At 64.5% G+C, this 114,051-nt stretch carries 106 protein-coding genes, 1 tRNA gene and 4 pseudogenes (1 of these 111 only partly in view); 55 read left to right on the top strand and 56 right to left on the bottom strand.

Annotation, left to right across the window (positions count from 1 at the left end; all coding sequences use genetic code 11):
• The 5 genes from J1M87_RS19085 to J1M87_RS19065 form a co-directional block, all read left to right on the top strand.
• On the top strand, positions 1 to 178 hold the 3' portion of the coding sequence (locus J1M87_RS19085) for a rhodanese-like domain-containing protein (RefSeq protein WP_206491139.1). 161 nt of this gene lie to the left of the window's left edge; the window shows 178 of its 339 coding nt (coding positions 162-339); its start codon lies off the left edge, out of view; its stop codon occupies positions 176 to 178.
• A gap of 1 nt (position 179) precedes the next feature.
• On the top strand, positions 180 to 1,022 hold the full coding sequence (locus J1M87_RS19080) for a sulfite exporter TauE/SafE family protein (protein WP_206491138.1): 843 nt from the start codon (positions 180 to 182) through the stop codon (positions 1,020 to 1,022).
• Between the two features lie 81 nt (positions 1,023 to 1,103).
• A complete protein-coding gene (gene ctaD, locus J1M87_RS19075) occupies positions 1,104 to 2,876 on the top strand; it encodes a cytochrome c oxidase subunit I (RefSeq protein WP_206491137.1) in 1,773 nt (590 codons plus the stop codon).
• 89 nt (positions 2,877 to 2,965) lie between these two features.
• Positions 2,966 to 3,403: a hypothetical protein gene (locus tag J1M87_RS19070; RefSeq protein ID WP_241257130.1), complete on the top strand. Its 438-nt coding sequence runs from the start codon at positions 2,966 to 2,968 to the stop codon at positions 3,401 to 3,403.
• Positions 3,404 to 3,663: 260 nt separating this feature from the next.
• On the top strand, positions 3,664 to 3,810 hold the full coding sequence (locus J1M87_RS19065; RefSeq protein WP_206491136.1) for a hypothetical protein: 147 nt from the start codon (positions 3,664 to 3,666) through the stop codon (positions 3,808 to 3,810).
• Between the two features lie 107 nt (positions 3,811 to 3,917).
• On the opposite strand, the gene J1M87_RS19060 is transcribed toward J1M87_RS19065, so the two are convergent.
• On the bottom strand, positions 3,918 to 4,802 hold the full coding sequence (locus J1M87_RS19060) for a sigma-70 family RNA polymerase sigma factor (RefSeq protein WP_274610988.1): 885 nt from the start codon (positions 4,800 to 4,802) through the stop codon (positions 3,918 to 3,920).
• Positions 4,803 to 4,835: 33 nt separating this feature from the next.
• On the opposite strand from J1M87_RS19060, the gene J1M87_RS19055 reads away from it, so the two are divergent.
• Entirely contained in the window at positions 4,836 to 5,051 is a 216-nt protein-coding gene (locus tag J1M87_RS19055; RefSeq protein ID WP_206491134.1) for a YgaP-like transmembrane domain, read from the top strand.
• A 22-nt stretch (positions 5,052 to 5,073) separates the two neighbouring features.
• Here the strand turns inward: J1M87_RS19055 and J1M87_RS19050 are convergent, their stop codons facing one another.
• The 3 genes from J1M87_RS19050 to J1M87_RS19040 all read right to left on the bottom strand — a co-directional run bounded on the left by J1M87_RS19050 (position 5,074) and on the right by J1M87_RS19040 (position 7,243).
• A complete protein-coding gene (locus J1M87_RS19050; protein ID WP_241257129.1) occupies positions 5,074 to 6,231 on the bottom strand; it encodes a PQQ-like beta-propeller repeat protein in 1,158 nt (385 codons plus the stop codon).
• Between the two features lie 16 nt (positions 6,232 to 6,247).
• Entirely contained in the window at positions 6,248 to 6,655 is a 408-nt protein-coding gene (locus J1M87_RS19045; protein ID WP_206491132.1) for a DUF302 domain-containing protein, read from the bottom strand.
• Positions 6,656 to 6,730: 75 nt separating this feature from the next.
• A complete protein-coding gene (locus J1M87_RS19040) occupies positions 6,731 to 7,243 on the bottom strand; it encodes a hypothetical protein (protein ID WP_206491131.1) in 513 nt (170 codons plus the stop codon).
• Positions 7,244 to 7,349: 106 nt separating this feature from the next.
• Here J1M87_RS19040 and J1M87_RS19035 point away from each other — a divergent pair, with 106 nt between their 5' ends.
• Entirely contained in the window at positions 7,350 to 8,078 is a 729-nt protein-coding gene (locus J1M87_RS19035) for a thioredoxin domain-containing protein (RefSeq protein WP_206491130.1), read from the top strand.
• A gap of 11 nt (positions 8,079 to 8,089) precedes the next feature.
• Positions 8,090 to 8,962, top strand: a complete 873-nt coding sequence (locus tag J1M87_RS19030) for a cytochrome c biogenesis CcdA family protein (RefSeq protein WP_206491129.1) — start codon at positions 8,090 to 8,092, stop codon at positions 8,960 to 8,962.
• 37 nt (positions 8,963 to 8,999) lie between these two features.
• Here the strand turns inward: J1M87_RS19030 and J1M87_RS19025 are convergent, their stop codons facing one another.
• From J1M87_RS19025 to J1M87_RS19010, 4 genes and pseudogenes are all read right to left on the bottom strand, one after another.
• Positions 9,000 to 9,347, bottom strand: coding sequence for a DsrE family protein (locus J1M87_RS19025; protein WP_206491128.1), 348 nt, complete (start codon positions 9,345 to 9,347; stop codon positions 9,000 to 9,002).
• Complete coding sequence (locus tag J1M87_RS19020; protein ID WP_206491127.1) at positions 9,344 to 9,961, bottom strand: bifunctional 2-polyprenyl-6-hydroxyphenol methylase/3-demethylubiquinol 3-O-methyltransferase UbiG; 618 nt, start codon at positions 9,959 to 9,961, stop codon at positions 9,344 to 9,346. Before J1M87_RS19020 ends, J1M87_RS19025 begins: the two co-directional genes overlap by 4 nt.
• Before the next feature lie 199 nt (positions 9,962 to 10,160).
• A pseudogene (locus tag J1M87_RS19015) lies at positions 10,161 to 10,691 on the bottom strand (hypothetical protein); the annotation flags it as partial.
• 119 nt (positions 10,692 to 10,810) lie between these two features.
• Complete coding sequence (locus J1M87_RS19010) at positions 10,811 to 11,794, bottom strand: sugar-binding transcriptional regulator (RefSeq protein ID WP_206491125.1); 984 nt, start codon at positions 11,792 to 11,794, stop codon at positions 10,811 to 10,813.
• A gap of 121 nt (positions 11,795 to 11,915) precedes the next feature.
• Here J1M87_RS19010 and J1M87_RS19005 point away from each other — a divergent pair, with 121 nt between their 5' ends.
• From J1M87_RS19005 to J1M87_RS18995, 3 genes are read left to right on the top strand one after another with little or no spacing between them, the layout of a single operon-like run.
• Positions 11,916 to 12,770 carry an MIP/aquaporin family protein gene (locus J1M87_RS19005; RefSeq protein ID WP_206491124.1) on the top strand — a complete coding sequence of 285 codons (855 nt, stop codon included), beginning with the start codon at positions 11,916 to 11,918 and terminating at the stop codon, positions 12,768 to 12,770.
• Positions 12,767 to 14,284 (top strand): glycerol kinase GlpK, encoded by a 1,518-nt coding sequence (gene glpK, locus J1M87_RS19000; protein ID WP_206491123.1) that lies wholly within the window; start codon positions 12,767 to 12,769, stop codon positions 14,282 to 14,284. The genes J1M87_RS19005 and glpK overlap by 4 nt, the downstream gene beginning before the upstream one ends.
• Positions 14,281 to 15,987, top strand: a complete 1,707-nt coding sequence (locus J1M87_RS18995; protein ID WP_206491122.1) for a glycerol-3-phosphate dehydrogenase/oxidase — start codon at positions 14,281 to 14,283, stop codon at positions 15,985 to 15,987. The genes glpK and J1M87_RS18995 overlap by 4 nt, the downstream gene beginning before the upstream one ends.
• Positions 15,988 to 15,991: 4 nt before the next feature.
• Here the strand turns inward: J1M87_RS18995 and J1M87_RS18990 are convergent, their stop codons facing one another.
• A complete protein-coding gene (locus J1M87_RS18990; protein WP_206491121.1) occupies positions 15,992 to 16,552 on the bottom strand; it encodes a TetR/AcrR family transcriptional regulator in 561 nt (186 codons plus the stop codon).
• Between the two features lie 106 nt (positions 16,553 to 16,658).
• Here J1M87_RS18990 and J1M87_RS18985 point away from each other — a divergent pair, with 106 nt between their 5' ends.
• A complete protein-coding gene (locus tag J1M87_RS18985; protein WP_206491120.1) occupies positions 16,659 to 18,125 on the top strand; it encodes an FAD-dependent oxidoreductase in 1,467 nt (488 codons plus the stop codon).
• On the opposite strand, the gene glgX is transcribed toward J1M87_RS18985, so the two are convergent.
• Complete coding sequence (glgX, locus tag J1M87_RS18980; RefSeq protein WP_206491119.1) at positions 18,056 to 20,098, bottom strand: glycogen debranching protein GlgX; 2,043 nt, start codon at positions 20,096 to 20,098, stop codon at positions 18,056 to 18,058. The two genes, J1M87_RS18985 and glgX, sit on opposite strands and share 70 nt — an antisense overlap.
• Before the next feature lie 123 nt (positions 20,099 to 20,221).
• Between glgX and J1M87_RS18975 the strand changes: the two genes are divergently transcribed.
• Complete coding sequence (locus J1M87_RS18975; protein ID WP_206491118.1) at positions 20,222 to 22,609, top strand: ATP-binding protein; 2,388 nt, start codon at positions 20,222 to 20,224, stop codon at positions 22,607 to 22,609.
• Here the strand turns inward: J1M87_RS18975 and J1M87_RS18970 are convergent.
• Entirely contained in the window at positions 22,603 to 22,980 is a 378-nt protein-coding gene (locus J1M87_RS18970; protein WP_206491117.1) for a DUF5313 family protein, read from the bottom strand. The two genes, J1M87_RS18975 and J1M87_RS18970, sit on opposite strands and share 7 nt — an antisense overlap.
• Positions 22,977 to 23,429: a MarR family winged helix-turn-helix transcriptional regulator gene (locus tag J1M87_RS18965; protein ID WP_206491116.1), complete on the bottom strand. Its 453-nt coding sequence runs from the start codon at positions 23,427 to 23,429 to the stop codon at positions 22,977 to 22,979. Before J1M87_RS18965 ends, J1M87_RS18970 begins: the two co-directional genes overlap by 4 nt.
• A gap of 243 nt (positions 23,430 to 23,672) precedes the next feature.
• Between J1M87_RS18965 and J1M87_RS18960 the strand changes: the two genes are divergently transcribed.
• Positions 23,673 to 24,656 (top strand): alpha/beta hydrolase family protein, encoded by a 984-nt coding sequence (locus tag J1M87_RS18960; RefSeq protein ID WP_206491115.1) that lies wholly within the window; start codon positions 23,673 to 23,675, stop codon positions 24,654 to 24,656.
• A gap of 8 nt (positions 24,657 to 24,664) precedes the next feature.
• On the opposite strand, the gene J1M87_RS18955 is transcribed toward J1M87_RS18960, so the two are convergent.
• On the bottom strand, positions 24,665 to 26,041 hold the full coding sequence (locus tag J1M87_RS18955) for a VOC family protein (protein WP_206491434.1): 1,377 nt from the start codon (positions 26,039 to 26,041) through the stop codon (positions 24,665 to 24,667).
• Between the two features lie 197 nt (positions 26,042 to 26,238).
• On the opposite strand from J1M87_RS18955, the gene styD reads away from it, so the two are divergent.
• The 7 genes from styD (at position 26,239) to J1M87_RS18925 (ending at position 34,235) form a co-directional block, all read left to right on the top strand.
• Positions 26,239 to 27,723, top strand: coding sequence for a phenylacetaldehyde dehydrogenase StyD (gene styD / locus J1M87_RS18950; RefSeq protein WP_206491114.1), 1,485 nt, complete (start codon positions 26,239 to 26,241; stop codon positions 27,721 to 27,723).
• Positions 27,724 to 27,893: 170 nt separating this feature from the next.
• Entirely contained in the window at positions 27,894 to 28,463 is a 570-nt protein-coding gene (locus J1M87_RS18945; RefSeq protein ID WP_206491431.1) for a TetR/AcrR family transcriptional regulator, read from the top strand.
• A gap of 88 nt (positions 28,464 to 28,551) precedes the next feature.
• The gene (locus J1M87_RS18940; protein ID WP_206491113.1) at positions 28,552 to 30,501 is read left to right on the top strand and encodes a primary-amine oxidase; all 1,950 of its coding nucleotides are present in this window, start codon (positions 28,552 to 28,554) and stop codon (positions 30,499 to 30,501) included.
• A complete protein-coding gene (locus J1M87_RS18935) occupies positions 30,491 to 31,924 on the top strand; it encodes an APC family permease (RefSeq protein WP_206491112.1) in 1,434 nt (477 codons plus the stop codon). Before J1M87_RS18940 ends, J1M87_RS18935 begins: the two co-directional genes overlap by 11 nt.
• Positions 31,925 to 31,935: 11 nt before the next feature.
• The gene (locus tag J1M87_RS18930) at positions 31,936 to 32,430 is read left to right on the top strand and encodes a hypothetical protein (protein ID WP_206491111.1); all 495 of its coding nucleotides are present in this window, start codon (positions 31,936 to 31,938) and stop codon (positions 32,428 to 32,430) included.
• Positions 32,431 to 32,452: 22 nt separating this feature from the next.
• Entirely contained in the window at positions 32,453 to 32,581 is a 129-nt protein-coding gene (locus J1M87_RS29070; protein WP_274610986.1) for a hypothetical protein, read from the top strand.
• Positions 32,582 to 32,717: 136 nt separating this feature from the next.
• Positions 32,718 to 34,235, top strand: a complete 1,518-nt coding sequence (locus J1M87_RS18925) for a GMC family oxidoreductase (protein WP_206491110.1) — start codon at positions 32,718 to 32,720, stop codon at positions 34,233 to 34,235.
• 39 nt (positions 34,236 to 34,274) lie between these two features.
• Here J1M87_RS18925 and J1M87_RS18920 read toward each other — a convergent pair whose 3' ends face one another.
• The 11 genes and pseudogenes from J1M87_RS18920 to J1M87_RS18870 form a co-directional block, all read right to left on the bottom strand.
• Entirely contained in the window at positions 34,275 to 35,180 is a 906-nt protein-coding gene (locus tag J1M87_RS18920; RefSeq protein WP_206491109.1) for a helix-turn-helix domain-containing protein, read from the bottom strand.
• Position 35,181: 1 nt separating this feature from the next.
• Positions 35,182 to 36,489 carry a phenylacetate--CoA ligase PaaK gene (gene paaK / locus J1M87_RS18915; protein WP_206491108.1) on the bottom strand — a complete coding sequence of 436 codons (1,308 nt, stop codon included), beginning with the start codon at positions 36,487 to 36,489 and terminating at the stop codon, positions 35,182 to 35,184.
• 19 nt (positions 36,490 to 36,508) lie between these two features.
• On the bottom strand, positions 36,509 to 37,603 hold the full coding sequence (gene paaE / locus J1M87_RS18910; protein WP_206491107.1) for a 1,2-phenylacetyl-CoA epoxidase subunit PaaE: 1,095 nt from the start codon (positions 37,601 to 37,603) through the stop codon (positions 36,509 to 36,511).
• A complete protein-coding gene (paaD, locus tag J1M87_RS18905) occupies positions 37,603 to 38,112 on the bottom strand; it encodes a 1,2-phenylacetyl-CoA epoxidase subunit PaaD (RefSeq protein WP_206491429.1) in 510 nt (169 codons plus the stop codon). Before paaD ends, paaE begins: the two co-directional genes overlap by 1 nt.
• Entirely contained in the window at positions 38,106 to 39,023 is a 918-nt protein-coding gene (gene paaC, locus J1M87_RS18900) for a 1,2-phenylacetyl-CoA epoxidase subunit PaaC (protein WP_206491106.1), read from the bottom strand. The genes paaD and paaC overlap by 7 nt, the downstream gene beginning before the upstream one ends.
• Before the next feature lie 27 nt (positions 39,024 to 39,050).
• The gene (gene paaB / locus J1M87_RS18895; RefSeq protein ID WP_206491105.1) at positions 39,051 to 39,428 is read right to left on the bottom strand and encodes a 1,2-phenylacetyl-CoA epoxidase subunit PaaB; all 378 of its coding nucleotides are present in this window, start codon (positions 39,426 to 39,428) and stop codon (positions 39,051 to 39,053) included.
• Complete coding sequence (gene paaA, locus J1M87_RS18890) at positions 39,425 to 40,387, bottom strand: 1,2-phenylacetyl-CoA epoxidase subunit PaaA (protein WP_206491104.1); 963 nt, start codon at positions 40,385 to 40,387, stop codon at positions 39,425 to 39,427. The genes paaB and paaA overlap by 4 nt, the downstream gene beginning before the upstream one ends.
• A 120-nt stretch (positions 40,388 to 40,507) precedes the next feature.
• Positions 40,508 to 41,278, bottom strand: a complete 771-nt coding sequence (locus J1M87_RS18885) for an enoyl-CoA hydratase-related protein (RefSeq protein WP_206491103.1) — start codon at positions 41,276 to 41,278, stop codon at positions 40,508 to 40,510.
• A pseudogene (locus tag J1M87_RS18880) lies at positions 41,275 to 42,149 on the bottom strand (3-hydroxyacyl-CoA dehydrogenase family protein). The gene J1M87_RS18885 and the pseudogene J1M87_RS18880 overlap by 4 nt, the downstream one beginning before the upstream one ends.
• Complete coding sequence (locus J1M87_RS18875; RefSeq protein WP_206491102.1) at positions 42,146 to 42,868, bottom strand: enoyl-CoA hydratase/isomerase family protein; 723 nt, start codon at positions 42,866 to 42,868, stop codon at positions 42,146 to 42,148. Before J1M87_RS18875 ends, J1M87_RS18880 begins: the two are co-directional and overlap by 4 nt.
• Entirely contained in the window at positions 42,865 to 44,064 is a 1,200-nt protein-coding gene (locus J1M87_RS18870; protein WP_206491101.1) for a thiolase family protein, read from the bottom strand. Before J1M87_RS18870 ends, J1M87_RS18875 begins: the two co-directional genes overlap by 4 nt.
• Before the next feature lie 110 nt (positions 44,065 to 44,174).
• Between J1M87_RS18870 and J1M87_RS18865 the strand changes: the two genes are divergently transcribed.
• From J1M87_RS18865 to J1M87_RS18845, 5 genes are all read left to right on the top strand, one after another.
• A complete protein-coding gene (locus tag J1M87_RS18865) occupies positions 44,175 to 44,786 on the top strand; it encodes a TetR/AcrR family transcriptional regulator (protein ID WP_032380646.1) in 612 nt (203 codons plus the stop codon).
• A gap of 76 nt (positions 44,787 to 44,862) precedes the next feature.
• Complete coding sequence (paaZ, locus tag J1M87_RS18860; RefSeq protein WP_206491100.1) at positions 44,863 to 46,890, top strand: phenylacetic acid degradation bifunctional protein PaaZ; 2,028 nt, start codon at positions 44,863 to 44,865, stop codon at positions 46,888 to 46,890.
• Positions 46,887 to 47,204 carry an EthD family reductase gene (locus J1M87_RS18855; protein WP_206491099.1) on the top strand — a complete coding sequence of 106 codons (318 nt, stop codon included), beginning with the start codon at positions 46,887 to 46,889 and terminating at the stop codon, positions 47,202 to 47,204. Before paaZ ends, J1M87_RS18855 begins: the two co-directional genes overlap by 4 nt.
• Entirely contained in the window at positions 47,201 to 47,596 is a 396-nt protein-coding gene (paaI, locus tag J1M87_RS18850) for a hydroxyphenylacetyl-CoA thioesterase PaaI (RefSeq protein WP_206491097.1), read from the top strand. Before J1M87_RS18855 ends, paaI begins: the two co-directional genes overlap by 4 nt.
• 30 nt (positions 47,597 to 47,626) lie before the next feature.
• Positions 47,627 to 48,736 carry a CdaR family transcriptional regulator gene (locus J1M87_RS18845; RefSeq protein WP_206491095.1) on the top strand — a complete coding sequence of 370 codons (1,110 nt, stop codon included), beginning with the start codon at positions 47,627 to 47,629 and terminating at the stop codon, positions 48,734 to 48,736.
• Here the strand turns inward: J1M87_RS18845 and J1M87_RS18840 are convergent.
• Complete coding sequence (locus J1M87_RS18840; RefSeq protein ID WP_206491093.1) at positions 48,720 to 50,129, bottom strand: FAD-binding oxidoreductase; 1,410 nt, start codon at positions 50,127 to 50,129, stop codon at positions 48,720 to 48,722. The two genes, J1M87_RS18845 and J1M87_RS18840, sit on opposite strands and share 17 nt — an antisense overlap.
• 298 nt (positions 50,130 to 50,427) lie before the next feature.
• Between J1M87_RS18840 and J1M87_RS18835 the strand changes: the two genes are divergently transcribed.
• On the top strand, positions 50,428 to 51,729 hold the full coding sequence (locus J1M87_RS18835) for an MFS transporter (RefSeq protein ID WP_206491091.1): 1,302 nt from the start codon (positions 50,428 to 50,430) through the stop codon (positions 51,727 to 51,729).
• 333 nt (positions 51,730 to 52,062) lie between these two features.
• Positions 52,063 to 52,890: a hypothetical protein gene (locus J1M87_RS18830; protein WP_241257128.1), complete on the top strand. Its 828-nt coding sequence runs from the start codon at positions 52,063 to 52,065 to the stop codon at positions 52,888 to 52,890.
• A 12-nt stretch (positions 52,891 to 52,902) separates the two neighbouring features.
• On the opposite strand, the gene J1M87_RS18825 is transcribed toward J1M87_RS18830, so the two are convergent.
• Both J1M87_RS18825 and J1M87_RS18820 read right to left on the bottom strand, forming a co-directional pair.
• Positions 52,903 to 54,072: a diguanylate cyclase gene (locus J1M87_RS18825; RefSeq protein ID WP_206491090.1), complete on the bottom strand. Its 1,170-nt coding sequence runs from the start codon at positions 54,070 to 54,072 to the stop codon at positions 52,903 to 52,905.
• Between the two features lie 79 nt (positions 54,073 to 54,151).
• Positions 54,152 to 55,180, bottom strand: a complete 1,029-nt coding sequence (locus J1M87_RS18820) for an Rv1355c family protein (protein ID WP_206491089.1) — start codon at positions 55,178 to 55,180, stop codon at positions 54,152 to 54,154.
• A 320-nt stretch (positions 55,181 to 55,500) separates the two neighbouring features.
• Here J1M87_RS18820 and J1M87_RS18815 point away from each other — a divergent pair, with 320 nt between their 5' ends.
• Positions 55,501 to 56,745, top strand: coding sequence for an EAL domain-containing protein (locus J1M87_RS18815; protein ID WP_206491088.1), 1,245 nt, complete (start codon positions 55,501 to 55,503; stop codon positions 56,743 to 56,745).
• Positions 56,746 to 56,797: 52 nt separating this feature from the next.
• Here J1M87_RS18815 and lpdA read toward each other — a convergent pair whose 3' ends face one another.
• The 4 genes from lpdA to J1M87_RS18795 are packed head-to-tail and all read right to left on the bottom strand — an operon-like array spanning position 56,798 to position 61,549.
• On the bottom strand, positions 56,798 to 58,165 hold the full coding sequence (gene lpdA, locus J1M87_RS18810; RefSeq protein ID WP_206491087.1) for a dihydrolipoyl dehydrogenase: 1,368 nt from the start codon (positions 58,163 to 58,165) through the stop codon (positions 56,798 to 56,800).
• Complete coding sequence (locus tag J1M87_RS18805) at positions 58,162 to 59,436, bottom strand: dihydrolipoamide acetyltransferase family protein (protein WP_206491085.1); 1,275 nt, start codon at positions 59,434 to 59,436, stop codon at positions 58,162 to 58,164. Before J1M87_RS18805 ends, lpdA begins: the two co-directional genes overlap by 4 nt.
• Positions 59,433 to 60,437, bottom strand: a complete 1,005-nt coding sequence (locus tag J1M87_RS18800) for an alpha-ketoacid dehydrogenase subunit beta (protein ID WP_206491084.1) — start codon at positions 60,435 to 60,437, stop codon at positions 59,433 to 59,435. The genes J1M87_RS18805 and J1M87_RS18800 overlap by 4 nt, the downstream gene beginning before the upstream one ends.
• The gene (locus J1M87_RS18795) at positions 60,434 to 61,549 is read right to left on the bottom strand and encodes a thiamine pyrophosphate-dependent dehydrogenase E1 component subunit alpha (RefSeq protein WP_206491082.1); all 1,116 of its coding nucleotides are present in this window, start codon (positions 61,547 to 61,549) and stop codon (positions 60,434 to 60,436) included. The genes J1M87_RS18800 and J1M87_RS18795 overlap by 4 nt, the downstream gene beginning before the upstream one ends.
• A gap of 159 nt (positions 61,550 to 61,708) precedes the next feature.
• Between J1M87_RS18795 and J1M87_RS18790 the strand changes: the two genes are divergently transcribed.
• Positions 61,709 to 62,173, top strand: coding sequence for an Lrp/AsnC family transcriptional regulator (locus tag J1M87_RS18790; RefSeq protein WP_206491080.1), 465 nt, complete (start codon positions 61,709 to 61,711; stop codon positions 62,171 to 62,173).
• Between the two features lie 5 nt (positions 62,174 to 62,178).
• Here J1M87_RS18790 and hppD read toward each other — a convergent pair whose 3' ends face one another.
• Positions 62,179 to 63,384 (bottom strand): 4-hydroxyphenylpyruvate dioxygenase, encoded by a 1,206-nt coding sequence (gene hppD, locus J1M87_RS18785; protein ID WP_206491078.1) that lies wholly within the window; start codon positions 63,382 to 63,384, stop codon positions 62,179 to 62,181.
• Positions 63,385 to 63,548: 164 nt separating this feature from the next.
• Here hppD and J1M87_RS18780 point away from each other — a divergent pair, with 164 nt between their 5' ends.
• Positions 63,549 to 64,061, top strand: a complete 513-nt coding sequence (locus J1M87_RS18780; protein ID WP_206491076.1) for an Lrp/AsnC family transcriptional regulator — start codon at positions 63,549 to 63,551, stop codon at positions 64,059 to 64,061.
• Here the strand turns inward: J1M87_RS18780 and fahA are convergent.
• The 3 genes from fahA to J1M87_RS18765 are packed head-to-tail and all read right to left on the bottom strand — an operon-like array spanning position 64,040 to position 67,231.
• Positions 64,040 to 65,233 carry a fumarylacetoacetase gene (fahA, locus tag J1M87_RS18775; RefSeq protein ID WP_206491075.1) on the bottom strand — a complete coding sequence of 398 codons (1,194 nt, stop codon included), beginning with the start codon at positions 65,231 to 65,233 and terminating at the stop codon, positions 64,040 to 64,042. The genes J1M87_RS18780 and fahA overlap by 22 nt on opposite strands.
• Before the next feature lie 19 nt (positions 65,234 to 65,252).
• Positions 65,253 to 66,092, bottom strand: coding sequence for a hypothetical protein (locus J1M87_RS18770; RefSeq protein WP_307830860.1), 840 nt, complete (start codon positions 66,090 to 66,092; stop codon positions 65,253 to 65,255).
• A complete protein-coding gene (locus J1M87_RS18765) occupies positions 66,038 to 67,231 on the bottom strand; it encodes a homogentisate 1,2-dioxygenase (RefSeq protein ID WP_206491074.1) in 1,194 nt (397 codons plus the stop codon). The genes J1M87_RS18770 and J1M87_RS18765 overlap by 55 nt, the downstream gene beginning before the upstream one ends.
• A gap of 144 nt (positions 67,232 to 67,375) precedes the next feature.
• On the opposite strand from J1M87_RS18765, the gene J1M87_RS18760 reads away from it, so the two are divergent.
• The 5 genes from J1M87_RS18760 to J1M87_RS18740 all read left to right on the top strand — a co-directional run bounded on the left by J1M87_RS18760 (position 67,376) and on the right by J1M87_RS18740 (position 72,228).
• Positions 67,376 to 67,585, top strand: a complete 210-nt coding sequence (locus tag J1M87_RS18760) for a hypothetical protein (RefSeq protein ID WP_206491073.1) — start codon at positions 67,376 to 67,378, stop codon at positions 67,583 to 67,585.
• A gap of 290 nt (positions 67,586 to 67,875) precedes the next feature.
• On the top strand, positions 67,876 to 68,757 hold the full coding sequence (locus J1M87_RS18755; RefSeq protein WP_206491072.1) for a dioxygenase: 882 nt from the start codon (positions 67,876 to 67,878) through the stop codon (positions 68,755 to 68,757).
• A gap of 257 nt (positions 68,758 to 69,014) precedes the next feature.
• Positions 69,015 to 70,382, top strand: a complete 1,368-nt coding sequence (locus tag J1M87_RS18750; protein WP_206491424.1) for a lipase family protein — start codon at positions 69,015 to 69,017, stop codon at positions 70,380 to 70,382.
• 54 nt (positions 70,383 to 70,436) lie between these two features.
• A complete protein-coding gene (locus J1M87_RS18745; protein ID WP_206491071.1) occupies positions 70,437 to 71,078 on the top strand; it encodes a TetR/AcrR family transcriptional regulator in 642 nt (213 codons plus the stop codon).
• A gap of 31 nt (positions 71,079 to 71,109) precedes the next feature.
• Positions 71,110 to 72,228 (top strand): CaiB/BaiF CoA-transferase family protein, encoded by a 1,119-nt coding sequence (locus J1M87_RS18740; RefSeq protein ID WP_206491069.1) that lies wholly within the window; start codon positions 71,110 to 71,112, stop codon positions 72,226 to 72,228.
• Here the strand turns inward: J1M87_RS18740 and J1M87_RS18735 are convergent.
• Both J1M87_RS18735 and J1M87_RS18730 read right to left on the bottom strand, forming a co-directional pair.
• Positions 72,225 to 72,956, bottom strand: a complete 732-nt coding sequence (locus J1M87_RS18735; protein ID WP_307830858.1) for an SIMPL domain-containing protein — start codon at positions 72,954 to 72,956, stop codon at positions 72,225 to 72,227. The genes J1M87_RS18740 and J1M87_RS18735 overlap by 4 nt on opposite strands.
• Before the next feature lie 38 nt (positions 72,957 to 72,994).
• Positions 72,995 to 73,549 (bottom strand): YceI family protein, encoded by a 555-nt coding sequence (locus J1M87_RS18730; RefSeq protein ID WP_206491065.1) that lies wholly within the window; start codon positions 73,547 to 73,549, stop codon positions 72,995 to 72,997.
• Positions 73,550 to 73,614: 65 nt separating this feature from the next.
• On the opposite strand from J1M87_RS18730, the gene J1M87_RS18725 reads away from it, so the two are divergent.
• A complete protein-coding gene (locus J1M87_RS18725) occupies positions 73,615 to 75,276 on the top strand; it encodes a dihydroxyacetone kinase family protein (protein WP_206491063.1) in 1,662 nt (553 codons plus the stop codon).
• Here the strand turns inward: J1M87_RS18725 and J1M87_RS18720 are convergent.
• The 5 genes from J1M87_RS18720 to J1M87_RS18700 all read right to left on the bottom strand — a co-directional run bounded on the left by J1M87_RS18720 (position 75,260) and on the right by J1M87_RS18700 (position 79,097).
• Positions 75,260 to 75,745 carry a GAF domain-containing protein gene (locus J1M87_RS18720; protein ID WP_206491061.1) on the bottom strand — a complete coding sequence of 162 codons (486 nt, stop codon included), beginning with the start codon at positions 75,743 to 75,745 and terminating at the stop codon, positions 75,260 to 75,262. The genes J1M87_RS18725 and J1M87_RS18720 overlap by 17 nt on opposite strands.
• Positions 75,706 to 76,410: a DUF998 domain-containing protein gene (locus J1M87_RS18715; protein ID WP_206491059.1), complete on the bottom strand. Its 705-nt coding sequence runs from the start codon at positions 76,408 to 76,410 to the stop codon at positions 75,706 to 75,708. Before J1M87_RS18715 ends, J1M87_RS18720 begins: the two co-directional genes overlap by 40 nt.
• Positions 76,411 to 76,419: 9 nt before the next feature.
• A complete protein-coding gene (locus J1M87_RS18710; RefSeq protein ID WP_206491057.1) occupies positions 76,420 to 77,469 on the bottom strand; it encodes a hypothetical protein in 1,050 nt (349 codons plus the stop codon).
• A 66-nt stretch (positions 77,470 to 77,535) separates the two neighbouring features.
• Positions 77,536 to 77,952 carry a very short patch repair endonuclease gene (locus J1M87_RS18705; RefSeq protein WP_206491056.1) on the bottom strand — a complete coding sequence of 139 codons (417 nt, stop codon included), beginning with the start codon at positions 77,950 to 77,952 and terminating at the stop codon, positions 77,536 to 77,538.
• The gene (locus tag J1M87_RS18700) at positions 77,949 to 79,097 is read right to left on the bottom strand and encodes a DNA cytosine methyltransferase (protein WP_206491422.1); all 1,149 of its coding nucleotides are present in this window, start codon (positions 79,095 to 79,097) and stop codon (positions 77,949 to 77,951) included. Before J1M87_RS18700 ends, J1M87_RS18705 begins: the two co-directional genes overlap by 4 nt.
• A gap of 255 nt (positions 79,098 to 79,352) precedes the next feature.
• On the opposite strand from J1M87_RS18700, the pseudogene J1M87_RS29470 reads away from it, so the two are divergent.
• Positions 79,353 to 81,145: pseudogene (locus tag J1M87_RS29470) on the top strand (ABC transporter ATP-binding protein).
• On the top strand, positions 81,138 to 82,961 hold the full coding sequence (locus J1M87_RS18690; RefSeq protein ID WP_206491054.1) for an ABC transporter ATP-binding protein: 1,824 nt from the start codon (positions 81,138 to 81,140) through the stop codon (positions 82,959 to 82,961). Before J1M87_RS29470 ends, J1M87_RS18690 begins: the two are co-directional and overlap by 8 nt.
• A gap of 9 nt (positions 82,962 to 82,970) precedes the next feature.
• Here J1M87_RS18690 and J1M87_RS18685 read toward each other — a convergent pair whose 3' ends face one another.
• Positions 82,971 to 83,312, bottom strand: a complete 342-nt coding sequence (locus J1M87_RS18685) for a hypothetical protein (protein WP_206491053.1) — start codon at positions 83,310 to 83,312, stop codon at positions 82,971 to 82,973.
• Positions 83,313 to 83,500: 188 nt separating this feature from the next.
• Here J1M87_RS18685 and J1M87_RS18680 point away from each other — a divergent pair, with 188 nt between their 5' ends.
• Complete coding sequence (locus tag J1M87_RS18680; protein ID WP_241257220.1) at positions 83,501 to 84,016, top strand: putative glycolipid-binding domain-containing protein; 516 nt, start codon at positions 83,501 to 83,503, stop codon at positions 84,014 to 84,016.
• On the opposite strand, the gene J1M87_RS18675 is transcribed toward J1M87_RS18680, so the two are convergent.
• The gene (locus J1M87_RS18675) at positions 83,989 to 84,966 is read right to left on the bottom strand and encodes a prephenate dehydrogenase (RefSeq protein ID WP_206491420.1); all 978 of its coding nucleotides are present in this window, start codon (positions 84,964 to 84,966) and stop codon (positions 83,989 to 83,991) included. The genes J1M87_RS18680 and J1M87_RS18675 overlap by 28 nt on opposite strands.
• 56 nt (positions 84,967 to 85,022) lie before the next feature.
• Between J1M87_RS18675 and J1M87_RS18670 the strand changes: the two genes are divergently transcribed.
• The 3 genes from J1M87_RS18670 to J1M87_RS18660 all read left to right on the top strand — a co-directional run bounded on the left by J1M87_RS18670 (position 85,023) and on the right by J1M87_RS18660 (position 86,190).
• Positions 85,023 to 85,562, top strand: a complete 540-nt coding sequence (locus J1M87_RS18670; RefSeq protein WP_206491049.1) for a tRNA adenosine deaminase-associated protein — start codon at positions 85,023 to 85,025, stop codon at positions 85,560 to 85,562.
• Between the two features lie 3 nt (positions 85,563 to 85,565).
• Positions 85,566 to 86,021: a nucleoside deaminase gene (locus J1M87_RS18665; protein ID WP_206491047.1), complete on the top strand. Its 456-nt coding sequence runs from the start codon at positions 85,566 to 85,568 to the stop codon at positions 86,019 to 86,021.
• Between the two features lie 78 nt (positions 86,022 to 86,099).
• A tRNA-Ser gene (locus J1M87_RS18660) sits at positions 86,100 to 86,190 on the top strand.
• A gap of 201 nt (positions 86,191 to 86,391) precedes the next feature.
• Here J1M87_RS18660 and J1M87_RS18655 read toward each other — a convergent pair.
• Genes J1M87_RS18655 through J1M87_RS18645 form a run of 3 tightly spaced genes read right to left on the bottom strand, consistent with a single transcriptional unit; the run spans position 86,392 to position 88,788 of the window.
• Positions 86,392 to 86,844 (bottom strand): hypothetical protein, encoded by a 453-nt coding sequence (locus J1M87_RS18655; RefSeq protein WP_206491046.1) that lies wholly within the window; start codon positions 86,842 to 86,844, stop codon positions 86,392 to 86,394.
• Between the two features lie 22 nt (positions 86,845 to 86,866).
• Positions 86,867 to 87,781, bottom strand: coding sequence for a S9 family peptidase (locus J1M87_RS18650; RefSeq protein ID WP_206491045.1), 915 nt, complete (start codon positions 87,779 to 87,781; stop codon positions 86,867 to 86,869).
• Positions 87,778 to 88,788, bottom strand: a complete 1,011-nt coding sequence (locus J1M87_RS18645) for a PHP domain-containing protein (RefSeq protein WP_206491044.1) — start codon at positions 88,786 to 88,788, stop codon at positions 87,778 to 87,780. The genes J1M87_RS18650 and J1M87_RS18645 overlap by 4 nt, the downstream gene beginning before the upstream one ends.
• Before the next feature lie 108 nt (positions 88,789 to 88,896).
• On the opposite strand from J1M87_RS18645, the gene J1M87_RS18640 reads away from it, so the two are divergent.
• Positions 88,897 to 89,586 carry a YceI family protein gene (locus tag J1M87_RS18640; RefSeq protein ID WP_206491043.1) on the top strand — a complete coding sequence of 230 codons (690 nt, stop codon included), beginning with the start codon at positions 88,897 to 88,899 and terminating at the stop codon, positions 89,584 to 89,586.
• A 151-nt stretch (positions 89,587 to 89,737) separates the two neighbouring features.
• Here the strand turns inward: J1M87_RS18640 and J1M87_RS18635 are convergent, their stop codons facing one another.
• The 3 genes from J1M87_RS18635 to J1M87_RS18625 are packed head-to-tail and all read right to left on the bottom strand — an operon-like array spanning position 89,738 to position 92,709.
• The gene (locus J1M87_RS18635) at positions 89,738 to 89,986 is read right to left on the bottom strand and encodes a hypothetical protein (RefSeq protein ID WP_206491041.1); all 249 of its coding nucleotides are present in this window, start codon (positions 89,984 to 89,986) and stop codon (positions 89,738 to 89,740) included.
• A gap of 9 nt (positions 89,987 to 89,995) precedes the next feature.
• The gene (locus J1M87_RS18630; protein WP_206491039.1) at positions 89,996 to 91,345 is read right to left on the bottom strand and encodes a TRAP transporter large permease subunit; all 1,350 of its coding nucleotides are present in this window, start codon (positions 91,343 to 91,345) and stop codon (positions 89,996 to 89,998) included.
• The gene (locus tag J1M87_RS18625; protein WP_206491037.1) at positions 91,345 to 92,709 is read right to left on the bottom strand and encodes an NAD(P)-binding domain-containing protein; all 1,365 of its coding nucleotides are present in this window, start codon (positions 92,707 to 92,709) and stop codon (positions 91,345 to 91,347) included. The genes J1M87_RS18630 and J1M87_RS18625 overlap by 1 nt, the downstream gene beginning before the upstream one ends.
• Before the next feature lie 176 nt (positions 92,710 to 92,885).
• Between J1M87_RS18625 and J1M87_RS18620 the strand changes: the two genes are divergently transcribed.
• The gene (locus tag J1M87_RS18620; RefSeq protein WP_206491035.1) at positions 92,886 to 93,635 is read left to right on the top strand and encodes an IclR family transcriptional regulator; all 750 of its coding nucleotides are present in this window, start codon (positions 92,886 to 92,888) and stop codon (positions 93,633 to 93,635) included.
• Between the two features lie 116 nt (positions 93,636 to 93,751).
• Here the strand turns inward: J1M87_RS18620 and J1M87_RS18615 are convergent, their stop codons facing one another.
• On the bottom strand, positions 93,752 to 94,672 hold the full coding sequence (locus J1M87_RS18615) for a sterol desaturase family protein (protein ID WP_206491034.1): 921 nt from the start codon (positions 94,670 to 94,672) through the stop codon (positions 93,752 to 93,754).
• A gap of 197 nt (positions 94,673 to 94,869) precedes the next feature.
• Here J1M87_RS18615 and J1M87_RS18610 point away from each other — a divergent pair, with 197 nt between their 5' ends.
• From J1M87_RS18610 to tgt, 6 genes are all read left to right on the top strand, one after another.
• The gene (locus tag J1M87_RS18610; RefSeq protein WP_206491033.1) at positions 94,870 to 95,328 is read left to right on the top strand and encodes an Rrf2 family transcriptional regulator; all 459 of its coding nucleotides are present in this window, start codon (positions 94,870 to 94,872) and stop codon (positions 95,326 to 95,328) included.
• Positions 95,329 to 95,424: 96 nt separating this feature from the next.
• The gene (locus tag J1M87_RS18605) at positions 95,425 to 96,135 is read left to right on the top strand and encodes a TetR family transcriptional regulator (protein WP_374222401.1); all 711 of its coding nucleotides are present in this window, start codon (positions 95,425 to 95,427) and stop codon (positions 96,133 to 96,135) included.
• A 2-nt stretch (positions 96,136 to 96,137) separates the two neighbouring features.
• Positions 96,138 to 98,441 (top strand): MMPL family transporter, encoded by a 2,304-nt coding sequence (locus J1M87_RS18600; RefSeq protein WP_206491032.1) that lies wholly within the window; start codon positions 96,138 to 96,140, stop codon positions 98,439 to 98,441.
• A 79-nt stretch (positions 98,442 to 98,520) separates the two neighbouring features.
• Positions 98,521 to 100,254: an ABC transporter ATP-binding protein gene (locus J1M87_RS18595; RefSeq protein ID WP_206491031.1), complete on the top strand. Its 1,734-nt coding sequence runs from the start codon at positions 98,521 to 98,523 to the stop codon at positions 100,252 to 100,254.
• An 8-nt stretch (positions 100,255 to 100,262) separates the two neighbouring features.
• Complete coding sequence (locus J1M87_RS18590) at positions 100,263 to 102,203, top strand: ABC transporter ATP-binding protein (RefSeq protein WP_206491416.1); 1,941 nt, start codon at positions 100,263 to 100,265, stop codon at positions 102,201 to 102,203.
• A 48-nt stretch (positions 102,204 to 102,251) separates the two neighbouring features.
• A complete protein-coding gene (gene tgt, locus J1M87_RS18585; RefSeq protein WP_206491029.1) occupies positions 102,252 to 103,490 on the top strand; it encodes a tRNA guanosine(34) transglycosylase Tgt in 1,239 nt (412 codons plus the stop codon).
• Here the strand turns inward: tgt and J1M87_RS18580 are convergent.
• Positions 103,477 to 104,100 (bottom strand): pyridoxamine 5'-phosphate oxidase family protein, encoded by a 624-nt coding sequence (locus J1M87_RS18580; RefSeq protein ID WP_206491415.1) that lies wholly within the window; start codon positions 104,098 to 104,100, stop codon positions 103,477 to 103,479. The two genes, tgt and J1M87_RS18580, sit on opposite strands and share 14 nt — an antisense overlap.
• A gap of 155 nt (positions 104,101 to 104,255) precedes the next feature.
• On the opposite strand from J1M87_RS18580, the gene J1M87_RS18575 reads away from it, so the two are divergent.
• The 3 genes from J1M87_RS18575 (at position 104,256) to J1M87_RS18565 (ending at position 109,892) form a co-directional block, all read left to right on the top strand.
• Complete coding sequence (locus tag J1M87_RS18575) at positions 104,256 to 108,635, top strand: non-ribosomal peptide synthetase (protein WP_206491028.1); 4,380 nt, start codon at positions 104,256 to 104,258, stop codon at positions 108,633 to 108,635.
• 68 nt (positions 108,636 to 108,703) lie between these two features.
• Positions 108,704 to 109,180: a DUF2231 domain-containing protein gene (locus tag J1M87_RS18570; protein WP_206491026.1), complete on the top strand. Its 477-nt coding sequence runs from the start codon at positions 108,704 to 108,706 to the stop codon at positions 109,178 to 109,180.
• The gene (locus tag J1M87_RS18565) at positions 109,173 to 109,892 is read left to right on the top strand and encodes a VIT family protein (protein WP_206491024.1); all 720 of its coding nucleotides are present in this window, start codon (positions 109,173 to 109,175) and stop codon (positions 109,890 to 109,892) included. Before J1M87_RS18570 ends, J1M87_RS18565 begins: the two co-directional genes overlap by 8 nt.
• A 9-nt stretch (positions 109,893 to 109,901) precedes the next feature.
• Here J1M87_RS18565 and J1M87_RS18560 read toward each other — a convergent pair whose 3' ends face one another.
• Together J1M87_RS18560 and J1M87_RS18555 are read right to left on the bottom strand one after the other, a co-directional pair.
• Entirely contained in the window at positions 109,902 to 110,783 is an 882-nt protein-coding gene (locus J1M87_RS18560) for a M56 family metallopeptidase (protein ID WP_206491023.1), read from the bottom strand.
• Positions 110,780 to 111,157 (bottom strand): BlaI/MecI/CopY family transcriptional regulator, encoded by a 378-nt coding sequence (locus J1M87_RS18555; protein ID WP_206491021.1) that lies wholly within the window; start codon positions 111,155 to 111,157, stop codon positions 110,780 to 110,782. Before J1M87_RS18555 ends, J1M87_RS18560 begins: the two co-directional genes overlap by 4 nt.
• 112 nt (positions 111,158 to 111,269) lie before the next feature.
• Here J1M87_RS18555 and J1M87_RS18550 point away from each other — a divergent pair, with 112 nt between their 5' ends.
• Complete coding sequence (locus J1M87_RS18550) at positions 111,270 to 112,481, top strand: kynureninase (protein ID WP_206491019.1); 1,212 nt, start codon at positions 111,270 to 111,272, stop codon at positions 112,479 to 112,481.
• A 72-nt stretch (positions 112,482 to 112,553) separates the two neighbouring features.
• On the opposite strand, the gene J1M87_RS18545 is transcribed toward J1M87_RS18550, so the two are convergent.
• Together J1M87_RS18545 and J1M87_RS18540 are read right to left on the bottom strand one after the other, a co-directional pair.
• Complete coding sequence (locus tag J1M87_RS18545; RefSeq protein WP_206491018.1) at positions 112,554 to 113,297, bottom strand: queuosine precursor transporter; 744 nt, start codon at positions 113,295 to 113,297, stop codon at positions 112,554 to 112,556.
• A gap of 92 nt (positions 113,298 to 113,389) precedes the next feature.
• Positions 113,390 to 114,051: pseudogene (locus J1M87_RS18540) on the bottom strand (hypothetical protein); the annotation flags it as partial.

Genomic DNA, 114,051 nt, shown 5'->3' with positions numbered 1-114,051 from the left:
CCCTCCTGAGCAGAAATTGGTCGTGGTGTGCCGCTCGGGCGCTCGGTCGAGCAAAGCTGTCGCGGCCCTCACCGATGCCGGTCGCACAGCGCACAATCTGTCGGGCGGAATGAAAGCGTGGCACGAAGACGGCCATCCTGTGGTCCGTGATGACGGCACCCCCGGCGCAGTGATCTGACATGGTCGCCACCCTCGCGATCGCAGTTGCCGCAGGGATTCTCATCGGGCTCTCCCTCGGCGCACTCGGTGGTGGGGGATCGATACTGACTGTTCCTGCACTGGTGTATCTCCTCGCGGTCGAACCGCAATCGGCGACGAGCACCTCTCTGATCATCGTCGGCATCACCTCGATCATCGCGGCCATCAGCCATGCGCGAGCACGGCACGTGCGGTGGCGGGCAGCGGCAGTGTTCGGAATTCTGGGCTCGGTCACCGCCTTCGGTGGATCGATCCTCAACCGATCGGTCGACCCGCAAATCTTGCTGCTCGCGTTCGCGGCACTGATGATCGTCGCCGCCGGTGCGATGTTGCGCCGCACCCGGCGCGGACACGATGCCGACCTACCGACACCGAACCCGGCCGAGACCGTGGGAACACGCCCGAGCGCCGTCGCGGTCGCCACCAAGCCCACGAAAGTGAAGATCACCACGTCGCAGGTATTCAAGCTGGTCGCCGCCGCGCTCGTTGTCGGCTTCCTCACCGGGTTTCTGGGAGTGGGCGGAGGATTCCTCATCGTCCCCGCCCTGGTTCTGGCACTGGGCTATTCGATGCCCGTCGCGGTCGGAACGTCACTGGTGATCATCTCCATCACCAGCGCGGGGGCCTTCACCGAACGCCTCGGCACGGGTGCCACCATCCCGTGGGAGATCGTCGTACCGTTCACCTTCGCGGCAATTGCAGGCTCGTTCGCAGGAAAAGTCATCAGCGACAGAGTCTCTGCCACCACGCTCACCCGTAGCTTCGCAGCTCTGTTGCTCGTCGTGGCCGTCTACGTCACTGTCCAAGCCTCCATAGCCCTGTAACGCACATCGTTGTGCATCACAGAGGCTAATTCTGCGCACGCCAATGCGGCGCATCGCACACCTGGATCGAGGAGATCTTCGATGACCGCACTGATTCCCCGCTCTGAGGCGTCCAGGCCGTATCCGATGCGTCATGAGCCGAAGGGCTCGACGCTGTTCCAATTGGTGACCACCACCGATCACAAGACGATCGGCAAGATGTATCTGGTCACCTCGTTCGGATTGTTCCTCATCGGCGGGTTGATGGCGCTGCTCATGCGCACCGAACTCGCCGTACCGGGGTTGCAGTTCCTGTCCAACGAGCAGTACAACCAGCTGTTCACCATGCACGGCACGATCATGCTGCTGCTCTACGCAGTCCCGGTCGCATATGGATTCGCCAATTACATTCTGCCGCTGCAGATCGGGGCACCCGATGTCGCGTTCCCGCGGCTCAACGCGTTCGCGTACTGGCTGTACGTGTTCGGATCGCTGATCGTGCTCGCCGGGTTCATCACCCCGGGAGGTGCCGCGGACTTCGGATGGACCGCTTACACCCCACTGACGAGCGCACTGCATTCCCCCGGTGTCGGTGCCGACCTGTGGGTACTGGGCCTGATCCTGTCCGGCTTGGGCACGATCTTGGGTGCGGTCAACTTCATCACCACCGTGGTGTGCCTGCGCGCACCCGGCATGACGATGTTCCGGATGCCGGTCTTCACCTGGAACATGCTCGTGACCTCGGTGCTGGTACTGCTGGCGTTCCCGACCTTCGCGGCCGCGTTGGCCGGGCTGGCCTTCGATCGGCTTTTCGGTGGTCACGTGTTCGACCCGGCGACCGGGGGAGCGGTGCTCTGGCAGCACCTGTTCTGGTTCTTCGGCCATCCCGAGGTCTACATCGTCGCGCTCCCGTTCTTCGGCATCGTCTCCGAAATCTTCCCGGTCTTCAGCCGCAAACCCATCTTCGGCTACAAGGGTCTGATCTTCGCCACCCTCGGCATCGCTGCGCTCTCGATCACGGTGTGGGCGCACCACATGTACGCCACCGGAGCTGTTCTGCTGCCGTTCTTTTCGTTCATGTCCTTCCTCATCGCCGTGCCGACCGGGGTGAAGTTGTTCAACTGGATCGGCACCATGTGGCGAGGGCAGGTGACCTTGGAAACCCCGATGCTGTTCAGCATCGGATTTCTGATCACGTTCCTGTTCGGCGGACTGACCGGTGTGCTGTTGGCCAGCCCCCCGATCGATTTCCACGTCACCGACACCTACTTCGTGGTGGCGCACTTCCACTACGTGCTGTTCGGGACCATCGTTTTCGCCACCTACGCCGGGGTGTACTTCTGGTTTCCCAAGATCACCGGACGTATGCTCGACGAACGCCTCGGCAAGTGGCACTTCTGGACGACGTTCGTCGGCTTCCACATGACGTTCCTGGTCCAGCACTGGCTCGGCAACGAAGGGATGCCGCGCCGCTACGCCGACTACCTGCCCTCCGACGGATTCACCACCCTGAACCTGATCTCCTCGATCGGAGCGTTCATCCTCGGACTGTCCACGCTGCCGTTCGTGTGGAACGTGTTCAAGTCCTACCGATACGGCGAGGTCGCCACCGTCGACGATCCCTGGGGCTACGGCAACGCTCTCGAATGGGCCACCACCTGCCCACCGCCCCGCCACAATTTCACCGAACTACCCCGGATCCGCTCCGAGCGGCCCGCGTTCGAGCTGCACTACCCTCACATGGTCGAACGCATGCGCACCGAAGCCCACGTCGGGCTGACGGGCCACACCGCCGACGTGCGGGCCCCCTCCGAAATCATCGTCGACGGCGTCGAAGAGGGCACCGCCAGCGGGACCTCAGAGGAGAGACGGTGACGAGCACGCGGAGACTGCGCTCGACAGGTGCCGCTGTCCTGGTACCGGGACGGGTGTCGAACGCGATCGCCGTCGCCTTGGGGTTCTAGGTGCTCGCACTGATCCTGGTGTTCACCTTCCTCGTTCCGCGTTTGTCGGCAGGTTCTGGGACAGTGGTGACCCCCGCGGTGGTAGTTGTGTTCGCGGTCCTCCTCCTGCTGGCGATGATGTTCGCAGCACGCACACCGCTGCATCCCGCAGCTGTGTCTCCGGTCCGCGATACGGCGGCGGACCGAGAGGACGACATCGTCGAAGGGTGGGCAGTGGTCCTGGGATTCGACATCGATTCACGACAGGTGGAACTGGAAGTGACGGTGCCCGGGGCCGGAACGTACCGGTGCGATGTGCGTGCAGAACGGTCGATCGTCCGCGCACTGATGACCGGTGCCACCATCTCGGTATGGGTCGACCCTCGGCACCGTCGATCGTCGACCTTTGTCGGGGTCGGTCCGAGCATCGACGATGCGTCCGGGAACGGGCGATGCTGATCGAGCAACCTCGCCCGCACCCCGCGGGGCGAAGGCCACGGTGGGGACGGAGACGTCGATCACGACCACCCTCCGCTGCCCGCCAGACGGCTGGCTGTGCCGGGGACCGGCGTTAGTGGGCCTGCGCGACATCGATTCTCCCGCGACGAAGCCCCCCCGGCTGCTGGCGACGGCAAGTGTGGTCGTGGTCGTGACGGGCGAGACCACGAAGACCCAGACCGCGAAGACCCTGACCGCGACAACCTAGATCGCGAAGAACAATGACTCGGTCCGCAGCCCTGACAGGACCAGGGCTGCGGACCGCGAGCTACTTTCTGGAGAACATGCGGGAGAACAGTCCCGGCGACTTCGGATCGGCGTCGTGCCCTTTGCAGCGATTGGACGCCGGAACGCCCCGCATCACCTGATCGACGTGTTGCCCACATCCCGCCCACGTCGTTTTTCCGCACTTCTTGCACTTGACAGCCCTGCACATGAGTCTCTCCCTCGGTCGACGAATTACTCCGAATATACCCTATGGGGTATCAGTTTCTTGGTATCGGGGTGATCGGTCATCGCGGCGGGCGGCGACTGCCGGGGGTCCGCCCAAATGTGCGACGTCGTAGACGAACTGTTCGGGTACCGCGCTGGTCCACGGCCGCAGGCCGAGTGCGGTCTTGATACCGATCAGGGCCTGTGCGATGGGTGGGCACCGGCGACACTGTCGCAGGTGCGTATCGATGCGGGCCGACGCGTCGACATCGAGACGCCCGTCCAGGTAGTCCGATGCCGCGGCGAGTGTGCTCCGGCACGCCTGGGAGTCGTTTTGAGGGTGTGTGGGACCGTCGTCGAGGGCGCGTAGCAGCTTCACCCGTGCACGGTGGATGCGCTTGTACACCGCTGCGGTGGTGAGCGCGCCGACCGCACCGATCTGTGTCGCCGTCCAGCCCTCGCCGTCGTGCAGTGCCAGGACCATACGATCCTCGACGGTCAACGTCGCCAGCGCCGCTCGCACCGTGGACCGATCGCTGAGCGCCTGCGCCACCGTCTCGGGATGCTCGAGGTCGCTGATCGGTACATCGATGTCGCCCGTGCCCGATGGTTCGGTGCGCTGAGTCTCCGCGCGTGCAGCCACATCGCGGGCACGATTGATCGTGATCCGGTAGAGCCACGTCGTGAGCGCCGATTCGGATCGAAACGTTCTCCGGTTGCGCCACGCGCGTTCGAGGACGTCCTGCACCAGATCGTCGGTATCGGCCGGTGATCGTGTCATCGCGGCTGCAAAGCGACGAAGAGTCGTGCCCTGGTCGATCAGATCGCGCGCGAAGCGCTCGTCGTATGCCGCGCTGTCGAGGTCGGGGCTGGGCTGTTCGCACGAGAAGCCGCGGATTGGTCCACTTCGGCGTTCTCGCCCGTCCAACAGTGAAAGTCCCTCTATAGAACTGGAATCATCATGCCGTTCGTCGAATTCATGCGCAGTACTGCCGGACGCGCGCTGCGCATCGTGGTGGGAATCGCTCTGATCGTGGTCGCCGTCGTGCTCGGCGGTGTCGGGGGCATCGTGCTGGGAGTGATCGGCGGTGTCTTCGTGCTGACCGGGGTGATCAACGTCTGTCTGCTCGGCCCGTTGTTCTCCGTCGATCTTCGAGGTCGCCCCAAGACGTCCTGAACGGGGTGCGCGGGCGGGCAGCTCAGAAATGGGGGATCACCTTGAACGCGGTGTACCCGTCGCTGCTCTGGGCCAATGCGACACCGTTCGAGGTCACTGCTGTCGGTGCGGCACTCGGTGATGTGCCGGTGACGCGGCCGGAGGTCGCATCGATGGCAGTCACCCCCGAGTCCGACGCGCCGTAGACGACGCCGCCGACCAGAGCGAAGCGGTCGGCACCAGGAAATTGATCGGCGGTGAAACCGCGGGTGCCATACTGCTCGAACAGGACAGCAATTCCGTCGTCGGTGAGGTCTGCGGTGGTGATCATCGTCGCCCCGCTACTGCTGTCGGCGGTTACCACCATCGGACTGCGACTACCGCTGATCCATCGGAGCTCGGCATCAGAGAGTCGATAGACCGCCTGGATCGGTTCGGGACGGGTCGGGATCGTCCATGCCACGACCACTGCATTGCCGGCGGTAGCGACGAATCGTGCGCTCCCGGGAACCGCTGCGGGGGGCGGGGTGAGAGTGTCGGTGGACCAGGCGGTGTTGCCGGTATCGACGGTCACGACACGCGCTGTGTCGTCGTAGACCGTGACCGCATATCCACCGGATTCGGACACCGCACCCGACAGGTCGGTGCGGTGTCCGTCGGTTGCCGAGATGGCGGCTACGGCCGAGGGCATTGCTGTCTGCGAGCAGTCGGCGTCGATCAGCAGTCCGGACCCGGTCAGGCAGCCCGCAGCGGAGACCGGACCCCACACGAGGTCGCCGGTGCGGGTATCGCGGGCGGTCATCGTGGCCGGTGACCCCGAACTGGAATCATCGATGTCCTCGGTGATCAACAGCTCACGATTGTCCGTGCCGGTCACCATGAACTCGTCGCGATCGGCGGGTACGTCCACGCCGAACCGTGGTGTGCCGGTGTCATCGAGTACCTGCACCCGGTGCGAACCGGATGCGTCCGAGGAATCGACGACTCCGACGAACCCGTCCTCGACGATGTGAGGTTGCGACAGGAACGGGATCGACCACAGGGCCGTTTCTCCGAAGCCCGGCGGCGGCGCGGACGGCGACGACGCGTGCGCCGCCGGATCGGTGCCCGTGGCGTCTCGAGCAGGCGAGGAACTGCACCCCGACACCAGCGCGACGGCGCACAGTGCAACGGTCCCGATCACCGCCCCCGCTCTGCCCATACGGTGCGCACCCACTCTATGCGGTGGTGCTGTCTCCACCGAGTGCCATGACCGCGCTCTGCAGCAGTGCAGTGGCCCGATCGGCGACCTCGGCTAGGCCCGCTCCATCCGACAGCCCCACCATCACCTGGGGGTTCATCGCTTCGACGATGGTGCTGCTGCCGTCGGCTCGCACCACCACGTTGCACGGCAGCATCAACCCCACCTGCCGATCGGTGTCGATCGCAGCCTTCGCTAACTGCGGATTGCACGCTCCGAGAATGACGTAGCGTTCGATGTCGGCGTCGATCTTGCTCTTCAACGTCGACTGCATGTCGATCTCGGTGAGCACTCCGAACCCCTGTTCGGCGAGTGCCTCACGGGTTGCGTCCACGGTTTCCTCGAACGGCATGTCCACTCGGGTACCGATGGCCAATTCGGTCATGGTTCGTTCGGTTCCTTTCGATCGGTTCGGGTGTCGGTCACTCGATGGTCGGTGCGCGGGTGGGCAAGTGCTCAGTCATACTGCGCAGGATGCGGAGGTGCAGTCGCGTTTGCGCCATCGGACGATCACCGCTGCTGTCAGCATCGCCAGGGACACCCCGGCGAGGATGGGTTGTATCGGTGCCCACAACCCCAGTGCACCCGAGGTGCCGAGTGCAAGTAGTACCAGCTTGTTGCACACCGGACACCCGACGGCGAAGAAGGTCAGTACGACACCGAGAGCGGCGGGTGTGCCGGTCCGCTCGACCTGCGCGGGTTTGTCGATCCCGAACCACAGTGCGGTCAACAGGGCAGTGGCCAGCAGAACCGGAAGCTCCCACGCCCGCACTGGCACCTCACGGCCGAAGACCGGCGTGTCGATGATGTCGGTGGGAATACCCACCACCAACACCGTGACCGCACCGGCGACGGTGCCGCGCAGCACCCGCGTACCCCAACCCCGGAATCGATCGGACTCTGCGATCATGCCGTCATCGGAACGGTCGGCAGCATCGACGTCGAGACGGTCGGAGGTTGCGGGCTCTGTCATCGGCGGGGATCTCCTACGAGTTGTAGTTGAGTGAGTAGGGTGACACCGTGAGGTTATACCCATATGGGTATCGCTGCCAGTATCGCAGACTGCCGAAAGGTATTGCATGACTTCGACATCTCGCTCCACTCGCCGACGAGACATCGTGCTCCTGGCCATCGCCGTGGTGGTGGCGGCCGTGCTAGTGGGAGCTCTCGTGCTCGGAACGACAGGTGACGGCGAGCAATCGGAGGCGGCACCGGACGCCGGGTCGAGCAGCGCGAGCGGCCCGCCGGTGATGGGACCGCTCGGCGATCTGGCGCATCGTGTGACCGATGATCCGATGGCCCTCGGCGACGTCGACGCCCCGGTGGTGATGATCGCCTTCTCGGATTTCCGGTGTCCGTTCTGCGCCCAGTTCAGCCGGGAAACCGAGCCGCAGCTGATCGACCGATACGTCGATATCGGCACCCTGCGCATCGAATGGCGAGATCTACCCATCTTCGGGCAACAATCATTCGATGCTGCCCGGGCCGGACGCGCCGCCGCCGCCCAGGGCAAGTTCTGGGAGTTCACCCGCGCCGTCTACGCCGATGCCCCCGAGACCGGTCACGCGGACCTGACACTGGAGGCACTGCAGAGCTACGCGCAACAGGCCGGGGTACCGGATCTGGCTCGGTTCACCGCCGACGCCACCGGCACCGCATTCGATGCCGCGATCACCGCCGACTCCACCGAAGCGCAGTCGCTGGGTATCCCGGCCACTCCGGCGTTCTCGGTCAACGGTGATCCGGTTCTGGGCGCGCAACCGTTCTCGGAATTCGTCGATCTGATCGACACCGCGGCCGGCGCGTAGGGCGGCCCGCGATGTCGCAGATAGGACTTCTCGGAGCATTTCTCGGCGGGCTCCTGGCACTTCTCAGTCCATGCTCGGCCCTGCTGCTCCCTTCCTTCTTCGCATACGCCTTCGACGGGGCCGGCAAGCTCGCCGGCCGCACCGGGATCTTCTACCTCGGGCTGGCAGCGGTCCTGGTGCCCCTCGGCGCCGGGGTCGGTGCCATCGGCTCGGCGATCACCCGGTATCGCGAGGTCACCACCATGATCGGCGGCCTGGTCATCATCGCCCTCGGGGTGATGATCATCGTCGGTCGCGGCTTCGCGCTGGGGTCCGCTCAGAGAGCAGCCGCGCGCATCGACGTCTCCTCCACCGGATCGGTGTTCGCCCTCGGCGCGGTCTACGGACTCGCAGGGTTCTGCTCGGGACCCCTGCTCGGCGCGGTCCTGACCGTTGCCGTCGCTGGCGGTCAGGCCGCATACGGCGGAGTTCTCATGGCACTCTACGCAGCGGGGATGGTGATCCCCCTGTTCGTGCTGGCGCTGGTCTGGGACCGATTCTCGCTCGGATCACGAACGTGGCTGCGCGGCAAGGAAATCAGCATAGGACCACTGAAGACGCATACGACTTCCCTGATATCGGGGGTACTTTTCATCGGTATCGGAGCGCTATTCCTGCTCACAGAGGGCACAGCGAACCTCGGCGGCGTCATGGGGGTCGACAGTCAGTACTCGCTGCAGGTCTGGATCAGCGATGTGGCCGACGCGGTACCGAACACCGCAGTGCTTCTGATCGCAGTGCTGCTGATCATCGCAGTCCTGACGGTGCGCATCGTCCGTGGTCGAGGCCGCGATACCGGAGCCGAGTCCTCCGAGCTAGATGAACGCGAGAACCGAACGCTCTGAGACGGTGTGCACGCGACACTGGAGTAGGGATGTGATGTCAGGCGTAGAGCTGTGACCACCCATCTCGCTGACGTCGAGCGAGATGGAGTACTGCAGCGGGAACCACTTCGACACCCATCAGAAGATCGTCGTCACCGAGCCCTCTGCCCTCCAGACTGTTTCGGCATGCTTTCACCGAGATGGAGGCCGGATCGATCAACGCCCGCATCTCCAGGGAAATATCCGAACAACGCAGGGCCGCATCGAGACCCGGTCCGGAACACACGACCTCGAGCATCACCGGCTCGGTCGCAGCATCGAGAAGGTTGTGGATCGCCCGCACCACGGCGGTGGGTGTGGTGTTGACGGCGAACATCACACGCAAGGGAGTCGGATGATCGGTCACGTGAAAGTTCCGTTCTTCAGATCACGGTGAGCTGCGGTGCCCCACGGCTGTGCATGGAGAAGAACATCGATGGCCCGACCCTCGCCGAAGGGGCGGACCAGATGTTCCAACTCGTGGACCTGCAGTCCGCTCGCGGCGCGGGCCAGGTCGTCGATGGCGGGCAGGATCGTCGGATCCGGCGGGCCCCCGACTCCGTGAGTGAAGTTCTCGAGCGCATGACCGAGATACAACAGCCGCCCACCCGGCGCGAGCCAACTTCCTGCACCGGCAATGACGGCAACCAACTCGTCGACCGGTAGATGCAAGAAGCCGATGGCAACCAGATCCACCGTGCCGGGCGGCTCCCAGGCCCGCACGTCGGCAACGGTATAGTCGATCGACCGGTCCTCCCCGCCGCTGCGTGCGAGTTCGATTGCCACAGAAGAAAAATCGACAGCATTCACTGTCCAGCCCGCGTCAGCCAACCATCGAGCGTGGCGCCCGTCCCCGCACCCCAGATCGACCGCCCGGCCAGGGGGCAGGTCCGCAAACCGCGCAGACAGGGCAGCCGCCGGGGCCGACCCCCACGGATGTTCGACGCTGCTGTAGCGCGCATCCCAGTCCGACGAGTTCACTGATTCACGCCTTTCCACTGGTGACCACCGCAGGGTTTGTAAGACCCGACGCGTCGACGAAACTGCGACTCACTTCACTGTACCCCGGGGGGTAACGTTGGGTACGTGCAGGCGCACTCGAAAAGCAAGCAGTCGACGGCGCAGAGGTATTCAGCTCCGGAGAACGAGCGGTACCGGTCTACAGCAAACACGGATCGACTCAGCTGGGCACGTTCACCATCTCGTGATACGACCAGACGGGCGACCGATCGGTAGCCCGTCTGCTGACTCCTAGCAATGCAAACGGAACAAGGGAGTCCGGGTCGATCCAAGCAGACCAGTAGTCGCCACGGACAGCGAAGCTGAACAGCAGCGCGGAGCCGCCCTGACGGGTGCGCGCTATGGTCTCTTCGAGACCTACGACGTTCGACAGTCCGTAGCCCTCTCTGTTCGCTTCGAGATAGTCGGCAGAAGTCCGCAGATCGACGACATAGGTCGCAGTAGTTGTCTCCTGCCCGCGCGCTCCTTCGAGGTCGCCGATGAATGATGTCAGAATCGGTTCTGGCAGTTGGGAAGCCGGCGCGGCAGCCAAAAGTTCCTCGATCGTCAACGTTCGCTCACTCGGTTGCGATGGCAGCCCACGGAACACTCCGTCCGCATCAGCATTTTCGACGTAGTCGATGAAGCCCAAATTGGCGATCGACAGATTGTTCTCGACGGAGGCGAGCTGTTCGGGGATCACCCAGAAACTGGTCGGCTCGTCGTCTTCCGCCTCATGAAGAAAAGAGTGACACGAGAATCGGGCGAGCGCAGAGGGGGTCCCATGTGCACGAAACTTCGTAGTGGGCTACGAAGTTCCGCTCACATCGGTCAGCCGCGCGAGCGAAGGATCAACTGGGCTGCGCTGATGTCGTCGATGACGAGGTCGGTGATCAATCCGCCGCGCAGCGCGGCGGTGAGGGCATCGAGTTTGGATGCTCCGGCGACGATGCACACTCGGCGCGGTACCGCCTTGAGTCGGTCCAGGCTGGGCCCACTCGATCTGTCGTTCAACGCAATTCGGTCGTGGCTGCCGTCCGAGCGTAGGAATACGGTGGCGATGTCTCCGACGACGCCGTCGCGTTGGAGCTCGGCCTGATCCTCGCGCTCGAGATAGCCCGCGCTGTAGACGTGGCTCGGGACCGCACTGCTCATGACGCCGATGCTGAACACCGCCAGGTTCATGCGATTCTGCAGTTCGAGGACTCGTTTGATGCTGCGCTCGCGCCAGAGGTGTCGACGGGTTTCCGGGTAGTCGAAGAATGCAGGCACCGGAAAGCCCTGTGCCGCAGCCCCGTAGGCGTCGGCGAATGTTCTGATGATGTCGGTTGCATAGGATACTCCGGTGGTGCGGGTGTTGGCCGCACCGTTGAGCTGGACCACGGTCGAGTTGTGGGTGCGCTTGGGCGCGAGCTTGCGGCTGACCGCGCTGACCGTGGTTCCCCATGCCACGCCCATCACCATGTCCGAGTCGAAGAACCCCGTCAGCAATCGCCCGGCGAACGTGGCGACGCGATCGAGGCGCCCCAACTCGTCGACGGTTTCCGAGACGGGGACCACGTGTGCACGAATGTCGTACAGATCGGCGAACGCGCGCTCGATTCGTGGTGCCTGACCGAGCGGTGTCGAGATCTTGATTTCGACCAGTCCCGAGGCCCGGGCGAAGGTGATCAATCGTGAGACTGTCGAACGAGATACTCCCAGCTCACGACCGATCGCTGCCATCGTCATGTCCTGGAAGTAGTACAGGCGGGCAGCTTGGGTGGCGTGGCCGGTCCGTAGATCGGATTCGGGAGCGAGCTGGGGGTCTGTCACCGGGATCAGTGTACGACCGATTTGCACATATGTGCATCAGCTGTGCAACACAGTGCAGGACGTCTACCGTGGGAAACTGCACGCAATGTGGCGTGCATCACCAATTGTGTGGAGGCTGGAAATGGCACATAAGGAACCGGAATGGGGATTGCCGGCGCACATGGCGGCCGAGTTCGCCGGAACCATGATTCTCATTCTGTTCGGCGTCGGCGTCGTCGCTCAGGTCGTCTCGGGTGGTGAAGCCGGCAGTCTCGGCGGTCACGACTCGATCGCGTGGGCGTGGGGACTGGGCGTGATGTTCGGCATCTACGTTGCCGGTCGAATCACCGGTGCCCACCTCAATCCCGCAGTGACGATCGCGTTCGCGCTCTTCCGAGGATTCAGCTGGAAGATGGTTGCTCCGTACGTTCTGGCGCAGACCGCAGGCGCGTTCGTGGCTGCGCTGCTGGTGCGCTGGAACTACAACGACATGATCAACGCCATCGATCCCGGGCACACCACCGCCACCCAGACGATCTTCTCGACGCTTCCTGGTAACGGAACTCTGCCGGTGAGCGTGTCCTCCGCCCTGCTCGATCAGATCATCGGCACCGCGATCCTGCTGTTCCTCATTGTGGCAGTGACCGATTCGCTCGGCACCGCACCGATGGCCAACATGGCTCCGCTCATCGTCGGACTCATCGTGGTGGCCATCGGCTTCGCGTGGGCGACCAATGCCGGATATGCCATCAATCCGGCCCGAGATTTCGGACCTCGCCTGGCGTCGTACATCACCGGATACGGTGGAGCGTGGCGAGATCAATACGGCGGCCTGTACTTCTGGGTCCCGATCGTCGGACCTCTCGTAGGCGGACCGATAGGAGTGCTCTTGTACGACCTGCTCATCGGAAAGAACCTTCGTAAACAAGAAGGTGCGACGCCAGAGCCGCCCTCTCGACTCCCAGCCGACACTCAGACCACAGGAGACAAGTCATGACCGAGACCGCAGGGAAGTACATCGCCGCGATCGATCAGGGAACGACGTCCTCGCGCTGCATGATCTTCGATCACGCGGGGACCGTCGTCGCCAGTGACCAGAAGGAACACAAGCAGATCTTTCCCCAGGCCGGATGGGTCGAGCACGACGCGTCGGAGATTTGGGACAACGTGCGGGCAGTCGCCGCAGGCGCGATGGCGGCAGCGGATCTGACGCGCGAGGACATCGCTGCAGTCGGCATCACCAATCAGCGCGAGACCACGCTGGTGTGGGACAGGGCGACCGGCAAGCCGATCTACAACGCCATCGTCTGGCAGGACACCCGTACCGACCGCATCGCCACCGCCCTCGGCGGCGGCGACGCCAACAAGTACACCGCCAAGACCGGCCTACCGCTGGCCACCTATTTCTCCGGCCCCAAGATCAAGTGGATCCTCGACAACGTCGATGGAGCCCGCGCCAAAGCCGAAGCGGGAGAACTGTGCTTCGGCAACATGGACACCTGGGTGCTGTGGAACATGACCGGCGGCACCGACGGTGGACTGCACTACACCGATCCGACCAATGCCTCGCGAACATTGCTGATGGATCTGGACACCCTGCAGTGGGACGAGGGCATCTGCGCCGACATGGACATTCCGATGTCGATGATGCCCGAGATCCGTTCCAGCTCCGAGGTGTACGGCAACGGCCGCGAGCGGGGGCCGTTCCGTGGAGTGCCGATCGCCGGCATCCTCGGCGATCAGCAGGCAGCCACCTTCGGTCAGGCTTGTCTGTCTCCCGGTGAAGCCAAGAATACCTACGGCACCGGCAATTTCGTGCTGCTCAACACCGGTACCGAGAAGGTCATGAGCAAGAACGGCCTGTTGACCACAGTCTGCTACAAGATCGGCGACCAGCCGACGGTGTACGCACTGGAAGGTTCCATCGCCGTGACGGGCTCGCTGGTGCAGTGGCTGCGTGACAACCTCGGCATGATCTCCTCGGCGGCCGATATCGAAACCGACGCGCGATCGGTGGACGACAACGGCGGTGCCTACTTCGTTCCGGCATTCTCCGGTCTGTTCGCCCCGCACTGGCGCGCCGATGCTCGCGGTGCCATCGTCGGGTTGACGCGTTTCGTCAACAAGGGCCACCTCGCACGCGCGGTTCTCGAAGCCACCGCGTACCAGACGCGTGAGGTGATCGAGGCGATGAACGCCGATTCCGGTGTCGATCTCGAGGTGCTCAAGGTCGACGGCGGCATGGTGGTCAACGAGCTGCTGATGCAGTTCCAGTCCGACATCTTGAACGTCGACGTGGTGCGTCCCGTGGTTGCCGAGACCACCGCGCTCGGTGCGGCGTATGCAGCCGGCCTCGCCGTCGGCTTCTGGGCGAGCGAGGACGACATCCGGCAGAACTGGGCCGAGGACAAGACCTGGACGCCGTCGATGGACGAAGACCAGCGGGCCAAGCTCTACGCCGGTTGGAAGAAGGCAGTAACACGTACTCTCGATTGGGTTGATGAGGAATGACTTACAGCACAACGGCTTTGAGTCCGGAGGCGCGTGCGGATGCGCTGGCGCGGATGGAGTCGGAAGAGCTGGATATCTTGGTGATCGGCGGCGGCGTCGTCGGTGCAGGAACTGCCTTGGACGCGGTGACACGCGGGTTGAAAGTGGGCTTGCTCGAAGCGAGGGACTACGCGGCCGGCACGTCGAGTCGCTCGAGCAAGCTCTTCCACGGCGGATTGCGCTACCTCGAACAGTTCAACTTCGCGCTGGTGTTCGAGGCGCTCAAGGAGCGATCGTTGGTGTTGAACACGTTGTGTCCGCACCTCGCTCGGCCGGTACCGTTCATCTATCCGCTCGAGAAGGCGATCGACCGCCCGTACGTCGGGCTCGGCATCGGCGTCTACGACGTCATGGGTGCCGGACGCGGCGTTCCGAGTCATCACAAGCACCTCGGTAAGAAGAAGACCCTCGAGTCCTTTCCCTCCGGAAAGCGCTCGGCGATCCGCGGCGCGGTGAAGTTCTACGAGGGGCAGGTCGACGACGCTCGGCACACCATGATGCTCGCTCGTACCGCGGCGGCCTACGGTGCCTCGTGTGCCAACAGCACTCGTGTCACGGGCTTCCTCCGGGAGGACGACAAGGTGGTCGGCGTCGTGGCGAGCGATCTCGAAACCGGTCGGTCCTTCGAGGTGCGCGCCAAGCAGGTCATCAACGCCGCAGGTGTGTGGACCGACGAGGTGCAGCAGATGGTCGGTGGCCGTGGACAATTCCAGGTTCGTGCATCCAAGGGCGTGCACCTGGTGGTGCCACGCAATCGCATCAACAGTGCCACCGGCATCATCACCCGTACCGAGAAGAGTCTGCTGTTCGTCATCCCGTGGGGCAGCCACTGGATCATCGGCACCACCGATACCGACTGGAAGCTCGATCTGGCCCACCCGGCGGCGAGCCAGAGCGACATCGACTACATCCTGGGGCATGTGAACAAGCTGCTGGCCGATCCGTTGGACCGGACCGACGTCGTCGGTGTGTACGCCGGGCTGCGTCCGCTGCTGTTCGGCGAATCCGATTCCACCAGCACGCTCTCCCGTGAACACGCGGTGTCCAGCCCGGTGCGAGGACTGACGGTCATCGCCGGTGGCAAGTACACCACCTACCGCGTGATGGCCAAGGACGCAGTCGATTCCGCGGTACACGGCCTCGAACGCACGGTACCGAAGTGTGTCACCGAGGAGATCCCCCTCGTCGGAGCAGACGGCTACCTCGGCGCGTTCAACTCCCGCGCGCTGACGGCCGAGCGCACCGGCATGCGCGTCTCCCGCGTCGAGCATCTGCTCGGTCGGTACGGCACTCTGATGGGTGAACTGCTGGACTTGATCGAGGCCGATCCGGAGCTCGGAAAGCCGCTCGAGAGCGCACCGGAGTACCTGCGCGTCGAGGCGGTCTACGCCGCAAGTCACGAGGGCGCGCAGCATCTCGAAGACATCCTGACCCGTCGTACCCGCATCTCCATCGAGGTCCCGGACCGCGGTGAGGCAGCGGCCGAGGAAGTGGCGCATCTCGTCGCACCGATCCTCGGCTGGGACGGCCAGCATGTGGCCGAGGAGATCGAGCACTATCGCCTTCGCGTTCTGGCAGAACGGGATTCGCAGCAGCAGCCCGATGACGATACTGCCGATGCAGCACGGCTCGGGGCACCGGACGTACGAGCCGGAGTGAGCTGACTTCTCAGTCGAGTGGTTCGGTGAGGTAGCGGATCAGGGTCGGCCCTACCCACCGGACCAGTTGCTCGTGGCTCATGCCGACCATGGGAGGCACTTCGAGCACGTAGCGGGCGAAGGCCAGACCGAGTACCTGGGATCCGACGAGCGCGGCGCGCTCGTCATGTCGGTCCACTGCCACCGCGGACAGTGCAGGGGCGACCTGTGTGTGGAACACCTGCTGCATCGCCGCTGCGGCCGCGGCGTTGGTGGCTGCCGCACGGAGCAGGGCGAGGAATGTCCCGTCCTGCTCCCACGTCTGAAAGAACGTGGGCATCAACGTATGCGCGAGATCCTCGGGCGCGATGCCCGACAGGTCGGGAATGTCGAGGACGAAGGTGGCTGCTTCGGCGAACAGTGATTCCTTGGTGCCGAAGTAGCGAACGACCATTGCCGCGTCCACGCCTGCTGTTCCCGCGACCGAGCGCATGGTGGTTCGGTCGTAGCCGTCGACAGCGAATTGAGCCCGAGCGGCGTCGAGAATGCGCGCCCGGGTGGCGGCTGCGGATCGAGGTTGGCGTTCGCTCATCCCCGTAGCCTAAGTCAACGTCTGTTGACCACCGAGCGCGGTGGGTCTATCGTCGGAAGTCAACAGCCGTTGACTTGGAACGCTCGGACCGCAGCAGGAGGTCGTCATGAATCATTCGGACGTGATCGTCGTCGGTGCAGGGCCTGCGGGCTGCATGCTGGCGGGCGAACTCGCACGCGCCGGCCGCTCGGTGATCGTGCTCGACAAACACGCTGCGCCGTCGCCGTTGTCGCGGGCCTTCGGAGTGCACGCCCGCACGCTCGAGGTCCTCGACAGCCGCGGTCTGGCCGAGGATCTGCTGTCGACCGGGGCGCACGCCCCGGGATTGACATTGTGGAACGGGCTCGGCCTCGATCTCGGGGTACTGCCATCCGAGTTCCCGTTTCTGCTGGTCACGCCGCAGAGCAATGTGGACGCGCGACTCGAGCAGTACGCCCGAGAATCAGGTGCCGACATCCGACGCGGGGTAACGGTCACCGGTCTGAGCCAGAACGCCGACGCAGTCGTGGTGCGTGGGCACGCAGCGGACGGCGTCGAGCAGCAATGGACGGCGTCGTACGCGGCCGGAGCCGACGGGGTGCACAGTCTGGTCCGCGAGGCGATAGGCCTCGATTTTCCCGGCAAGGAATTGCTGCGGTCGATCATGCTCGCGGACGTCCGGTTGACCGATCCACCCAATGGTCTGATCAACATCGGTGCGGGCAAGGACTGCTTCGCTTTTGTCGCACCCTTCGGCGACGGGTGGTTCCGCGTGATCGCGTGGGACCGAAGCGAGGATGCGGACGAGCATGCTCCCGTCGATCGATCGCGCCTTCGGGAGGTCTTGCGGCGCGCGGTCGGAACCGATTACGGCTGGACCGACGTGCGGTGGAGTTCGCGCTTCTCCTGCGACGAGCGGCAGGTTCGACGCTATCGCATGGGTCGGGTCTTCCTTGCAGGCGATGCGGCGCATGTGCATTCGCCTGCCGGCGGGCAAGGCATGAACACCGGAATCCAGGACGCGATGAATCTCGGTTGGAAACTGGCCGCCGTTCTCGGTGGTGCCGACGAACAGATCCTCGACACCTATCACGACGAGCGGCATCCGGTGGGCGAGAAGGTGCTGCGCAGCAGCGGGGCAACGATCCGAATGTTGTTGTTGCGTTCGGTGATCGCACAGACCGTGCGAAACCTGGTGTCCGCTCGGGTGCTCCGCAGCAAGCATGCGGCCCGTGCGATCGCGGGCATGTTCTCAGGGGTGGGGATCTCGTACCCGCACGCACGCGGTGAGCACGCACTGGTGGGGACCCGTGCGGTGGGAATCCCATTGGACCGGAGCACGGTCACCGAGCAGCTGAGGGAGCACGGGTTCGTGCTGATCGGCGAAAAGGACTGCGCACGAGAAGATATCGCGCACCGAACCGACAACGGCCCAGCCGTTCTCGTCCGGCCCGACGGCTACATCGCGTGGGCCGGACGCTCCGAGTCCGGTCAGTGGCAGCAGGTACTCGAACGGTGGACCGGTCAGCCCTGCAACAACGTGAACGAATGCTCTCGAATCAGGATGGACGGGCCACCGGCCTCGTACGCCTGATCCGGGTCGCTCGATGTAGCCAGGGTCCACGTTCCTTCGGGCAGAGTGAAGTCCACTGTCGCGGGTGAAGCATTGACCAGCCAGGCGAACGACGCATCCTCGTCACCGGCGCGCATCAGGACCAGAATGCTGTGCGCGTTACCGTCGGACCAATCCTCGTCGGAGAGCTTCGCGCCGTCGGCGCGGTAGAAGTCGACGGTGTCGGGGCCGGCACCCTCCTCCTGGGAATCGCTGTGGTGCCGAAACCAGGTTGGACGCAGGGCCGGGTGCTCGGTGCGCAGCGCGGTGAGATGGGCGGTGAAGTCGATGAGGTCCTGATCTGCCGAGGCCCAGTCGAACCAGGAGACCTCGTTGTCCTGGCAATAGGCGTTGTTGTTGCCGTTCTGCGTTCGGCCGAGCTCGTCGCCGCCGAGGATCATCGGCACTCCGGCCGAGAGCAGCAGCGTCGCAAGGTGATTGCGTTGCTGGCGTGCCCGCAGTGCGTTGATGTCCTTGTCGTCGGTCGGCCCTTCCGCTCCGCATCCCCACGAGCGATTGTCGGATTCGCCGTCCTGACTGTCCTCGCCGTTTTCCTCGTTGTGCTTGTCGTCGTAGGAGTTCAAGTCCGCCAACGTGAAACCGTCGTGGGCAGTGATGAAGTTGACGCTGGCCAAGGTGGGTCGGCGAGTGCTCTCGTAGACGTCGGGGCTACCGGTGACGCGCTGAGCCAGGGCGGACAACGCCCCGCTTTCCCCACGCCAGAAGTCACGGACGTCGTCGCGGAATTTGCCGTTCCATTCCGACCAACGGGCCGGGAATCCGCCGACCTGGTAACCCTGGGTGTCCCACGGCTCGGCGATGAGCTTGACCGGGGCGAGCGTCGGATCCTGGTGCACCAAGGACAGAAAAGCGCTGTGCACGTCCAGATCCGAGTCCTGCCGAGTCAACGTGCTGGCAAGGTCGAAGCGAAAGCCGTCCACGTGCATCTCGGTCACCCAGTACCGCAGTGAATCCAGCACGAGTGCCAGGGCTGCGGGGTGTCCGACATTGAGACTGTTGCCGGTGCCGGTGGTGTCGTAGTACGCACTCCGGTCCTCGTCGACCAGACGGTAGTGCGATCCGTTGTCGATTCCCTTGAGCGAGAGCGTCGGTCCGAGGTGATTGCCCTCGGCGGTGTGGTTGTAGACCACGTCGAGGATGACCTCGATGCCGTTGTCGTGCATGGCTTTGACCAGTGCCTTGAACTCGTCCACCTGGCCACCGGTGTCGCCGCTGCTGCTGTACTCGTTGTGCGGGGCGAAGAAGCCGATGGAGTTGTATCCCCAGTAGTTGCGGCGGCCCTCTTCGAGCAGATGCGAATCCTGAACGAACTGGTGGATCGGCAGTAGTTCCACTGCCGTGACGCCGATTCGCTTCAGGTGCGCAATCGAGGCGGGGTGTGCCAGCCCGGCGTAGGTGCCGCGAATATCCTCGGGTACCTCGGGATTGGTGGCGGTGAATCCCTTGACGTGCACCTCGTAGACGACCGTCTTGTCCAACGGCGTGCGCGGTGACTCGTCACCGGACCAATCGAAGTTCGATTGCACAGCAACGGAGTACGGCATGTACGGTGCCGAGTCCTCGTCGTTGCGGGTCTCCGGCTCCTCGTGCAGATGCGAGAAGACCGCCTCGTTCCACTCGACCTGACCGGTGATGGCGGTGGCGTACGGGTCGAGCAGCAGTTTGGCCGAGTTGTGCCGTAGCCCCGACGCGGGGTCCCACGGGCCGTCGACACGAAGACCGTACCGGACTCCGGGCGTCAGGTCCGGAACCAGATCGTGGAAGACATGACCGGTGCGCAGCGTCAATGGTGTTGTACTGCGCTCTGTTCCGTCGTCGTCGAGCACGACGACTGATACCGCATCTGCAGTTTCGGAGTAGACGGCGAGGTTGGCACCGTCGTCCGACAGACGCGAGACGCCCAGGGGGTAGGGGAGACTTGATGATGAGGGCATGCTCGCCCCAGTACCCCCGGGAGGGTCGAGCGAAACGCCTGCGTACCGGGCATTCGGCTAAGATCGACGGCGATATCGCGCCCGTCGAGAAACGTGCGGCCGCACGCTACGAAGGGTGAGGCGATGGGTTTCGAACGACCTGGCGACAGCTCGGTCCGACTGGACGAGCTGTTTCGGGGTGACAATGCCACCGATGCTCGGTTTCGTGAACTGGACTGGACGGCGAACGATCTTGGACCGGTGGAGGTATGGCCGCAGGAGTTGGTGACGGCGGTACGTACCGTGATGCCCTCCACGATCCCGATGCTGCTCTGGTGGGGTCCGAGCCTGATTCAGATCTTCAATCACTCGTACACCGACTTTCTCGGCGACAAGTTCCCGGAGGCCGCCGGACAGCGGGCCAGTGAGTGCTGGTCCGCGGTGTGGGACTACGTCGGTGGTCTGTGTGCGCAGGTGGTGGAGGGTCGCGAGCCCGTGCACGGCGTTCGGCAGATGTTCGTCCTGGACCGATTCGGTTACCCCGAGGAGACGTACTGGACCTTTTCGTACAGCCCGATCTTCGGATCGGGTCGCACCGTACTCGGAGTCTTCGTCGCCACCACCGAGGTCACGATGCAGGTCATCGGTGAGCGCCGCATGCAGGCTCTGCTCGCCCTCGGCTCGTTGACCGGCGACGACACCGATGGCCCTGTCGGCATCTGTCGCGCTGCGGTCGAGGCATTGGGTGAGGAAGCTCGCGAGTTCCCACTCGTGGCCGCCTATCTTCGACGTGATCTCGCCGATGACGGAGAACTCGACCACATAGCTACCGCTGGTGCGCGCGGCTGCGAGGGAGCGATCTGGGACCTCGACGCCGTCGCCGAGGTCTCGGACGGGCGGGCCATCCGTACCACCGTCGACGTCGACGTCGACGGAACGGTCGCGAAGGCGGTGATCGTGCCGCTGACGCTGGCAGGACGCACTCGACCCATCGGGGCCCTGCTGATCGGACTCGACGCACTGAGGGCCCGAGACGACTCGGCCACCCCGTTCTTCGTCGCCGTGGCCGAGCGGGTATCGACGGCACTGACCGCGTCGTATGCCTTCGAGATGGAACGGCGACGCGTCGCGGCGCTGGCCGAGGCCGACGAGGCCAAGACACGGTTGCTCGAGAACGTCGGACACGAGTTCCGGACCCCGCTGACCCTGCTGGCCGGCCCGCTGGAAACGCTGCGCGCAAGTACCACCTCGTCCCTGTCCGATTCCGACAAGGACTCCCTCGATGTCGTCCATCGTGCGGCGACCCGGCTCCGGCGCCTGGTCGACGATCTGCTCGACGTCGTCAGCGCAGACGCCGGCCAACTGCGCGCGCGCCTCGAACCCACCGACCTGAGCGCAGTCACGCAAGACTGCGCTTCGATGTTCTCTGCCGTCGCCTCGGTGCAGGGTCTCGAATTGGACATCGATGCGGCAGAAGACGTCGTCGTTCTCACCGATGGTGAGATGTGGTCGAAGGTCGTGTTCAACCTGCTCGCGAACGCCGTCAAATACACCCCGGCCGGGCGCATCTGCGTTCGCCTCGCCGCCGAAGAGCAGACTATTCGCTTGGTCGTGGCCGATACCGGCTTGGGCATCCCCGCCGAGGACCTGCCCCGAATCTTCGATCGGTTCCACCGGGTCGAACGCTCCGGTGCGCACAGCATCGAGGGCTCGGGAATCGGACTTGCACTCGTGTCGAATCTGGTCACCGCGTTGAGCGGGCGCATCGAGGTCGACAGTGAGGAGGGTTTCGGCAGTACCTTCACTGTCGTTGTGCCGCGTCGGCCCGTCGAGGCGAGCGTGCCCGTCGCGCGACCGGTCGTTGGTGCGGACGCGGTGTCGGCGATGTTCTCCTCGATCGAAGCGGCCGAGGTCAGCACCGACCGAGCGGACATTCTGCTCGTCGAGGACAACATCGACATGCGCAACTACCTGGTTCGGCTGCTGATCGACGAAGGCTGGACCGTCACCACGGCGGGTGATGTCGACACTGCCCTCGGTCGGGCCCGGGAGATGACACCGGGCCTCGTGCTCAGCGATGTGATGCTTCCCGGTCGTAGCGGCCTGGAGCTGGTACACGAGATCCGCCGCGATGCCGACGTGCAACGCGTGCCGGTGATCTTGCTGACCGCCCGAGCGGGAACGGACTTCGTGCTCGAAGGACTGGGCCGCGGTGCCGACGACTACGTCGTCAAACCATTTCACGACCGCGAGCTGGTGGCTCGTGTACGAGTGCATCTCGAGCTTTCTCGGATGCGCGAGCAGTTGATCGAGGAAAGCGGCAACCAAGCCGCAACCCTGCGCACCGCGCTCGACACCCGCGGATCGATCGGCCGCGCAGTCGGAATCCTGATGTCGGTCTACCGCATCGATGCCGATGCCGCGTTTGCCAAACTGACCGAATTGTCGCAGAACACCAATCGCAAGACCCGTGATCTGGCGACGATGATCGCCGAGGACTTCGTGGCGGGGCTCAACCGAGACAGTCAGTGATTGCGGCGATAGTTCTCGCGCTCGCGTTCCATTTCGGCCATTTTCTTCTCACTTCTCAGATCACCAGGCAGTCCGTGGATCTCGAGTCGTCGGGCGCGGTTCTGATCCATGTACGCGACGGTGTAGAACAGCGCGAGCAGCACGCTGAGCAGCACCATCGAGGCGCGTAGCCAAATTGCCCCTGGAAACAGAACGAAGAATCCGATGAAGATCGGCAGGAACGGAATCATCGACCGCAGGATGTGACGCGGCGTTGCTCCCGGCCCGACGAGATCGCGGCGGACCCACTCCCGCATCGAGTCGGGCAGTGCGCGTCCGAGAACCGCGTAGCCCAGCCACTGTCGAAGGGACGGCCGCGAGCGTGCGTTCATGACAGGGCTCCGGCTGCGATGGCGGCGTCGTTGACGCGGGTGAGAACCCGGCGAAGTTCCTCGAGTTCGGTGAGCGAGGTGCCGAGCCGTTCGACGACGGCGGGTGGAATCGTCTCGGCCCTCGCGCGTAGCGCGGCTCCGGCAGGAGTGAGCGAGACGAGAAGGACGCGCTCGTCCTCGGCGCTGCGCTTGCGGGCCAGGAGCCCCATCGATTCCAGTCGCTTGAGGAGTGGGGAAAGAGTGGGGGAGTCGAGTTGGAGTGTCGATCCGATGGCTTTGACCGACATCGGCGACTCGCCCCACAGTGCCAGCATCACCAGATATTGCGGATGCGTGAGCCCCATCGGCTCGAGGAGTGGGCGATACACCGCCAGGACCGCGCGGTTGGCGACAGCGAGTGCAAAGCAGACCTGCCGATCGAGGGCGAGTGGATCGTCGACATCGGACATGACGAACAGGCTATCAGATTCAGTTAGTGCACGAATGGTTAGTGGGCTAAGAGAGTGGGTGGATGCGTCACCGAGTCTCGAAAAGTGCTGTAAAACAAGGCAAATGCTCGATTCCGGCAATGTCGCAGAGTTCCGGTCGGTCTACTTCGGTGAACTTCGCTTCTGACGTTCTATCCCGTCCGAAGGTGTGCGATGCTCCGTGTCGATCGGCTGTTTTCAGTGACAAAGTCCGAGAGGATCCTCATGCGTCGTCGACGTATCTTCATTCCGTTCGTCGTCGCCGCGGTGCTGTCGATGTCCACGACATCGATCGGCGTGGCCTCTGCCGATCCTGTCGAGGCTGCCGCGCGCATCGTCGATACCGCGATCGCGTCCGACACCCTGCGCACCGTGAGCGTGGACTCGCCTGCCATGGGCGGGATCGTCCAGGTGCAGGTACTGACACCGGCGGTCGACACCGGGTCGCGTCCGACGTTGTACATGCTCAGCGGCATCGGCGAAGAGGACCCGCACAACAGCATGTGGCTGCGTAAAGGCGGGGCGGCCGAGTTCTTCGCCGACAAGAACGTCAACGTAGTGCTGCCGCTGGCAGGTCCCGGCAGTTTCTACACCGATTGGCAGCGCGACGATCCGACGCTCGGCAGATACAAGTGGGAGACGTTCTTGACCCAGGAACTCCCACCGCTGATCGACGCAACGTTCGACGGCAACGGACGCAACGCGATCGCCGGACTGTCGATGGGCGCGCAGTCGGCCATGATGTTGGCCGTACGTCACCCGGATCTGTACTCCGGCGTGGCGTCGTACAGCGGGTGCTTCTCATCCTCGGACCCGATGGGCCAGGCGAATATCCGATCGATCATCGCCGCCTTCGGCGGAAACGCCGACAACATGTGGGGCGGGCCGCTCGATCCGGACTGGGTCGCACACGATTCGGTGGTCAATGCCGAACGTCTCCGCGGCACCGCGGTGTACGTGTCGGTGGGGACGGGTGCTCCGGGTCCACACGAGAGTTTCGACAGCGCAGCGGCTCTGGACATCGTCGTAGTCGGAGGTCTCATCGAGGTCGGCGCGAACTACTGCACCCACCGCCTGGCCGAACGGCTCGGCCAGCTGAACATTCCGGCGACCTTCGACTTCACCCGGACCGGAACCCATTCGTGGCCGTACTGGGTGGAGCAGCTGCCCAAGAGTTGGCCGACCCTGGCAGGATCGCTCGGTCTCTGAGCAACTGGTCAGCCGTTCCACGGGCAGGCCAGCGGTGCGGCGAGGCCGAGCTGCTTCTCCAGCTGCGTCACCGAGTCCTGTCGAATTCGCCCGTAGATCGTGTACGGATCGTGCAGCGTTCGGCCCAGCACACCAGCCATCGCGTCGGCGTCGAAGGAGGTGGCTGCGTTCTCGGAGTTGCGGGTGCCGTCGGATTCGAGATTGGATCGAAAGATCCCGGCAGCAGACTTGGGCAGGAAGTCCTCGTACACGATCGGATCGGCGGCGACGACTCCCGATTCGACCAGCTCGACCAGTCCGAATGCGCGATCGGCGGATGACGGCGCGAGTCCGGTGGGACGAAAGCTGAAGTAGGCAAGGTCTTCGGTGAGCCAGTCGGCCTCGTTCTCGGGCGCGAGTGAGCTCCACAGCTGACTCCGACCATCCGGTGTCCGGTCGCCCACCCGTTCCAGGTAAGCGTCGTAGCGACTGCGGCCGAGCACGGTAGCGGCCGCGCCTCGCGCTTCGACCTCGCCGAACCGGACCCGCAGATGGCCCGATTCGAGGCGACCGTCCGCGTCGACGAACATCCGCTGTTCGTTCAATGCTCGAAACGACGTCTGGCGCAGAAGCAATCCCGCCCCCGAGGTGCGCGGCGGGCCCTGAATGGTGTCGATCATCGCCACCCCGCGCTCTTCCATCCGGCGATGCAGCAGGTCGATGTCGAGGACCCGAGGTGTCAAATGATTGATGTGCGTGGAGCCGACACCGCCGATATCGGCGGCGACGGCAGAGACCGACTCGAGTTCGCGGTACCACGCCTTGTCGATGGGGTCGCCGGACAGTGCGAACGACGAGGTGGCCAGGTCGAGAAAAGTCGTGGCGTCCTCCGCACCGAGTCCGCCCTCACGCTCCGCCTGCGCGGCCAGGTCCAGTAGCAGGGGAGGGAACAGTGTTCTGCGTTCGAGGAACTCGGTGAGCCGGGCACCGAGATCCTCGTCGAAGAAGCGCCGGTCGGACGCCACCAGCATCGAGGTGAAGACTCGAAAGGGATTGATCGCGAGCTCGTCCTGGTCGAGAGGACGAAACGCGGTGGACACCACCGGAATCGAACTCGACGCTGCATCGCGCAGATCGTAGAACCCCACCGGGTACATACCCATTGCACCGAAAATCGTTGCCACCTGCGACATCTCGCGCGCGTTTCCGACACGAATCGCGCCGTGGCGCTCAGCGGTGACGCGTTCGATCGAACCGAAGCGTTCGGCATCGGCTCCGGTCGCTCGCATCGTCTCGGCATTGATCGACGCCGTGACGTCCAGCAGCGTGGTGTAGGCGGGCACTTCCTGCCCGTACAACGTGGAGAGGCGAACGGCGAACTCTGCGCGCAGTTGCAGCGGTGTCATGTTCACCGTTCCATTCTGCGCCTGTCGGCACCGGCCGGGAACCCCTCGGCTCCTGTGCGTGACGCGTGCAGCGGTAGTGCGCATCTACGTCAGAATGTGTGCGCGATCACACAAGACGGGCATGTTCGGCAGAGCGCAGTCTTGAGCAGACATGCCAGAGGTGCCGGTCACGGCACCCGAGAAGGAGCACGAGTTATATGACTGCAATCGAGGAATCCGTTTCGGCATCGCTGCCGACCGACACCGCCACCGAGCTCTACATCGCGGGACACTGGCGCGCCGCATCCGACCGAGGCACCTTCACCGATATCAACCCCACCACCGAACAGCCCCTGGCGGAGATCGCTGCAGCGACGGCTTCGGACGTGGACGAGGCGGTGCGTGCAGCCCGTGCTCAACTCGGCGGTCAGTGGGGTGCAACGCCGGGAGCGGTCCGTGGACAGTTACTGAACCGAGTGGCCGATCTGATCGAGCGAGACGGCGACCTTCTCGCTCGGCTGGAGGCTCTCGACATCGGCAAGCCGGTGGGGCAGCCGTCGATGCTCGATATCCCCAATGCTGCAGCCACTTTCCGGCACTTCGCAGGGTGGGCCGACAAGATCACCGGAAGCTCCATCCCCACCGCGGGATACTTCGGTCAGGCGACGCATTCCTACACCGTTCGTGAACCCGTCGGCGTGATCGGCATGATCGTTCCCTGGAACACCCCGCTGATGATTGCGGCATGGAAGCTCGCGCCTGCGCTGGCCGCCGGCAACACCGTGGTCGTCAAGCCGCCGGAGGACGCGCCGCTGTCCATCCTGCATCTCGCGCGACTGATCGGCGAGGCAGGTGTGCCCGACGGAGTCGTCAACGTCCTTCCTGGGCTGGGTGAGGTGACCGGTGATGCGTTGGTCGGCCATCCCGACGTCGACAAGATCAGCTTCACCGGCAGCCCCCGGGTCGGCCGGATGATCGCCAAGAAGGCTGCCGACACGTTCAAGCGAACCACGCTCGAGCTCGGCGGCAAGTCTCCACAGATCATTCTCGAGGACGCGGACCTCGAGGCGGCGATCAACGGAACCGCGATGGGCCTGTTCTTCAACCAGGGCCAGGTCTGTGCGGCAGGCACCCGAGTGTTGGTGCACCGCTCGCTGTACTCGCAGGTGGTCGACGGTTTGGCCGCCGCGGCGTCGGCGCAGGTTCTGGGAGATCCGTTCGATCCGTCGACGACGATGGGCGCACTGGTCAATGCCACGCAGCGAGACAGTGTTCTGGGGTACATCCAGGCCGGACGCGATGGCGGGGCGCGAGTGGCAGCCGGGGGCGGCCGACCGGACGGGGCAGGCTACTTCGTCGAGCCGACGATCTTCGCCGATGCCGACAACGGCATGAAGATCGCCCAGGAAGAGATATTCGGACCTGTCGGCACCGTCATTGCCTTCGATACGGCAGACGAAGCGATCGCCATCGCGAACGACACCGTCTACGGGTTGGCCGCGAGCATCTGGACCCGTGATGTTTCGCGGGCGCATACCCTCGCAGCTCGGGTGCGCTCCGGTGCCGTATGGGTGAACGGGTGGGCGGCAATCGATCCCGCACTCCCGTGGGGCGGGATGAAGTCCAGTGGCACCGGTCGCGAACTCGGGTGGGCCGGAATCGAGGCCAACACCGAGGAGAAGGTCGTCACCGTCGTCCTCTAGCGCCGGGTTACACGGTGTTTACCGGCGGGCACGCGATCGGTAACGAGCAGGTCGCAAGATTTAGTTCAACGGACGTAGAAGAACGTCCGAACGAATCGGAAGGCGATGATGACGATGCCTGAACCCTAGGTCCGAGCAGCAGCCGCTACCGTAGGGCTGTGCCGAAGCTCGTGGATCACGATGAACGCCGCCGCGCAATCACTGCGGCAACCTGGCGCTTGATCGCCGCCAAGGGGATCGATGCCGCGAACATGCGGGACATCGCCACCGAGGCGGGATACACCAACGGCGCGCTGAGCCACTACTTCGCCGGCAAGGACGAGATTCTCCGAACGGCATTCGAGCACGTCTTCGAGGCAACGAATCGAAGAATCGAGGAGGCGCTCGGTGAGGCAACGGGATTGGATGCTCTCCGGATCTTCTGCCGAGAAGTGATGCCGACGACCGAGGAGACTCTGCTCGAGGCGAAAATCGCAGTCTCACTCTGGCAGCGCGCGATGTACGACGAGCACATGGACGACACCAACCATCGATCCCTGGTGTCGTGGCGCACCAGGATGGCGGAGTTTCTCGAGCAGGCTCGCGCGGAAGGCGATGCCGGCGATTTCGATGTCGATCTTGCCGTCGAAATGTTGCTCAACATGATGATGGGCATGCAGATTCTCGGCGTGCTCACCCCCGACGACACCACTGCCGACCGGCAGTTCGAGATGCTCGACAGGTTCATCGCTCAGCTGTAGCCCACCCGAAGGCCCGGGGGTTGCCCGCCTCCCGCATGCCTTCGTTATTCAACATTCGTAGAACCAACACCCGATCCGAGGAACGCCCATGCCAACCCTCACGCCCCACGCAATCGACCACGCCTTGTCGCTGCCCACCGAAGACGAGATCGCTCAGGTTCGCGAGATCGTCGACGCCGCCGGACTCGTCACCACCACAACCAGATTCGTCTACGTCGGACTGGAAGAACCGGACAAGGCCGAGCTGTACGTCGCCGAACCGAGCACCCGACGTACGTTCCGAGTACTGCTGCACGACATCTCGACACCCGATGCCGTCGACCTGCGAGTGTCCATCGACGACCGTCAGGTGATCGGCTCCACCCGCCTCGACGCGGTCCGTGACGGCCAGATGCCGGTGCTGGACGAGGAATTCGAGCTCGTCGAAAATGTGCTCTCCACCGACCCGGACTGGCTCGCCGCCTTGGCCGCCCGCGGACTGGACGTGGCCGATGTTCGCGTGGCACCCCTGTCGGCAGGCGTGTTCGACTACCCGGGTGAGCACGGCCGACGCATCCTGCGCGGCCTGGCCTTTCGGCAGGACTACCCGACCGATCACGCGTGGGCCCATCCCATCGACGGGCTGGTCGCCTTCGTGGACGTGATGAACCGAACGGTGGACAAGGTGGTGGACCTGGGGGTGGTTCCCATCCCGGAAGAGTCGGGCAACTTCGACGATTTGTCCGTCACCGGTCCGCTGCGCACCACACAGAAGGCAATCGAGATCACCCAACCCGACGGACCGAGCTTCACCGTTCGAGGCAATCACGTCGACTGGGAGAAATGGTCGTTCCGAGTCGGTTTCGATGTGCGTGAGGGCCTGGTGTTGCACCAGATCGGGTTCGAGGACAACGGTAGGACTCGGCCGATCATCCACCGCGCCTCGATCGCCGAAATGGTGGTCCCCTACGGAGACCCGTCACCGGTACGGTCCTGGCAGAACTACTTCGACACCGGTGAATATCTGGTGGGACGGTACGCCAATGCACTCGAACTCGGATGCGACTGCGTCGGAGACATCACCTATTTCGACGCCGTGATCGCCGACGAATTCGGCAACCCGAAAACTCTGCGCAACGCCGTGTGCATGCACGAAGAGGACTTCGGAGTGCTGTGGAAGCACACGGACCTGTGGTCGGGCTCGTCCGAGACCCGACGCCAGCGTCGCCTCGTGATCTCCTTCTTCACCACCATCGGCAACTACGATTACGGCTTCTTCTGGTACCTGTACCTCGACGGCACCATCGAATTCGAGGTCAAGGCAACAGGAATCGTCTTCACCTCGGGACATCCTGGCGGCGACTACCCCTACGCGACGGAGATCGCCCCCGGCCTCGGGGCTCCGTGCCACCAACATCTGTTCAGTGCACGACTGGACATGATGCTCGACGGCCGCGGCAACTCGGTCGAGGAGATCGAGACCCGCCGAGTGCCGATGGGGCCGGACAATCTGCACGGCAATGCCTTTGCGCTGCAACACACCCCGCTCACCACCGAATCCGAGGCGCAGCGTGTCGCGGACGGTACGGTCGGCCGCGTCTGGCACGTCACCAACCCGACCTCGATGAGTCGGCTCGGAAATCCCGTCGGATACACGCTGCACCCCGAAGGTCAGCCGCTGCTGTTGGCGGACGACAACTCGTCGATCGCCCGCCGAGCAACGTTCGCCACCAAGCATCTCTGGGTGACGCAGTTCGACCGGAACGAACGCTATGCCGCAGGCGATTTCGTGAATCAGCATCATGGCGGAGCCGGGCTGCCGGCATTCGTCGCCTCGGACCGCAGCCTCGTCGACGAGGACATCGTGCTCTGGCACACTTTCGGGCTCACCCACTTCCCTCGACCGGAGGACTGGCCGATAATGCCGGTGGACTACACCGGATTCAAGCTCAAGCCTGCAGGATTCTTCGACCGCAACCCGACCCTCGATGTACCCAGGACGACGTCGACCCACTGCGCCTCCTCGAGCTGCGAGAGCGGTGAGACCGATGTCCGCTGACCGATCGAAGGCAAAGGCCGGTGCTCTACGTGGATCCATCGGAGTCGTCGGCATCGTGTTTCTGGTCATCGCCGCTGCGGCGCCGCTGACCGCCATCGGCGGAGCCCTGCCGGTCATGATCGCGACCGGCAACGGAGCGGGCGCTCCGCTCGCCTACATCGTCGCGGCCATCGTCCTGCTGATCTTCAGCGTGGGCTACGCGGCCATGAGCCGCCACATGGTCGACACCGGCGCGTTCTACGCCTACGTGGAGAAAGGGCTGGGCACAACGATGGGCCTCGGTGCCGCGGGTCTGGCACTGTTGACCTACACCGCCATTCAGGCCGGCATCTACGGCCTCGCCGCATCGACCGTCGACAGCCTGGTCGTGAAATACGGTGGGCCCGATCTGCCGTGGTGGCTGTGGGCGCTCGGCCTCGTCGCGATCGTGGCGCTGCTCGGCTACCGCAGCATCGATCTCGGTGCCAAGGTGCTCGGCGTGCTGCTGGTGCTCGAGATCGGCATCATCGTGATCCTGTCGATCGCGGTGTTCGCCAAGGGCGGCGCTGCCGGTATCGACGTCGAATCGTTCACTCCCTCGGCCTTCTTCAGCGGATCACCCGGAATAGCCCTGATGTTCGCCATCGCATCGTTCATCGGATTCGAAGCCACTGCGATCTACGGTGAGGAAGCGCGCAACCCCACGCGAACCGTGCCGATCGCAACATACGCCGCAGTCGTGACCATCGGGCTGGTGTACGCGGTGTCGAGCTGGGCCGTGGTGCTCGCCTTCGGCAGCGCCTCCGTCGCGCAGGCGGCCGCCGACGACACAGCGGGATTGACCTTTGCCGCTGCCGCCCAGTACTTGGGCCCGATGTCGGCGGACATCATGGAAATCATGTTGGTCACCAGTCTGTTCGCCGCCCTGCTCGCGTTCCACAACGCAATCGGTCGGTACGTGTTCGCACTCGCCCGCAAAGGCGTCGCCCCGTCGATGTTGGCGCGAACCCACTCCAGGCACGGCTCCCCGCACATGGGATCGCTGTTCCAGACCGTCTCGGCAGCAGTGGTTCTCGTGATCTTCGCAGTAGCAGGAGCGGACCCGGTGTTGCAGCTGTTCACCTGGATGTCCGGACTGGCCACCGTGAGCATCCTGGTTCTGATGATCCTGACCGGCGGTGCGATCATCGCGTTCTTCCGTCGATCGAACGTGGACAAGCGCACCTGGCACACCGTGGTTGCCCCGGCGCTGGGAACCGTCGGACTGGTGGCGGTCCTCGCCCTCGTGCTGGACAACTTCACGCTGCTCATCGGCGGTTCCGGAGTGCTCGCCGCCCTGCTGTTGATCGTTGTCGTGGCGTTCTTCGCCGGAGGTACCGCAATAGCGAAGGTGACCGGACGCAGAACCGTCGACAGCCGCCGCGATCTCGAGCCGACGGGCTGATACCGGTGGTCATGACGGTACTGATGGCGCTCGGTGCAGTGGGTGCTGTCCTGCCACTGCTCGGACGTCGCGACCACGGTGGGCGGGTTCGGTGGGCTCACCTGTGCATGGCCATCGTCATGGCCGCCATGGTGGTATTCGGCATGGATGCGGCCTTCGCGATTCCGGCGAGTGTCGCGCTCGTCGTCGCGGCTCTGTATGTGACCGGCGAGAATTCGCTGCGGTCTCCGCCGCGTCGGTCCGGTCCGTGCGTCGTCGACCTGACCTGCATGGCCGTCCTGCTGTTGCTCGTGCCCTCGATCCATACCCATTCGGCAGCCGAGGCAGGTGCCGCGAATGCGGTGCATCGCCACGGGGTAGGTCTCGACCCGGGGCTCGTCGTACCGGTTCTGCTGGTCGCATGGATCGGTCTGACTCTCAGCATGTTTCACCGAAGCCGCTCGGGACGCCGGGCCACGGCCGGTTCCCTTCTCATGATCATCGGGATGGCGCCCGCCGTATTCTGAAGTCACTACCCAGGAGACAACAATGACTACAGCCGACATCGTCTATCGCAACGGCACCGTGTTCGTCGTGGACCCGGACTTCACGATCGCAAGTGCTCTCGCAATTGCCGACGGCATGATTCTGGCCGCCGACCGTGGTCGGGGGTGTTGAGGTCTTCCGCGCCGCCACCGGGCTCGGCCACTGAGCGAGGGCGCATCTGACCCAGAATGTGTGCGCGCAGCGACATGTTTGTGCCCACCGATTCGGTCACTGTTGTGGCAACGGTCACAACAGAAAGAGGTAGCGCATGTCGACTGACTACGTCGTAGTGGGAGCAGGCTCAGCGGGAAGCGTCATCACGCGGCGGCTGCTCGATGCCGGGCACACCGTCCATGTCCTCGAGGCAGGTCCCGTCGATACCGACCCGGCGATTCACTCACCTCAGGGCTGGCCGACACTGCTGGGCGGGCCGCAGGACTGGGGATTGTTCACCACTGCGCAGAAGCATGCCAACGATCGCCGGATCTTCTGGCCCCGCGGGCGCGTACTCGGAGGCAGCTCGTCCCTCAACGGAATGATCTACGTGCGAGGACATTCCAGCGATTACGACGGCTGGGCGTCCGCGACCGGTGATCTCGGATGGGCCTGGGATAACGTCCTGCCGCTGTTCAAGCGTTCGGAGTCCCATGAGCTCGGTGCCAACGAGTTCCACGGCGGCGACGGGCCGCTGCCGGTGTCGATCATGGGCACCCCGCACCCGCTGGCAGCGGCCTTCGTCGATGCGGCCGTCGAGCGCGGCCACAAGCTGATCGACGACTTCAATGCCGACGAGATGGTCGGTGCAGGCTACAACCACACCACCACCCGCGACGGTGAGCGGATGAGTGCCTGGAAGAGCTTCGTCGGGCCGGTGTCGGACAACCCCGATCTGACCGTCACCACCGGAGCTCTCGTGCATCGGGTGGTGCTCGAGAACGGACGCGCGGTCGGAATCGAATACAGCTGCGTTTCGGTGCTCGAGCGGGCGTTCGCCGATCACGAAGTGATTCTGTGCGGCGGTGCCCTCGGATCTCCGAAGGCATTGCTGCTCAGTGGAATCGGGCCAGCGGCGCACCTGGCTGAACTCGGAATCGACACGGTCGTCGACCTGCCAGGTGTGGGCGAGAATCTGCACGACCACTTGCTGCTCAGCAATATCTACGAGTCGATCGAACCCCTCCCCGCGGGGACGAACAATCTGCTCGAGGCACAGCTGTACGCCCGCAGCACCGGCTGGGCCGGCGCAGCCCCCGATCTGCAGCCACTGTTCATGCACATCCCGTACCCGGCCGACGGGTACCCGGTGCCCGAGAACGGCTACACGATCGCGCCCGGCATCGTCGCTCCGCGCTCGCGCGGCACGCTCCGGTTGGCGTCCTCGGACCCGAGCGAGCTACCGCTGGCGGACCCGAACATCCTGGCCGATCCGTACGATCTCGAAGCGATGGTCGACGCCGTGGAGATCTGCCGCGAGATCGGTGCCTCCGACGCGTTCGCGCCGTGGCGTAAGTCCGAGGTGGTCCCGGGACCGAGCGCTCGCACTCGCGACGATCTGCGGGCCTACGTTCGGCAGACCGCCGGTACGTATCACCACCAGGTCGGTACCTGCAAGATGGGGGCGGACTCGGATGCCGATGCTGTTGTGGGAGCTGATCTTCGGGTACGCGGCGTCGCCGGGCTGCGGGTCGCGGACGCGTCGATCATGCCCACCGTGCCCTCGGGAAACACCAACGCACCGTCCATCATGGTCGGGGAGCGGGCCTCCGATCTGATCCTGGGACGCTAGCCCGAACAGGTGTGGCGGCGGGGTACGCGGTCCCCGCCGTCACCCGGCCCGGTACTCGCGAGGAGGCACACCGTACGCCTCCTTGAACAGTTTCGAGAAGTTCGAGGAATCGATCAAACCGTGACGCGCACAGATGGTTCCGATGCTGTCGCCGGCGAAGCGGGGGTCCCGCAGATCGCGGTGGCATCGATCCAATCGCCTGGATCTGATCCAGCCCGCTACCGTGCGACCGTCGGACTCGAAGAGTTTCTGCAGGTAGCGCGTCGAAATATGCAGGCGCGCAGCGAGAGACGCCGTGGACAGTGAGGGATCGGACAGGTGCGACTCGACGAGGGCCTTGGCCTCGATCAGCAGGGTCGAGCCTCGAGCCTCGTGCGGCGCTGCGTCGTCGAGCGCGGCACCGAGGAGGTCGAGTACAGCGTGCTCGAGCATCGGCGTGGTGGGCAGAGTGCCGTCGAGAGCGTTACGGCGCAGGGTGTGCAGAAACGGCGAGACCAACGCGCCCACTCCCTGGGCACCTTCGATGCGCCGCGCCGCCACGGTCGTCAACTCGCGGGCGTCGATGCGCAGTTCTCGACGCGGGAACATCACGACGAACATCTCGAAATCGCCGGAGAAATGCAGTTCGTACGGTGCGCTCGTGTCGTACACGGCGAAGTCGCCCGGATTCAACACGGCCTCACGATCGTTCTGTACGAGCGTGCCGGAGCCCGTGAGCTGTAGGCCCACCTTGATCAGTCCGGGGTCGGATCGCCGGATGGTCGCGCGGGTGCGCCTGACGTCGACCTCTCGGCCGGTCACCTCACTGAGCTGCAGGGTCCCCAGCGTCGAGGACACCAGCGTGCCTTCGAACGACGACGGCCCGGTGGACACAGCGTCGAGTGGCACGAACGCCATCGAGACGTTCTCGCGCCATTGCTCGAAACTCTGTGCCACCGGGCTCATGTCATACGGCTGGGCGGTTGTCGATCAGCCTGCGGGCTTTGCCGATGGAACGCTCCAGCGCAGCCGGTGCGAGGACATCGACCGCAACGGACACGCCGATGCGATCCTTGACCAGCTTCTTCAGCGTCGCCGCTGCTGGTGCATGGCTGTCGAGTGACGCCTCGGGGCGGGCTTCGACCAGGACCGTCATCGAGTCCATGCGCCCGGCACGTTCGAGCACACACTGGAACTGCGGTGCCAGAGCGGGGACGGTCAGAATCAGCTCCTCGATCTGCGTCGGGAAGAGGTTGACGCCGCGCAGAATGATCATGTCGTCGGTGCGGCCGGTGACCTTCTGCATCCGACGCATCGTGCGGGCGGTTCCTGGCAGCAGCCGGGTCAGATCGCGGGTGCGGTAGCGGATGATCGGCATCGCCTCTTTGGACAGGGACGTGAACACCAACTCACCCTCCTCACCATCGGGCAGCACTTCGCCGGTCACCGGGTCGATGACCTCCGGGTAGAAATGATCCTCCCAAATGTGGAGCCCGTCCTTGGTTTCGACGCATTCCATCGCCACACCTGGTCCCATCACCTCGGACAGGCCGTAGATGTCGACGGCGTCCATGTCGAGGGTCTTCTCGATCTCCTTGCGCATCTCCTCGGTCCACGGCTCCGCGCCGAAGACACCGGTGCGCAGTGAGGTCTTCGCCGGATCGATGCCCTTGGCGACCATCGCGTCGACGATCGTGAGCATGTAGGACGGAGTGACCATGATGGCGTCGGGCTCGAAGTCCTCGATCAGCTGGATCTGCCGATCGGTCATGCCGCCCGACATGGGGATGACCGTGCATCCGAGACGTTCCGCGCCGTAATGCGCCCCGAGTCCGCCGGTGAACAGTCCGTATCCGTAGGCCACGTGCACCTTGTCCGATGGCTTGACGCCGGCTGCGCGAAGGCTGCGCGCGACGAGGTCCGCCCAATTGCCGATGTCGTTCGCGGTGTAGCCGACGACGGTGGGACGACCGGTCGTGCCCGAGGACGCGTGAATGCGCGAGACCTGGTTCTGCGGAACTGCGACCATGCCGAACGGATAGTTCTCGCGCAGATCGGCCTTGGCGGTGAACGGGAACTTCGCGAGATCCGACAGGTCCTTCAGATCGGTCGGATGTACCCCGGCAGCGTCGAAGGCCTTCTTGTAGTGCGCGACGTTGTCGTAGGCGTGCTGCAGAGACCACTGCAGTCGTTGCAACTGGAGAGTGGAGATCCGATCTCGGGACGCGAACTCGATGTCGGGGGTGTCTGTGGGGGCGGACAGCACACTGGTCATGATTGCTCTCTCGTATCTCTCAGGCGTCGAAGTCGACGGTGACGGTGTCGCTGACGGGGAAGGTCTGGCAGGTGAGCACGAAGCCGGCGTCGACTTCGTTTGCTTCGAGCGCGTAATTGCGACGCATGTCGGCCTCGCCGGAGGTGACCTTCGCCCGGCACGTGCCACACACTCCGCCCTTGCATGCGAACGGCAGATCCGAGCGCAGCTGTTCGGCCGAATCGAGGATCGACTCGTCCTGAGGTAGTGCACCTTTCACCTCGCGGCCGTCGAGGATGATCGTGACCTCACTGCTCGGGCCGGTGATACCCGGCTCACGGTGCTTCTCCTGAGGCGGGGGTACGTCGTCGACGTAGAACAGCTCCGCGTGGATGCTGGCCTTGTCCACGCCCAGGTCCCCGAGAACCTGCTGGGCATCGGTGACCATTCCGAACGGGCCGCACAGCCAGAAATGATCGATGTCCGGGGTCGCGACGACGGTGTCGAGAATCTCGCGTAGTCGTTCGGCGTCGAGTCTGCCGCTGAACAGTTCGACCTCGCGAGGCTCCCTGGACAGCACATGGATGACGTCCAATCTGCTGCCGTATCGGTCCTTCAGATCGGCGATCTCCTCGGCGAACATCACCGTTCGAGTCCGCCGATTTCCATAGAGCAGAACAACTTCGGCGTCCGGGTTGGCGAGGACCGAGGCCGCGATCGACAGCATCGGGGTGATGCCCGAGCCCGCGGCGATCAGGACGTGCCTGCCTGCCTCGGTGGGATCGGCGTGAAACGAGCCGGTCGGGCCCTGCACGTCGATACGGTCACCGGCCTTGACGTCGTGGACCAGCCAGGACGAGAACAATCCGCCGGATACTTCCCGGACACCCACACGAGGGCGCGTGCCGACCGGTGCGCAGATGGAGTAGGAGCGACGGTGCTCGACGCCGTCGACGGTGCGGCTGAGCATCAGCGATTGGCCGGGCTTGAAGTCGAACTCCGCGCGCAGTTCCTCGGGCACCTCGAAGGTGACGGCCACGGCGTCGTCACACAGCGACTCGACGTCTGCGACCGTCAGCGTGTGAAAGGGCTTGTTCCGCAGTTTTTTCTGCGCGGGCTCGGCAGTGACGGTCATCAGATTTCCTTCACGTGGTCGAAGGGCTCGAGGCAATCGTCGCACCGGTATTGGGCCTTGCACAGCGTCGCGCCGAATTCGGATGTCAGACGGGTATCGGTGGAACCGCACAGCGGGCAGGTGAGCTGCCGCGGCTTGACGGTGAGGGTGAGGGGAACCGGCCCGGACGCGCGGGACGGCGCCGGACCAGGGGTGGAATAGCCGGTCTCGCGGAGCTTGCGTAGGCCGTCTTCGGAAATCCAGTCGGTGCTCCACGGGGGAGACAGGCTGGTGACGATCTCGACGTCCGGGTAGCCGTGGTCGATGAGCTTGTGCTCGATGTCGTCGCGCATCGTGGCCATCGCCGGGCAACCCGAGTACGTCGGGGTGATGGTGACGAGCACGCTTCCGTCCTCGCGGACTTCGACGTCACGCAGCACGCCGAGATCGTCGAGGGTGAGCAGCGGCATCTCGGGATCGAGCACGGTGGCGGCGATCTCTCGTGCCGTTCGTTGCAGTGTGGTCACCAGACTCCCTCCGGATGCGCCCTGGCCACGACCTGCATCTCGGCGATCAGTGGTCCGAATGCTTCGGTGTGGATGCCGCGTCGTCCACCGCGGCCGCCGATCGTGCCGACCGACCTGCCCTCGGGTGCTTCGAGTTCTGCGGCGTGTAATACCTGTGCCAGAACGGAATCGAATTCTTCGCGGACTTCGCGCGGATCGACGGCGACACCGACCTTCGCGAGTGCGATCTCCTCGTCCGTGGGGAGGAACAGCTCGCCGATGTACGGCCAGATCCGCGACACGGCCTCACGGACACGTCGCTTCGATTCGTCGGTGCCGCAACCGAGGGTGACGACCCAACGGGCCGCGTAGTCACGGTGGTAGGTCAGCTCTTTGACACCCTTGTTCGCAACTGCGGCGAGAACGGGATCGCGGGACTCGGTCAGACGAGCGAACACGGCCAGACGCCACGTCGAGAACACCAGCAGGCGAACCTGCGATTTCGCGAAGTCGCCGTTGTCGAGCTCGGTGAGCCGTACGTTGCGGAAGTCTGCCTCGTCTCGGAAGAACGCCAGCGCGTCCTCCGACGGTGCGGGCGAGGTATCCGAGACGAACGGCACGGTCGTGCGATCCGCAGCAGCGGCACGCGCCAGCAGCAGCCGTGCCTGCCCGAGCAGGTCGAGGCCGACGTTGGCCAGAGCCACTTCCTCTTCGAGTTCCGGCGCGCGCGTGCTCCACTCGGCCAAGCGCTGCGAGCTGATCAGCGCATCGTCGCCCAGCATGAGGCAGTACGCGGCAAGGGCTTCGAGGTCGACGTCATCGGGGACGGTGGTGTCCACACCTGCGAGCGGGTCGTCGAAACTCGTCCCGAATGCCCACTGCCCGTGCGAATCCTCGTCGACGAGGCCTTCGTAAGCGTTGTCGTGATCAGTCATCAGTGCTTGTCCTCTGGGAAGTGGGTCTTACATGTGGGGGACGTTGTCGGGGATCTCGTAGAACGTCGGGTGGCGATAGACCTTGTCGCCGCTCGGCGCGAAGAACGGATCCTTTTCCGACGGCGACGATGCGACGATCGTGTTGGACGGGACGACCCAGATGCTGACGCCTTCGTTGCGACGGGTGTAGACGTCGCGCGCGTGCCGCAGTGCCATGTGGTCGTCGGCTGCGTGGAGTGAGCCGACGTGTACATGGTTCAGGCCGCGCTTGCCCCTGAGAAATACCTCGTACAAGGGCCAATCTGCTTTGACTGCTTCCCTTTTCGGCTCGACCGGGACGTTCTCGGTGGGGACTGCGCCGTGGCCGCCTTCGGCGGTGCTCGGGTACTTTTCTTGGCTCCTCATGATGCTGCGTTCCTCTGTGTTTGCTGACGGGCGGCGAATGCGGTCGCGGCCTCGCGGACCCATGCTCCGCCGTCGTGGGCTGCTCGACGGTTCGCGATGCGTTCGACGTTGGCGGCACCGTTACCCTTGATCACCTGCATGAACTCGGACCAGTCGGGCTCGCCGAAATCATGCGCCTTGCGTTCTTCGTTCCACTTCAGGTCCGGGTCGGGAAAGGTGACGCCCAGCGCCTTCGCCTGCGGGATGGACATGTCGACGAAGCGTTGGCGCAGTTCGTCGTTGGTGTGCCGCTTGATGCCCCACTTCATGGACTGCTCGGTGTTGGGTGACTCGTCGTCCGGCGGGCCGAACATCATCAGAGCCGGCCACCACCACCGGTTCACCGATTCCTGAACCATGGCACGTTGTTCGTCGGTGCCGCGCATCATGGTCGCCAGCAGTTCGTATCCTTGGCGCTGGTGGAACGACTCTTCTTTGCAGACGCGGATCATCGCGCGCGCATACGGGCCGAAGCTGCTGCGGCACAAGGGAACTTGATTGCAGATCGCCGCACCGTCGACCAGCCAGCCGATGGTGCCGACATCGGCGTACGTCAGGGTGGGGTAGTTGAAGATCGAGGAGTACTTCTGCTTGCCCTCGATGAGTTTGACCGTCAGGTCGGCACGGTCTGCTCCGAGTGTCTCCGCGGCAGAGTAGAGGTAGAGGCCGTGACCGGCTTCGTCCTGCACCTTGGCCATCAGGATCGCCTTGCGTCGCAACGACGGTGCACGGGTGAGCCAGTTGCCCTCGGGTTGCATGCCGATGATCTCGGAGTGCGCGTGCTGAGCGATCTGGCGAACGAGCGACTTGCGGTAGCCCTCGGGCATCCAGTCTCGCGGCTCGATGCGCTGTTCGCGGGCGACGGTCTCGTCGAACTCGTCCTGCAGCGTCTCGGTCGACAAGGTGGTTGACGTGGTCATAAGTCCTACTTTCATTACCGAATGATCGGTTGGTAACCAGTATGCATCGAAGTGACCCCTGGCACAAGAGCGGCTTCGCCGCACGTGCGCGGAAATTCGTAGCAGGGGTCGAACTTCCGCTCACATGCCGACGAAGGAGGCTCTCTTTTTGGACAGGAACGCGTCGACGGCAGCCTTGTGGTCCTGCGTCTGGCCCAGTTCGGTCTGTGCCTGCGCTTCGCGGTCCAAGGCGTCGGACAGTCCGGATCGAGCGATCAGCGACTTGACCTGCTTGTAGGCCTGTGTCGGTCCGGCTGCGAGTGACGCGGCCAGCGTGTGTGCGGTCTCGAGCACGTCTGCGTCGTCGACGACGCGGTGCACCAAACCCCAGTCGAGGGCTTGCGCGGCGGTAACCCGATCGCCGAGCAGCATCAGACCCGCGGCCCGGCTCGATCCCAGTGCCTCGACCAATGTGTAGCTCAATCCCGAGTCGCTGGCCAGGGCGATGCCGGTGAACGCCGTCGCGAAGGAGGACTTGGTGCCCGCGACTCGGATGTCTCCGGCGAGTGCGATCCCCAGACCCGCGCCGACGCACGCACCGGGAATGGCGACAACGATCGGCACCTCGAGGGCAGCGAGCCCTCGGATGACCGGGTTGTAATGCTCGCCGACGGTATCCATCGCTGTGGCCGGGTCGGCCTCGAGTGCAGTGACGTGCTCGCCGAGATCCTGGCCGACGCAGAAGTTCTTGCCCTCTGCGGTGATCAGTACCGCGCGCACACCCGGTGCAGCGGCGCTCTGGACCGCCTCCGCCAATGCGAGCTTCGTCTCGACGTCGAGGGCATTGTGAGCCTCGGGGCGCGCGAGGGTGATGGTCGCAAGGCCGCCGGTGATGTCGAACCGTACCGTCATGCGTTCGTCCAATCGTGAAAGCCGCGGCCGGACTTGCGTCCGATATCGCCGCGAGCAACCATCTCTCGCAGCAGTTGCGGGGGAGTGAACCTGTCGCCGAGGGTCGACGCCAGGTGTTCGGCGATCGCGAGCCGGACGTCCAAGCCCACGAGGTCGGTGGACCGGAGCGGCCCCATCGGATGTTTGTAGCCGAGCTCCATGGCTCGGTCGATGGATTCGGCGTCGGCGACGCCCTCCTCCAACATTCGAATGGCTTCGAGACCGAGGCAGACTCCGAGGCGTGAGGTAGCAAAACCGGGGGAGTCGTTGACGAGCACCTCGTTCTTGCCGAGCAGCGACACCCACGTCCGTACTCGCTCGACCACGTCGGCGGAGGTGGCCGGGGCGCGCACGATCTCGACGAGCGTCGACGCCGGTACCGGGTTGAAGAAGTGCATGCCGATGAAGCGGCTCGGATCGCTCAGTGCTGCACCGAGTTCGGCGATGGAGATCGAGCTCGTGTTCGACGCGATGACGGTATCGGGCCCGGCGATCGTGTCGACGAGAGCGAGCACCTCGACCTTGAGCGACGGGATCTCGGGTACCGCCTCGACGATCAGATCCAGTTCGGCAGGCAGCTCCGCGGGCCCGGCGACGGTGGAGACCCGCGCGAGAATCGCAGCGGGGTCCTCGCTGAGTTTGCCGCGCTCGTGCGCCCGGTCGAGACCCGGCCGAGAGCGGCCTGCCGGTCGCCCGATTCGGCGATGACGACGGTGGAACCGAGGGCCGCGAAGACCTGCGCGATACCCGCGCCCATGCGACCACCACCGACGACGGCCACCTGATCGGGTCGCTCCGCGGGCTCCACTCCTGCGTTCGAGGGAACTGTCATTTTCTCTTCTCCAGAAATGCCGTCATCCGGCGTTGTTTGTCTTCGGTCTCGAACAGCACGGCCTGGGCGATGTCGTCGGCCCAGGGGTGTGAACCGGGCGCATCGACAATCTTCTTCGTCAGGGTCAACGCCAAGGGGGCCTGTCTCGCAATACGATCCGCGAGGGCATGCGCGGCGGCGAGCGGCTCGTCGACGATCTCGAGCACCAGACCCGCGCGCAGAGCTGCGTTGGCGTCGAGCGTTCGGCCACCGAGCAGTACTTGCTTGGCCACCGATGCTCCCACCAGCGTCGGCAGCCGGTAGCTGGCTCCCGCGGCCGCCATGATGCCCAGTCCCGGTTCGGGATTGCCGAACACCGCCGAGGGTGACGCGATGCGAATATCGCACGCGTAGGACAGTTCGGCTCCGCCGCCGAGGGCGTAGCCGCTGACGGCTGCGATCGTGGGCAGGGGCAGTGCGGCGAAGCGATCGAACAGGTTTCTGTTGATGCCGCGCAGTGCGTCCTCCCGGGTACGGGCCCGCAACTGGTTGATGTCGGCACCGCCGGCGAAGTGCTCTCCCGCCCCGGTCAGGACCACGATCCTGGGATCCTGCTCGACGAGCGCGCACACCTGGTGTAGCTCACCGATCATCTCGGCGTCGATGGCATTGCGCTGCTTCTCCCGTGCCAACGTCACGGTGACGCGATCCGTCGATTCCTCGACGACAAGCGTGTTCACGGTGCCTCGATCAGCATCGACACGCCCTGGCCGACGCCGACACACAGCGTCGCGAGGCCGCGGGACGCGTTCTCACGTTCCATCCGGCCCAGCAGCGTCAGCAGAATTCGAGCACCGGACGAACCGAGAGGGTGGCCGAGGGCGATGGCACCGCCGTCGGCATTGACGATGTCCTCGTCGAGTTTCAGCTGGCGGATGACACCGAGGGACTGTGCCGCGAAGGCCTCGTTGAGTTCGACGGCACCGAGGTCCTCGACCGACCACCCGGCGCGCGTGAGCGCCTTCTGTGTGGAGGGCACCGGCCCGAGCCCCATGATGTGCGGCGCGATGCCGGCGCTCGCGCTGGTGACGATGCGGCCGCGAACCTCGAGGCCGTACTTGCGCACGGCTTCCTCCGAGGCCACCACCAGCGCCGATGCGCCGTCGGTGAACGGTGACGACGTTCCGGCGGTGACGATGCCGTCCTTGCGGAAGACGGTCTTCAAGGTGCCGAGCTTGTCGAGTGTGGTTCCGCGTCGCGGAGTCTCGTCCTCGGTGACCTCGCCGTTCTTGGTGCTGACGGGCACGATCTCGTCGGCGAAGCGTCCCGCATCCTGAGCGGCGATGGCACGCTGCTGGCTGCGGAAGGCGAAGGCGTCGGATTCCGCTCGGGTGATTCCCTCACTGAACGCGACCTCTTCGGCGGTTTCGCCCATCGACAGCGTGATCGTGGGATCGGTCCCTGCGTCGTGCGAGGCGAAGCTCGGATTGGTGAATCGCCAGCCGAGCGCCGTATCGAAGACCTCTCCCGGCTTTGCCCAGGCAGTTCCCGGCTTGGCCATGACCCAGGGCGCTCGGGTCATCGATTCGACGCCGCCGGCGACGATGACCTCGGCCTCGCCGCTGCGAATGGTGCTGGCAGCGTTCGCCACTGCTGTCAGTCCGCTCGCGCACAGGCGGTTGACGGTGTAGCCGGGCACCGTGTTCGGCAGTCCCGCGAGCAGGACGGCCATCCTGGCCACGTCCCGATTGTCCTCGCCTGCCTGGTTCGCGGCACCCAGAATCACCTCGTCGATGCGATCGGCGGGAACACCTGCTCGCCGGACGGCTTCGGCGACGACGAGCCCGGCGAGATCGTCGGGGCGTACTGACGCCAGGGCTCCGCCGTAGCGTCCGTGCGGGGTGCGTGCTCCGGCAACGAGAAATACTTCGGCCACTGGTGACTCCTTCGTATCGTTGTGTCATTAGTAACCGAACATTCGGTCGTTTGGCAAGACCTGCCGCGCGCGGTGCTGTGGATTCGGCCGTCGACTGCGAAGATGTGGCAATGACAACCGCACGCGCGCCGCGCAAGACCGGACAACCAGGGCGACCGGGATACGACCTGGATTCTCTCTTGGCAGTGGCGGTCAAGGTCTTCAACGACCGTGGATACGACGGCACCAGCATGGAGGTTCTGGCCAAGCGGCTCGGCATCACCAAGTCCTCGATCTACCACCACGTCTCCGGCAAGTCGGAGCTGCTCGAACTCGCGCTCTCGCGTGCGCTCAATGCGCTGTTCGCCGTGACGACCGAGGATCGGGCCACGACCGGGCGATACATCGACCGACTCGAATACCTGGTGCGACGAAGCGTGGACATCCTGTGCGCCGAGCTGCCCTACGTGACGCTGCTGCTTCGCGTGCGGGGCAACACCGACGTCGAGCGGCGGGCACTCGCTCGCAGGCGCGAGTTCGATTCCTTCGTCACCGGCCTGGTGGTGGCTGCAGCCGAGGAAGGCGATCTCCGCCCCGGCGTCGATCCGGCACTGGCCTCCAAGCTGGTCTTCGGCACGGTCAACTCGCTGATCGAGTGGTATCGCCCGCGTACCGGCGGATCCGTCGAGGAATTGGCCGACGCCGTGGTTGCGCTGACCTTCGACGGTCTGCGCCGAACCTAGAAGAGTGAGTCTTGACATCTCGGCCTCCGGCGACGATGGTAATTACCGACCGAACGTACGGTGATATGGAGGCGTTGTGAGCAGACTTCTGGAGAGCTATGCCCAGGGCACGTGGTACTCCGCGACCGACGACGGAGTGCCACTGCTGAGCGCCGTCGACGGCAGCGAGATCGCCCGGGTGTCATCCAGTGGGCTCGACGTGGCGGGCATGATCGACTACGCCAGAACCGTCGGCGGTTCGGCGCTTGCCGCACTGACGTTCCACGAACGCGCAGCGCTGCTCAAACAGGTGGGCCTGACGCTGATGGCAGGCAAAGAGGAGTTCTACCAACTGTCCCGGCACACCGGAGCCACCGCGCGCGATTCCGGCGTCGACATCGACGGCGGCTTCGGCACCGTGTTGAGCTATGCGAGCAAGGCCCGGCGCGAACTCCCCAACGACACGGTCTATCTCGACGGCGCAATCGAACCTCTCGGCAAGAAGGGGACGTTCCTCGGTCAGCACATCTACACCTCACGCCGCGGCGTCGCCGTACAGATCAACGCCTTCAACTTCCCCGTGTGGGGCTTCCTCGAGAAGCTGGCCCCCGCGTTCATCGCCGGAGTTCCGTCGATCATCAAGCCTGCCAGCCAAACTGCGTATCTGACCGAGTTGGTGTTCCGCCGGATCATCGAGTCGGGACTGTTGCCCGAAGGCTCGCTGCAACTGATCTGCGGGAGCGCCCGCGATGTGCTCGATCATCTCGGGGGCCAGGACTCGGTGGCGTTCACCGGATCGGCCGATACAGCGGCAATGCTGCGCTCGCACCCTGCGGTGGTGGGCGACGGCGTGCATTTCACTGCGGAGGCGGATTCACTCAACGCATCGATCCTGGGTTCCGATGTGGCACCGAGCGACCCGGAGTTCGAGCTGTTCGTCAAAGGCGTCTTCACCGAGATGACGTCCAAGGCGGGTCAGAAGTGCACGGCGATCCGACGCGTCCTGGTGCCGCAGAACTCCGTGGAGCAGGTCATCGAGGCGCTGACGGCGAAGCTGGAGAAGGTCGTCGTCGGTGATCCGAACGACGATGGCGTCACGATGGGCGCGTTGGCGAGCATCGAGCAACGCGACGAGGTGCTCAAATCCATTCGTGGACTGACCAAGTCCGCTTCGGTGGTCTTCGGTGACCCCGAGTCGGTCGACCAGAGAGCCGGGGCGTTCATGGCACCGGTTCTACTGAAGGCAGGCGACAAGGCTGCGAACGAACCACACGACATCGAGGCCTTCGGCCCCGTCTCCACCATCATCGGCTACGACGACACCGCAGAGCTGTTCGATCTCGTTGCCCGCGGCAAGGGTTCACTGGTTGCGTCCGTGGTGACCAAGGACTCGGCGCTCGCCCGCGAGATCGTCCTGGGCTGCGCGCCGTACCACGGCCGAATCCTGGTGCTCAACGCCGAGAACGCCAAGGAATCCACCGGTCACGGATCGCCCCTTCCCGTGCTGGTGCACGGAGGGCCGGGACGGGCAGGCGGCGGCGAGGAACTCGGTGGCATCCGCGGCGTTCTGCATCACATGCAACGCACCGCCGTTCAGGGAACACCGGACGTACTGACGGCCGTGGGCAACAAGTGGGTGGCGGGCTCCGCGCGCATCACCGGAGATGTCCATCCATTCCGCAAGAACCTCGGCGAGCTGAAGATCGGCGACACCATCGTCGGTGGGCCGCGGCAGGTCACTCGTGCCGATATCGATCACTTCGCGGAGTTCACCGGCGACACCTTCTATGCGCACACCGATCCGGAAGCAGCGGCCGCAAACCCACTGTTCGGCGGCATCGTCGCACACGGCTACCTGGTGGTCTCCCTGGCCGCAGGGCTGTTCGTCGACCCGGCACCGGGCCCTGTTCTGGCGAACTTCGGAGTCGACAGCCTGCGCTTCCTGACGCCGGTCAAGGCCGAGGATTCGCTGACCGTCACGTTGACCGCGAAGCTGATCACGCCGAGACAGAGCGCCGACTACGGTGAAGTGCGTTGGGACGCAGTGGTTGTGAACCAGAACGACGAACCGGTCGCCACCTACGACGTGTTGACTCTCGTGGCCAAGCCCGAGGCTGCGTCATGAGTATCCGAGTAGCCGTCTGTTACGGGTTGCCAGAGGACACGGCCGCATTCGATCAGCACTATTCCGAGGTGCACGTACCACTCGCGCGTGCCGTGCCCGGTCTGATCGATTTCACCTGGGGCACTCTCGACTCACTCGACGACTCATCACCGCCGTACTACGCGATCGCCAGCCTGTACTTCGAGGACGAGGCATCACTGCAGATCGGATTGGCTTCGCCCGAGATGAAGGCCGCAGGCAAGGACCTGCGTAACTTCGCCTCCGGCGGCGTCACGATGTTCACCCAGCACGAGCGATCGGTGTTGCAGCCATGACCGATTCGGCGATCGCACGAGCGATGTTCGAGGTCGATGCCGCGTCGCGCAAGCTCGGTATCGAACTGATCGAGCTGTCACCGGGGCACGCGAGAATGTCGATGGTCGTGACCGAGGACATGGTCAACGGTTACGCCATCACCCACGGTGGTTACGTTTTCCTGTTGGCAGACACGACTTTTGCGATGGCATGCAATTCGCACGAGGACTCGGCCGTGGCGGCACGCTGCGATATCCGCTACCTCCGGCCGACGAAGACCGGCGACGTGCTGATCGCGGATGCCGTCGAGCGCGCCCGGTTCGGACGCAACGGCATCTACGACGTGTCGATCACGTGCCGGGGCGAGCAGATCGCCGAGTTTCGGGGCGATAGTCGCACGATTGCGCGTTAGCGGGCCAGCGCGCGGAAGTACGGTGAACCGGTGACGACCTCGGACCTCTCGGCTCTGGCGGATGCGACCGCCACGGCTGCGGGCGGCGCTGTGGCGGTGATGGACCCTCGGGGCTACGTGGTGGCGTACTCGTCCGTTCCTGGACAGCCGATCGACGATGTGCGACGCGACGGCATCCTGGGCAAACAGGTCCCGGCCGAATACATGGTGCACCACATCGATCCGGACTTCCGACGAAGCTCGACGGTGCATGCGGTCGACATTCCCGGGGTGCTGCCGCGTCTGGCGATCGCCGTTTCCTCGGACGGTGACTACCTCGGCTCGATCTGGAGCATCGCGTCCGGTGTCGGCCCCGGCCCACCCGATCCGCGGTCGGTGGCGGCGTTGACTCGTGCGGCAGCCGCCGCAGTTCCGTTGCTGGCCCGGCATCATCGGGACGGTGCCGACAACCCACGGGTGCGCGCTCTGTTGACCGATCCCGAGGTCGTCACTGCGCCCGGCGCTCGCTACCTGGTGCTGGCTGCGAGGGTGGATTCGCCACAGCCGCAGGCACTTCTGGTGCAACTTGCCGGTCTGTTGGAACTCACGTTCGGCACTGCCACGGACTCGGGGTGCCTGGTCGAGGACGGCAGAGTGTTCCTGGTGCTGGAATCGGAGGACGACCGTGCCTTCGCCGCGGAGGCGGAGGAGGTTCGACGACGGGCGTCGGCGGCCTTCGGTGTGTCCGTGACCTGTGCGATCGGCGGGCCGCAGGACAGACCGTCGGCGGCGCGCAGTCACGCACACTGGACACTCGACGTGATCGAGGATGGCGCGCAGACAACGACTTTCGAATGCAGCCGGGTTCCGGTCACCTTGCGGCGGGCCCGCGGTGCGCTCTCGGACGTGGCACTGGCGTTGCCTGCGGTGGAGCGGTTGCTTGCCTGCGATGCGTCTGAGGGTACCGAGTACGCCGCAACGGTGTTGGCGCTGTTGACGCACGAATCCAATGTCGCCGCTGCCGCTGCGTCACTGTATCTGCACCCCAATACTTTCCGCTATCGGCTGCGGCGTACCAAGGAGCTGTTCGGGCTCGATCTCGACGATGCGGACACCCGGTTGCTGGTGTGGTTGTCGCTGCGGCTCAGGACCGCGCGGTGAGCATCTTTCCAGGATTGAGCAGGTAGTGCGGATCCAGTAGCTCCTTGATCCCGCGTTGTAGTTCCGCGGCAACGGAATCGAGTTCTCTCTCGAGGAGATCGCGTTTGAGTAGGCCGACGCCGTGCTCACCGGTGATGGTCCCGCCGAGTGCGAGGGCGAAGGCTGCGATCTCGTCGAACGCCTGGCCGGCGTCCGCCGACGAGGCCGGATCCGCTGGGTCGACGATCACGGTGGGATGAATGTTGCCGTCTCCCGCGTGACCGACGACACCGATGACGAGACCGAGGCGTTCGGCAATCCGCCCCACCTCGTCGATCATCGAGGCGAGATGCGAGATGGGAACGGACACATCGTCGACCAGCGGCGAGCCGAGGCGTTCTAGTGCCGGGTACGCCAATCGACGGGCTTGGACGAGTTGTTCGGACTCCATCTCGTCCTCGGCGACTGCTACGTCCACGGCACCGGATTCGGTGCAGTGCGCGGCGATTTCTTCGAGCTCGCGCACGGCGGCCGGGCCGGCATCGGATTGGGCTATCAGGACGGCTGCGGCGTCGGTGCCGAAGTCCATGCGCGCGTACGCGTCGATCGCGGCAACTGTGGTGCGATCCAACAGCTCGAACAAGCTCGGGGTGATGCCCGCGGCCCGGATCCGGGCCACTGCCTCTCCTGCTGCGGCCGTCGAGGGGAAGGTCGCTGCCATCGTCAAGGGGGTCGCGGCCGGAAAGTCGAGTCCCACTGTGGCTTCGGTGATGATGCCGAGCGTGCCCTCGGATCCGACGAACAGCTCGGCCAGCGAGAGGCCGGCTACGCCTTTGACGGTTCGTCGACCGAGGAAGGTGGCGCGGCCGTCGGCGAGTACGACGCGTAGTCCGCGCACGAATCGTGCTGTGACTCCGTATTTCACACAGCACAGGCCACCGGCGTTGGTTGCGATGTTGCCGCCGATGGTCGAGGTCTCCCAGCTGGACGGATCGGGAAGGTACGTCAGACCATGCTGGCGGGCGGCGTCTTTGAGTTCCTTGTTGGTGACCCCGGGTTGTACGACGGCGATGCGATCGACCGGATCGAGCTCGATGATCTTGTTCATGCGCCGGGTATTGAGGACCAGGGCTCCGGCACTGGCATTCGCGGCTCCGGCCAGACCGGTCAATGCACCCTGTGGCACAACGGGAATGCGATGTGCCGAGGCGATTTTCATCATTGCTCGTACGTCCGACTCCGTGGTCGGCAGGACTGCCGCCAGCGGGAGAGTCGACTCGCACAGGGCCGCGGCGTCGCGGCGGTAGCCGGCCAGGACGTCCGGGTCGGTCACCACGGCACCGTTGCCCAGTGCACGCGTCAGCTCGTCCATGATCGGTGAGTCGAGTACGAGCGTCGACCTCGGTGCAGTCATGAGTTCGAGTATGGCGAGGCACCATTGGATGTGTCTGCGTCGTTTACGACGAACTCGAGAGCATCGATCGGTAGTTTCCGACGAAGTGTGTTCGCCGCGTTGCTCGGACCGTCTACGCCTTGACAAAGACGGTGGCGGCGGTCACAGTGATTACCGACCGAATGGACGGTGCGTTTCCTCCGGCTTTTCGGACGTCGAAACTCCCGAGTATTCAAACGTCGGACCCCTGTCCCGCACCACTGTCAACATCTCCCTCGGCGCACTGAGCGCCGAAGCCCGAACGAAACGAGACAAGTCGATGTCAACACAGGTCGAGACGCCCATCGGCGTATCGCGCGAGCATCGCCGTGCCGCGATGGCCAGCATGGTGGGAACCACGGTCGAGTGGTACGACTTCTTCATCTACGCGCAGGCAGCGTCGCTGATCTTCGCCCAATTGTTCTTCGCGCCCATGGGGTCGTCCGGGCAGTTGGTCGCCTATGTCACCATCGGTATCAGCTTCGTCTTCCGTCCCCTCGGTGCCATCGTCGCGGGCTACTTCGGTGACAAGATCGGGCGCAAGAAGGTGCTCATCGCAACCTTGACGATCATGGGCGCTGCCACCGTGGGCATGGGACTGCTACCCACCTATGCGACCATCGGGATCTGGGCCCCGATCATCCTGATCCTGCTGAGAATCCTGCAGGGCTTCTCGACCGGCGGCGAGTGGGGTGGCGCGGCATTGATGGCCGTCGAGCACGCTCCCAAGGGGAAGCGCGGAATCTATGGTGCGGCAACCCAAATGGGTGTTCCGCTCGGCATGCTCATCGCGGTCGGAACGCTGGCGCTGTGCACCGGGTTGCTCAGCGAGGAACAGTTCGAGGCCTGGGGCTGGCGCATCCCGTTCCTGATCAGCTTCGTGCTGATCCTCGTCGGCTTCTACATCAGACGCCGTGTCGAAGAGACGCCGGTGTTCAAGGAGCTCGCAGAACGCAAGGAGCGCAACCACACTCCCGTCCGGTCCCTGTGGCGCACCAACAAGAAGCAGGTCATGCTCGCCGCGCTGTCGTTCATCGGCACCAACGGCAACGGCTACATCATCGTCGGCGGCTTCATCGTGGCGTATTCGACGCGCGAACACGGGCTGGCCCGAGTCGACGTCTTGGTCGCCAGTCTGTTCGCGGCCGTCGTCTGGGGCATCTTCACCCTGCTCGGCGCGCATCTGTCCGATCGCCACTCCCGTACCACCATCATGAACGCCGGAAACGCGGCAATGGTGTTGTGCGCCATACCGTTCTTCCTGCTCGTCGATACCGGTGAGTTGCACTGGATCTACGTGGCCCTAGGGCTCTTCGCCGTCGGCCTCGGGCTGTCGTACGGCCCCCAGCCGGCCCTCTACGCCGAAATGTTCCCCGCAGCAGTGCGCTTCAGCGGTGCGTCCATCGGCTATGCGATCGGCACCGTGCTCGGTGGGGCTTTCGTGCCGACCATCTCCGAGGCGCTGTTCAACGGAACAGGCACCTCGATGTCGATCTCGATCTACCTGATGATCCTGGCGGGTGTCTCCTTCGTGGCGACCTCGCGTATCGCCAACCGCAGAGACGAGGACCTCAGCGTCTGACATCGGTACCACACAGCCCCCGAAGCCCCCGCGGTGTCGGGGGCTCTCGGCGTTTCGGGGGCTCTCGGCGTTTCGGGTCGAGTGAGGGCGGTTGATCAACGGTGCACCCACCACGCGCATGTGACAAGTAACAGGTCACGGCGTCAGGCGGTGCGCTTGTTCGGTGATCCTTCATAGCAGTGTGGGTAGTAAGTGAATCAAAGTATGTTTTGAATGATCTTCTGGTCCGTAGGGTTGTTTTCTGAACACAATTAGTTTGACGATTGTCCAGGAACCACCCACGCGCTCGAGACGGCCCCAGAAGGGCGTCGAGCATCACCCAGGAGCTCACCTATGCCGACCCCCCTCCGCCCCAGCACGCCCTCGACGCGGACGCTCGACAACACAGGCAGCACGGTCTACACCCGTAGCGCTCCGATCCTTCGGCCGAGCTCACCGAAGGAGCGGGCAGGCCTTGTTCGGTCCCAACGGCGAGCACTCGACTGGGGGCACCGGTCGACGCTCTGCGCAGATGGCGCACTGACGTTGATTGCTGCGACGCCGTCGGGTTCGCCCGAACTGTGGTCCCGCTACGTAGCGGGAGCATGGGAGTCCTACTCACGCCACGGCGTCACCGTTGCGCTCGACATGGACGAGGTTGCTTCGGGTGCCACGACAACCCTGTTCTACGTCGTTCTCGATGCGGCAGGCACGATGCTCGGCGGCGTTCGAGCTCAGGGTCCGTACGCGATGATCGAGCAATCGCACGTCCTGACCGAGTGGAAAGACTCACCCGGACTGCCGATGGTCACCGAGCTGCTGCAGTCTCGGCTCCACCACGGAATCGTGGAAATGAAAAGCGCCTGGGTCGATGCAGGAGCCGCTGGGCGCACGGTGTCGTCCGTCCTCGCCCGGACAGCACTGCCGACGATCGAATTGACCGGAAGCAGGTACCTGTTCGCCAGCGCGGCCGATCACGTGCTGCGACTGTGGGAGAGCTCCGGTGGGCAGATCGACCACGACATCCCCGCCGCTGCGTACCCGAGCGAGCAGTATCGGACCGTCATGATGTGGTGGGACCGGGCCACCCTGGCGCACACCGCCAGTGAAGAGGTGTGGCAGTCGATGGTCGTCGAGGCGCGCTCACTGTGCGGCGATCGCAGCGTCCCGTTCGTGGCGTAGCGGTAGGCGCGATTACTGCAGCTGACGGTTCTCCGCCGGTCCGCCCTGCGCGGTGCCCTGCCATCTGATCGTCAGAGTGCCCGCGTGGCAGGCGCGGTCTCGACCATCGGTCTTGGCTCGGTACAGCGCGGCATCGGCTGCGCGGACGACGGCGTCGAGCACCTCGTCGAGACCACCGGATTCGGTCGACGCGACGCCTGCGGTGGGTAGCGCGCTGTTGCCGGACACTGCAGCCTGCACGTCCACGGTCACCGTTCCGATGCTCACGGTGACCGTGCAATCGGACCGGACCCGGTCGAGGATCTGCCGGGAAAGCTCCTGATCCTCCCGGTGGGTGGCGAGGATCAAGAACTCTTCGCCACCGGTTCGAGCGACGACCGCGTCGGATACGCTCACCACCGCGTGGACAGCGCACGCGAGGGTGTCGGCCACCGCCGCGAGCGTTCGGTCGCCCGCGGTATGACCGGCAGTGTCGTTGACGGCCTTGAAGTAGTCGACATCGACCACCAATGCAGTCAACGGTTCTCTTCGCACGAAGGACTCGTGCAGCAGGGTCTGGGCGTGGGAGAGCAAACCGCGGCGGTTGACCAGACCGGTCAACGGGTCCGTGTCGGCCAGCTGTTGCAGTTTTTCGTTGACCGACGACAGGGTTCGACGCAAGCCGCCGATGAGTGCGACCGGCACCAGCACCGTCGTCGTGGCCGCACCGATGGCAACGGCGGTGACCGCCCACCCGGAGGAGCCGACACTGACCACCGACAGAATCGTGGCCATCGCGACCGAGATCGCCGACAGGCCGGCGGTCACCCGTGGCGGCGAGCTCGATGCTGCGATGGCCGGAACGATGGCCAGCATCGAGGTGACTGCGCGCGTGCCGGCCGGATCAGCGATCAAGTAGGCGCTGACGGCGACTCCGGCCATGCCGCCGAATCCCAGGACTGCGAATTGCCGTTCACTCAACCGCCCCACCTTGGCGGCGAAGACCACGGTGATTGCGGTGAACGTCAGCACCGCGGCGAGGATCGGAAGAGCGTTCGGCCGCAGAAACGTCGGAGACAGCACGGCAATGGCCAACAGTGGCGCAGCGCCCGTGGCACTGGCGATGACCGCGGCGGTGCGGGTATCGAGCCGTGTGGGTCGGTAGTTCGCACGCCGACGAGTCGACTGGTCGAGCACGTTCATCGGTTGATTCCTCGAATCAGGGTCGGGCGAACCCCCTCACACAGTAGCTGTCGGTGCCTGTCGGTCGGTGTGCGCCCGCTCATCCCTCTGCATGGCCTGCCACCGGGTCGAGTCCAGTGCTCACCAACCCGTCCAGATCGATTCGTCGTCGACCGGATGGCAGTGGTTCACCTCGGCCGAAGGTCCGCACGGCCGCCGTGACGGCCGCCCCGCCGAGCGCGACGTCTCCGCCGAGCTGCGGCCAGGTAGAAATCGTGCGACCGATTTCCGGCAACGATGCCGTCATTCGCGCGGTCAGTTTGCTCGGGTCGAGCAGCGTGGCGGCAATCGTGCTCTTCTGCTCGATGCTCATTCCGGCGACATCTGCCGTGTCCAGTTCTCCGAGCAGTCCGTGAAATACCGGCCGGTCGGGCTCGAGATCGAAGCGTTCGACATCGAGGACGCCTCCATCGCTGGTTTCCATCACCACCGGGATTCCCCGAGCGCGAGCATGGTGGCGGACCAGCAGTTTGGTATCGATGGAGTCGCATTCCTCCACGACGAGATCGAGCCCGTCCAGGAAGCTGTCGAGTGTGTCCGCTCGCACTCCGTCGGCGAAGACCTGCACATTCAGATAGGGGTCGAGTTCGGCGATCCGTCTGGCCGCCACGACTGCCTTGTTCACACCCAGGTCGAGTACCGAGGCCGGGACGCGGTTGAGGTTCGACAGATCGAGCTCGTCGAAGTCGGCCAGACGCAATTCGCCGCACAGTCCTTCCAGTGCGAGGGTGTGCGCGACTGCGTGACCGACGCTCAGCCCGACAATTCCGATGCGCAGCCCCCTGAGTCGAGCCTGCTCTTCGATGGCGATCTTGTTTCGGTTGCGGTCCAGTCGCAGCCGATCGAAACCCCGTGGGCCGAGGACGCGTACCAGGGTCCGGTGCCAGGGGTAGTACACCCAGCGCGGTGGTTCCTCGCCGGCGTCTGCGGCGGTGGGAAGTAGTTGCCGAAGCGAGAGCAGCTGGTCTGCAGTCGTGTCGAGCACATCAATGGTGGGGTCGTCGAACAATCCACGGACGATCGAGTCCTGATCATGCCGGGATGGGTCGAACACCGTGTGCTCTGCCATTGCTGTGCACTCCAAATCTTTTGGATTGTCGGCGACGGACGCGCCGCGCGCTTCCTGCAGTCGGTGGTGACACCGGACAGCTTCACGTTACTGATCGCTGCCGAATTCTGCGGCCGCCCGGCAGCGACGGCCGCGCCGGGGAACGAACGAGGCCGATCAGGGGCTCGACCAACAGTGGGGCAGGGCGTGATCCGTGCCCTCCGGCGGCCGGGCTGTATCGGAACTATGCATGCGCAGGCGGATCTGCTGTGGCACAGTCCGCGTATGACGGGAAGCCTCGGCGCGTGTGCAGCCTCGGAGAGGAGAACGTGGGGTGACAGTTGAGTGGCGACAGCGGCTTCGATGAGCGTTTCAGCTCGCTGACCTCAGTTTTTCAACCCATCGTCGACCTGAGGTCCGGGCTGGTCGTTGCACACGAGGCTCTCACCAGGTGGCCTGCTTTTCCGGATACCTCGCCCGAGCGGATCTTCGAGATCGCTCGTGACCTGGGTGTGGCCGAGGAACTCGATCGCGCGTGCATAGCGGCGGCGACGACAGCGGCGACGCAGGTCTCTCCCTCCGACCAGCCGCCGCGGACGTTGTTCGTCAACGTCGAGGCCGAAGCAATGTCGTCCGAGCACTCGTCGACTTCGACCCGACGCCTCGGCGAACTGCTTCGCGCAGGTGGCCCCCGCATTCGGCCTGTCGCAGAATTTGCCGAACGCTCATTGCTCACCGACCCCGCACGATTGCTGCGATCGGCCGATCAACTGCGACGCAGCGGCATCATCATCGCTCTCGACGACGTCGGTGCCGACCCCGATTCGATGGTGGTGCTGCCCCTACTCTCGCCCGAGGTGATCAAACTCGACAGATCGTTGCTCGACGACGATCTATCCGGCGACAGACTCACAACCCTGCTCGCCGTGCTCGCGTACGCGAGCCGGTTCGACGTCGCGCTCATCGCCGAGGGTATCGAAACCGAAAGGCAGAAAGACAAAGCGATCGCATGGGGTGCCGCGTACGGACAGGGGTTTCACCTCGGTCGGCCCGCCCCGCTCGATGCCTCCCCGACGGCGTTCTTTCCCGTGCAACCGCGCCCGCCCGTACAGACATCGCTGGCCGATATTCTCGACGAACGCGCTACCGACGCGACGTCGATCTCGCTGCTCGCGGAACTGTCCGAGCACCTGCTCGACTTCGCGCTGACCACCACCGAAACCCTGACGATCGTCATCGCATTCCGAGACCCCCACTTGTGCCCAGCCGAGATGGCGCGAACGTTGCAGCAGCTCGCGGGCAAACATCCGTACGTCAAAGCACTGGACGCGCCTCGCGAACTGTTCACTGCCACCGACGGGGTGCGTCACGCTGAACTGGTTCAACCGTCCGAGCGAATCGGTGCCATCGCTGTCATCGGCCAGCGGTTCTACTGTGCGCTGGTGGCACGTCCGCTCGACACCGAGGACACCACGTCACCGTTGAGACAGTGGATGTACTACTTCACTGTCGATCCAGCCGAAGTTTGCGATGCCGCACACACATTGATCGTGCACAGTAGGAGCCCCAACCGTCCGCCTCCCTGATCGGCGGCGACGAAACATGTTCGGGCAGCTTTCCGCTGTGTTCGAGCAGCTTTCAGCTGTGGGCGTGCAAGGGTCGTCCCGACAGCGCCATCATTGCTTCACCGAGTGCCTCGTTCTGGGTGGGGTGGGCGTGCACGAAGCCGGCGACCTCGGACGGTAGAGCTTCCCAGGCCACCGCGAGTTGGGCTTCGCCGATCAATTCGCCCACGCGGTCGCCGACGAGGTGAACCCCGACGACAGGACCGTCGTCGCGTGCACGAATCACTTTGACACCACCCGCGGTGGCCAGAATGCGGCTCTTGCCGTTGCCGCCGAGGTCGTAGACCACCGACGTCACCCTGCCGAACTTCTCCTCTGCGGCCTTCTCGGTGAGTCCCACCGAGGCCACCTCGGGGTGCGAATAGGTCACGCGCGGAACGAGATCGCCGTCGATGCGCACGGGCGCGAGTCCGGCGATGTGCTCGGCGACGAACATGCCGTGCTGGAAACCGCGATGAGCCAACTGATATCCGGCCACGATATCGCCGACGGCATAGACGCCGTCGGCGGTGGTGAGCAGATTGTCGTCCACGGTGATGAAGCCCCGTTCGGTGGCGATGCCCTGCTCGGCCAGACCGAGACCGTCGGTGCGAGGTCCACGACCGACGGCTACCAGCACGACATCGGCTGAGAGGGTGTCGCCGGATGACAGTGCCACCGAGACGTCCTCGGCAGATTCGGTGACGGTCTCGACCTTGGTGCCGGTACGAATGTCGATGCCGCGCTTGCGTAGTGCCTTGGTGAGCTGCTTCGAAGACCATTCGTCCTCACCCGGCACGATGCGATCGAGGGCCTCGACCACCGTGACCTCGGCGCCGAAAGAGGACCAGATACTGGCGAATTCGATGCCGATGACCCCGCCGCCCAGCACGACGACCGACTCCGGAACTCGGTCCAGCGACAGTGCGCTGTCACTGGTGAGCACACGGGGTCCCAGTTCGATACCCGCGATGGTGCGTGAATACGACCCGGTGGCGAGAACCAGCGAGCCACCGGTGATGCGTCGACCGTCGACCTCGACGGTGCGAGGGCCGACGACCTGACCACTGCCGGAAACGATCTCGATGCCAGGCCGCTTCAACAGCCCTTGCAGTCCAGAGTAGAGGCCGGCGACCACGCTGCCTTTATAGTCGAGCACCGCGGGCATATCCACACCGGTCAACGAAGCGGTGACGCCGACATGCGCCGCACCGCGCACCGCGTCGGCAACCTCGGCGGTGTGCAGCAGCGCCTTGGTGGGGATACATCCGCGATGCAGGCACGTTCCGCCGAGCTTGTCCTCCTCGATCAGGGCGACGGACAGGCCGAGCTGTTCGGCACGCAGTGCACACGAGTAGCCACCTGATCCGCCGCCGAGGACGAGGACGTCGACATCACTCATCGGACGGATCCCAATGCCACGACCGGGTTCTCGACGAAGTCCGCGACAGTGCGGAGGAAACCGCCTGCCACTCCGCCGTCGCAGACGCGGTGATCGAAGGCCAAGGACAACTGCGCCACCTTGCGCACGGCCACTTCGCCGTCGACCACCCACGGGCGGTCGATGATGCGTCCGATGCCCAGGATCGCGGCCTCGGGATGGTTGATGATCGCGGCCGAGCCGTCGACCCCGAACACGCCGTAGTTGTTGAGGGTGAACGTTCCGCCGCTCAGCCTGGCTGCGGGCAGGGAGCCGGTTCGGGCGAGTTCGGTCAACTCGCCCAGCCGCTCGGCGAGTTCCTTCAGATCAGCCTTGTCGGCTTGCGGGACAACGGGAACCATCAGTCCGCGATCGGTCTGCGCTGCAATGCCGAGTCCGACGTTCTCGTAGCGCAGGATCTCGCCGGCTGCGGTGTCGACCGTGCTGTTGAGCTCCGGGAACTTCGCCAACGCGATCATGGTGAGCTTTGCCAGCACCGCCAACAGCGTCACCTTGACTCCCTCGATGGAGGCATCGAGATCGCGTCGGGCCTGCAGCAGAGCCGTCGCGTCGACGTCCACCCAGACGGTCGCCTCGGGGATCTCCGAGCGACTGCGAGAAAGCTTGTCTGCGATCGCCTTACGAACACCGGTGATCGGGATTCGGGTAACGCCATCGGTCGTGGGAACGCCGTTGGCGAGTGCCCGCTCCACATCCGCGCGAGTGATGACTCCGTGACTTCCCGCGGTAGCGATACTGCCCAGATCGAGCCCACCCTGCAACGCCATGTTTCGAACGATGGGGGAGAGCACCTTCGGCGCTGAGACCTGCTGCGCAGTGGTGCGGTTAAGTGCCCCCTGGGGCGCTTTTTCACTCCACTGCGGCGGAGCCGCACTCCGCTTCCGGCGTCCGGTGGGACCGTGTCCGGTGCCGTAGCCGATGAGCACGTTCCCGGAGCCGGCGCGTTCTTCCTCGCGGTATTGCTCGTGGGCAGCGGGAACGTCGGCGAGGGCACCGCCGGTGATGCTGATCAGCGGCGCACCCACGGCCAGTGACGTGCCCTCGGCGGCGTGCAGTTCGCCGACTACGCCCTCGAATGGGCAGGGCACCTCGACGGACGCTTTCGCGGTCTCGACTTCGACGACGACCTGATCGATGGTGACGGTGTCGCCGGGCTCGACCTTCCACTCCACGATCTCGGCCTCGGTCAGTCCTTCACCGAGGTCAGGGAGCATGAATACCTGCATGCTCACGCCGTGACCGCCTTGCTCAGATCGGGTGCGTCGTTCCACTGCAGTCGGTCCATCGCGTCGAGAATCCGGTCGGCGGAGGGCAGGTGGAAGTGCTCGAGTTTCGGTGCGGGGTAGGGGATGTCGAGTCCGGTCACCCGCAGTACCGGGGCGTGCAGGTGGTGGAAGCAACGTTCGGACACGCGTGATGCGATCTCGGCGGCGACGCCGGCGAAGCCCTGCGCCTCTTGGACCACGATGCAGCGCCCCGTCTTACGGACCGAGGCCGCGACGGTCTCGTCGTCGAACGGGTTCAGCGATCGCAGATCGATCACCTCGACGCTGCGGCCGTCCTCGGCCGCGAATTCTGCGGCCTGCATGGCCACCGACACGGTGGGTCCGTAGGCGAGAAGCGTGACCTCGGAACCGGTTCGGCGCACGACGGCGGTGCCGATCGGCTCGGTCTTGGTCAGCTCGATGTCTTCCTTGGAGAAGTACAGCCGCTTCGGTTCGAGGAAGATCACCGGGTCCGGATCCGCGATCGCGTCGCGCATCATCGAGTACGCGTCGGCGACGGTGGCCGGGGAGACGATCTTCAGCCCCGGAGTGTGGGCGTAGTAGGCCTCGGAGGAATCGCAGTGGTGCTCGACGCCGCCGATGCCGCCGGCGAACGGAATACGAATGACCATCGGTGCGGTGAGCGATCCGCGAGTTCTGTTGCGCAGCTTGGCCACATGCGACACGATCTGCTCGAAAGCCGGGTAGGCGAAGGCGTCGAACTGCATCTCGACCACGGGCTTGTAGCCCGACATCGCCATCCCGATCGCGAATCCGATGATGCCCGACTCGGCGAGCGGGGTGTCGAAGCAGCGATCGTCGCCGAAATCGCGAGTGAGGCCGTCGGTGACACGGAAGACGCCGCCGAGCGTGCCGACGTCCTCGCCGAACACGACTACCTTCTCGTCCTCGGTCAACGCGTCGCGCAGGGCGGCGTTGAGTGCTCCGGCCATGGTCATCGTGGTCATGACAGTTCTCCTGCAGCGATCTCGGCGGCGACCTGATTGCGTTGTTCGATCAGGCCGGGTGTGGGGGAGGAGTAGACGAACCGGAACAGATCTTCATGGTCGACGTCCTGCTCGACGTTCATTCCGGTGCGCAGCGTCGCAGCATCGGCGTCGGCGGAGGCGATCATCTGCTCGCGGAGTTCGTCGGTGAGCACTCCCTGGGCTTCGAGATAGGTATCGAGGCGGGAGAGGGGATCGCGGGCCAGCCAGCCCTGGACCTCGTCGGCTTTGCGGTAGCGAGTGGCGTCGTCTGCGTTGGTGTGGGCGTCGATGCGGTAGGTGTGTGCCTCGACGACCACCGGTCCCTTGCCTGCGCGGACGTATTTCACTGCCTCGTCCATCACGGCCATCATTGCGATCGGGTCGTTGCCGTCGACCTGCTCGCTCCCGATGCCGTAGCCGACCCCCTTGTGCGACAGCGATGGTGCAGCGCTCTGACGAGTCAGGGGCACGCTGATCGCGAAGCCGTTGTTCTGGACCAGGAAGATGACCGGTGCGCGGAACACTGCGGCGAAGTTCAGGGCCTCGTGGAAGTCGCCCTCACTGGTGGCTCCGTCTCCGCAGAATGCGAGCGCGATGGTGTCTCGACCCTGCTTGGCCTCGGCGTACGCGAATCCCGTTGCGTGCAGCAATTGTGTTGCCAGAGGAGTGCATTGGGGTGCCACCTTGTAGGCGGTCGGGTCGTACCCACAGTGCCAGTAGCCGGCGAGCATGCCGAGCAACTCCACCTGGTCGACGCCTCGCGCGGACAGCGCCATCGAGTCGCGGTACGTGGGGAACATCCAGTCCTGTTCGCCCAAGCACAGCGCTGCGGCGATCTGGCAGGCCTCCTGGCCGCGTGAGGACGGGTAGACGGCGAGCCGACCCTGTTTGGTCAATGCCGTTGCCTGTTGGTCGAATCGGCGGCCGTGGACCATCGATCGGTACATCTCGAGCAGGCGATCGTTCGACGGGTGCGCGTAGCGGGCGGCGCTGTCGACGCCGGTCCCGTCGGGTGCGAGATATTGCACGGGACTCTCGGCAGGCATGAATTGTCGGTAGGACGTTGCCGGGACCTTCTCGACGGTCGTCATGGGGGCACTCTCCTGAGTTCGGCTTGTACGGCGATTCTGGCCGATTCGGTGAGGAAGTGGTCCGTTGGTCGTAGAATTGCAGACATATGGCTGTCGATCTCCGTGTCGTAGCGGAATTTGTCCGATCGATGCAGGTAACTACCGGGTTGGAGCGGACGAATGGACGACCCCTCGCGACGGGTGCACTTGGACGACACGGATCGCCGTATCCTCGCCGAGCTCACCGCGGACGGTCGGGTATCGATGCGGGTGCTGGCGGAGCGGCTGAATCTCTCACGTGCCCATACCTATACGCGGGTCGATCGACTGAAGGATGCTGGTGTGATCGAGCGATTCACCGTGCAGGTCGACCATGCGGCATCCGGACTCGGTACCTCGGCTTTCATCGCGTTGTCCATCCGCCAGGATTCCTGGCGGACCGTCTCCGAGGGTCTGCGAGCGATGGAATTCGTCGACCATTTCAGTTTGCTGGGCGGCGATTTCGACGTGCTGGTGCTCATTCGGACCCCCGACAACGAGAGTTTGCGGCTAGTGGTGCTGGAGGGCTTGCAGTCGATCGACGGAGTCCGGGCGACGCGCACGTGGCTGATCTTCGACGAGGACCGAGGTGGTCTTGTTCGGTAGCCCGGTCAGAAGTTGCCGCGCGCGTCCTGCTCGCGCTCGATGGCCTCGAACAGTGCCTTGAAGTTGCCGATGCCGAAGCCGAGCGAGCCGTGCCGTTCGATCAGCTCGAAGAACACCGTCGGGCGATCGACCAGAGGCTTGGTGAAGATCTGCAGTAGATAACCGTCCTCGTCCCGGTCGACGAGAATTCCACGCTTCTGCAGCTCGTCGATCGGAACCCGAACGTTGCCGATGCGGGCCCGCAGTTCCGGGGCCTCGTAATACGAGTCGGGGGTGGCCAGAAATTCGACGCCCGCTGCGCGCAGGGCATCGACCGAGGACACGATGTCGTTGGTGGCCAGCGCCAGATGCTGTGCGCCCGGCCCGCGGTAGAAGTCGAGGTACTCGTCGATCTGCGAGCGCTTCTTGGCGACGGCCGGTTCGTTCAGTGGAAACTTCACCCGGTGGTTGCCGTTGGAGACGACCTTGCTCATCAACGCCGAGTAATCGGTGGCGATATCGGCCCCGACGAACTCGGCCATGTTCGTAAATCCCATGACGCGGTGATAAAAGTCCACCCACTCGTCCATCTTGCCCAGCTCGACGTTGCCGACCACGTGATCGAGGGCCTGGAAGATGCGCTTGGGAGCGCCTTCCTGCCGTCGCAGGGTCGAGGTCCGCGGCACGTAGCCGGGCAGGTACGCGCCGGTGTATCCGGATCGGTCGACCAGAGTGTGGCGGGTGTCGCCGTAGGTGGCGATGGTCGCCGTCCGTACCGTGCCGTGCTCGTCGGTACTGTCGGTGGGTTCGCGCAGAACGCGCGCGCCTTGCGTCCGCGCATGTTCGATGCATCGGTCCACGTCGGGGACGGCGAGCGATATGTCGATGACGCCGTCGCCGTGGCGCGTGTGGTGGGCCACCAGATCACTGTCGGGGTCCACGGCTCCCTTGATGACGAAACGCACTGCGCCCGATTCGAGTACGTATGAGTGGTGGTCGCGTTGGCCGGTCGTCGGGCCCGAGTAGGCAACGAGTTCCATACCGAATGCGGACTGGAAGAAGTGCGTGGTCTGTGTCGCGTTGCCGACCGCCCAGACGATGGCGTCCCAACCGCTGACTGGAAACGGGTCGCGCGTGTCGTCGTATTCGATGAGACCGACGAGCTGACGCAATTGCTCGGCGTCGAGATCGGCCGAACGCTCGGCGTCGTGGAGGATGTTGTCTCCGCTCATGAGGTCTCCTGCGGGGATCCGGGTGTGGGCGAACTGGTCCGCTGAGCCCAACATCGAGGCGACGGGCTGTCAATTGACGCCGTATCTACTAGCCCGGGTGTACAGATCGCGCAGGTACTGACGGGTTTTGCTCTACGATCGGTAGAGAAAATGAGAGGGGCACGATGGAATTCACTCTCGACCAATTGGACCGAGCGATGCTCGCCGCGCTGCACGAGAATTCGAGAATCGGGGTGCTCGAGCTGTCGCGAACGCTGGGTGTTGCGCGTGCGACGGTGACTGCTCGGCTACAACGACTGGAGGGCAGCGGGGTCATCAGGGGCTACCGTCCTCGAATCGGTTTGGCTGCAGCCGGTTACGGGGTCCAGGCGTTCGTCACATTGGAAATTGCCCAGGGAGCGCTCGGTGACGTCGTTGCCGTCCTGGAGCAGATACCCGGGGTGCTGGAGGCGTTCGCGACGACCGGGGCCGGAGATGTGCTGTGTCGGGTCGCCGCGGCTTCTCATGACGATCTTCAGCGAACGCTGATCGTCCTCAACCAATCTCATACGGTCGCACGATCGACCAGTGTGGTGGTGCTCTCGGAATTGGTCGAGTTTCGAGCGATGCCGTTGCTCGATACCGCCGAGTCCGAAGGAACGCCCAAGGCACCGGCCTATCGACGAACGCGCGAGTAGCTTTCTCGGGCCTGCTCGATTCGGCCGCGCACCTCGCCGAAGCCGATGCGAGAGCCATGAGGTCCCGGCGCACTCGCGGCGATGACCACATCGTCGCCGTCCTCGAGGAAAGTTCGGGTCTGCGCGCCGAGCCGCACGGGTTCCGATCCGCCCCAGGTCAATTCGATGAACGCGCCGCGCTGATCCTTGGCGGGTCCCGAGATGGTCCCCGAGGCGAACAGATCACCCGTTCGCGATGACGCGCCGTTGACGGTCTCGTGGGCCAGCATCTGGGCGGGCGACCAGTACATCGCACGGTAGGGCGGACGGGATACGACATGACCGTTCCAAGACACTGTCAGGTCGATATCGAGTGCCCAGGAACGAGACTCGCGCAGGTACTCGAGCGGCTCGGGGTCTTGCACCGGCGTCGACACCCGCGCGTGCTCCAACGCCAGCAAAGGCACCACCCAGGGCGAGATGGACGTCGCGAAACTCTTACCGAGGTTCGGCCCGAGTGGCACGTACTCCCAGGCCTGGATGTCGCGAGCCGACCAGTCGTTGACGATGACGGCACCGAACACGTGCTCGGAGAACTGATCCGGCGAAATCGGACCATCAGACGGAACACCGACGACGAAGCCCATCTCGGCTTCGATGTCCAGTCGTCGACTCGGCCCGAACGTGGGCGACGGCTCGTCGGGAGCCTTACGTTGACCGTGAGGCCGGGTAATGTCGGTGCCGGAGACGACAACCGTGCCTGCCCGTCCGTGATACGCGACGGGCAGGTGCTTCCAATTCGGTAGAAGCGGTTCGGCATCGGGCCGGAAGAGTCGGCCAATATTGGACGCGTGGTGCTCGGAGGCGTAGAAGTCCACGTAGTCGGCCACCTCGAACGGCAGGTGCATCGTGACGTCGGAGACGGACACGATTGCTTCCGCGGGGGTCTGGCCACCGATGAGCATGTCGGTGATCGATTCGCGGACCTCGACCCAGCGGCTTCGTCCTCGGGCCATGAACGTATTGAGGCTCGGAGAAGAAAATTCTGGATCGCCCAGCGCTACGGAAAGATCGATCACGGTCTCGCCGTAGCGGACTCCGACGCGAGGAGCCGTTCCCGGCGTGCTGAAGATGCCGTACGGGAGGTTGTCGATTCCGAACTGCGAGTCGGCGGGAAGGTCGATGTGCGTCACGAACGGCGCTCCTTGTAGGTCACAGGGGCGGGACGAGTCCGAGGCGGACGAGATCGTCCAGGGGTCGGCGGATGCTGCAGGCACCGAAGGAGGCCAATGCCCGCTGGCCCTCGATCCCGGCGACGAGCTCGGCGAGGGTATCGGCGTCTCGGATCGCCAGTATCTTCTCGAGCTCGCCGACGCGAGCGCCGCTGTGTGCGGCCTGCGCCGCGAGCACCACGTTGAGGAAGCCATGTTGCTCGAACCCGTTGTGCGGATCGGTGTTACGGGCAGCCTGGTTCAGGCCGGCGGTGGCTTTGAAGTGGACCTCGCGCTGCGCCGCCTCGTAGATGGACGCGGCGAGTTCCTGTTCGCTCGGATACAGGTCTGCGGCGACGCCGCCGGTGCTGAACGCGGCGCGATACCCGAACTCGTCGACGGCGTCGAAGATCGCGTCCCGTCTGGAGTCCCGGGGAATTTCGACGTAGATGTCGATGTCCGCAGTGATGGTGCGCAGGGCGTCGATGTTCGTGCCTTCGGGCACTGCCACGTCGACGGCAACAACGGTCACCCCGGGGGTCCGATCGGCGACCCGCAGGCCTGCCGCCACGCTGCCCGGGCCCGCAGGTGCGGTCAACGCCACGTTCATTCGAGTACCGAGGACGAGCTCGCTCACCCGGTTCATCGGAACGACCAACGGGCCGACGAGGTCTGCGAAAGCGCTGGCCCGGTACTCGAGATGTTGTGCCGCAGCAACATCGAGTGGCGCATTGCCGGGAGGGAAGACAGCGGCGTCGTCGAACAGGCGATGGTAGAACGGCGGGATCATCGAGTCGGCCCCCGGCCGGCCCAGGTCCACGCGTACCCGGTGTCCTCGCACGCGAGCGCTCCTTCGCCGAGTTCGAGCGGTCGGAACGTATCGACCATGACAGCCAATTCATCGAAGAACTCGGCACCGATGCTGCGTTCGTAAGCACCGGGTTGCGGGCCGTGAGCGTGACCACCGGGATGCACCGAAATCGACCCCTGGCCGATCCCGGAACCCTTGCGGGCCTCGTAGTCACCGCCTACGTAGAACATGATCTCGTCGGAGTCGACGTTGGAGTGGTAGTACGGCACCGGAATTGCCAGCGGGTGGTAGTCGACCTTGCGCGGAACGAAATTGCAGATCACGAAATTGGCCCCTTCGAACGCCTGGTGTGCGGGCGGTGGTTGATGCACCCGGCCGGTGATCGGTTCGTAGTCGGAGATGTTGAACGTGTACGGGTATAGGCAGCCGTCCCACCCCACCACGTCGAACGGGTGCTGCGGGTAGACGTATCGGGTTCCGACGATGCCCGTCGAACCACGATGTTTGACAAGCACTTCCACGTCGGTTCCCTCGCCGAGCAGAGGCTCGGTGGGGCCGTGCAGATCGCGTTCGCAGTACGGTGCGTTCTCGAGCAACTGGCCGTACTTGGACAGAAACCGCGTCGGTGGCGTGATGTGACTGTTGGCCTCGATGGCATAGGCACGCAGGGCGGTGTCGGGAATCCAGCGGTGCGTCGTGGCGCGTGGAATGAGAACGTAGTCACCCTGCCGTGCCTGTAGTGCGCCGAACACTGTTTCGACGGTGGCAGAACCGGATTCGATGTAGACCAACTCGTCGCCGATCGAATTGCGATACAGCGGCGAGGTTTTCGCTGCGACCACGTAGGACAGTCTGACGTCGGCGTTGCCGAGAACGAGGCGTCGGCCGGTGACGACATCGGTGTCCGCCACCGCGGATTCGGGAAACAGCTCGTGCAACTTCAGGTGCCGCGGCACGAGCGGATGGTTGGGCGTTGTCGATTGATCGGGGAGTTCCCAGACCGTGGCATCGACGATGGCCGACGGTATCTGGCGGTGGTACAGCAGAGACGAGTCCGAAGAGAATCCCTCTTCGCCCATCAGCTCCTCGAAATAGAGGTTGCCGTCGGGAGTTCGGTGCTGGGTGTGTCGCTTCGGCGGAACCGATCCGAGCTGCCGGTAGTAGGCCACGCATCCTCCCGTTCGCTGCTGTTCGACTCGTCGGGGTCCGGGCGAGCATCAGGGCAACTCTAGTCACGAGTCCTTCGATCGGTACCTGGATCGAAGTCCACACCGCACGGCTCGGTCCATCCCGGCGTGGTCCATGATGGACCCATGAGCTCGAAGAACCTGTTCGGTGGCCGACGGACCCTGCTGATCGTCGCAGCGGTGGTCATCGTGATCGCACTCGTCGCTGCCGCCGCGACGCTGATCGTTCGCGCCGTCCTCGGGCCACCTGAGGGCGAGAACAAGTTCGAGATTCAGGGGTATTCGACTGTTCAGCTCGAGCCCCAGGTCAGCGACCTCGCGCTCGCCACCGGCTAGTCGACTCCGCGGCGCACGCGGTTCGTGCGTCTGCTGACGGTGTCGGCCGCTGCGCGCGAAGGTGCGGAGCGTGGCGGCGGATACCTCGTGTTCGGGTACCTGCTCGAAACGGCCTGATGGCACTGACGTGAGTGTCCACAATTCGCTCCTACAAACGGGAAAAGGCTTTTCGGCACGAATAGTGGACGCTGAGGTCACCGGCGATCGAGGTCTACCTGCGAGGTGGCGTTGTCATGAATTGACTGGAGTGCTAAGTTGAAGATTCAACTTAAGCGCTCGAAGGACCCGCCATGACATCCGTGATCAACCGGCCCAGAGCGGGCGCAGCGTTCGACGCGTTTCTCGCCGACCTCGCACCCGCGAGTCGATCGCAGCAGGTGTGGACCCCGAGTTATGGGCCGATGCCCGCGCTGTACATCAGTCATGGCGCACCACCGGTCTTCGACGACGCACTCTGGATGAACGAACTCTTCACGTGGTCGCAGTCGATGCCCAAGCCCACGGCGATCCTCATCGTCAGTGCGCACTGGGAGCAGGCCCCGCTGAGCTTGTCGGCATCGGCGGCCGCGACCCCGCTGGTCTACGACTTCGGCGGTTTCGCCCAGCGCTACTTCTCGATGGAATACCGGACGCCCGACGCAGAGGCGCTGGCCACGCGGGTTGCCGCGGCACTACCGGCGTCGGAGAGCCTGCACCGACACGCCAAGCGCGGCCTCGATCACGGAGCCTGGGTTCCCCTGAAGGTGATGTACCCGTATGCCGACGTCCCCGTACTCCAGTTGAGCCTGCCGACGCATGCTCCCGACCGGCTGATGGCCATTGGTGCAGCGCTCAAAGAGTTGCGCGCGGAGGGCGTGTTGGTCATCGGTTCGGGGTTCATGACTCATGGACTGCGGTTCCTCTCGCGGGAGAACTTCGACACCAACACCGTGCCGACGTGGTCGGAGGACTTCGATCTGTGGGCCGCCGACGCACTGTCCCGCGGTGATGTCGCGAGTCTGTCGGATTTCCGCAATCTCGCACCGGGAATGCCGTACGCCCACCCGACTGTCGAACACTTCACGCCGCTGTTCGTCACCCTCGGTGCCGCCGAGAACCCGGAGGCACCGGTGACCGCTGCCATCTCTGGCTTTCGATTCGGTTTGGCGAAGCGGTCTTTCGCAGTAGCCTGACCTCTCAGGGGAGGCGGGAGCGATCCGAGGGAACGTGGGATCGGTTCACTTCTGGATTCTTTTCGATTGGGGATTGTTATCCACGCCACTTCGCTCTACAGTTCTGAGCACCATCTCGGACATCGGTGTCCAAGATGGGCGGATGCGCTCTACCAACCGTCGCCGGGCGCGCGTCCAGTGGATTCCGTCGTCCGGCGCGAAGGAGTACACCCGTGTCTTCTGCCCGATCTTGGACGCTGCGTACAGCGATCAGCGTGATGACCGCCGCAGCGGCTTTCGCCGTCATGACGACGCCCGCTGCTGCTGCACCCGATTCGCCCGAGGTGGAAATCCAGCCACCTCTTGCTCCGTTCACGTGGCCGAAAATTCCGGAGTTCGACACCGATTTCTACCTTCCGCCCGACGACGTGGTGGCCGCGGCCGCGCCGGGCCAGATCATTGCCGCACGGCCCGTAGAGCTGGCCACCCTCAACGTCATCCCCACTCAGGTCGATGCCTGGCAGCTGTCGTTCCGGTCCAACAACGGCCGCGATGAGCCGATTGCTGCGGTGACCACGGTCATCAAGCCCCGTGGCGTGGCCACGGGTCCGCGGCCGCTGCTCTCGATCCAGTTGGCCGAGGATTCGCTTGCGGCATACTGTGCGCCCTCGTACGCCATGCGAGCGGGAGCCATTCCCTGGCCGGTGACCGGCGCGGTGACCTCGGGGGCACAATTTCTCGAAGTGCAGGCAGCGCTGGCGCAGGGGTGGGCGGTGTCGGTGCCCGATCATCAGGGTCCGAACAACTCGTTCGCCGCAGGCCCGGTGGCCGGTCGGATCACACTCGACGGCATCCGAGCGGCCGAGAACTTCGCTCCGATGCAGCTCGCTGGGGAGGCCACCCGGGTCGGTATGAGCGGCTACTCCGGCGGCGCGATCGCCACCGGGCATGCAGCCGAACTGGCTGAAAGCTACGCCCCTGAGCTCGATATCGTCGGCGTCACCGAGGGCGGCACGCCAGCCGAACTGGGGGCACTGGTCGACAACGCCAACAACGCCCTCGGCTCGGGAATCGTCGCGGCAGGGATCATCGGTGCAAGTCGCGAGGATCCCGAGTTGGCCGAGTTCATCGACGCACATATCGATCCGCTCGGCCGGGCATTGTTCGCGGCCAAGGACAATCTCTGTGTCGGGTACAGCTCGGCGCTGCTCCCGTTCGTCAACCTGAAGGGCTTTCTCCATACCGAGGGCGACCCGATCCAGCAACCAGTGGTGAAGAAGGCTCTATCTGCGATGCAGCTCGGCGGCACCACTCCGAACATGCCGCTCTACGTCTACCATTCCAACCCGGATTGGTTGGTGCCGATCGGACCGGTCAACGCGATGGTCGACTCGTATTGCAGCCGACCAGGTGCCGATGTCACCTACACCCGTGACCATTTCAGTGAACACATCACCCTCGAGCTGATCGCCTTCCCGAGCGCGGTGTTGTGGATGCGCGACCGCTTCGCCGGCGTCCCGGTCGAACCGGGTTGCCGAACCAACGACGTCGGCTCGATGGCACTCGACACGCGTGCACACCCGCTCTTCGTCGACGCCGTCGGCGAGATAGTCGCCGGACTGTTCGGCAAGCCGATCGGGGCGTGACCGACGCGAGAGGCGTCAGGGCGGCGGACGGTTCGTCGGCGGTAGACTCCGCCGGTGACCGACGCCGATGACCAAGGCCGCATCTACGCCGGACAATCGTCGGCCGCGCGCAAAGCCGATCGGCGCGCACGGTTCCTCCAGGCCGGGATCGAGGTCATCGGAGTACGCGGCTACGCAGGCACGTCGGTGGCGGATATCTGCACCGCGGCCGGTCTCGCGCGTAGTCAGTTCTACAGCGAGTTCGCCAACCGTGAGGCACTGCTCGTCGACGTGTACGACCTGATTCAGGACGACGCGCTGGCTGCAGTCGTCGCGGCCCTCGACGGTCACGTCGATCGAGATCGCCGCTCGCTCGTCGCCGCCGCCATGACAGCCTTGGTCGGATCGATAGGTGGTGACCCGCGGCGCGCGCGGATTTCGTATCTGGAGATGCTGGGTGTCAGCGACGCCGTGGAACAGCACCGCACGCGCCGCCGTGCGCAGTGGGTGGAGTTCTTCGAGGCCACCCTGCGTGCGGAAATCGGGCTCGACTTCGTTCCCCCTGGCGGATACCGTTTGGCCGCAACGGCATTCCTCGGGGCACTCACCGAGATCGTCTCCGACTGGTCCCGCACGGCTCCGCCTCGCCCACCGATCGAGCTCATCGTCGAGACGATGGTCGCCGTCCTGGGAGCGTTCGTTCCCGACCTGAACTGAACCGCGGCCTGTCGACCAATACAGTGGACCGATGACAGCTGCCACCGGTCCACTGGAAGGACTCGTCGTCGCGGATTTCTCTCGCGTACTCGCAGGCCCGTACGCGACGATGATGCTCGGCGACATGGGTGCCGAGGTGATCAAGATCGAGCGTCCCGGACGAGGCGACGACACTCGGTCGTGGGCACCGCCGTACGACTCGGGCGGCACCGCAACATATTTCAACTCCGTCAATCGGAACAAGACCTCGAGGTTCATCGACCTGCAGTCGGACAGCGGTGCAGCTGAGGCCCGCGAGATCATTGCCGGCGCAGACATTCTCATCGAGAACTTCCGGGCCGGTGCCATGGACCGATTGGGATTGGGCTATTCGACTCTGACGCAGCAGAATCCCGGTCTGATCTATTGCTCGATCACCGGTTTCGGTACCGGTGGGGGCGCGGCACTTCCCGGCTACGATCTGGTGGTCCAGGCGGTCGGCGGTCTGATGAGTGTCACCGGCCCCGACGCCTCCACCCCGACCAAAGTGGGTGTGGCGATGGTCGACATCGTTACCGGTCTCCACGCGCTGAGCGGAATCCTTGCGGCACTGCATCATCGCTCCAGAACCGGTGTGGGGCAACAGGTACACACCTCACTGATGGCCTCGGTGCTGTCCGCCTTGAGCAACCAGTCGGCGGCCTTCCTGGGGGCGGGCGTGGTGCCGGCTCCCATGGGCAACAAGCATCCCTCGCTCGTGCCGTACGAGGTGTTCGAAACTGCCGACCGCCCGTTGGCACTGGCGGTGGGAAACGACCGGCAGTTTCGGGCGTTGGTCGAGGTGCTCGACGAGCCGAACCTGGCCGAGGACGAGCGCTTTTCTTCCAACTCCGCTCGCGTCGAACATCGAGATCAGCTGGTCGACATTCTGACCTCGGCATTGCGCAGACGCACCGCGGACGAATGGTACCGAGCGCTGATGGACCGGAACGTTCCCGCCGGGCCGGTCAACTCCGTCGAAGAGGCCTTCGCGTTCGCGGAGTCACTCGGACTCGGGCCACGGGTCGACGTGCCGGGATCAGCCGCAGACGGCGTCCGAAACCCGGTGGATTTCTCGGCCACCCCGGTGAACTACCGCATGCCGCCTCCCCGGCTCGAGGGCCGACACTAGTTCAACGCCCATCGCACCGACACCGACACCGACACGGTCTGCTGCCCCGGTTCGATGGGCACCGCCATACTCGCCGCACCCGCAGAATCACGGAAGGACGTCGGCTGCTCCTGCCCGGTGATCGACTCGGTGATCGACACGACGTCGCCGAGTTCGCCACCCGCGAGGCCGGCATACTGCTCGGCGCGATCTCTGGCATCGGCGAACGCCCTGGAACGAGCATCGGCGATCAACTCGGAGTCGTCGTCGATCCTGAACGACACCCCGGAGATACGGGTCGCATTTCCGCCCGCCGAGGTGGCATCCCCCAGCACCGCGGACGCCTTCGACAGGTCTCGAACCGTGACCTGCAGGGTATTGGTGGCCTGATATCCGGAGATCGTCGAGTCACCGCCCGGGAGCGCACCCGAGTACTGCGGATCGATCGAGACCTGCTGGGTCTGGATATCCGCGCGGTCGACGCCCGCTGCGACCACCGCGTCCGTGACGCTTGTAGCGGCCGCGTTCGCTTCTTCGATGGCGGCAGTGACATCCTCGGCCGTGACCTGGACACCGATCCGCGCCGTCAGGGTATCGGGCGCACCCTGGACTTCTCCCACGCCGTTGACGTTCACTCCGACAGATCCATCAGTGGACGTGGTTGCCGGACTGCTGCAGCCCGCGATCAACACCACCGCCAGCACCAGGGCCGATGTGTACGATCCGAGCTTCCATCGATTTCGACTCACCGCCGTAGTGTCCACCATGGCAGGAAAATTGGAAAGGCTCAGGGCCGCACTCGATATTCGGCATCGAATGTCACGATCACCTCGTCCGCCACCTTCATGGCCCCGAACATCTGCGAGTACGGAGTGATCTCGTACTCCGATTGACGCACAGCAGTTTCGGACCGGATGTGCCACCGATCGCCGAGATCGGCGACGGTGACTTCCACGGCGATCTGCCTCGAAACCCCGTGAATCTCCACTGTGCCTGCCAGCCGAAACCCGGAGTCCACGGCAGTGATCTCCTCCGAACGAAACTGAATTCTCGGATAGCGTTCTGCGTCGAAGCTTTTGAGCGCGTTGGCTTTCGCCACGACCTTCTCGGGGCCGAGCAGGGGCGTCAGTCCGCCCTCGCCGTGCACCACATCGAGCGAGGCCACCTCGGCGGTCAACGCGACCGTGGTCGGTGCGCCCCCGGACCACTCGACGGTGGCAGTCCAGGAGGTCACCGCAATCGTGAGCCGATGCCCCATTCTGGATGCCTTTCCCACGACATCGGTCCGAACGGCCAGCTGTCCGCCGTCCGCTGCGTCGAGCGTCCAGGATTCGGTACTCATATCCCGACTGTATCGGTCAGGCAGAACCGACGGAGGAACGCGCAGCAGGGCATTACTGTGGAGGCATGTTCTCCAATTCCCCTCGAACATTCGTCGCCGACGCACTGCGCGGCTTCGTCGCTGCCACCGACGACATCGCCTGGCATGCCGACCCAGGGTTCCTCACTCGCCGCTATCGCATCTCCGACGGTCAGGTCGCCCTGCTGTCCGGCGGCGGATCGGGTCACGAGCCGATGCACGCGGGCTTCATCGGGAGCGGCATGCTCACCGGAGCATGCCCCGGTCTGGTGTTCACCTCGCCCAATGCGCTTCAGGTGCACGAGGCATCCAAGGCGGTGGACTCCGGCGGCGGCGTGGTGCACATCGTGAAGAACTACACCGGCGACGTGATGAACTTCCGAATCGCCCGAGAATTGTTGGAGGAGGACGGCATTGTCGCCGATGTGATTCTCGTCGATGACGACGTCGCGAGCGAGAGCGAGGACGGCCCGGGTCGACGCGGAACAGCGGCCACCATCGTCGTCGAAAAGGTCTGTGGCGCAGCAGCAGAACGGGGCGACGATCTGAAAGCAGTGGTAGCGCTCGGGCGTCGAACCGCGGAGAACGCGCGCAGCATGGCCGTCGCGCTTAACCCGCCGACCCTGCCGGGTGCGGACGGTCCGTCGTTCGAATTGCCCTCGGACGAAATCGAACTGGGTATCGGGATCCATGGCGAGCGCGGTACCGACCGTGTGGCCGAGCTGCCTGCCCAGGAGATCGTCGCGAAGCTCGCCGAGCCCATCGTCGACTCGCTCGGGTTGAGCTCGGGTGAGTCGGTGATCGCCGTCGTCAACGGACTCGGCGCAACTCATCCGCTCGAGCTGCACCTGCTGTTCGGTGAGTTGTCGGAATATCTCTCGGGCAAAGGGATCGAGATCACCCGGTCGCTCGTCGGCAGTTTCGTCACCGCGCTGAACATGGGCGGAGCCTCGATCACGCTCGTGCGCGCAGACGAGGAGATGCTCGAACTCTGGGATGCGCCCACCGATGCGCCCGGTTGGCCCAATGCATCGAGCCGCGGAGCGAAGCCGGTAGGCGAGCGGGGAGGCTTCGGGCCGACGTACACCCCGGCCGATACCGGCGACAGATCGGCCTTCGTCTCGGAGTGGATCGGGACCTGGGCGCAGCGGGTACTCGACGAAGAACCTGCCCTGACCGAACTGGACCGGAAGGCAGGCGACGGCGACTTCGGAACCAACATGGTGGCCGCGCTCGGCCAGCTCGATCTGGATTCGTTGAAAGAAAGCTATTCGGCAGCAACGGTATTCGAGGCGGTCAGTGAGGCATACCTCGGCCACTCGGGCGGCACGTCCGGGGCCCTGTTCGGCATCTGGTTCCGTCAGTTCTACCGTGCATTCCTCGACGCCGAACCCGATACCGCGGCCATCACTGCAGCAGCGCGCGCCGGAATGGACAGCATCACCGAACTCGGCGGTGCTCGCGTCGGCGACAAGACGATGGTCGACGCCATCGCCCCGGCCGTCGATGCGCTCGAAAAGGACGGCGGCACCCTGCAGTCAGCAGCAGATGCGGCGAAGACCGGAGCCGAATCGACGAAGGACATCACCGCCAACCGTGGCCGAGCCAGCTACGTCGGTGAGGCCGCGCGAGGCGTCGTGGACCCGGGGGCTTTGGTGATGGCCTGGTTCTTCGAGTCCGCAGCAGGTGCGGCTAGCCGAGCGAGTTGACGAAGACCGCGGCGATCGCTTCGAGGCCGGCCTGATCCTCGGCGTCGAAGCGATCCGTCACGGGGCTGTCGAGGTCGAACACCCCGATCAACCTCTCGCCCTGGTACAGCGGTACGACCACCTCGGAGCGGGTGTTGGCATCGCAGGCGATGTGGCCGGGGAAGTCGTGCACATCGGCGACGCGTTGGGTCTCACCGGTGGTGGCGGCCGCGCCGCAGACCCCTGCGCTCAGGGCGATGCGGACGCACGCAGGCTGCCCCTGAAACGGCCCGACCACGAGCTCGGTGTCGTCGTACAGGTAGAAGCCGACCCAATTGACCTCGGGCAGAGCGTGATACACCAACGCGGACAGATTGGCGGCGTTGGCGACGAGATCGGACTCCTCGAACACCAGGCCGCGGGCCTGCTCGGTGAGCTGGCGGTACTGCTCTACCTTGGATCCGGTGAGTTCGGTCGCGGTGAAGGCCATGCCCCGAGTCTAAGCGCACATCCCAGCACCACCAGGTACGCCGACATCCCGCCCACCTGAACGCGTTGAGCGATGCCGAGGCTGTACTCGCCGGGGAGATTGTCCGCGATCATCAGCCACGCCGTCGCCAGCGTTGTCACCACCAGGACAGCGATGCCGAGGGTGTGAAGCAGAGGATAGATCCGGTACCGGAACGCGGCCAGCGTGAACGCGATCATGACGGTGAAGATGGCGAACACCGCGATGGTGCTGGTGAGGGCATGAAGGTGATGCAATTGAGGAAACAGCCCGCTCGGCTCGATCGGGCAGCTCGGATCATCGGCCGCGACGCAGTCGATGGGGAGTTTCGCGTCGGCGATGGTGGAGGCACCGAAGATGCCCGACGCCACCCAGCCGGTGACGAGAAGCCGTCGACGCGGGGTGGAGAGAAAGCCGAGGACCGCGGCGACAATCATCAGTGAACCCGTCACGACGTCCGCGGTGGAGAACAGTTCGCGGTACGGCTGATCGCGGGCGTCGAGTTCGCTGAGGAACGATCGGGTCGGGTCGAGCCCGGTATCGAGGAAGAATTCGGCCACCCACGCGGAGTACAGCAGTCCGGCGAGGATCACAGACACCGCCGTCAGTACTCGGCGGACATCCACACCGTCGGTTTTCGCGCGCACCGACCAAGGCTAGCCAGTGAGTAGATCGGCAGCGGACACCGCCAGCGCCACCGCCGAGTCGCAGTCGTCGGTCAGGACGGACAGCGTGGGAACCGTGCGGGCATAGCGCGCAGCGATGTCGTCTTTGTCGGGCAAGCCGAGCACGGGGTTTCCCAGCACGATGTCCGCGAAGCACGTCGAATCCGAGCCGCGTGTCTCCACGGTGTAGCCGCCCTGCCGGACGGGCACGCGGCCCGCCGAACGTGCGTCGCTGTCGACGTAGCCGAGCTCGATGTGGAGCATCGCCAGGTTGTCCTCGAACGTCGACGACGACGCCATGAAATGGCAACGGTACGGATCCGACCCTGGTCGCCACCGGTCCACCGTCCAGGTTGCGGGCAAGTGCTCGAGCACGGCGCACAAGTCCTTCGAGGCCAGCGCAATGTTGTACTTGGAATCGGCGCGCAGTGGTGGATCGTCCAGTAGACCGAGTGCGGTCTCGGCGATGGACCTCGCTGCGGCGCATGCATCCCCCACCCGACGGGAGACCTCGATCGAGGCGTAGCTACGACCGGATGCGGCGAGGAAACCGTCCATGGTCGCCGTCGTGGCACCGTCGAATTTCTCGCGGAGCGCAAAGCTGATACCGCACGCCCCTTGCTTGGAGTGGTCGAGGTACGCCTCGACGCCTCCGATCGTCGTCTGCCCGGCGTTCGGGTCCTCGGACGGTGGCCGATGTCTGTTCAGATCGATCGTGACGGAGTCGGTTGCGCTCGATTTCGGGGTGGTCAGGCTGGCGGAGCACGAGCTCAGGTAGCCGTTGGGGCGCAGTTGCACCACCGTGCCGAGGGCAGCGAGATCAGCCTCGACGAGAAAGCCGCAGGGATCGAGACTGCGCACGAAGTCCGCGGAGTCGGCCAGATATCGGTCCGTCTCGGACATCTCGAATCCGTACTTGTTCGATGTGGTCGGGGACGAACCGATGGCGGGTGACGCAGTGCCGAGCACTACCGCCGCGCAGCCGCTCGCCGATACCGCCACCGTCAGCGCCATCGCCGCAAGTCGCCATCTTCTGCCCATCGTCTTGTGTCCCCCCACTCGAATCGACCGATCATCGGGTTGGACGCGCGGGGGTTGCTCTCGGTTTCACTCGGCAGAGAGTTCGTCGACGACTCGGTCCGCGGCGACGGCGGGGTCCTCGTGTTCCCAGATCCGAACCACCCGCCAACCCGCGTCGATCAATCGTCGGTCCGTGTCGCGATCGCGGGCGACATTGGCAGCCAATTTCTCGGCCCACCACTGCGCGTTGTTGCGGGGCTTCGTGGCGTGGACGGGGCAACTGTGCCAGAAGCAGCCGTCGACGTAGACCGCAATTTTGCGCCGGGGGAACACCAGATCTGCTCGACGCCTCATGCCCTTCACCGGAGCGCGGTCGACGAAGTATCGCAGGCCACGCCGGTGCAGTGCTTGTCGCAGCGCCACTTCGGGCTTGGTGTCGCGGCGTTTCTGCTTACTGAGCCGAGCGCTGGTCTCGGCGTCGGTGACGGGGCGATCTGCGCTCACACCGATACCCGCTCCGCGTACCCACCCATACGCTCGAGGTGGGCGTCGAGGTCATCGAGGAATCCGGGCACGAAACGCAGATTGCCTGCTCGAGCACGCTTGAGAAACCCTGCCGTTGCGCGTGCCGAGAGCAGCGCCGAGTCGTCCAGGAAGTCGACCAGATTCTCGGCGGGTTCGTGCACCGGCATGGTCGAGACCGGGACCCGGAAACTGCAGCGGTCACGACCCCAGGCTGCGGTGGGCCATGCTTGACCAGGAATCAAGGCCACGTCTTTCGAGTCGTCGTAGGGCTGCGGGTCGTCCAGCGCTCGCGCGGCCCACGACGCCATCCGCACGCTGACGGCGTTGCCGACGAGTTTCCAGCGGTGCCCGGCGCGTACGCCGGGTTGCTGCAGAGCGGGGAGCGTCCAGTCCGGATCGAATCCCTGCAGGCGCTCGGCCCCGACGATGCCGGGGGTGACGATCTCACCCGAGGGCAAGCGCACGGCCGGGGGACTGGCGATGCCGAGCGAGGATCCACCCTTGAGGGTGGGTATCGCGTTGACAGCCCAGCCGAGACCTCGGATGCCCTCGGTCCAGTAGAACCCGCAGGGTTGCGTTGTCGGATCGCCATCGGGCAGCGGGCCTGCGTCCTGCGAGAACAACACCTCGCGGGGATCGTCGGTGCGCGAGGCCAACATCACCACGCGCTGTCGCCGCTGTGGCAACCCGAACGCACGGGCGTCGACGACGCGGTAGGCCCACATGTAACCGAGGTCCTCGAGCGCGTCGGTGATGTGTCGCATGGCCGCTCCGCGGCCGAGCTGCAACATGAACGGCACGTTCTCCATCAACAGCCAGCGCGGACCCCGCCTGCGGGTGACCAGTCGGAACACCTCGTCGACCAGACCGGATCGGGCACCGGTGATGCCAGCGGTGCGTCCGGCCTGGGAGAGGTCCTGGCAGGGAAAACCCGCTGCGACCAGTTCCGTGCCCGAGGGCAGGCTGCGCAGAGTGCTGACATCGGTGTGCAGCGGCACGTTCGGCATGCGCGCGGTGAGGACCCGTTGCGCTCCCGGATCGATCTCGCACAGCAGCTCGGTCGACCAACCCGCCTCGGCCAACCCCAGCTCGAGCCCGCCGATCCCGGCGAACAACCCGACCATCGACCGTGCGCTCACGTGTGCCCTTCCCTTGCTCGACGGTCTCACGGTACTCGAGAGTCGGTGCTCTCGGCGTCCACTGCTGCCGTTCGCACAAGGGCTTCCGAACGCGGGCACCCATGTGTGGGCACTCACCGCGGTCGGCCTTGACCTCGACCATGCTCGAGGTTTCACACTGGAATGCGCGGGACCGAAAATCGGTTGGAAACTGAGCCTGTGTAATGAAATCATCCGGGCACAGCAAAAGGAGAACAACACGTGTCCACGGGTGTGCTAGATCCCGAAGTCCGATCTGCTGATCAGCCGAACCCGAAAATGGTGCGCCCGCCCACATCACTGCAGCGATTCGCTCCGTTCCTGGCCCCGTACAAATGGTTCTACATCGGTTCCATCGTGGTCTCGCTCATCGCGACCCTGACCGGTCTGGTCATTCCGCTGGTGATGCAGCGCGTCATCGACGGCCCCATCACCGACCGGAATTTTGCTGCGGTCTGGTGGCCCGCCATGCTGATCCTGCTGTTGGGCACCATCGATGCGGCCGGCATCTGGGTGCGCAGGTATTTGGTGTCCAGGCCGTCGAGTCAGTTCGAGATATCAGCGCGCGCAACAGTATTCGACAAGTTGCAGCGACTGTCGGTATCGGCTCACGAAAGTTGGGAGTCGGGCCAGCTGCTCTCGCGTGCCATCGCCGATCTCGGTTCGCTGCGCCGGTTCATGGCGTTCATCGGCCCGTTCATCATCATCAACACCGTGACGCTCGTCGTGGGGATCGGTGTACTGCTCGTCCAGTCCTGGCAATTGGGACTGATCATGCTGGTGACATCGGTGCCGCTGGTGATCGCCTGCACCAAGTTCGAGACGCTCTATCGTGTCGTGGCTCGTGACGCCCAGGATCAGGCAGGTGATGTGACGACCACGGTCGAGGAGTCCATCCAAGGCATCCGAGTGTTGAAGGCCTTCGGGCGAAGTGCGCACCTGGGCACGCAGTTTCTTCGTCAGGCCCGCACCCTGCGCGGCACCGAGCTGAAAAAGGTTCGGTACCTTGCGATCATCTGGACCGTGATCGTCGGACTGCAACCGGTCACCATCGGGGCGATCCTGGCGGTAGGAACCTACTCGATCGTGCAGGGCACCATGTCGGTCGGCACACTCGTCGCGGCCATCGCCATCGTCACATTTCTGCTGTGGCCGATCGAATCGTTCGGCTACCTGCTGGCCGAGCTGAACAACGCACGCACGGCGGCGATCGGTACTGGGAGATCATCGACACCCCGGAGACAGTGACCGATCCGGAAAATCCCGTCGAATTGCCCGAGACCATTCGTGGCCGAGTGCACTTCGATCGCGTCGGATTCACCTTTCCCGACGCGTCCGCGCCACTGCTCACCGGTGTCAGCTTCGTCGTGGAACCGGGGGAGACCGTCGCCCTCGTCGGCAAGACCGGTAGTGGAAAAACTGCGCTGACCAACCTCGTACCCCGATTGTTCGACGCCACCGAGGGCACCATCTCGATCGACGGCATCGATGTGGCCTCGATGCGATTGGCCGACTTGCGATCCATTGTTTCGGTCGCCTTCGAGGATCCGGTGTTGTTCTCCGCCAGTGCGCGCGAGAACATCGCGCTCGGTTCCCCCGGCGCATCCGATGCCGAGGTGGCCGAGGCGTTGGAGATCGCGCACGCAACGGATTTCGTCGAGCAGTTGCCGTGGGGACTGGCCACCCGTATCGGCGAGCAGGGTATGAGCCTGTCCGGTGGTCAACGGCAGCGCCTCGCCTTGGCGCGGGCAGTGCTGGGCAAGCCGCGGGTGTTGGTACTCGACGACCCGCTGTCCGCGCTCGACGTGGACACCGAAGCGCGAGTGCAGAAGCAGTTGCGGCGCGTACTGGCGCATTCGACGACAGTGCTGGTGGCACACCGGCCGTCGACCGCTGCGTTGGCCGACCGTGTGCTGTATCTCGAGAACGGAACGATCGTGGAGCAAGGAACGCACGAGGGTCTGCTGGCGTCGTCGCCGCGGTACCGCGAGGTGATGGGGTCGGTTCATGAGTGAGCAGACTTCCATCGAGGATTGGCGCGGTGTCGGCGGCGAGGACTCCGATGTCGACGCCACCGGAAACCTGGTGCTGGCAGGCCGATCTCGTCGCTTACTGGCGTCGCTGGTGCGCCCGTACAAGAAGCAGGCGCTGCTGTCGTTGCTGATCATTCTGGTCGACAACATCACCTATGTCGCCGGCCCGTTGTTCATCGCCTATGCGTTGGACAACGGCGTCGGCGCTGCGGGACAGGGAGATTGGGGTCCGCTGCTGTGGGCAGTGGGCGGCTACACCGGCTTCGGTCTGCTCGGGATGTTCACCACCTACGCATTTCTCACCGTGTCCGGTCGGCTGAGCCAGAACATTCTCTACGACCTTCGTGGGCGGGTGTTCGACCACGCCCAGAAGCTGAGCCTGTCGTTCCACGAGAACTACACCTCGGGACGGTTGATCTCGCGACTGACCAGCGACGTCGAATCTCTGCAGACTCTGCTCGAGAGTGCGCTCAACGACGCCCTGACGGCCATCCTGTCGATGGTGTCCATTGCGATCATTCTGGTGTATCTCGATGTGCCGATGGCGCTGATCGTGCTGGCCGGCTTCGTCCCACTGGTGCTCGTCACCCGCTGGTCCCAGCGGCGTCAACGCCAGGGATACCGTCGAACGCGGGTGGCGATCGCGCGCGTGGTGGTCCATTTCGTCGAGTCGATGGGCGGAATCCGCGCCGTGCAGGTCTTCCGCCGTGAAGGCCGAAACGACGCGATTCTGGGCGCCGAGGATTCGGAGTATCGAGACGCCACCACCGCGGCACTGCGGGGCATGGCCAGCTACACCGGAATCGTGCGGTGGATAGGCAACCTCACGCTCGCGATCATCCTCGTGTTCGGCAGCTGGCGAGTGATCAACGGACACATGGATATCGGTGTGCTGGCGGCCTACGTGCTCTATCTACGACGGTTCTACGGCCCGCTCGACGAGCTGGCGATGGTGTTCAACGCCTACCAGTCCGCCGCGGCTGCACTGGAGAAGATCTCCGGCGTGCTCGAGGAAGAGCCATCGGTTGCGGCCGCGACAGACCCGGTGCCGATCGGAACAGCGAAGGGCGACATCACGTTCGACGGCGTGCACTTCGCCTACGGCCCCGAACGCGTCGTGCTGCCCGAGTTCTCCCTGCACGTGCCGGCAGGTCAGGTGGTAGCGATGGTCGGAGCCACCGGCGCAGGCAAGTCGACGCTGGCGAAGCTGTTGGCACGCTTCTACGATCCGACCGACGGTGCAGTGCGGCTCGACGGCATCGATATGCGCCGGATCGGCGACGAGGACCTGCGTCGCAACGTCGTCATGGTGACGCAGGAGTCGTTCCTGTTTTCCGGATCGGTGGCAGACAACATCCGATTGGGACGCCCCACGGCCACCGACGCGGAGGTACGTGCTGCCGCCGAAGCCGTCGGACTGACCGAGTTCATCGCCTCGCTGCCGGACGGTATCGATACCGACGTACGCAAGCGTGGTGGCAGATTGTCCGCCGGGCAAAGACAATTGGTCGCCTTTGCGCGGGTGTTCCTCGCCGCGCCCTCGGTGATCGTGCTGGACGAGGCCACCTCCAGCCTGGACATTCCGGGCGAGCGGCTGGTGCAACGCGCACTGGAGACGATCCTGCAGGGACGAACAGCACTGATCATCGCGCATCGGCTCTCCACGGTGGCCATCGCCGATCGTGTGCTCGTCATGGCCGACGGTCACATCGTGGAGGACGGAACCCCCGAGGACCTCATCGCGGGGGATGGACGCTTCGCGCACCTGCAACAGGCGTGGGAGGACTCGCTGGTCTGAGTTTCGCTGTTAGGTCCAGGGCGTGATGGGCGGCTTGACCCACATGATCTTCTCGTCGGAGTGCCGGGGCGTCGCGCCGTCGTGACTGGGATGCTCGGCCGCCCACGCGGACTTCCGGTCGAGCAACTCGGCCACGATCGTCCACGTTTCCATCGTGCTCGGTGGGTGCAGATCGGCGGCGCGCGCCAGTTTTCGGCGGACGGCGTCGGTGAGTTCGAGGAGCTCGCCGCCGCTGATGCCGCGATCCCAGACGTAGCGCGCCAGAGCCGTCGCCTTGTCCTGTCGACTCTTCGCGGCCTGTTCGGAGTGGGCGAAATCGAACTGCCCGCCGCCCGAGTGCTCTGTTGTCACGGGTATCACTGTAGTAAACGCGGGTAAAAGGCACGTCCGCTTGTTCTTCGGCGGGGCTTGTCGCATACCGTAGGTGGGTGATCACTCCAGCATCGGGTGCCGAGCATGCCTCCGTCCCCGCGTCTGACGCCGCCGACGCGAAAACCTGGCCCTCGATCCTGACGTGGCGAGCCCACGATGTTCCTCGTATGGAGTCCGTGCGCGTCCAGCTCTCCGGCAACCGGATCAAGGCAGCCGGACGCATCATCGGTGCCGAGTGCGCCGACCATCCCGCATTCAGTGCCTCCTACGACCTGGTGACCGACGAGTACGGCGTCACCAAACGGCTCTCGGTCCGCACCTCGCTGTCCTCCGGCGACCGGCAGGCATCGGTCAGCCGAGACGACGAGGGCTACTGGATGGTGGAGAACAGCAGCAGCCATCAACGTTCGACCTACAGCGGCGCGCTCGACGTGGACATGGTTCTGAGCCCGTTCTTCAACACTCTGCCGATCCGCCGATTCGGTCTGCACACTCAGGTCCAGGACGTCGAGGTGCCGACCGTCTACGTCAATCTGCTCGACCTGAGCATTCAAGAGGCCACCTTGACCTACAGCAGTGGTGCCGACGGCATCTACGTCATCTCGCCGGTCTCCACGGCGTCGGTGAAGGTCGATTCGGACGGTTTCGTCCTCGACTACCCGGCGTTGGCCGAACGGATCTGACGCACAACGCCACCGCGTCGACCCGCGTCCCGCATCTTCTCCCGCCACCCCGGCTCGCCCGGGGTGATGCCGGCGATCTCGAATCGCTCGTGCTGCTCGTACTGCAGGCGAGCGGCGTGACCGGCGTCGACCAGTGCTTTCGTCGAGGCCTCGTCCAGTTCCGCGCGGGCCGCCGACAGCGTGTCCATCGCCTCGTCGAGCGCGGTTCGTAGCGCGGCCGCATTGCCCTCGGTCATCGCGCGGACCAGATTCGGCGAGGACGACGCCACCCGAGTGCCGTCCCGGAACGAGCCCGCAGCCAGGCCCAATGCCAACGGTCCGCCGGCAGCCCCCACGATCGCGAGGGTCTCGGCCAGCAGATGCGGCAGGTGCGAGATCCTGGCGACCGCACGATCGTGTTCGTCGCTTCCAGCAGGCACCACCACCGAACCACAGTCGAGGGCGAGCCGCGCCACCTCGACCCACACCTCGGCGTCGACTCCTGCGTCCGTTCCCACCACCCACACCGCGTCGACGAACAAGGAGGGATCGGTGGCCGACCAACCCGAGGAGCTGGTCCCGGCCATCGGATGCCCGCCGACGTAGCGTGCCTGCAATCCGCGCGCTTCGACCGCAGCAGCCACCTCGGCCTTGACGCTGACGACATCGGTGAGCGCAGCTGCGGGCGCATGCTCGCAGACAGCAGCCAGAACCGAGTCGACGGCAGGCATCGGGACGGCGATCACGATCAACGCATCCTCGGCTGCTGCCCTGCTCAGGGCCGCTGCCAAGTCGGTTCCGACGTCGTATCCATCGGCGGCAGCGCCAGCGATCGCCTCGGCCGATCTGTTCCACCCCCACACCGGACGGCCGGCGCGATGGGCTGCCCGCAGAATCGACCCACCGATCAATCCGAGACCGAGAACGCACACAGAGGAAGAAGTCACCCGACCAGATTGGCACAGGTACATGGTGTCCATGGGAGGTGACTTCGAATACCGGCCCCAACCGGACTACCGTTGCGCGCATGGCCGCACAGCGCGCGAAAGACAATCGTGCATCCGCATCGGAGTACGACGACCTCGAGGGATTCGGCGTCGCAGTTGTCCGAGAGGACGGCAAATGGACCGTGACGCCACTGTCCGACGACGCCCTGACCAGTCTGTCGGCGGCAGAGACCGAACTGCGTGAACTCCGCAGCTCGGGGGCAGTGTTCGGACTGCTCGACGTGGACGAGGAATTCTTCGTGATCCTGCGTCCCGCACCGTCCGGCACTCGACTACTGCTGTCCGACGCGGTCGCCGCCGTCGACTACGAAATTGCCGCGGACGTCCTCGACGCCCTCAACATCGAAATCCCCGACCTCGACCCCGACGAACTCGACGACATCGAACCCTACGAGGAAGGCGATCTCGCCCTACTCGCCGATCTCGGACTACCCGAGGCCCTGCTGGGCATCATCGTCGCCGAGACCGACGACTATCCCGACGAGCAACTGCAGGCAATCGCCGAACGCCTGGGCTTCGAGGACGAGTTCTCCGCAGCGGTGAACAAGCTGCGGCGCTGACCGATGGCAGTGCCCGACGCCGACATGATCCGAGCAGCACTCTCGGCCGCGGCGCAGGCATCGGATGCCGACGTACCCGTCGGTGCCGTCGTGTTCGACGGCACGGGACGTGAGATCGCCCGGGCCTGCAACGCACGGGAGGCGTCGGGCGACCCCACCGCGCACGCGGAAGTGCTCGCCTTGCGTCGCGCGGCCGCGGTACACGGTGACGGCTGGCGACTCGAAGACTGCACTCTGGCCGTCACGCTCGAACCCTGCACGATGTGCGCGGGAGCGTTGGTGCTGGCCCGGGTCTCGGCCGTGGTGTTCGGGGCCTGGGAACCCAAGACCGGAGCCGTCGGCTCGCTGTGGGACGTCGTGCGCGACCGAAGACTCACGCACCGGCCACAGGTACGCGGCGGAGTGTTGGAAGCCGAGTGCGCGGAGCTGCTCACTCGATTCTTCGCCCGCCAGCGCTGACGAGCTTCTTTCTCAGGGGAATAGTGCCCCTGAGCAGGCGATTTAGCCTCAGGCGCTCATTCCGGTACAGTCTTCTGCGGTGGCGTGTCCGAGCGGCCTAAGGAGCACGCCTCGAAAGCGTGTGACGGGTAATCCCCGTCCGAGGGTTCAAATCCCTCCGCCACCGCCACAGCTCCCCACCTGTTCACGCAGGTGGGGAGCTTTTTTGTGCGCCGGTTTCGCCGCAAACGCGCGCGCATTCGTTGGACGCGCGCGGATTCGCGTCGGATTCGGGGCTATTTCGCGCGCACCTGGCGAACGCGCGCGCGTTTGTCAGGGCTCGGGCGCGGATACGGCGACCGAGACACCCCGTGCGCAGCGACTCGGACGTTCAGCACTGCCCCGCGCCGGCGGCATCGAGGCCGCGCAGAATTTCGTTCTGATCACTCGGCGGTACGGAGCTCCAGCTGGGTGAGTTGGTCATTTCGTTGCGCAGACCCTCGACCGAGGTGGCACGGTCGGACATCCCGGTTTGCTCGAGTGCATCGATCGACGGCAGAAACTGGGTGCAGGTCTGCTGGTAGAGCGCTTCGCCGGTGACGCCCGAGGTCGGATCGGTCGGAGCGGCGGGCTCGGTGGCCTGCGTCTCGGGTGACGCAGTGTCGGCCTCCGGCGCGGGCGCGTCGACCGTGGTGGTGGATTCGGCCGCGGTGGCCTCCGAGGTCGTGGTGGAAGTAGCGGCAGGAGTGGTCGACGGTGGCTCGGTCGACGAGTTTTCGCTGCAGCCTGCAGCCGAGACGGCCACGATCAGTCCGAACAGTCCAGCGGCGATTCTTCGTTTCATCGCAACTGTGTACCACCTTCGGTCAGAGCAGAGTCTGCGCCCGCCCGGAGATGGTGCTCAGCGCGGTCGCCCAGGCGAGGTTCTTCGGGTCGAGGAACGATCCGTGACCGGCTCCCGGCAGCACGACGAGTTCGGTGTCGGTGCTGCCCGCCTTGGTTGCTGCGTCGACGTAGACCCGGCTCTGGTTCACCGAGACCGTCTGATCGGCGTCACCGTGCAGCGCTGTCAATGGGACGTCGAGGGGGAGGTATTCGATGGGGGACGCGATCTTGTAGCGGCCGGGTACCTCGTTCGGCATGCCGCCGAGGAACGCGGGCACGAACTTGTCGTGACCGAGGGTGGCGGCCCGCTTCATGTCGAAGACACCGGCCATGATGGTGGCACTGCGTGGCTTGATGGTCGGTTCTGCTCCGGGCGCGTCGACGGGCATGAGGTGTCGAGCGGCCACCCATGCAGCGAGTTGTCCACCGGCGGAATGCCCCGCGAGGTGGACCCGGTCGAGATCGAGCCGCCCGCCTGCTGCGTCCTGTACGACGGTGGCCAGGGCCTCGGTGGCGTCGTCGACGTCCGAGAGGGTGTTGGCCCAGTTGTTCGGCCCGCGTCGGTATTCGACGTTCCACACGGCGATGCCTTCGTTCGCGATGGCCGCTGCCATCTGCTGGAAGTACGACAGGTCGAGGTTTTCCTGCCATCCGCCGCCGTGAATCATCACCACCACCGGGAGCGAGTCGGCGTTGTTGTCGGGAAGGTAGAGGTCGCCGATGTTGTCCGGCTCGAATCCGTACTTCAACCGGACCGGATCGCCCACGGGCCCCGATACTGGTTGCAGCGCAGCAGAATACGTCTCGGCGGTACTCGGCGAGGAATCGATGTCGGTGGAGCTGCAGCCCACCAGCGCGACCGTCAACAGGCCGGAGAGGAAGTGGCGACGGTTCACGTGCGGTGGGCCGTCCACGCGAGCAGGTCGTCGAGCGACCAGGTGTTGATGACGCGCTCTGCGGGCACGCCGCGGGCTTCGGCGCGAACGCAGCCGTACCCCTGCCAGTCGAGCTGGCCAGGTGCATGCGCGTCGGTGTCGATGGCGAACAGGCAGTCTCGTTCGAGGGCGATGTCGATCAGCCGTTCGGGCGGATCCTGCCGTTCGGGCCTTGCGTTGATTTCCACGGCAGTGCCGAACTGGCGGCAGCCCTCGAACACCACGGGTGCGTCGAACGTCGACTCGGGTCTGGTGCCGCGTGCGCCTTCGACGAGCCGTCCGGTGCAGTGGCCGAGGATGTCGACATGCGGGTTGGCGATGGCGGTGACCATGCGTTTGGTCATCGCCACCGAGTCGGCGCGCAGATTGGAGTGCACGCTTGCCACCACCACATCGAGCTCGGCGAGCAGGCCCTCGTCCTGGTCGAGCGATCCGTCGTCGAGGATGTCGACCTCGATCCCGGTGAGGATGCGGAACGGTGCCAGTTGCTCGTTGAGTTCGGCGACGATGTCGAGTTGTGCGCGCAGGCGCTCGGCGGTAAGGCCGTTCGCGACTTTCAGACGCGGGGAATGGTCGGTCAGCGCGCAGTACTCGTGACCGATCCCGGCGGCGGTGCGCATCATCTCCTCGATCGGGCTGCCGCCGTCGGACCAGTTGGAATGCGTGTGCAGATCACCCTTCAATGCGGCGCGGAGGTCGTTGTTGCCGATGGGCTCCGCGGCGCGGCGCTGCTCGCTGAGATAGTCCGGGACGTCCTGGGTGAGCGCTTGGCGGATGATCAGTGAGGTCTTCGCGCCGATGCCGGGCAACGAGGCCCAGCTGTTCGCCTTCTCGTGCTCAGATCGCTGTGTAGCACTGAGGGATTCGACGACATCCGCGGCCCGACGGTATGCCTTGACGCGGTGGGTGTCCGAGCGAGAGCGTTCGAGCCAGTATCCGATCTCTCGAAGTGCGTCCACCGGATCCATGATTTCCATTGTGCCTGGCGACACCGACAGACGTGCACGCAGGAAACGGACAAAACTCTCAGGGAGTTGCCAGGCGCCAGCTTGAAGCTGAAACTAGTATCGAAACTCATGAGTAAGAAATGGTGGATAACAGGCGTAACGGTCATCGTTCTGGTGGCGCTCGGGCTGTACTTCGGCCCCAAGATCTATGCCTCGTTCGAAGGCGACGACGCCCCCGCGGCGACGGTGTCCACCTCCGGTGCCGAAGCGGCAACGGTCGAGTCCATCGACGGACGATGGATCGTCACCCCTGGCGACGACGCCAACACCACGGCCGCGGGCTATACCGTCGACGAGCTTCTCAACGGCTCCGACGTGACGGTCGTCGGATCGACGACCGAGGTCGCGGGCAATGTGACCATCGCCGACGACACCCTGACCGACGGACAGATCGTGGTTCTGACGAACTCGATCAGCACGGACAGCGACCGTCGCGACAGTCAGTTCCGCGGAAACATCCTCGACACCGCCACGTATCCGACGGCGACCTTCTCGATCGACTCACCGATCGACCTGTCCTCGCTGCCCAAGGACGGCACCACCGGAACCGTCACGGCCGAAGGCACATTGACTCTCAAGGATCAGACCCGTCCGGTGTCGGTCGAGATGGAGGTGCTGCTGTCCGGGGACACACTCATCACCTCGGGTTCCATTCCGACGACCTGGTCCGACTACGAGATCGAGCCGCCGTCACTCGGTTTCGTCACGGTCGATCCGTCGGGAACCATCGACTTTCTGGTCAATCTGAGCCGGCAGTAGCCGGTTCTCGTCCGGACGCAGGCGTCCATCCGGGCGGTCCGAGAAGGTATCCGACATCTGGACCCTCCATGACCGCGATGAAGGGTCCAGGTGTTGACACTCCCGGCGGGCGCGGTGGTCCGTAGTGGGGGCGATCGATCGGCAGCAGGTGTCAATCTGCCTCGTCTTCGATCACCGTTTTCCCTTGGAAATTGAAGACGCAGAAGCCGAGCACACCTGCGACGACGGCGGTCACGATGGCGGGACGGAGCAGAGTATCCGAAGCGGATGCAATCCACATTCCCCGCGCGAAGAAGAGACCGGCGATCTGCGCCAGGACCAGGGTGAACGCCAGCCCCAGGAAGGCGGTCATCGCGACGGCGTACAGGCTGGTGAAGGTTCTGTTCAGTGTGTTGCGCATGCAGAGCTCCTACGTGATCGGTATCGGGATGATGCCCAAGGCGACGAGAACACCGAGCGCGGTGATGGGCAGGACGTAATAGATGATGAGTGGAACGAAGGTGCTCTCGGGTTTGGCGCCGGTGATACCGCAGGCAACGAAGATCGACCCCGAGGCCGGCGGAGACGCCCCCTCGGTGGACGCGAAAATCAACAGCGCGATCACCGCCAACAGTGGGTTGACACCAGCCCCGACCAGGGTGACGAGGGAGACCTGCCCGACAGCGGAGAGTGTTGCGGTCGATGACAACGGTCCGGCCACCAAGACCACCAGGGCTCCCACGAGCGTCACCAGCAACCAGACCGGAATGTCCAGCCCGCTCACGATGGAATCGACATCCTCCGCCAAACCCAGCCGATCGAGCACTTCGCTCGCGGAGATGGCGAAGTACAGCAGGACCCCGATGGTGAAGAAATGCGGGACGCTGCCGGCCATGAACTCGGCCCAACCCCGCAGAGTTCGGGGTAGTTCGCGCCATGCGACGATGGCGCTGATAGCGATGATCAGCACCGGGATCCAGACGATCAGGGAGATCTCATCGAGGGACTCTCCGTAGTTTCCGGATGCGACGAGCGCGTCCGACAGCGGACCGACGGTCAGGAAGATCGGAATCAGGGCCCCGAGAATGATCAACGTCGAAGGCCATCCGGTGGCCAGAGCGGCCCGCAACGTGTTGCTGTCGTGGTCGGCCTCGCGGTGGACGCCGTCGCGGCGGACGAACCACAAGGTCAGAGCAACCCGCCAGAGAACCTGATACAGACCTGCAACGAGCAGCGCCACGTAGACCTGACTTGTGGTCACCATGGTTCCGGCGAAACCGATCATGATGATCATGGAGGCGCTCGGCGGAACCGCCGCACCCAGGCCCGCGTTGCCGGCTATCACCGTGGCTGCTCGGGATTGCTTCCAGCCCGACCTGACCATCCAGGGTCCGGTGATCGAGCCGGAGGCGGCAGCGTTGCCCGTGTTGGATCCCCCGGCGAGTGCGCCCATCAATCCAGAGGCGACGACGTCGACGAAGGCGGGGCCACCGCGAACGCGACCCAGCGCTCCGGAGAGAATGCTCACCAGCTTGTCGATGACTCCCACACGCTCGACGAAGTACGTCATGAACACGAAGCCGGCAGCGGCGTAGAGAACCTCGGACTCCGTTGCGTCGACCATGGACTCCACGGCCACGGCAGGTGCGTCGAGGCCCGCGAACGGCAGGGTGGAGAGGAATCCGAGGATCATCGCCTCGCCCATGTTGCGTTTGACCACCACGTTCCACACCACGATGACCGTGATGAAAACCGCCAGGGCGATCAGTGCGGTGGGCATCAGGACTTCCCCTCTTTGCGTGCTCGAAGAATGTCGCCGCGGCGTCGCTCTTCCTCGGCCAACACGGCCTGACCTCGTCGCAACACGGCTTCGACCTCAGCAGATGGCACCACGATCACACCATCGGCATCGGCGACGACGTAGTCCCCGGGCATGCACGCCACACCTCCGATGGAGATCGGCACCTCGGTGCGACCGGGCCCGTCCTTGTACGGTCCTGCCGGAGAGATGCCACCGGCCCACACAGGGAAACCGATCTTGGCCAGCTCGGTAGCGTCGCGAACCGCACCGTCGGTGATGAACGCACGAATCCCCTTGGAGATGGCACGCTCAGCGATGAGCTCACCCATCAGGGCACGCTCGATGTGGCCGCCCGCGGCTACCACCAAAATGTCGCCGGGCCGGGCAACATCGAGTGCCCGGTGCACTGCTGCGTTGTCGCCTGGTCTCGTCCACACAGTGAGTGCACGGCCGGCTACTGCGGGGCTGTCCCAAACCTGCTTGACTTTCGCATCCAGCAAACCCAATCGGTCACCGGCATCGCCGAGTGCAGCAGTCGGAACGTCCGCGAGTCGATTCGTCAGGTCCTCGGCATCGGTCCTGGCCGCGCGTAGGTGGTACTCCCGAGCTGCGCTTGTCACCGGCCATGCAGACTCTGCACCCGGCAGGTTCGACAAGCTGTCCGAGAGTTCCTTCCCGCGACGAGCTGCATGGAGCATCGTTCCTGATCGCAGCCGGTCGACTCCGGAGGTGCCGTCGGTCAATGTCGCGGAGATCTGCTGCTGCATCCACTCCGGATCACCCACCTGGTCGGCGGCGTCCATGGACTCACTGATCAGACCGCCTAGCCCTTTCATGAAGACGCTGCGCAGGAGCTTGCGCCGCGATGCTGCTCCGAGCTCTGCACCGACCACCAGTGGAGAACCTCCCAGGAGCGTGAACCGACGGTGGGCCTCCTCGGCCGCAGGCCCGGCCAGCAGTACCTCGACCTTCTCCCCGAAACTTCTGACCGACCCGATGACTGCCCCATCGACGACCTCCACACCTGGATTCGGTCGCTCCGAGATCGCGTCTCGAACCTGTTCCTTGAGTCTGGGTGAGCCGGAGTTGAGGTCGATGTAGACCGTGTCGTTCTGCAGGTGAGGAGCCGCTTCGGCCGCTGCCGACGCAGCATGCGCAGCCGTGGTCAGACTCAGTACGACCTCTGCGCCCGTCACGGCGTCCGCGATGGACGTGCATCGAACGACGCTTGCGTCGATGTGGATATCGGCAGGGTCGAACCCCGAGACCTCATGGCCTTGCCCGGCGAAGCCCTCGGCAAAGATCTTGCCCGCTTCGCCGAGTCCGAGAATTGCAACCTTCATTTTGAGAGCCCCTATCGCTGAATGCAATGAACTATCACTGGGTGAGTGTTGAAGATCATCATAGTGTTCCGAGTCACTGTGATGTCAACCACCTGATTGCCCACCTGCTGTCGGACTCGCAGGGTGAGGGTTTCTTGCCACAATGGGAGGCGCGCACGGCGACGGAGGAGCAACTCATGGCGGAAAACAACAATCGAGGCAGAACCGTCGAGCGATCGTTGGACATCGTCGACTACGTGAGCACCGTGCGGAGCCCGGTGAAACTGAGCCAGATATCCAGGCAGACCGGTCTTCATCTGGCGACTACGCAACGGTTGGCGACCACGCTCGTCCAGCGGGGGTATCTGAGAGCGTCCGAAGCGGGCTATACCGTGGGTCCATCGGTGCTCTCGCTGGCACGCGCTTTCACTCTCCAAGACCGGCTGAGCGCTGCATCGTTCCCGGTCTTGCAAAGTCTGACCGAGACCACAGGATTGACGTCCTCGATCTATGTACGCACGGGCGATACGCGCGTGCTCACCTGCCGGGTCGAAGCGCCGCACCCGATGCGTTATCAGCTCCCGATCGGACACCGTCTCGAGCTCACCCGCGGCGGCGGAAAGATCTTCTTGGCCTACCTGTCGAGCGAAGAGCTCGATGGCCTGTTACCCGTGGACTCCAACGAGGACTTGGCGGACGGACGTGCTCAGTCCCGCGACGAGCTGGTTCGAGAGCTTCAGGAAATCAGGCACCACGGCTATCATCTGAGCCTGTCCGAACGCCAACTCGGCACCGTCAGCCTCACTGCCCCGATTCGTACGTCCGACGGAGACCTCCCTGGTGCCATCAACATCGTGGCTCACGACGACACGCTTTCGGAGGAGCAGATGATGAACCTTCGTCCCCAACTGATGTCTGCGGCTCGATCCATAGGCGAACACATGTAGCGTCCGGTGCCGACGAGTTCACGACGTGTGCGCCAACGCTTTCGAGTGAGGTCGGGGCACGAGAAACCCACCCGCGGAGGTGCTCTTGTCCGGGGACACGCTCGTCGCCTCGGGAACTATGGACTTTGTGGTCGATCTGAGCCGGCAGTAGCCGGTACTCGTCCGGCCGCAGGCGTCCATCCGGGCGGTCCGAGGAGGTATCCGACGCGTTCTTTCCACGAGTGCGATGCCGCGACATCCCGTGCGATGTTGCGGTATTCGTGTGTCTGAAGGGTCCAGATGTTGAACGTGTCGACGGGTTTGGTGAGTCCGTAGTTCGGCCGCTCGACCTCCTCGGCGTAAGTGCCGAACAGGCGATCCCAGATGATGAGGATGCCGCCGTAGTTCTTGTCGAGATATTGCGGATCGCGACCGTGATGGACGCGGTGATGCGAAGGCGTGTTGAAGACGAACTCGAACGCACGCGGAAGCCTGTCGATGCGCTCGGTGTGCACCCAGAATTGGTAGACGAGGTTGATCGAGAACCCGACGAACACCATCCACGGCGGCATCCCCAGCAGGGGGAGCGGTAGCCACATGATGATCTCGCCGCTGTTGTTCCATTTCTGTCGCAGCGCGGCAGCGAAGTTGAAGTACTCGCTCGAATGGTGGGACTGGTGTGTGGCCCAGATCAGCCGGGTGCGGTGTGCGATGCGGTGGTATCCGTAGAACAACAGGTCGACGCCCAGGATCAGGATCACCCAGGTGTACCAGGCGTCGGCGGGGAGATGCCACGGTGCGACGTAGACGTAGAGGGCCGTGTAGGCCACCAGTCCGAGTGTCTTCCAGAGAGTGGTGGTAGCGATGGACACCAGGCCCATGCTCAGGCTCGAGCGCGCATCCCTGGCGGAATAACTGCCGCGTTCGCCGTCCTCGAGCTTCGCGGCGGCGATCCACTCGATCGCCAGCAGTAGTGCGAACGCGGGGATGGCCAACGCCACGGGGTCACGCAGCGGTTCCGGCAGTGCGTTCCAAGCCGAACTGATCCACTCGTTCATCGAACCCCCGAATAAGCGTGACACGTAAAGGTGAACTGTAACGCAAAATTGGTGATTCTAGGATCGCTGAGTGTCGATTCGTCGTCGTTCGGATGCGGACCTTCCCGCATGTGCCTCCGTGTTGGCTGCTGTGCACGAGATCGACGGCTATCCGGCAGCCGCTCGCTAATTTCCTATCGAAATGATAGGAATCGAGCGTGCACATCACGGCCAAGGCGGACTATGCAGTGCGGACGCTCGTCGAACTCGCCGCCGTCGATGGGGGAGGGCCTGCGAAGGCGGAGGCCCTCGCCGTGGCTCAGGGGATTCCGCACAAGTTTCTCGAATCGGTGCTCTCGGATCTGCGTCGCGCGGACCTGGTGCGCAGTAGAAGGGGACCCGACGGCGGCTACTGGTTGGCGCGGGAAGCGTCGGACATTTCGGTTGCCGATGTGATGAGGGCTATCGATGGACCGTTGGCATCGGTGCGTGGGCAACGGCCCGAGGATGCGGAGTATTCCGGTCCGGCGGAACCATTGACGCGGGTGTGGTTGGCGGTCCGTGCCAATCTGCGTTCGGTCCTCGAATCGGTGTCGCTGGCGGACATCGTCGACGATGATCTGCCGAACTTCGTCAACGAGCTGATCAGCGAACCGGCCGCATGGGCTCGTCGATGAGCTGAGTCACCCCGTACCGTCAGGTGTGACGAGGTCCACAAACTTGCACACTGCTGCAAACTTGCAGAAACGTGCAAGTTCCGTACGTTGGTAACCGTGACTTCCACGCCCGGCCTTCGCGACATGAAGAAGGCAGCCACCCGCGACGCCCTCGGCCAGGCCGCGGTACGTCTCGGCAAGGAACACGGCTTCGACGCAGTCACCGCCGACGCCATCGCGCACGAGGCGGGAGTCTCCACGCGCACGTTCCACAACTACTTCTCCAATAAAGAAGAAGCTGTTCTGCACCACATCGAAGTCTCCGCCCTCGAATGGTTCGAGCTCCTACGATCCAGGCCGTCGACGGAGCCCATCTGGGACTCGTTGCGGCACATAGCAATCAACCTCGTCGTCGACCCAGGACGAGACCTCGGCGACACCTTCGCCGCAGCCCGGCTGGTCGAAGCCAACCCCGCACTCATGGCCCGCAAGCTCGAAATGCACCAGTCACTGACCCGCAAACTGGGCGAAGCCATCGCCGAACGAACCGGCACCGACATCGAAACCGACCTCTACCCGAACCTGCTCCAGATGGCCGTCGGCGGAGCGGTCACAGCAGCACTGAGCATCTGGATGAACGACTCGGCCGGACAAGGACCGACGCCCAAAGCCCTCGTCGAGGACGCCTTCGACCAACTCCGCGCCGGCCTACCCGAACCACAGAGTCGTTCCGCAGGCTCCACTCCTGCGTTATCCGGTCGTTCCGCAGGCTCCACTCCTGCCCCCGAATCTCCCACCCACTCGCCCGAACACAACCGAGGAGCTTGACTGTGGCCACCTACCTCTACCGAATCGGACGATTCGCGTATCGACGCAAAGGCGTAGTCCTCGGACTGTGGCTGGCGATACTGATTCTTGCCGGAGTGGGCGCAGCCACGCTGTCCGGTCCCACCGCCAACTCGTTCTCCATTCCGGGAACACCCGCGCAGGCCGCGCTGGATCTGCAGGCCGAGCGCTTCGGCAGTGCGCAAGACCCACTGACCGCAGTCAGTGCCGAATACGTCTTCCAGGCCCCCGACGGCCAATCGCTCGACACCCCTGCATACATCTCGGCCATGAATGCAACCATCGCCGAGATCGAAAAGGTCGACGCCGCCAAGCCGGCCGAAGGCGCTCCCGCACTGGCGAACCCGGTTGCGGCCAACCAGTCGATCATCGAGCGCTACACCAACGCCGCCGCGGAGGCAGGAACCCCGGCCGACGAGGTGGCAGCCGATGCCGCGGCCACATCGCCACTGAGCCCCGACGGCAATGTCGGCACGGTGACCGTGCCGATCAACGTCGAACTCGCCGATGTCACCGACCAGATCCGCACCCAACTCGACGAAGCGGCCCAGCCCGCACGTGACGCAGGCCTGAAGGTCATCCTCGGCGGAAACGTCGCCCAGGAGAACCCGTCGCCCGGTGGCAGTTCGGAGATCGTGGGCCTCGCCGTCGCGGCAATCGTCCTTCTCATCATGTTCGGCTCCGCAGCCGCGGCCAGCTTGCCGTTGATCACGGCAATAGTCGGTATCGGCATCTCGAGTCTGGCCATCACCACAGCATCCGGATTCGCCAGCCTCACCTCGTTCACCCCGATCCTGGCGATCATGATCGGGCTCGCCGTCGCGATCGACTACTCCCTGTTCATTCTGGCGCGGTATCGACACGAACTCACGCTCACCCACAATCGCGAGGAAGCCGTGGGTCGCGCCGTCGGCACCGCCGGTTCTGCTGTCGTGTTCGCCGGTGCCACCGTCCTCATCGCGCTCGTCGCCCTGCGGGTCGTCGGTATCCCATTCCTGTCCCAGATGGGTCTTGCTGCCGGCTTCGCGGTGTTCGTGGCCGTATTGATCGCGCTGACGTTCCTGCCTGCCATGCTCGGCCTGTACAAAGGCAAGGCCTTCGCAGGCAAGGTCAAATTCGTCAACACCACCGACCCGGAGGACCCGCACGCCGCTCCCACCAACGGTCTGCGGTGGGCTCGATTCCTGGTCAAGAAGCCCGCGCTGGGACTCATCGGCGGAATCGTTCTACTCGGCGTCATCGCGGGCCCGACCACCGGGCTCTCCCTCGCCCTTCCGTCCATCGCCACCGCAGACCCGTCCACGGCTGCTCGCCAGGCCTACGACGTCACCGAGAAGGCATTCGGGCCGGGACGCAACGGGCCACTGCTCGTCATCGCGGACGCATCCGGCGTCGCCGAGGCCGATCGCACTGCATCCTTCGGCAAGGTCGTCGACACCATCACACAACAATCCGACGTCACGAATGCTCAGATCGTGGCCGTCAACCAGGCGGGCGACACAGCCCAGATTCTCGTCACCCCGTCGAGCACACCCAACAGCGACCAGACCAAAGCGCTCGTGGCCAATCTCCGCGATGCGGAGAGCGGATTGCAGCAAAGCGCCGGCGTCTCCTACGGAGTGACCGGCGAGACCGCGATCGGAATCGACATCTCCGAGCGGTTGCAGAGCGCTCTGGTTCCGTACCTGGCCGTGGTCGTCGGCTTGGCGTTCGTGCTGCTGATGCTGGTGTTCCGCTCGATTCTGGTTCCGCTGACGGCAACGCTCGGCTTCCTGCTCAGCGTGCTCGCAACGTTCGGCGCCACGGTTTTCATCTTCCAAGAGGGTGGGCTGGGCCTCGTCTCCAACCCACAGCCGATCGTCAGCTTCATGCCGATCTTCCTCATCGGTGTCGTGTTCGGTCTCGCAATGGACTACCAGGTGTTCCTGGTCTCGCGTATGCGTGAGGAGTTCGTACACGGGGCCGCTGCCAAGGACTCCGTCGTCAACGGCTTCAAGTACGGAGCACGTGTGGTCACCTCGGCCGCAGTCATCATGATCTCGGTGTTCGCCGCGTTCATGGCCGAGCCGGACTCGTTCATCAAGTCCATCGGATTCGCGCTCGCGGCGGCCGTCTTCTTCGACGCGTTCGTCGTGCGGATGGTGCTGATTCCATCGGTGATGGCACTGCTGGGCGACAAGGCCTGGTGGCTGCCGAAGTGGCTGGACAAGATCCTTCCCAACGTCGACATCGAAGGTGCCAAGTTGAAGACGGCTCCGGAGAAGGACTCGGGAGCCGAAGGGGTCTGACCGGTCGGCCGAAGATTACCCGCAACACTCGAAAAACGGAGAGACTGTCATCCATGTGTACGAGTAATCTTCGGCCGTCATGCTGATCCCGCTGTTACGCACGTATCTGGCTCCCTACAAGGTGCCGATCGTCGCGTTGATTCTGCTCCAACTCGTCGCCACGCTGGCGGCACTGTATTTGCCCAGCCTCAACGCCGACATCATCGACAAAGGTGTGACCACCGGGGACACCGGCTACATCCTCTCCGCCGGATCCTTGATGTTGATGGTCTCGGCGGTACAGATCGTCAGCTCGGTAGGTGCAGTGTTCATCGGTGCCCGCACCGCGATGGGAGTCGGACGTGACCTGCGCGGTGCCGTCCTGCATCGCGTCGGGACTTTCTCGGCGCGGGAGGTCGGCCAGTTCGGCGCACCGTCGCTGATCACTCGCAACACCAATGACGTTCAGCAGGTGCAGTTGCTGATCGTCATGGGATTCACCATCGTGGTGATGGCCCCGATCATGTGCGTCGGTGGCATCGTGATGTCGCTGCGCGAGGATCTCGGGTTGTCCTGGGTATTGCTGATCGCTGTGCCCGGGCTCGCGATCTCGATGGGCCTGATCATCGTCAAGATGGTTCCCGCCTTCCGCTCGATGCAGAAGCGCATCGATGCCGTCAACCGTGTTCTGCGTGAACAGATCACCGGAATTCGAGTGGTGCGGGCATTCGTCCGAGAGAAGTTCGAGATCGACCGATTCGGAGCCGCGAACACCGCACTGACCGAAACTGCACTGCGCGTGGGACGACTGATGGCCCTGATGTTTCCGACGGTCATGCTCATCAGCAACGTCACCAGCGTTGCCGTCATCTGGTTCGGCGGCCACGCGATCGACGAGGGCACGATGCAGATCGGCTCTCTCACTGCGCTTCTGAGCTACATCATGCTGATCCTCATGTCGGTGATGATGGCATCGTTCATCGCGATGATGGTGCCCCGCGCTTCGGTGTGTGCCGACCGCATCAGCGAGGTACTCGCCACCGAATCCTCGGTGGTATTGCCCGCCCAGCCCAAGACGTTCGCGTCCTCGCCGGGAACGGTCGAGCTCGTGAACGCCGAATTCTCCTTCCCCGGAGCCGAGTTTCCAGTGCTCAGTGGAGTGCATCTGCGGGCCGAGGCGGGCAAGGTCACTGCCATCATCGGCGGCACCGGATCGGGAAAGTCCACCCTGGTCAACCTGATTCCCCGGCTCATCGACGTCACCGGCGGCGAGGTCCGCGTCGGCGGTGTCGACATTCGTGAACTCGATCTGGATCTGCTGCGATCGGAAATCGGGCTGATTCCACAGAGGCCGTATCTGTTCTCCGGAACCATCGCGAGCAATCTTCGATACGGCAAAGCCGACGCCACCGACGCGGAACTGTGGGAAGCACTCGAGATCGCCCAGGGAGCCGATTTCGTCCGCGCCATGCCCGAAGGGCTGGAAACGCCAGTCGCCCAGGGTGGTACGACGGTCTCCGGTGGTCAGCGGCAACGCCTCGCCATCGCCCGCGCGCTGGTGCGCAGACCCAGCATCTACCTGTTCGACGATTCGTTCTCCGCGCTGGACCTGACCACCGACTCGAGGCTGCGAGCGGCCCTGAAGCCGGTGACCCGAGATGCGTGCATGATCGTTGTTGCCCAACGCGTTTCGACCATCATCGACGCCGATCAGATTCTGGTTCTCGACGACGGAAAGCCGGTAGGTGTGGGTACCCACGACCGATTGATGACCGAGTGCCCCACCTACGCCGAGATCGTCGACTCGCAGCGCGCTGTGGCAGGTGCCCTGTGACCGCGCAGGTGGAGAAGACCGAGGAGAAGCAGGACGCACCCGTAGCCAAGGCGGTCGTGCCCGGTACCAAGGCTCGCGATTTCAAGGGCTCGTTCAAACGACTGCTCGGCCTGCTCGCTCCCGAGCGTGTACTGCTGTCGGTGATGCTCGCCTTCGGTATCGCCAGCACCGTGCTGACCGTCGCGGCGCCCAGCGTGCTCGGGCACGCAACGAACTTGATCTTCAACGGCGTCGTGGGTCGTAGCCTCGAGCCCGGTCAGACGAAAGAGCAAGCGATCGAAGGGCTTCGGGCAGCCGGAAACGACTCCGTTGCCGATCTGGTGTCCGGTATGAACCTCACCCCGGGTGCCGGTATCGATTTCGGTGCCGTCGGAACTGTTCTGATGTGGGTCCTCGCCCTGTACGTGCTCTCGTCGTTGCTGGCCTGGGCGCAGGGCTACATCCTCAACATCGCATTGCAGCGTCGAATCCTGCTGTTGCGGGCCAGCGTCGAAGCCAAGGTGCATCGGCTGCCGCTGAGGTACTTCGACAACAACGCCCGCGGGGAGACGCTCAGTCGCGTCACCAACGACATCGACAACGTCTCGACCAGTCTGCAGCAGACGCTCAGCCAGTTGATCACCGGAATCCTCACCGTGCTGGGCATCCTCGGAGTGATGATCTGGATCTCGCCGCTGCTGGCACTCGTTGCGGTGCTGACCATTCCGGCGTCGTTCGCGGTCACGGCCGTCATCGCGAAACGGTCGCAACCGCACTTCGTCGCGCAGTGGAAGCACACCGGCAAACTGAACGCCCAGATCGAGGAGACCTACACCGGACACGAGCTCGTCAAGGCCTTCGGCCGTCAGGCTGAGGTGGAACGCGAATTCGGAGAGCGCAACGAGAAGCTGTTCCAGTCGAGCTTCCGGGCCCAGTTCATCTCGGGAATGATCATGCCCGTCATCATGTTCCTCGGAAACATCAACTACGTCGTCATCGCGGTCGTCGGCGGACTGCGCGTGGCCTCGGGAACACTCACTCTCGGTGAGGTTCAGGCCTTCATCCAGTACTCGCGTCAGTTCACCCAGCCTCTCACCCAGGTGGGTTCCATGGTGAACCTGATCCAGTCCGGTGTCGCCTCCGTCGAGCGCATCTTCGAGGTGCTCGATGCAGAGGAGGAGGAAGCCGATCCGGTCGATGCGGTGCGGCCGTCCGAGCGCCGAGGACGCGTCGAGTTCGAGAACGTCTCCTTCGGTTACTCCGCAGATCGTCCGTTGATCGAAAATCTGTCGCTCGTCGCCGATCCGGGGCACCTGGTCGCGATCGTCGGCCCGACCGGCGCAGGCAAGACCACCTTGGTCAACCTCATCATGCGGTTCTACGAGATCGATGCGGGCCGAATCACTCTCGACGGCGTCGACACCACGCGAATGACCCGCGAGGAGTTGCGCGCCCGAACCGGGATGGTGCTGCAGGACACCTGGCTGTTCGGTGGGACGATTCGCGACAACATCGCATATGGCGATCCGAGCGCAAGCGAGGAGGAAATCCTCGAGGCTGCACGGGTGAGCTACGTCGACAAATTCGTGCACTCGCTGCCCGATGGGTACGACACCGTCATCGACGAGGAGGGCAACAATGTCAGCGCGGGTGAGAAGCAACTCATCACCATCGCCCGCGCGTTCCTGGCCAAGCCATTGATCCTCATCCTCGACGAGGCCACCAGTTCGGTCGACACTCGTACCGAGCTGTTGGTGCAGAAGGCCACCGCGAAGCTACGCAGTGACCGCACCAGTTTCGTCATCGCGCACCGACTGTCGACCATCCGTGACGCGGACACCATCCTGGTGATGGAGAACGGCAGCATCGTCGAGCAGGGAAGCCACGAACAGTTGATCGAGGCCAAGGGCGCGTACTTCCGGCTGAATGCGGCTGGAGCGGCTTCGCCGCATGTGAGTGGAACCTCGTAGCAGGCTACGAATTTCCGCTCACAAGCGGCGAAGCCGCATACTGACACGGTGAGTTTCTCCAGTTTCGGCTACGACATCGGCACCCGCCTCGACGGTGCGCTCGGGCGCACCGGCACCATCACCACCCCGCACGGGGACATCGCCACCCCGGCGTTCATCGCGGTCGGGACCAAAGCGACCGTCAAGGCGGTGCTGCCCGAGGCGATGAAAGACCTCGGCGTACAGGCGGTCCTCGCCAATGCGTATCACCTGTACCTACAGCCGGGTTCGGACGTCGTCGACGAGGCCGGTGGACTGGGCAAGTTCATGAACTGGGACGGGCCGACGTTCACCGACAGCGGAGGGTTTCAGGTGATGTCTCTCGGTGTCGGGTTCAAGAAGGTCATCTCCATGGACGCCACCCGAGTACAGTCCGACGACGTCATCGCCGAGGGCAAAGAGCGCCTCGCCCACGTCGACGACGACGGTGTGACGTTCAAGTCCCATCTCGACGGCTCGATGCACCGATTCACCCCCGAGGTGTCGATGCAGATTCAGCACCGGCTCGGTGCCGACATCATGTTCGCGTTCGACGAGCTGACCACGCTGATGAATACCCGTGGCTACCAAGAGATGTCGGTCGACCGTACGCAGGCGTGGGCGAAGCGGTGCGTGCTCGAGCACGAACGGCTCACCGTCGAGCGTGCCGACAAGCCGTACCAGGCCTTGTTCGGGGTGGTGCAGGGCGCACAGTACGAGGATCTCCGACGCAAGGCTGCCCGTGATCTCGAAACCATCACCGGCGAAACCGGCCGTGGCTTCGACGGCTACGGGATCGGCGGCGCACTCGAGAAGCAGAATCTCGGCACCATCACCCGCTGGGTGAACGAGGAACTGCCCGAAGACAAGCCGCGGCACATGCTCGGCATCAGCGAGCCGGACGATTTCTTCACTGCCATCGAGAACGGAGCCGACACCTTCGACTGCGTCAATCCCTCACGGGTGGCACGCAATGCGGCGATCTACGTACCCTCGGGCCGCTTCAACATCAACACCGCCAAACATCGTCGCGATTTCACCCCGATCGACGACAGCTGCGACTGCTACACCTGCGCGCACTACACCAAGGCTTATATCCATCACCTGTTCAAGGCCAAGGAGATGCTGGCGTCGACTCTGTGCACCATCCACAACGAGCGATTCACGGTCAAGCTGGTCGACGACATCCGCGCATCGATCGAGCAGGGGCGCTTCGCGGAGTTCAAGTCGGAGTTTCTGGGCCGCTTCTATGCCCCTAAGACTGCGTGAGCCGCGCTTCGAGCTCGGAAATCCGTTGCAGTAGTTCCTGTTCCCGCTCTGCGGCCTTGCGTTGGTACACCTGTGAGAGCTCCGCGAGGTAGTCGGCGTCGTAGCGGGGAATGATGCTGCGGGTGCAGTTCCAGTCGAAAGCCTCGACTGCGATGACGACACTGCGCTCGCAGGTTGCTCCTACGGTGGACTCTCCGAGGTCTTTCAGCCGATCGAGCAACTGCGGATCGTCGGCTGCCTCTACGGTGTGCGCGCGGCCGTAGAGCTTGAGGCGTTGACGCAGAGGATAATTCACCAGAAGCAATGCGACGCGATCGTCGTGATCGAGATTGGCTGCCGTCACGTACTGATGGTTGCCTGCAAAATCCGCGAAGCCCAGCGTGCGGTCATCGAGCACCTGCAGGAACCCCTTCGGGCCACTTCGATACTGAATGTAGGGCCAGCCGGTCTCGGCGACGGTGGCGATCTGAAACTGATCCACGCCGCGAATCAGGGCCTTCTCGCGGGTATCGAGGGGCGTCGGGCCGTCATCGGCTCGCTCGGTCTGGGAGCCGTAGGCGGTGTAGCTGCCATCCTCCCTCTGTCGCGCGATCGCAGCAGGACCGAACATCAGGTGGTGATAATGGTTGCTCGCCGGCACGAGCTCACGATACGACACGGCATGCCCGACTCTGCCCGAGATTGGCGGGCAACGGCATGCCGTTGGAGCCAGGTAGCCTGGTACTACTGGGTATGTAGTAATAGGACCGCCGTGGGGGGACCACCATGTTCGAGGACGCGTTGCCTGTGAGTTCATCCCAGGCCGATATCTGGGTTGCGCAGCAGTTCATGCCGCAGGTCCCCTTCACCATTGCGTACTACGTCGACGTCGTCGGCTCCGTCGACGTCGATGTCCTGGCCGAGTGCGGAAGTAGGGCGCACCGCGAATTCTCCTCCTCGACGCTGCGTATCCACCAAGTCGACGGCACCCCCGTGCAACAGTTCGTGCCACACGAGACCGAGGCGGTGGAAACCCTCGACTTCCGTGAATGCGAGCATCCGGCCGATGCGGCCACCCAGTGGATGAACGAGGACTGCCGAACCCCCTTCTCCATGGACGGGCAACTCGTGCGTCTGCGTATCCTGCGCGTCGCCGAGGATCGCGTGTTCTGGTACACCAGGGCCCATCACATCGCCCTCGACGGGTACGCCTCGATGAAGGTGCTCGAGCGCGCGGCCGCGCTGTATGCCGCCGTGCGCGACGGCGTCGAGCCACCGCAGATCGATCCGACCACCCCAGAGGCTCTTCTCGCCGAAGACGAGCGGTATCGCAGCTCCAGCCGCGCCCGACGCGACCAGGCTCACTGGGAGTCCACTGACCTGGGATATACCGAGTCGCTGGGTCGGTCGACTCAGCCGGCATCGGTGCCCATCGTCGTCGGCGAGGATCGATCGATCGCCCTCACCGCACCGGGCGCGGCCCGACACGCGACCTCGACGGTGGTGATCGCGGCGTTCGCGGCGTATCTCGCACGCATCAACGACACCGATGACGTGGATCTGTCGTTGCCGGTCTCGGCACGTCCGACAGCGGTACTACGCCGAGCCGGGTCCTCGTTGTCCAATGTCGTGCCGCTGCGACTGCCGGGCGTCGGTTCGGCAACGGTGAACAGCGCGGTGAAGGCGACGGAAGTGGCGATCGGCGGGGTGCTTCGGCATCAGCGCAGCAGGCCGCCCGCGTCGACGAGCGGAAATGCGCTGCATGCGGGCCGCTTCGGTCCGACGATCAACGTGATGATGTTCGCCAACACCGTGACGATCGGCGAGTTCGACGGAGAAATCGACATTCTGACCACGGGGCCGGTATCGGACCTTGCCGTCAACATCTACCCCGGCCGGAGCGGAGCGCGGCCGCGCATCGATTTCGAGGCCAACCCGGCCGTGTACACACGCGACGACCTCGCTCGCCATCACGATCGGTTCCTGCACTTCCTCGATCGATTCTCCGAAGCCGGACGCGGCGATACTGCGGTGGCAGAGCTCGATCTGTTCCTGCCGGACGAACCGCGTACGGTGCCTGCATCGGTGGGAGTGACCGTCACGGAGCGGGGATCGCTGAACGAGGTGTTCGATGCGGCCGTCGTGCAGCACGGCAACCGAGTTGCCGTTCACGATGCCGAGGTCGCGGTGACCTACCAGGAGTTGGCCGCGAAGGTCGACGCACTGGCGGGCACGTTGCGGCAGCGAGGAATCGGCGTCGAGGATCCGGTCGCGGTGCGCGTCGGCCGATCCGTGGCCGGGATAGTCGCGTTCTGGGCGATCGCACGAGTGGGCGCGGTCTACATCCCGGTCGACCCGAACCACCCCCGTGAGCGCGCGCTGTACATGCTGAGCGACTCCGCACCGGTCCTGGGATTGTGCTCTGCAGGAGACGAACTGGGTGACCTGGAGTGGCTGCACCTCGAGGACGTGGTCGACGCGGGCGCCCCGAACCACCCTGCGATATCGGCACCGCATCGGGCGGCATATGTCATCTACACCTCCGGATCCACGGGCACGCCCAAAGGGGTCGTCGTCACCCACGACGGAATCGATGCTCTGGTGCAACAGATTCGGAGCAGCTACCACCTGCAGGCACAGTCGCGGGTCTGTCATCTCGCCTCGCCGGGATTCGATACCGCGGTGGTGGAGGTGCTCGCCGCTGCGACGGCGGGTGTAGCCGTGGTGCTCGCGCCGGCCGGTAGCTACGGCGGCACCGAGCTGACCGAACTTGTTGCCCAGCAGTCTGTTACGCATCTGTTGATCACCCCCTCGGCGTTGGCGACGATGGATCCCGCTGCGCTCGGTGGTGTCGGCACCATCATCATCGGCGGTGAGGCCGCCCCGCAGGACACCGTCGACCGGTGGTCGCAGGGCCGCCGACTCCTCAACGCCTACGGACCCACCGAAACGACCTGCAGCGTCACGATGACCGCCCCGCTGCACCAGGGCAGCAACGCCGGAATCGGTCGCGCGATGGTAGGCGCGGTGATTCACCTGCTCGATCGTGCTCTGCGGCCGGTCCCGGTGGGAGCAGTGGGAGAAATCTACATCGAGACCCCCGGCGTTGCCCGTGGCTACCTCGGCCGCACCGCCGATACTGCGGCCCGCTTCGTCGCACACCCTTTCGGCAGCAGCGGGCTTCGGATCTTCCGCAGCGGGGATCGGGCGCGGATACGCGCAGACGGAACGCTGGAATTTCTGGGCCGCACCGACGATCAGGTCAAGATCCGCGGAAATCGCGTCGAACTGGGGGAGGTCGACGCAGCTCTGCGCGCTCATCCCGAGGTCCGCGCGGCGTCCTCGTCCCTGCGCCGCAGTCGCACCGGCGATCTGCGCATCGACGGGTACATCGTTCCCGCGCACATCGACACGGTGCTCGACACAGAGCAGATCCGCAACGATCTCAGGGATCGGTTACCGGCCCACATGGTGCCCTCGACCATCTCGGTTCTGGACGAGATTCCGCTGACCATCAACCGGAAGATCGATCGCGCCGCGCTTCCTGCTCCTGACCTGTCCAGCCCGCCCGCAGGTCCTCGAACCGAACCGTCCGGTGCCACCCAGCAGATGGTGGCGGCAGCGTTCGCTCGCGTACTGGGGACGGATGAGATCGATTGCGCCAGATCGTTCTTCGATCTCGGGGGTGACTCGCTGGCGGCGACAAGGGTTGTCGCGTCGATGCGTTCGGACCACGCGGTGGATATCGGTGTGCGAGACCTCGCGCAGGCCCCGTCCGTTCAGGCCCTGGCGGCACGGATCGACGAACGGAGCCTTCTGGGGGCGCACCGGAATTCGCGTCCCGAGAGTGGGATGGCGGCCGGAGCCGAGGTGGTTCCGCTCGCTCCACAGCAGCGCTACATCGATCGAAGCGCACGGTTACCGCTGTACAACCTGCCGTTCACGGTCTCGATTGTCGGGGCGTTCGATCTCGAGGCAGCATCGCAGGCCCTGGTCGATCTGATCGATCGGCACCGTACGTTGCGTACCCGCTACCCGGATGTCGACGGTGTTCCGGTGCAGGTGCTCGAGGTGGATCCCGTTGTGGCGGCACCGAATCTGAGCGTTGTCGATACAGGTGATGTCACGATGGCGCAGGTCCTCGAGCTACCCTTCGATGTGCGTACCGAGTTCCCGATCCGAGCTCGGCTGTTCGCTGTTGCCTCGGATCAGTACGTGCTCGCGTGCGCCGTTCACCACAGTGCGGCGGACGGCTGGTCGCTGGGGCTGTTGGCATCGGACTTCGTGCTGGCGTATCACGCCAGAACGGTGGGGGAGGCTCCGTCGTGGTCCGAATTGCCGCTGCAGTACGCCGATTACAGCGTCTGGGCTGCCGAGCGGGACAGCACCGAAGCACTGGATTTCTGGCGCGCAGAATTGGCCGGTGTGCCCGGCGATACCGAGCTGCCGCTCGACCACGAGCGCGGGGCGCAGTGGGATCACTCGGGCGCCCGCACTGTACTGCGCCTCGACCGGTCGACCGGTGCAGCGATGGATCATCTCGCGCAGCGTTGTGGGACAGGGCGGTTCACGGTACTGCGTGCAGCCTTGTTGATTCTGCTTGCGGAGCAGACGGAGGCCACCGATATCGTCATCGGAACTCCGGTTGCCGGTCGCGACGATCCGAGGCTCGAACAACTCGTCGGTACCTTCACCAACACCGTGGCGATTCGGACCGACATCGCAGCCGCGACGACCGTCGAGGACGTCGTGCGGTTGGCTCGCGCGAGTGAACTGCGGGCTTTCGATCACGCATCGGTGCCGTTCGAGGCGGTCGCCGCCGATCTCGCTCCCGAGTCGCAGAATTCGCGGCACCCGATCTTCCAGGTGGCGCTGTCGCTGGACGTCTTCACGGCCGCGAGCTTCGACCTCGGGGACGCTCACTTCGAGGTCGCGCCGAGGCCGATCGATATCGCCAAGTGCGATCTCCACGTGCACGTCACCGAACACCGAGACAGGGAAGGCAAGCCTACCGAGACCGGTATCGACATCGTCTATCCCACAACACTGTTCGAACCGAGCACCGTTGCCGCGTTCGGGCATCGCATGGAGCAGATCGTGCACGCGATGGTGGCAGCACCTGAGGTGCCGTGGCGGAATTCGGCTGCGTCGGAACCATCGGCGTAACTACTACACGATGTGTAGCATGGCCGATGCGTGATGTGCACGCGACTTCGAATCCAGCGGGAGAACGCATGTCCACCATCAACGGCCTTCCGGCCCACATCCTTCTGGTCCATTTCATCGTGGTGCTGGCACCACTGACCGCGATCCTGGCTATCGCGGCCAGTATCTGGTCCGGAGTGCGCACCAGGCTCGTCTGGCTCATCGCGGCCCTGGCGCTGATCACCGTGGTGTTGACGCCGCTGACGACCGACGCCGGTGAGTGGTTGGAAAAGCGCGTCCCCAAGACCGAAGCAGTCGAGCAGCACACCGAGATCGGTGATTCGATGGTCTACTTCTCCATCGGTCTCGTGGTCGTCGCCGCCCTGCTCGTGTTCGTGCATCTGCGTGAGCGTCGCGGCAACCCGCCCGTCCGGTGGCAGTCGATTGGGGTGGTGGTGTTGGCAGTGCTGATCGGAGCGGCCACAATCATCCAGGTGTACAGAATTGGAGAGTCCGGCGCACGTGCGGCCTGGGACGACGTGTCGGCAACGGCCCACCATGAGTGATGCCGAGTCGAGCCTGCACGATCACGAGCCCCACGGAGATCTGTCAGGTCGGCTGAACTGGCTGCGCGCCGGGGTGTTGGGTGCCAACGACGGCATCGTCTCCACCGCCGGTCTGGTCGTCGGTGTCGCCGCCGTCACCACCGACCGCGGTTCGCTGTTCGCGGCCGGCCTCGCGGGGCTCGTGGCGGGTGCGGTGTCGATGGCACTCGGCGAGTACGTCTCGGTGAGTACTCAGCGCGACGCCGAGCGTTCGCTGTTGATCAAGGAACGTCGAGAGCTCGAAGAGCAACCCGAGGAGGAACTGGCCGAGCTCGCGGCACTGTACGAGGCCAAAGGTCTGTCGGCCGACACCGCCCAGATCGTCGCTCGCGAACTCACCGACCACGATCCGTTTGCCGCACACGTGGACATCGAGTTGGGGATCGACCCGGATGCGTTGACCAATCCGTGGCAGGCGGCAGGCTCGTCCGCGGTGTCGTTCGTCAGCGGTGCGTTGCTGCCGCTGCTGTCGATTCTGCTGCTACCCGCTTCGCTGCGCGTTCCCGTGACGTTCGTCGTGGTTCTGCTGGCGCTGGCACTGACCGGAAGCATCAGCGCGCGTCTCGGCGGCGCGCCGAGTCGGCCGGCGATGACCCGTGTCGTCATCGGTGGCGCCATCGCGATGGCCGTTACGTACGCGATCGGCCATCTGGCGGGTGTCGCGGGTCTCTGATCGGGAGGATCAGCGAAAGATCGACGTGGGAGTTTCGCCGAACTCCGGTGCCACCACGTCCTGAACGACGTCGAACAACGCCGTGGAGATCACGGTGAAGGCGAGGATCAACACCAGCCCGGCCGCGAGGATCCCGCGGTCGGGGCGACGGTGTGGTGGTTCGCTGAGTGCTTGCACGCGACGCACCACGTCGCCTCCGGTACTGGCGAGCGCCCGCGATTCCCGGTCGAGATGGGCACGCAGCAGAGCCGTTCTGGCAACGGCAGACAACGTGTCCTGACGGCCCAGTGCCGCCGCGCTCTCGTCTGCCTGCCGCTCGGCTGCATGCCGCACGGTCGCGGTGACCGGACGCAGAATCGGATCGAAATACGATGCGATCTCGCACATCTGGATCCACACGCTGTGACGGTGCCTCAGGTGGGCACGCTCGTGTTCGATCACTGCGCGAAGTTCGTTGTCCGACAGTGCCTTCACCAGACTGGTGGTGATCACGACGGCTCCGCCGCCGGACGGAACGGCGAAGGCATCGGGAACCTCGGTCTCGACCACGACGATGCCCCCGGTCGCTCGCGCCTCGGTACCGAACTCCGACGCGATGGACGCGCCCACCGCGACGCGTCGAACATGGCGAGCCACCTCGGCCGAACGCCACAGGATCCACCCGGAGACGGCCACACCCAACGACACCCGGACGATCTCGCCCGACGCCAGCAGGACTGCCGCGAGCGCAGCCGCGGACGCTGCCACCGAGAAGGCGGTGACCGCGGACAGAATCGGCAGCAGAACCACGGCGGTGGAGGGATTGAGGCGGCGATCGATTCGAGAGGTTCCCGATCCGAGCAGCAGTGACAGCACCCACGGCAGCACGGCAATGATCACGAGCAGCGTCATCGATGCGGCTCGGTCGATTGTGTCTTCGCCAGCAACTCCCGCAGCGTGGCCTCGTCCTCTGGGTCGAGTGAGGCAACGAAGCTGGCCAGGACATCGGCGCGCTCGGCTCTGGCACCGAGTTCGGTGCGCATTCGCATCGCGGCCCGAAGCGCCGGGATGTCGCGAACGGGGGCGTTGAGGCTGTAGACGAAAGACCGCCCTCGCCGCTCGCGATCGACCAGGCCTTTGCCGTGCAGCCGCACCAGCGCCGTCATGACCGTGGTGTGGGCTAGATCGGATCCGAGAAGCTCGCGGGCCTGTGCCACGGCCAGTTCCGTGTGCTCACCGAGCAACCCGAGGATCGACTCCTCCAACTGTCCGGACGCTCTACGCACTTCGATTCCTCACTCGATCCGACTACTTCGAGGATAGGCCACGAAGACTGCGCCGTCGCACATGAGCGCGAGGCATGCTGAAGAGGTATTCGAGAGAACGGAAAGCCGGACGATGACAGACAGCGCACTCGAGCTCGACAACGCAGATCCGCTCCGCAGCTACCGCGACAAGTTTCTCGGTAGTGACGACCCGTCGATCACTGCGTACCTCGACGGCAACTCGCTGGGCCGACCGACCAAGGCCAGCGTCGAACGTATCAACGCCTTCATGACGCAGGACTGGGGCGGACGCCTCATTCGCGGCTGGGACGAACAGTGGTTCGATCTGCCCGTCACCATCGGCGACGCACTGGCGGACGCGACGCTCGGAGCCGCCCCGGGGCAGACGACGATCGGCGATTCGACGACGGTACTGCTCTACAAGCTCGCGCGTGCGGCCATCGACATGCGACCGGGCCGCACCGAGATCGTCATCGATCGGGACAACTTCCCGACCGATCGATACCTGCTCGAAGGCATTGCAGCGGAGAAGAACATGACCCTGCGGTGGATCGAGACGGACCGCCGCGGTGGCGTCACGCCGGAACAACTCGCGGAGGTGGTGGGCGAGAACACTGCACTGGCGGTCATCACCCACGTCGCCTACCGATCCGGTTTCCTCGTCGATGTGGCCGAGGCGACACGCATCGCGCATGCGGCACGCGCGCTGTTGCTGGTGGACGTGTGTCACTCGGTTGGTTCCGTGCCGCTCGAACTCGATTCTTGGGGAGTGGATCTGGCCGTCGGCTGCACCTACAAGTACCTCAACGGCGGCCCCGGTTCGCCGGCTTTCGCGTACGTGCGCGGCGACCTTCTGGGCGATTTCGTCCAGCCGATCTGGGGGTGGATGGGCCGGGCCGATCCGTTCGAGATGGCGCAGGGCTACGTTCCGTCGCAGGGGATTCGACGCGTCATCAGTGGGACACCGTCGGTGTTCGGCATGATCGCGATGCAGGACACCATCGAGATGATCGCGGAGGTGGGGATGGACGCGATACGCGCGAAGTCCGTTGCGCTCACCGAATACGCCCTCGAACTCGTACGCGAGATGCTGGTTCCGCTCGGGGTGGAGATCGCCTCACCGGAGGATTCGGCGAGGCGCGGCGGTCATGTCACCATCGATCATCCGGACTTCAAGGCGATCACCGCTCGTCTGTGGGAGCAGGGGGTCATTCCGGATTTCCGAGCGCCACAGGGCATTCGCCTGGGCTTGAGTCCGTTGAGCACCTCGTACCGCGAGGTGTATCTGGGTATCGAGGCGATCCGCGACGAGCTCCGGGCGTGATACCGCGGGAGTGTTTCGCCTCGCCCCGGACCGCCTCGACTGTCGGGACGGTCCGGGATCGTGCTCGCAGGTCTAGCTGTCGATGTACGACGGCTCGCGCTTCTTGATGTACGAGATGACGCGGTACGTGATCGGCATGACGATGACCTCGGCCAGGGTCTTCCAGAGGAATCCGACGATGACGTAGTTCACGAAATCCGCCCAGGTGCTGATGCCGATGACTCCGGCCGCGATGGAGCAGAAGATCAGGGTGTCGAAGAATTCGCCGACGATGGTCGAGCCGATCAGGCGCGCCCACAGGTGCTTTTCCTTGGTGCGTTCCTTGATCTTGACCAGGACGACGGAGTTGAGGAGCTGCCCGACGGTATAGCCGGCGAGACCGGCGAGAACGAGTCGCGGCACCACGCCGACGACGCTCTCGAGGGCGGCCTGGTTCTCGTAGAACGAGGCGGCGGGAAGTTCGATGGCGATCCAGAAGCACACGGAGGTGAGCAGCAGGGATCCGAAACCGAGGTAGATCGCGCGGCGCGTGGCTTTGAAGCCGTACACCTCGCTGAGCACATCGCCGAGGATGTAGGCGAGAGGAAACAGGAAGAATGCGCCGTCGGTGTTGATCGGCAGGATCTGGAACGGTCCGAGTGTGAGGTCGGACGAGGCGAAGAAGGCGACACCTTTGCTGGCGGCCACGTTCGAGATCAGCAGCGTCGCGACGAAGAGCGCGACGATGGTGGGGTAGTAACCCCGGCTGATGTGAGCGAACGTGGCCTGCCCAGACTCTGGGCCGCCGTCTGGGGCGGTGTGTTGGGTAGTAGTCACCTCCCGATCCAAGCACCGACCGGGCGATGGGCGCGAATCCCCGGTGAGGGATGCGCGCCCATCGAGGCGGATCTCAGGTCAGCAGGTAGGGATCAGGCGACGTGTCCGTTCACGGTGACGCGGTAGGCGTAGGTGCCGGCGATGGCCGTGATCGGAACGGTGACCAGCAGACCGATGCCGATCAGCAAGAGACCGACAATGTTGATTCCGACCAGGGCGAGCGCGAGAACGAAGAGGGTTCCGGCATTCGACGCGATCGCCTGAGCGCTCGCCTTGATTGCGGGGATCGGCTCGTCGCCGCGGTCGATGACGAACTGGAAAGTCCACCACGTGAAGAACGTGATGATGATGCCGGGGATGATCAGCAGGACGAAGCCGATGCCGGTTGCGATGCCGACGAGGACGCCTGCGATGACGACGGATGCGACATTGCCGAACTGGAAGAACGATCCGAACGCGGGCTTGACTCCGTCCACCTCGTGCAGAGCGCCGCGGACGAGAGCCGCCTGAATGAGCAGTGATACGACGCCGATGATGGCACCGAAGATCAAGCTGACGAAGAAGCTGTCCGAGCGCAACACGAAGCGCAGGACGGCCTGGATGATCGCGGCGACGATGAGGATACCGACCCATACGAGGGCGTTCTGCCAGAATTTCTGCCAGCCGTAGCTGATGGCCGATCCCACGGACAACTGCGTGGGCATCGGCGAATTACCGTACGCCGGCGGTGGCGGTGGGTAGTTGCCCTGTGGGG

Source organism: Rhodococcus sp. KRD162 (assembly GCF_017168335.1).
GTDB lineage: Bacteria > Actinomycetota > Actinomycetes > Mycobacteriales > Mycobacteriaceae > Rhodococcoides.
Note: the sequence above shows the minus strand (reverse complement) of the source record. Positions and strands in the feature narration are given on the sequence as shown.

Bases quoted from the DNA above. Each gene is read 5' to 3' on its own strand.
- J1M87_RS19080 (WP_206491138.1), top strand. From the start codon at position 180: ATGGTCGCCACCCTCGCGATCGCAGTTGCCGCAGGGATTCTCATCGGG.
- ctaD (WP_206491137.1), top strand. From the start codon at position 1,104: ATGACCGCACTGATTCCCCGCTCTGAGGCGTCCAGGCCGTATCCGATG.
- J1M87_RS19065 (WP_206491136.1), top strand. From the start codon at position 3,664: ATGACTCGGTCCGCAGCCCTGACAGGACCAGGGCTGCGGACCGCGAGC.
- J1M87_RS19055 (WP_206491134.1), top strand. From the start codon at position 4,836: ATGCCGTTCGTCGAATTCATGCGCAGTACTGCCGGACGCGCGCTGCGC.
- J1M87_RS19050 (WP_241257129.1), bottom strand. From the start codon at position 6,231: ATGGGCAGAGCGGGGGCGGTGATCGGGACCGTTGCACTGTGCGCCGTC.
- J1M87_RS19045 (WP_206491132.1), bottom strand. From the start codon at position 6,655: ATGACCGAATTGGCCATCGGTACCCGAGTGGACATGCCGTTCGAGGAA.
- J1M87_RS19040 (WP_206491131.1), bottom strand. From the start codon at position 7,243: ATGACAGAGCCCGCAACCTCCGACCGTCTCGACGTCGATGCTGCCGAC.
- J1M87_RS19035 (WP_206491130.1), top strand. From the start codon at position 7,350: ATGACTTCGACATCTCGCTCCACTCGCCGACGAGACATCGTGCTCCTG.
- J1M87_RS19030 (WP_206491129.1), top strand. From the start codon at position 8,090: ATGTCGCAGATAGGACTTCTCGGAGCATTTCTCGGCGGGCTCCTGGCA.
- J1M87_RS19005 (WP_206491124.1), top strand. From the start codon at position 11,916: ATGGCACATAAGGAACCGGAATGGGGATTGCCGGCGCACATGGCGGCC.
- glpK (WP_206491123.1), top strand. From the start codon at position 12,767: ATGACCGAGACCGCAGGGAAGTACATCGCCGCGATCGATCAGGGAACG.
- J1M87_RS18995 (WP_206491122.1), top strand. From the start codon at position 14,281: ATGACTTACAGCACAACGGCTTTGAGTCCGGAGGCGCGTGCGGATGCG.
- J1M87_RS18990 (WP_206491121.1), bottom strand. From the start codon at position 16,552: ATGAGCGAACGCCAACCTCGATCCGCAGCCGCCACCCGGGCGCGCATT.
- J1M87_RS18985 (WP_206491120.1), top strand. From the start codon at position 16,659: ATGAATCATTCGGACGTGATCGTCGTCGGTGCAGGGCCTGCGGGCTGC.
- glgX (WP_206491119.1), bottom strand. From the start codon at position 20,098: ATGCCCTCATCATCAAGTCTCCCCTACCCCCTGGGCGTCTCGCGTCTG.
- J1M87_RS18975 (WP_206491118.1), top strand. From the start codon at position 20,222: ATGGGTTTCGAACGACCTGGCGACAGCTCGGTCCGACTGGACGAGCTG.
- J1M87_RS18970 (WP_206491117.1), bottom strand. From the start codon at position 22,980: ATGAACGCACGCTCGCGGCCGTCCCTTCGACAGTGGCTGGGCTACGCG.
- J1M87_RS18965 (WP_206491116.1), bottom strand. From the start codon at position 23,429: ATGTCCGATGTCGACGATCCACTCGCCCTCGATCGGCAGGTCTGCTTT.
- J1M87_RS18960 (WP_206491115.1), top strand. From the start codon at position 23,673: ATGCGTCGTCGACGTATCTTCATTCCGTTCGTCGTCGCCGCGGTGCTG.
- J1M87_RS18955 (WP_206491434.1), bottom strand. From the start codon at position 26,041: ATGACACCGCTGCAACTGCGCGCAGAGTTCGCCGTTCGCCTCTCCACG.
- styD (WP_206491114.1), top strand. From the start codon at position 26,239: ATGACTGCAATCGAGGAATCCGTTTCGGCATCGCTGCCGACCGACACC.
- J1M87_RS18940 (WP_206491113.1), top strand. From the start codon at position 28,552: ATGCCAACCCTCACGCCCCACGCAATCGACCACGCCTTGTCGCTGCCC.
- J1M87_RS18935 (WP_206491112.1), top strand. From the start codon at position 30,491: ATGTCCGCTGACCGATCGAAGGCAAAGGCCGGTGCTCTACGTGGATCC.
- J1M87_RS18930 (WP_206491111.1), top strand. From the start codon at position 31,936: ATGACGGTACTGATGGCGCTCGGTGCAGTGGGTGCTGTCCTGCCACTG.
- J1M87_RS29070 (WP_274610986.1), top strand. From the start codon at position 32,453: ATGACTACAGCCGACATCGTCTATCGCAACGGCACCGTGTTCGTCGTG.
- J1M87_RS18925 (WP_206491110.1), top strand. From the start codon at position 32,718: ATGTCGACTGACTACGTCGTAGTGGGAGCAGGCTCAGCGGGAAGCGTC.
- J1M87_RS18920 (WP_206491109.1), bottom strand. From the start codon at position 35,180: ATGAGCCCGGTGGCACAGAGTTTCGAGCAATGGCGCGAGAACGTCTCG.
- paaK (WP_206491108.1), bottom strand. From the start codon at position 36,489: ATGACCAGTGTGCTGTCCGCCCCCACAGACACCCCCGACATCGAGTTC.
- paaE (WP_206491107.1), bottom strand. From the start codon at position 37,603: ATGACCGTCACTGCCGAGCCCGCGCAGAAAAAACTGCGGAACAAGCCC.
- paaC (WP_206491106.1), bottom strand. From the start codon at position 39,023: ATGACTGATCACGACAACGCTTACGAAGGCCTCGTCGACGAGGATTCG.
- paaB (WP_206491105.1), bottom strand. From the start codon at position 39,428: ATGAGGAGCCAAGAAAAGTACCCGAGCACCGCCGAAGGCGGCCACGGC.
- paaA (WP_206491104.1), bottom strand. From the start codon at position 40,387: ATGACCACGTCAACCACCTTGTCGACCGAGACGCTGCAGGACGAGTTC.
- J1M87_RS18885 (WP_206491103.1), bottom strand. From the start codon at position 41,278: ATGACGGTACGGTTCGACATCACCGGCGGCCTTGCGACCATCACCCTC.
- J1M87_RS18865 (WP_032380646.1), top strand. From the start codon at position 44,175: ATGACAACCGCACGCGCGCCGCGCAAGACCGGACAACCAGGGCGACCG.
- J1M87_RS18855 (WP_206491099.1), top strand. From the start codon at position 46,887: ATGAGTATCCGAGTAGCCGTCTGTTACGGGTTGCCAGAGGACACGGCC.
- paaI (WP_206491097.1), top strand. From the start codon at position 47,201: ATGACCGATTCGGCGATCGCACGAGCGATGTTCGAGGTCGATGCCGCG.
- J1M87_RS18840 (WP_206491093.1), bottom strand. From the start codon at position 50,129: ATGACTGCACCGAGGTCGACGCTCGTACTCGACTCACCGATCATGGAC.
- J1M87_RS18835 (WP_206491091.1), top strand. From the start codon at position 50,428: ATGTCAACACAGGTCGAGACGCCCATCGGCGTATCGCGCGAGCATCGC.
- J1M87_RS18830 (WP_241257128.1), top strand. From the start codon at position 52,063: ATGCCGACCCCCCTCCGCCCCAGCACGCCCTCGACGCGGACGCTCGAC.
- J1M87_RS18825 (WP_206491090.1), bottom strand. From the start codon at position 54,072: ATGAACGTGCTCGACCAGTCGACTCGTCGGCGTGCGAACTACCGACCC.
- J1M87_RS18820 (WP_206491089.1), bottom strand. From the start codon at position 55,180: ATGGCAGAGCACACGGTGTTCGACCCATCCCGGCATGATCAGGACTCG.
- lpdA (WP_206491087.1), bottom strand. From the start codon at position 58,165: ATGAGTGATGTCGACGTCCTCGTCCTCGGCGGCGGATCAGGTGGCTAC.
- J1M87_RS18800 (WP_206491084.1), bottom strand. From the start codon at position 60,437: ATGACCACGATGACCATGGCCGGAGCACTCAACGCCGCCCTGCGCGAC.
- J1M87_RS18795 (WP_206491082.1), bottom strand. From the start codon at position 61,549: ATGACGACCGTCGAGAAGGTCCCGGCAACGTCCTACCGACAATTCATG.
- J1M87_RS18790 (WP_206491080.1), top strand. From the start codon at position 61,709: ATGGACGACCCCTCGCGACGGGTGCACTTGGACGACACGGATCGCCGT.
- hppD (WP_206491078.1), bottom strand. From the start codon at position 63,384: ATGAGCGGAGACAACATCCTCCACGACGCCGAGCGTTCGGCCGATCTC.
- J1M87_RS18780 (WP_206491076.1), top strand. From the start codon at position 63,549: ATGGAATTCACTCTCGACCAATTGGACCGAGCGATGCTCGCCGCGCTG.
- J1M87_RS18760 (WP_206491073.1), top strand. From the start codon at position 67,376: ATGAGCTCGAAGAACCTGTTCGGTGGCCGACGGACCCTGCTGATCGTC.
- J1M87_RS18755 (WP_206491072.1), top strand. From the start codon at position 67,876: ATGACATCCGTGATCAACCGGCCCAGAGCGGGCGCAGCGTTCGACGCG.
- J1M87_RS18750 (WP_206491424.1), top strand. From the start codon at position 69,015: ATGACCGCCGCAGCGGCTTTCGCCGTCATGACGACGCCCGCTGCTGCT.
- J1M87_RS18740 (WP_206491069.1), top strand. From the start codon at position 71,110: ATGACAGCTGCCACCGGTCCACTGGAAGGACTCGTCGTCGCGGATTTC.
- J1M87_RS18730 (WP_206491065.1), bottom strand. From the start codon at position 73,549: ATGAGTACCGAATCCTGGACGCTCGACGCAGCGGACGGCGGACAGCTG.
- J1M87_RS18725 (WP_206491063.1), top strand. From the start codon at position 73,615: ATGTTCTCCAATTCCCCTCGAACATTCGTCGCCGACGCACTGCGCGGC.
- J1M87_RS18720 (WP_206491061.1), bottom strand. From the start codon at position 75,745: ATGGCCTTCACCGCGACCGAACTCACCGGATCCAAGGTAGAGCAGTAC.
- J1M87_RS18710 (WP_206491057.1), bottom strand. From the start codon at position 77,469: ATGGGCAGAAGATGGCGACTTGCGGCGATGGCGCTGACGGTGGCGGTA.
- J1M87_RS18700 (WP_206491422.1), bottom strand. From the start codon at position 79,097: ATGGTCGGGTTGTTCGCCGGGATCGGCGGGCTCGAGCTGGGGTTGGCC.
- J1M87_RS18690 (WP_206491054.1), top strand. From the start codon at position 81,138: ATGAGTGAGCAGACTTCCATCGAGGATTGGCGCGGTGTCGGCGGCGAG.
- J1M87_RS18680 (WP_241257220.1), top strand. From the start codon at position 83,501: ATGGAGTCCGTGCGCGTCCAGCTCTCCGGCAACCGGATCAAGGCAGCC.
- J1M87_RS18675 (WP_206491420.1), bottom strand. From the start codon at position 84,966: ATGTACCTGTGCCAATCTGGTCGGGTGACTTCTTCCTCTGTGTGCGTT.
- J1M87_RS18670 (WP_206491049.1), top strand. From the start codon at position 85,023: ATGGCCGCACAGCGCGCGAAAGACAATCGTGCATCCGCATCGGAGTAC.
- J1M87_RS18665 (WP_206491047.1), top strand. From the start codon at position 85,566: ATGGCAGTGCCCGACGCCGACATGATCCGAGCAGCACTCTCGGCCGCG.
- J1M87_RS18655 (WP_206491046.1), bottom strand. From the start codon at position 86,844: ATGAAACGAAGAATCGCCGCTGGACTGTTCGGACTGATCGTGGCCGTC.
- J1M87_RS18645 (WP_206491044.1), bottom strand. From the start codon at position 88,788: ATGGATCCGGTGGACGCACTTCGAGAGATCGGATACTGGCTCGAACGC.
- J1M87_RS18640 (WP_206491043.1), top strand. From the start codon at position 88,897: ATGAGTAAGAAATGGTGGATAACAGGCGTAACGGTCATCGTTCTGGTG.
- J1M87_RS18635 (WP_206491041.1), bottom strand. From the start codon at position 89,986: ATGCGCAACACACTGAACAGAACCTTCACCAGCCTGTACGCCGTCGCG.
- J1M87_RS18630 (WP_206491039.1), bottom strand. From the start codon at position 91,345: ATGCCCACCGCACTGATCGCCCTGGCGGTTTTCATCACGGTCATCGTG.
- J1M87_RS18625 (WP_206491037.1), bottom strand. From the start codon at position 92,709: ATGAAGGTTGCAATTCTCGGACTCGGCGAAGCGGGCAAGATCTTTGCC.
- J1M87_RS18620 (WP_206491035.1), top strand. From the start codon at position 92,886: ATGGCGGAAAACAACAATCGAGGCAGAACCGTCGAGCGATCGTTGGAC.
- J1M87_RS18615 (WP_206491034.1), bottom strand. From the start codon at position 94,672: ATGAACGAGTGGATCAGTTCGGCTTGGAACGCACTGCCGGAACCGCTG.
- J1M87_RS18595 (WP_206491031.1), top strand. From the start codon at position 98,521: ATGCTGATCCCGCTGTTACGCACGTATCTGGCTCCCTACAAGGTGCCG.
- J1M87_RS18580 (WP_206491415.1), bottom strand. From the start codon at position 104,100: ATGTTCGGTCCTGCTGCGATCGCGCGACAGAGGGAGGATGGCAGCTAC.
- J1M87_RS18575 (WP_206491028.1), top strand. From the start codon at position 104,256: ATGTTCGAGGACGCGTTGCCTGTGAGTTCATCCCAGGCCGATATCTGG.
- J1M87_RS18570 (WP_206491026.1), top strand. From the start codon at position 108,704: ATGTCCACCATCAACGGCCTTCCGGCCCACATCCTTCTGGTCCATTTC.
- J1M87_RS18565 (WP_206491024.1), top strand. From the start codon at position 109,173: ATGAGTGATGCCGAGTCGAGCCTGCACGATCACGAGCCCCACGGAGAT.
- J1M87_RS18560 (WP_206491023.1), bottom strand. From the start codon at position 110,783: ATGACGCTGCTCGTGATCATTGCCGTGCTGCCGTGGGTGCTGTCACTG.
- J1M87_RS18550 (WP_206491019.1), top strand. From the start codon at position 111,270: ATGACAGACAGCGCACTCGAGCTCGACAACGCAGATCCGCTCCGCAGC.